This window comes from Mesorhizobium sp. LNJC405B00 (genome assembly GCF_000502615.1).
GTDB lineage: Bacteria > Pseudomonadota > Alphaproteobacteria > Rhizobiales > Rhizobiaceae > Mesorhizobium.
Genome location: NZ_AYWC01000001.1, coordinates 563,875 through 677,697, shown reverse-complemented (window position 1 = coordinate 677,697; position 113,823 = coordinate 563,875). Strand labels below are relative to the sequence as shown.

Here is a 113,823-nt window from a genome sequence, read left to right as displayed (position 1 = left end):
GATAGAGATTCCGGCGGCTGGTCAGGATGAGGATGCGATGGAAGATCCGGCGCCCGGCCTCAACCTGCTGCCGAAGAAATGATGCAATGGCGGCGCGCTGCTTCGAAGCGGCGCGCCACTGTTTTGGTGGATGGCATGAACGTGGCCTGTTTTCAGCGGATAGAACGGACAGCCGGCAGGTGCTTCGGCCTGCTGGCCGCGATCCTGCTGCTTGCCGTCCTTGCCACGCCAAACCAGGCCTTTGCCCATGCGGCGCTGATCAAGGCCGAGCCTGCCGACGGCGCGGTTCTGGAGCGAGCGCCGACGCAATTTTCGCTGACCTTCAGCGAGCCTGTGTCGCCGCTGGTGCTGACCTTGGTGCGGCCCGACGGTACGCCTGTCGCTTTGACCTCGTTTCGGTTGAGCGACCAAACGGTTGAGATCGACAATCCACAAAAGCTCGGGCCGGGCACCCATGTCTTGAGCTGGCGGGTGATTTCCGCCGATGGCCATCCGGTCGGCGGCTCGGTGCTGTTTTCCGTTGGCGCGCCAAGTGCGGCGCCGGCGGTGGGGGAAGCTGTCGATATAGATTTGCGGTCAGCGATCTGGACCGGCAAGGTTCTTCTCTACATCGGGCTTTTCCTCGGCATTGGCGGCGCCTTCGCGCTGACATGGCTGGCGCAAGGCCAGCGCTCAGGCCAGCGCTTCGTCATTGCCGCCATCCTGTGCGGGCTGGTCGCAGCACCCCTGTCGCTCGGGTTCCAGGGGCTGGACGCGCTGGGCGCGCCACTCGCCCGGCTGGCGCAACCGGTGGTCTGGCGGACGGCGCTTGGCACCAGCTTCGGCTGGACGGTGCTGATTTCGCTGGCGGCGCTCGGGCTTGGCCTGCTGTCGTTGGTCGGATCGCGTGCTGGCGCCAGGCCGTTGGCGCTCGCCGGGCTGGCCGGTGTGGGTGCAGCCTTTGCCGCCAGCGGCCATGCCAGTGCAGCCGAACCGCAATGGCTGACGCGGCCTATGGTGTTCCTGCATGGCGCCGGCATCGCTTTCTGGGCTGGAGCATTGCTGCCGCTCGGCCTGGCGTTGAGCAGCCAATCGGTGGAAGCCGGGGCGTTCCTGCGGCGGTTTTCGCGCGCGATCATGCCCGTGGTGGTAGTGCTTGCCGCCGCCGGTGTGGTGCTCGCCATCATCCAGGTGCAGACACCGGCGGCACTGGTCAACACCGCCTATGGCCGGCTGCTGCTGATCAAGCTGGCGCTGCTGGTGTTTCTGTTCACGCTGGCGGCGGTCAATCGATGGCGGCTCACCGCCTTGGCCGAGGCCGGAGCGACGGAAGTGCGGCGACGGCTTAGCCGCTCGATCTCAGTCGAAATGCTGATCGTGCTCCTGATCTTCGGCGTTGCCGCCGGCTGGCGCTTCACGCCGCCGCCACGGGCCCTGGCAATCGCCGCGGCACAACCGACGTCGACCCATATCCACACTATGAAGGCGATGGCCGACATCGACATCACGCCCGGCCATACCGGGGAGGTCACCGCCTCCATCGTCATCATGGATGGCGATTTCGGCCCGCTCGACGCCAAGGAAGTGACGCTGGTGCTGTCCAAGCCCGATTCGGGGATCGAGCCGATCAAGCGTCCGGCGACCAAGCCAGGCGACGGCACCTGGCGCGTCGATAATCTCGTCATTCCGATTCCAGGCCGCTGGACGGCGCGGCTCGATATTCTGGTTTCGGATTTCGAAGTGGTAAAGATCGAAGCGCCGATCGATATCCGCGCCGAGTGATATTCAGCCCGCCTGCGAAGGGCGCTCAGCCGAGTTCCTGGGCTAACCCGATGAGATGCCCTTCCGGCCCGCGGATGTAGCAGAGCCGATACACGTCCTGGTAACGGACGACTTCACCGGCCAGCTGCGCGCCACGCTTGCGGAGCCTTTCAAGCGTGTCGTCGATGCCGTCCACGGTAAACATGACGCGCAGGTAGCCCAGGGCATTGACCGGGGCGTTGCGGTGATCGGCGACGACCGTCGGCGTGAGGAAGCGGGAGAGCTCGAGCCGGCTATGGCCATCCGGTGTGCGCATCATGGCAATCTCGACGTGCTGATCGCCGAGCCCGGTGACACGTCCGGCCCACTCGCCTTCGATCGTCGCCCGCCCTTCCAGTTCGAGGCCGAGCTCGCGAAAGAAGGCAATCGTCTCGTCGAGGTCATCGACGACGATTCCGACATTGTCCATCCGTTTGACTGCCATAAGTTCAACCTAACGTCATATGTTCGATCGGCAAGGCGTCGCCTGGTCACCAACTGACCCTTCCTGACTCGGTCTGACACAACGCAGACGCAACACAATTCGGCGAGGCGGTTGACGTGGCGCGAAAGGCCCGTCAATCATCTCGCCGAAAAATGGGCATCCCGAAAAACGCGGCCTCAACAAAATCCGAAAGCAGGGAAGAAACGATGGAAAAAGCCGAAATAGGCCTGATCGGCCTTGGCACAATGGGCTCCAACCTCGCGCTCAACATTGCCGAGCACGGGCACCGCATCGCCGTCTTCAACCGCACCAAGGCGCGCACCGATGCCTTCCTCGAAGGCGCCGGTTCGCTCAGGGACATGGTGGTGCCCTGCTACAGCCTGGAGGAACTGGCAGCTGCGATCAAGCCGCCGCGCCCGGTCATCATCATGGTGCTGGCCGGCAAGCCGGTCGACGAACAGATCGAAGCGCTGCGCGGCGTGTTGTCTGACAACGATATCGTCATCGATGCCGGCAACGCCAATTTCCGCGATACGATGCGGCGCTTTTCGGAACTGTCGGGCTCAGGTCTCACCTTCATAGGCATGGGCGTATCCGGCGGCGAGGAAGGCGCGCGCCATGGACCGTCGATCATGGTCGGCGGCACCGAAGACTCCTGGAAGCGCGTCGAACGCGTGCTGACCGCGATCTCGGCTAAGTTCAAGGATGAACCGTGCGCTGCCTGGCTTGGCACAGACGGCGCCGGGCATTTCGTGAAAACCATCCACAACGGCATCGAATATGCCGACATGCAGATGATCGCCGAGATCTACGGCATCCTGCGTGACGGTCTCGGCATGGGGCCGAAGGAGATCGGCAAGGTCTTCGAGGACTGGAACAAGGGCCGGCTCGATTCGTATCTGATCGAGATCACCGCCAAGGTGCTGGCCGCCGACGATGCAAAGACCGGCAAGCCGGTGGTCGACATCATCCTCGACCGTGCCGGCCAGAAGGGCACCGGCAAATGGTCTGTCATCGAGGCGCAGCAGCTCGGCATTCCGGCGACGGCCATCGAGGCGGCGGTGGCGGCCCGCGTGCTGTCGTCGATCAAGGATGAGCGGCAGGCGGCCGAAAAAGCCTATGGCAATATCGGCGTCATCAAGATCTCCGGCGACAAGGCGGCACTTCTGAAAGACCTGGAGCTGGCGCTGCTCGCCGGCAAGATCGCCGCCTATGCACAAGGTTTCGCGGTGATGAGCGCCGCCTCGAAGGAGTTCAACTGGAACTTGCCGATGCCGACCATCGCCAAGATCTGGCGTGCCGGCTGTATCATCCGCTCGCAGATGCTCGACACCATGGCGGAAGCCTTCGGCTCGGGCGGCGCGTCCACCAACCTTTTGATGGCGCCGGCTTTCACCACCATGATGCAGGAGGCGCATCCGTCGCTCCGGCGCATCGTCGCAAGAGCGTCGGAGGCCGGTTCGCCCGTGCCGGCGCTGGCGTCGGCGCTTGCCTATTTCGACAGCTACCGCCAGGGCCGCGGCACCTCGAACCTGATCCAGGCGCAGCGCGATTTCTTCGGCGCGCATGGTTTCGAGCGCATCGGCGAGCAGGGGGCTTTCCATGGCCCATGGGGCAGCGGCGCTGCCGGCTAGGGTCAGGTGAGGCGGCCTCTCAGGTCGTGCCAGTCAGCCCTGATACGCGACGACGTCGCCTGGCTTGACCACAGTCTGCAAAGAGCCAGGTGCCGCGCCGCCTATCCAGCCCAGCACGGCGCGGGCAAGCTCGGTGCCGGCGAGGCGGAAGTCTTCGTTGACGATCAGCAACTCCCGGCGGAACAGATGCAGCAGTTCCGACGATTGCTTGGACACGACATCGACGTCGCGGCCGAGTTTCAGGCCGGCATCCTCGATGCCGGCGACGATGGCCAGCGTTGCTGCGGCGGCGCTGCTGACGAAACCGTCCGGCCTGACGTCGCGGCGCATCAACTGCGCGGTCCGCGTCCTGATCTGATCGATCGACTGGTCGATCGAAACAGCGTTGAACGGCACTTCGCTGGCGTCGACCTCGCTCAGTGCGTCGGCAAAGCCATTGACCGTGTGGTCGTAATAGGTGAGCCCGACCGGCGGCGCTACCAGCGCCAGCCGGCGCCGGCCGACGCTGGCCAGATGGCGCACCGCTTCGGCGGCGAAGGCGTAATTGTCGAAGTCGTGATAGGGGTGGACAAGCCCCATATCGGTGCGGCCATGCGTGGCAAAGGGTATGCCACGCTCCAGCATGTAGCGGGCGCGCGGATCGTTGGGCTGCGTGCGTGAGATGATGACGCCATCGGCCGAGCCGGACTCGACCAGATACTTTACCGGGTCCAGCGGATCCTGCGAGCGCGAGTAGGGCGTGACGATCAGGTGATAGGGTGTGTCGGCAATGACCTCCGAGACGCCGTAGATGATGTCCGAGACAAAGCTCATGATCTCGCGCTCGGTATTGAGCACGAGGCTGATAACATTGGTCTTGCCAGTCCGCAGGCGCACGCCGGCGCGGTTCGGCCGGTAGCCGATCTGCCTGGCGACGAGTTGAACCCGCCGCCTGGTCTCGGCGCCGATCTCGGGTGCATCCTTGAGCGCGCGCGAGACGGTGGTGACGCCGAGCCCGGTCATGAAGGCAAGCGTTTTCAGCGTCGGCCGCTCATGCGCCGACGCCTCGTCGTCCTTCTCCGTCTGGTCCCTGTCCATTCGTCCCGCCCCGTCAGGCGCATAGCAGCCGCCGGACCAGCCGACAATCGCTTCGATGACGATGTGGCACGGTTCTTCGCCGTCAGGCCTCAATATACTGAAACGTTACAGATTTCCAACATCGCAGCGCGTGGGTCTCTCAAGCCATGGTTTTGGCAGGGTTTTGGCGGCCAGAAACGTTGCGCGACAATCAGATTCGAGACGGTTTTCTTGCGCTGCAGCATGATTTTGCAGCGCAGCACCCGGTTTTGCGCGGAGTTTGCCGGTTTGCTCGCAACGAATTTGTTCGCGCCTCGAAAAAACATTCGAGCGCGTTTATCTCAGGGGTTGCACGCACCGCATAATTGCCGTATCGAAAATCTGTAACGTTTCAGATTCTGGGAGGAACCGAAATGCGCTATAGACTTTTGACCGCTGCCCTTGCCGCGACGGCCGCGCTTCAGCTTGCCGGCCCGGCGGCCGCCACCGACCTGGAAGTCACCCATTGGTGGACGTCGGGCGGCGAGGCGGCGGCGGTTGCGGAATTCGCCAAGGCCTTCGACGCGACCGGCAATCACTGGGTCGACGGCGCCATTGCCGGATCCGGCGGCACGGCACGGCCGATCATGATCAGCCGCATCACCGGCGGCGATCCGATGGGCGCCACCCAGTTCAATCACGGCCGGCAGGCCGAAGAACTGGTGCAGGCCGGCCTGATGCGCGACCTCACCGATGTCGCCACCAAGGGCAAGTGGACGGAAATCGTGCGGCCGAAGAGCCTGCTCGACAGTTGCACCATAGACGGCAAGATCTACTGCGTGCCGGTCAATATCCACTCCTGGCAGTGGTTGTGGCTGTCGAACGAAGCCTTCGAGAAGGCCGGCGTGCCGCTGCCGAAGGACTGGAATGAATTCGTGGCGGCAGCGCCCGCCCTGGAAAAGGCGGGCATCATCCCGCTCGCTGTCGGCGGACAGGCCTGGCAATCTTCCGGCGCCTTCGATGTGCTGCTGGCGGCGGTCGGCGGCACCGATGCATTCCTCAAGGTCTACAAGGACAAGGACGCCAAGTTCGCCGCTGGGCCCGAGATCGCCAAGGTCTTCAAGGCCGCCGACGATGCCCGCAAGATGGCGAAGAACACCAATGTGCAGGACTGGAACCAGGCGACCAATCTGGTCATCACCGGCAAGGCCGGCGGCCAGATCATGGGTGACTGGGCGCAAGGCGAGTTCCAGGTTGCCGGCAAGGTCGCCGGCAAGGACTATGCCTGCCTGCCGGGCCTCGGTCTGAACGAAGTTATCGCCACCGGCGGCGACGCCTTCTATTTCCCGCTGCTCAAGGATGCCGACAAGTCCAAGGCGCAGGAGGTGTTGGCAGAGACGCTGCTCGACCCTAAGACTCAGGTCGCCTTCAATCTCAAGAAGGGCTCGCTGCCGGTGCGCGGTGACGTCGATCTCAATGCGGCGAACGACTGCATGAAGAAGGGTCTGGCCATCCTCGCCAAGGGCGCCGTCATCCCGTGGACGGACCAACTGCTTTCGCAGGATACCCAGAAGCAGAAGGAAGATCTCTTCGCCGAATTCTTCGCCAAGCCGGACCTGACCATCGAAGACGCGCAGAAGCGCTTCGCCGACCTCATCGCTTCGGCAGACTGACGTTGGAGGCAATACACCTCGCTCCCGGCCTTGCGAAAGCAGGGCCGGGATCGCACCGCCCTTACCCAGCCGGCTGACGAGATGAGCAAGAGCGAACGCCCCAACCCGCTGTTCCGCAACATCAATGCGAAGGTCGCCTCGATCCCGATGATCCTCACCGCGTCGGTGGTTTTCGTCGGCGGCACCGTCTGGACGGTGTTCTATTCCTTTACCAATTCGAAGCTGCTGCCACGGCTGAATTTCGCCGGGCTCGACCAGTATTACCGGCTGTGGGCGACGCCGCGCTGGCTGATCTCGATCGAGAACCTTTTGATCTACGGCGCGATCTCGCTCGTGTTCTCACTGGTCATCGGCTTCCTGCTTGCAGCGCTTCTCGACCAGAAGATCCGTTTCGAGGACACGTTCCGCACCATCTTCCTCTATCCGTTCGCGCTTTCCTTCATCGTCACCGGCCTGGTCTGGCAGTGGCTGCTCAATCCGGATTTCGGCATCCAGCATGTGGTGCGGGACCTCGGCTGGACGAGCTTCAACTTCGACCCGCTCTACAATTCCAGCATCGTCATCTACGGCATTTCGATTGCGGCGCTGTGGCAAGGCACCGGGCTCATCATGTGCCTGATGCTGGCCGGCCTGCGCGGCATCGACGAGGACATCTGGAAGGCAGCGCGGGTAGACGGGATCCCGATGTGGAAGACCTATCTGTTCATCGTCATCCCGATGATGCGGCCGGTTTTCATCACCACGCTGGTCATCATCGCGTCGGGCATCGTCAAGGTCTACGACCTCGTTGTCGCCCAGACCAGCGGCGGCCCCGGAATCGCCTCCGAAGTGCCGGCCAAATATGTCTATGACTACATGTTCTTCGCACAGAATCTTGGCCAGGGCTTTGCCGCCTCGACCATGATGCTGCTCTCGGTGGTGATCGTCGTCGTGCCGTGGGCCTACCTTGAATTTGGAGGCAGGAAGCGTGGCTGACCCGGCCGTCCCTTTGCCCGCCAGCGCGGGTGTCGCCGAGCGCGAAGCCTCCGGGCCGCGCGGGCCGAAGCCGCGGCATGTCTTCTCGCGCCGCAATATCTTCCTCTATGGCACGCTGATCGTGGTGGCGGTCTACTATCTGCTGCCGCTCTACGTGATGGTCGTAACCTCGCTCAAGGGCATGCCCGAGATACGGATGGGCAATATCTTCTCGCCGCCGCTCGAAATCACGTTCGAACCGTGGGTGAAGGCGTGGGCGACCGCCTGCACCGGCCTCAATTGCGACGGGCTTTCGCGCGGCTTCTGGAATTCGGTGCGCATCACCGTGCCGTCGGTGCTGCTGTCGATCGCGATCGCCTCGGTGAACGGCTATGCGCTCGCCAACTGGCGCTTCAAGGGCGCCGACACATTCTTCGTCATCCTGATCGTCGGCGCCTTCATCCCCTATCAGGTGATGATCTATCCGATCGTCATCATCCTGCGCGAGATCGGCCTCTACGGCAGCCTCAGCGGCCTGGTGATCGTCCATTCCATCTTCGGCATGCCGATCCTCACGCTTTTGTTCCGCAACTATTTTGCCTCGATGCCGGAAGAGCTGTTCAGGGCGGCACGGGTCGACGGCGCCGGCTTCTGGGGCATCTTCCTGCGGATCATGGCGCCGATGTCGCTGCCGATCTTCGTCGTCGCCATCATCCTGCAGGTGACCGGCATCTGGAACGACTTCCTGTTCGGCGTCGTCTACACCCGCCCCGACACCTATCCGATGACGGTGCAGCTCAACAACATCGTCAATTCGGTGCAAGGCGTGAAGGAGTACAACGTCAACATGGCCGCCACCATCCTGACCGGCCTTGTGCCACTCATCGTCTACTTCATTTCCGGCAAGCTTTTCGTGCGCGGCATCGCCGCCGGTGCGGTGAAAGGGTGATGGCGATGACGGCAGCCAACGGCACCAGCGTTTCGATCCAGGACCTGTCCCTGAACTTCGGCTCTGTATCGGTGCTGCAGACCCTCAATCTCGAGGTCGCAGAGGGCGAGTTCATCGTGCTGCTCGGTCCCTCGGGCTGCGGCAAGTCGACCTTGCTCAACTGCATCGCCGGGCTGCTCGATATTTCCGAAGGCCGCATCTTCATCAAGGGCAAGAACGTCACCTGGGAAGAGCCCAAGGATCGCGGCATCGGCATGGTGTTCCAGTCCTATGCGCTTTATCCGCAAATGACGGTGGAGAAGAACCTGTCGTTCGGCCTGCGCGTTGCCGGCGTGCCCAGGGACGAGATCGCCAAGCGCATCGCCCGCGCCGCCGAGATCCTGCAGATCGAGCCGCTTTTGCAGCGCAAGCCCGCGGCCTTGTCCGGCGGCCAACGCCAGCGCGTGGCGATCGGGCGGGCGCTGGTGCGCGACGTCGACGTCTTCCTGTTCGACGAGCCACTATCCAATCTCGACGCCAAGCTGCGCTCGGAACTGCGCGTCGAAATCAAGCTCCTGCATCGCAAGCTGCAGAACACCATGATCTACGTCACCCACGACCAGATCGAGGCGATGACACTGGCCGATCGTATCGCGGTCATGCGCGGCGGCGTCATCCAGCAGCTCGACGCGCCGCAGACGATCTACAACCGGCCGGTCAACCGGTTTGTCGCCGGCTTCCTCGGCTCGCCGGCGATGAATTTCCTCGAAGGGGAGCTGGAGGCCAGTGCTGCTCCAGTGTTCAGGACCGACGGTGTTTCGGTGCCGCTCGATCGCTATACCTTTGACGGCACGGAGCGCCCGGCCGGCGCTTGCGTGCTGGGCATCCGGCCTGAACATATCGCTTTCGGTGACGCTGCAAAGTCGATGCCGTTTTCCGCCGGCGGTTCGGTCGAGATCGTCGAGCCGATGGGTTCCGACACGCTGGTGTGGACGAAGCTTGCCGGCCGCAACCTCTCCTTCCGCGTCGAGGCGGAACGGACGCTGCGCAGCGGCGATCCGATCCAGTTCGGTTTCGATCCGGCGCGCGCCTCGCTGTTCGACGCCGCGACCGGCAATCGCCTGTGACCCTCTAGAATCATCCGCAAACCATCCTCCCAAGAACGATCCCCCTAAAACGATCTCGCGAAAACGATCCCCCGAAAACATCCCCAAGCCTTAACCACCAAGAAACGGACAAAGACGATGAACTGGTCATTCCAACTCTACAGCGCCCGCAATTTCCAGCCGTGGGAAGGCATCCTGAAAATGCTCGGCAAGCTCGGCTACAAGGAAGTCGAAGGTTTCGGCGGCGTCTATGACGACCCCACGGCGTTCCGCGCCGAACTCGACAAGAACGGGCTTTCGATGCCGACCGGACATTTCTCGATCGATGCGCTGGAGAATGATTTCGACGGCGTACGCAAAACAGCCGACGCACTCGGCATCACGCTCGTCATCTGTCCCTATCTGCTGGCCGAGCAGCGGCCGGCCGACGCTGCCGGCTGGCGCGGCTTTGGCGAGCGTCTGGCCAAGGTCGGCGGGACCGCAAAAAAAGCCGGCTACGGCTTTGCCTGGCACAACCATGATTTCGAGTTCAAGACACTCGCCGACGGCTCGGTGCCGCAGGATCACATCCTGTCGGCTGCGCCCGACATCGGCTGGGAGATGGACGTCGCCTGGGTAGTCCGCGGCGGCGTTGATCCGCTGCCGTGGATCGAAAAGCACGGCAAGCGCATCAGCGCCGTCCATGTCAAGGACATGGCCAACTCAGGCGAAGGCCTTGACGAGGACGGCTGGGCGGATGTCGGCCACGGCACCATCGACTGGGCCGGCCTGATCAAGACACTTCGGGCGAAGAGCGCGGCCAAATATTACGTGATGGAACAGGACAACCCCAACGACATCGAGCGCTTCGCCAGCCGCTCGCTCGCATCCGTCAAGGCTTACTAGGAACAATCATCATGGCAAAGAAACTGGGTATCGGCGTCATCGGTTGCGGCAACATCTCGAGAGCATATTTCTCGCTGGCGCCGCTGTTTCGCGGCATCGAGATGCGCGCCTGCGCCGACATCAACATGGACGCGGCGAAGGCACGGGCGAAGGAGTTCAAGCTGCGCGCCGAGACCGTCGAAGAACTGCTCAAGGATGACGAGATCGACATCATCGTCAACCTCACCATCCCGGCGGTGCACTACGGGGTGTCGAAGCAGATCCTCGATGCCGGCAAGCACGTCTATTCGGAAAAGCCGTTCGTGCTGTCGGTCAAGGAAGGGCTCGACCTCAAGAGCCGCGCCGAGAAGAAAGGGCTGCGCATCGGCTCGGCCCCGGACACGTTCCTGGGCGGCGCGCACCAGCTGGTGCGCAACCTCATCGACACCGGCGCGCTCGGCAAGATCACCAGCGGCACCTGTCATGTGATGGGCCACGGCATGGAGCACTGGCACCCCAATCCCGATTTCTTCTTCCAGCCGGGCGCCGGGCCGGTGCTCGACATCGGGCCCTACTACATCACCAACCTGATCCAGCTGATCGGGCCGGTGAAGCAGGTGGCGGCCTTCGCGACAACGCCTGCCAAGGAGCGCACGATCTCGTCGAAACCGCGCGCGGGCGAGAAAATCCCGGTCAACACGCCGACAACGATCCACGGCCTGCTGGAGTTCGAGAACGGCGCCGTGATCACGCTCAACACCAGCTGGGACGTCTGGGCGCATGGTCACGCGCCGATGGAACTCTATGGTGAGACGGGCACGGTGTTCGTGCCGGATCCGAATTTCTTCGGTGGCGACGTGCGCATAACCAAGGCGGCAAAACCGGTGAAGAAACTGCCGAAATGGCAGCATCCGTTCGGCGTGCCCAACGAAATGCACGGCCAGGGCATGATGGCCAACTACCGCACCGCAGGCCTTGCCGACATGGCGCTGGCGATCGCCGAGGGCCGGCCGCATCGTTGCTCGATGGAGCTCGCGCTGCATGCCGTCGACGTCATGACCGGCCTGTTGCGGTCGGGCGAGACCGGCAAGTTCGTCGCCATGCAGACCAGCTGCGAGCGGCCGGCTGCACTCGGCGTCAAGGACGCAAAAGAACTGTTGGCGAAGCAAAAATGAGGTAGAAGGGTGTCGGCGCGCTCGCGCCGACACCCATACAATCCAGGATCTGTACCCATGCGCTGGCAGCCGGCTGAACACCGCTATGAGAAAATGCTCTACAACAGATGTGGGCGATCCGGCCTGAAACTGCCGGCGATCTCGCTCGGCCTGTGGCACAATTTCGGCAACGACACGCCGCACAAGACCAAGCAGGCGATCGCGCGCAAGGCCTTCGATCTCGGCATCACCCATTTCGATCTCGCCAACAATTACGGTCCGCCGCCGGGCTCGGCCGAGATCGCCTTCGGCGAGATATTGCGCACCGACTTCGCCAGCTATCGCGACGAGCTGATCATCTCGACCAAGGCCGGCTATGAGATGTGGGCAGGGCCTTACGGCGAATGGGGCAGCCGCAAATATGTGCTGGCGAGCCTCGACCAGAGCCTGAAGCGGATGGGGCTCGACTATGTCGACATCTTCTATTCGCACCGCTTCGATCCGGATACGCCGCTTGAGGAAACGATGGGCGCGCTCGACCATGCGGTGCGTTCTGGCAAGGCGCTCTATGCCGGCATCTCGTCCTACAATTCGCAGCGCACGCGCGAGGCGGCCGGCATATTGAAGCAGCTCGGTACGCCCTGCATCATCCATCAGCCGAGCTATTCGATGCTCAACCGCTGGGTCGAAGAGGACGGACTGCTCGATACGCTGGAAGGGCTCGGTGTCGGATCGATCGTGTTCTCGCCGCTGGCGCAAGGCATGCTGACCGACAAATATCTCGGCGGCATCCCCGAGGGTAGCCGCGCCAGCCAAGGCAAGTCGCTGCGGCCCGCCTTCATCAACGAAAAGACCATCGCTAACATCCAGGCGCTGAACGCGATCGCCGGCAAGCGTGGCCAGACGCTGGCGCAGATGGCGCTGGCCTGGGTGCTGCGCAAGGGCCGGGTCACCTCGGCGCTGATCGGCGCCAGCCGGCCCGAACAGGTCGAGGACTGCGTCGGCGCGCTCAAGGTGCTCGAGTTCAGCGATGCCGAGCTCGCCGAAATCGACACTTACGCACGCGAGTCCGACATCAATCTGTGGGCGGCGTCGGCCGAGCGCAAAGGCCCGCCGCGGAAGTAAGCGGAACAGCCGGCACCGGACATGAATCAAAACGGCGGGAAAGATCCCGCCGTTTTGCGTTTATCAAGCTTCGGGCCCGTTCAGGGCTTCTTGGCCGTGCCGAGACCGGCCTTGGGCGCCGCCGCGGCTGCCGGAGCCGGGGTCTTCATCTTGGCTTCGATCCAACCCGTATAGTTGGCCAATCGCGTGTAGATGCCATAGGCATTCTTGTGGCCGCAAGCGGCGGTGCCGTCGGACGGACCTTCGCCCCAGGAGACGACGCCGACCTGGACCGGACCGTTGGCGCCGGTCATGAACAGCGGACCGCCGCTGTCGCCGTTGCAGGCGTCGCGTTCGCCGCTGTCGGTGCCGGCGCAGATCATGTTCTTGGTCAGCGGATCCGACATATCGGCGGCGATCGCATTGGCGGCGGCATCGATGCCCTTTTCCGAATAACGCATCCGGTGGGAGAGATCGCCAAGTGCCGCCTTTAGGTCATGCGCATAGATCGACTTGATGCCGCTGTTGCAGGCAGCGCTCGGCTCGAGATCGAGATCGGCCACCATCAGCGCGGTCGGGAAGGTGCCGTCCTGCATCTTGCCCCAGCCGATGACCGTGGTCTTGCCGCTGTCTGGCGTCGGCTCATTGGTGATCTTGATGACCGGCGCATCGGCGGGCTCCGCCAGCCGGAGCAGGCCGAGATCATTGTCCAGCGTCTGTTCGCTGTAGCCCTCGTTGACGATGACCTCGACCACCTTGTAGCGCTTGCCTTCGGTAAGATCGGTGGCGCCGGTCAGCACGGTCACCGTGTCGGGTGAAGTCGGCCGGCCCTTGTCGTTGAGGCAGTGCGCCGCCGTCAGCACCCATTGCGGAGCAATCAGGCTGCCGCCGCAGAATTGCGCGTTCGGCTGCGAGGCCGGGCTGGGGTCCAGCCGGGCGCTGGTCAGCAGCGCCACCTGGAACGGATAGGCCCCTTTGTCGGCTTCCTTGCCGCCATAGACGCGGTCGGCCCCGTCGGGATTCTCGGCCTTGGCCTTGTCCCGGGATTCGGCGACGCGCTGCATCGGCGAGACCGCCGCTTCCGGCCTGGCGGCGTCGTCGGCTGCATAGAGCGCGTTGACGGCGGGGAAAGCGGCCGCGATGCCCAGCAGCGATGCAGCGGCAAGCGGCCTGAACCGATGGATAATGTTCACCTTGAAACCCTCCTGAGATGAAAAATGCCGAGCCATGCCGCACTGACGCATAACCAACAGAAGCGGTAGCGGTACCTCGATCGCCTTCTGCCAGAACGAACGACATCCGCGCGGTCATAAAACCGAAATACCACTTTTGCTAATCGTGCCCCATCGGGCAGAGCCCACCCAAACCCTATAGCCCCCCACGGCCTACGTGGAAGCGATTTGTCATTGCCAATGTTGGATTATTTTAGGCAGTATATCGACGCGGGTGCGTTTGGCGGAGGGCTTTAACGAGGCCGCCCGGACCGATGATCCGATACGGGCGGGTAACCAAACTAATTTTTTAACTCCACCACGATCTCGACAATATTTCTGTATTTTGCTCCACTCCTTGCTGACTTTTGGGAGAGTCTCACCATGACGAAACTGACAAGCACTATCATTGCGTCCGCACTGCTATCCACCGCACTGTGGACGATGCCTGCCTTCGCCGCCGATCCCGGCTCAGCGAATGCCGGCAATGGCGAAAGCATGCGCGATCTCGGAACGGGCGACTACCAGCCCGGCCGTGCAAAGCCGATCGCGCCGCCGAAACTGACCGAAGATGAAGCCAGCCGGGCAGCGCCGCTGACCGACGAGGGCACGGCGGTCAAATCCTATGGCATCGTCGGACGTTCCGCCGATGGCAAGGACATCAAGATCGATGCAGGCGAGACGCTGAAGGACCTTGTCATCAAGGAATTGAACGCGCCCGCCAACACACCGAACGCCGACAAGACCGGATTGACGGGCGGCGACGAAGCCGGCCGCCAGGTGTTCGGGGCCGACGATCGCGAGCAGATCAAGAACACCAAGACCTACCCGTTCACCGCGATCGGGTATATCGAAGGCAAAGCCAAGAGCGGTTATGGCAGCTGCTCGGGAACCCTGATCGGTCCGCGCACGGTGCTCACCGCCGCGCATTGCCTCTACAGCAATGAAGATAAGGCTTGGCTCGACGACGTCATCTTCGTGCCGTCGCTCAACGGCAACACCGCCGACGATGCACCGTTTGGCGCTTTCAGCTACGAGAGCGTCTATATCCTGCAGGGCTTCATCGACAATTATCAGGGTTACTACGGCTCGGTCATTCCGTGGGACCTCGGCATCATTACGCTGAAGCAGGATGTCGGCACCAATCTCGGCTGGCTGGGTTATGCCAACTATGAGAACCTCGGCGATTTCACCGCAAACATCGTTGGCTATCCCGGCGACAAGCCGATGGGAACGATGTGGAAGGCGACCTGCGAAGTGAAAGCCGAAAACGTCGGCGCGGAGTATTTCCAGTACGACTGCGACACCTATCCGGGGTCGAGCGGCAGCTCGGTCTACGCCTACGACAATGGCGCCAAGCAGCGCGTCGTCACCGGCGTGAACGTGGCCGAAAGCCCCAACGCCAACACTGCGGTGCGCCTGAACGCCGCCAACGTGGCGTGGATCAACAGCCTGTACAAATAAGGCTGAATGATCTTTCGCCGGCAAACAGCGGCGATAACCAGCACTACCAAACCGGCGGCGGGACGTTCCTGCCGCCGGTTTTTTTAGTATCGAAACACCTCTCTTGCACTGTGTTGCAGCGGTGCTTACGCTAGGCGATCCAAGGGGTTGGGTAAGATGGCGCGGGCAAGAATGATCTTCGGGGTCAAAGCGATGGCGGCTGCATCCATGCTGGCCGCACTGACATGCTTTTCCGCTATGGCCGATCAAGGCGGTGCCGCACCCGATGGCGCCTGGGCCGAGCGGGTGCAAATCCTCTATCAAAGCGAAACACGTTCGGTGCTGCGCAAGAATGTACGGGTCTGGGATTCCCACCCGGAATTGGGTCTTGATTTCACCTGGGAGCCGGCAGCCGGCGTGTCGCCGGACCGCACCGTCGCAGCCGACGGCACCGTCAACGGCAAGGGCAGGCTGGTCTGGCGCGTACGCGGCTCGGCGAGCTACGACCCCAAGACGATCTATTCCAGCTATTTCGGCGAGATCAGGAATGGCCGCCCCGAAGGACAAGGCCGGCTGGAGCTGCGTTCGGGCGAGATTCTCGACGGCCATTGGGTCGCCGGCCAGCTCGACGGCCATGCGATCCATGTCGATGCCGACGGCAATCGCTATGAAGGGCAATTCAGGGCCGGTGTGCCGAATGGCGAGGGCAGGCTGGAGACGAAGACAGGCAAGATATTCGTCGGCTCTTTTGCCGATGGGCTGAAGGATGGCAAGGGCCGCACCCGGTTGCCCGGCGGCACCGTCTACTGGTCGCAATGGGCGATGGGCAAGGAGATCGGCGGTGCGCGCCCCGACGTGCTGGCCGATGCCAGAGTGGGCGGGTTGCTCAAGGCGCAGACCGGCGGCGGTTCCGCCGACAAGGTCGAGATCGGCATTGCCGTCGACCAGCGCATGACGCAGCAGGCCGACATGCAGTACCAGCATCTGGTGCGCGACGAAGACATCGCGATCTATCCGGTGTCGGACCAGTACAATGATGCCTGGAACGGCACCGGAGAGATTCGTACCGGCAATGTCTATGAAGGCATGGACTGGGAGACGGCGCCGGCCTTCGCCGAAGTCGACCTCAAGACCACCGACCAGTCGAGGGTCAAGATCGACAGCCTGGAAATGAAGGTGGCCGCGAGCGAGGCCTACCGCAAGCCGATGCTGTCGATCAGCGAGCATTATGGCTGCGTCGGCTTCCGCCCCGACTTCTCGATCGTCAACAATGGCTGGGGCGACGTGAAAGACATGAAGATGTCGATCCAGTTCACCAGGACCGACGAGGAGGACAACGCGACCGGCGAGCCGAGCCGCACGTTCACGAAGGACATCGGCACTTTCGGCGACGGCGTCGACGTCTCGATCAAGAACGTGCTGATTGAAGCCGGCGTCGACACAACCACGCTCGAGACCGAGCGCTTCACTTGCCCGTCAAGGGACAGCCTGGATGTCTGCCGCGCCCAGGTGGCCAACAAGGTCAAGTTCGGCGACGTTGTCGATTACATCAGCGGCAGCGTCGAGAAAATGAGCGTGACCGGGATTGGCAAGCTCGATTATTCCTGGGCGGACGAACAGGGCGCTATCTACCAACAGAGCGAGCCGTTTCGCGTCATCGTCTCGCTGGTCAGCATCGAGGTTCCAGAATCGCTCGCCGAATGCGGCGATGGCGGCGGCGCGTCGCCCGAAGCGCTGCGCTACCAGAACATCGAATTTCCGATCGGCAAGACCGATTACAGCATCCCCATGCCGGTGCGCGGCAATAAGCATCTCAGCGCCTACACGGCACGGCTGAAAATGTGGTCGTCAATGTCGTCGATCCATCGCTTCAGCATCGCCGCCCATTTCGCCGATGGCAGCACACGGGAGAGCAAGCCGGCCACGTTCTTCTATTTCAGGCCGAAGCAGTCGCTGTTTGAAACCAGCACCAAGCCGGCGGTCTGCTATCTGCCGGAAGATATGCAAGGCTGTTGAGGTCCTGTCACGTCCTTTCGGGAATCGCGTTATTTCGAGCCCATCTCGAAATAATTGGGCAGCGGGATCAGCCTGGCAAAGATCGTGCCCTGGCTGAACACCCTGAGTTCCAGCATCGACCCGGACGATCGTTCGGCCTTCTGGTCGAACAGGAAATTGCCGAGCGAATAGATCTCCGCAACATCGCCGCCGCCGAGCGGAAGGATCGCCTCGCTCGATACATGCGGATGGCCGCCGACGATTGCCGTGACGCCGCGCAGCCGCATCTGGTCGGCAAGCATCTCCTCGCGCGGCGACGGCTCCGTCTTGTACTCGCGGCCCCAATGGACGAAGGCAATCACCGGCCGCTCGGCATTGTCGTGCAGCAGCCGGTCGAGCAAAGCAGGCGTCAGAAGGTCGGTGTTCCTGGAGCCGTTGGTATCAATGTCGGTCAGCCCGACCAGGTCGAGATCGGCAAGCGCCAGCGTCTCGCCCTGGCCGAAATGGGCGATGCCGGCGGCGTCCAGAGCGGCCAGCGTCTCGGCATAGCCTGACGGGCCGAGGTCATAGGCGTGATTGTTGGCAAGGCTGACAGCGGCGACATGCAATTTCTTCAGCATGCCGATGGCGAGATCGGTTGGCATCGCCAGCGTCATGTCGTCGATCGCTTCAGGGACGTTGGGCAGGATGACGCCTTCGAGATTGACGATCAGCGGCCGCGAGCGGGTCAGGGCCAGCACGCTGTCGACGATCTTCTCGGCAACACCGTCGCGGACCAGGATCCTCATCATGGCGCGACCGAAATTCACGTCGCCGGCGAAATAATAGAGCTTGTCGTCGGGACGGGCAGGATTGTTCAAGCCGGGGCCGAAGGCGCCGAACAGCGCCACGACATAGCTGGTGGTGCGCTCGACATAGTCGCCCGAATGCGCCTGCGAGTTCTCGTTGGCGACGACCAGGGGCGCAGCACCGAACAGTTCGCGCTGCAGCCTGGTCTGGATATAGAGCGCACCGACCGAATCGGCGTGATCCGGCTGCCGCAGCGCCGCGATGCCGTCGAGCGAACCGGCGGCGAGCATGTTCAGCGTCTGCTGGTCGAAACGCCTGGCTTGGTGCTGCGGCAGATAGTGGGAGAAATCGGTGGATTCGACGATCAGCGTGTCCTTGTCGACGATCGCTTTCAGCGCCTGCGCCAGCCGGTCCCAGTCGCCGCGCTTCGCCTTGACCGACATCGCCACCGGCACGATTTCAGCTTCGGGGAAATAGTGATGCAGGAAAGGCAGCATCGCCTGCACGCCATGCTCCCTGGCGAACAGGCAGGAGTCTTCGACCATGTCGCTGTTCGCTTCCAGAAGGTGCACGGCTTCCGTGTCGGCCTGGACTGGACCGAGCACTGTTTCAAAACCGCGCGGCGTCGTGGCGAAGAGTTTTTGCGTCTCGTGGAAATGGTCCGGCGCCAGGATGACGATGCGCTTGTAGCGGAAGCCGGACGCGGCATGGAAACCGAGCGCGACCAGATCGGCGACAAGCAGGTGGTGGGGGACGGTGATGCCGGTGAGGCGTTGGTTGGAGGGGGTGAGCTTGGCGACGGCGGAGATGGCGTCGGTGAAGAGCGTGGGGTCGGCGTAGAAGGACGGGAAGTTGGCATCGCCCGGTGGACAGGTGATGGGGGCTGCGGACGCTTGGAGGCGTGACAAAATAAAGAAGGCGCCTGCAAAATGCCGCACGATGGTTTGCGCCCAGGCACCCCCCTCTGTCCTGCCGGACATCTCCCCCTCAAGGGGGGAGATTAGCTGTTTTGCGGTTTTCGCGAATCTCCAACGGTGAAGAAAAAGGCGTCGCCAAAGAAGCTGCCAATCTCCCCCCTTGAGGGGGAGATGCCCGGCAGGGCAGAGGGGGGTGCCTTGGCGCAAACCCCTCACGGCTCAGCCAGCACAATGTTCTCCACGCCGCCGACATAGTAGAACGGCTTCTGCTTGGACGCGGTCAGCCGCAGCACTTCGCGCGAAATATAGTCGGCGAGGCCGAACAGCGTCACGCCGCCGTCGGAGGTCTTGGCCCGGCCGCGCAGGCCTTCGAGGATCGAATAGGTGAAGACGCCATGGCCGAGCTCGGGCAGTTCGGCGGCGGTGTTGTTGGCAGCGGTGGCCGAGAAGACGACGATGCGTGCGTCCTGCGCGTCTTTTTCCAGGCGCGGGTTGAAGGCGTTGGCGGCGTGGCAGGTGTCGAGCAGCATGAAGCGCATGCCCTTGGCCCGCTCAACCGACTTCTGGATGTCGCCCCAGTCGACCAGCGAGGAGCGCTTCCAGCGGTCGGGATCCTGTTTGCGGCCGTCCGTGGGGATGAAATAATAGTCTTCGTCGATGTTGATGCCGTGACCGGCGACGAAAATGATGGTGGTGTCGTTCTCGCCGGGTTTGTCGAGGAAGTCGGCGAGCTGGTCGTCGATGGTGTCGGAATCCGGTTCCAGGATGGTGTCGGCGCTGGCGACCTTGAACACGTCCTTGCCGGAATCGGGCGCCTCATCCAGCGCTTCGCGGTTGACCAGAACCAGCGTCTCCATCGCCGAAAACAAGGGCGCGGATTTCTGCGAGATCACCTTGAGGAATTCGGTGGCGTCATCGACGGGATAGCGCAGATCGCAGGCGTGGCCGGCGCATGCATCGGTGAGGAAAGGATATTTGTCGACGCCGATCACGGCGACGTAGAGCTTGCCCTTGTTGGCTGGATTTTCGGTTTTCCTGGCAAGTGCTGTGACACTGCGCTCGGTCAGATAGCCGAACTCGTTGGTGCCGGTGATGCGAATGGTATTTTCGCCATTCTCGACCGGCACTTCGACGATGGTGCTCTTGCCGCCATCGATTGACCGAGCGGTGACATCGCCGACATTGCGGCTGTCCGACAGGATCGAAAATCCGGCGACATCGGCGCCGGCTTCCTGCGCGCCCGAAATCTCGACGGCGACATAGCCCTCGCGGACGTTGCTCTGGTCGGCGGCAAGCTTGATGCCGAATTCCGGCGGTTTGCGCTCGAGCAGCTTTTCCAGCTCGCGGTCGACGCCGGGGCGCATTTCCTGAACCGCCTGTTCGGCGCTGCGCAGGATGATGGCCCGGCGCACCATTTCCGGGCTCCAGAGATATTTTTTCAGCTGGCCGGCGCTGATGAAACGCCCTTCGTGGTCGCGACCCTGATTGACGTGCCAGCCGATCAACTTGTCGCCGTCGGCGGAGGAATAATAGTAGCCCTGCGGCATCCAGGCGATCCATTCGGAGCCGGCGAAGAACATCGACACTATCAGTTTGTGTGTCTTCAAATTCCACAGCCGCACGGTCTGGTCGGCGCTGCTGGTGACCAACAGCCCTTCCTTCTCGGCGGCAACCATGGCGTTGATCTCGCCGGTGTGGCCGGTGAATTCACCCGATAGCTCGGCGGTCGCGGTTTTGTATTCCAACAGCGTGCCGTCGCTGCCGCCGGTGATCAGGCCAAGCCCATTGCCGATCAGCGTGTAAGCCGAATGGACGAAGCCATTGGTGGCGGAATTCTCGATGCTGCGCATCACCTTTCCGCCGCTCGCGATTTCGAGCACGGCATTCTCCAGGCCGTCCTTGCCGCCGGGGGCAGCACGGAGCGACCACTCACCCTGTGCGAGTGCCGCGCGGGCATAGGCGCCCTGTTCCGCAAACGCCACCGGGTCCTCGAAGAACCGCTCGGCCGTCGGTAGCGCCAGCACCTTGTCCAGCGTGCCCTGCAGCTCGGGACAGGACACGCGTTCAGGGCAGGGGTTGGTGTTGCCCCAAGCGATGGAGCTGCTCGCCGCATCGATCCCGATCGCCGTCACCGGTTCGCCGACCCCTTGCAGCAGCGCCTTGCGCTCGCCGGTCATGGGGTTCCAGACCTGGATGGCGTTGCGGGTGCCGCCGGCTGTCGCCACCAGCGAGCCGTCGGCATTGCCGGCGCCAGCAAAGACCGTGCCGTCATGGCCGTTATAATCGAGCAGTTGCTCGCCGCTGTCGGTATTCCAGACCGCCGAGCGATGCTTGTCGGCGCAGCGATAGCTGCATGACGCAACAAGCCGCGAACCCGTGGCGAAGCTCAGAGCGCCGATCTGGAAATCCTGCTTCGGCATGGCGCGGACGAATTTGCCGGTGCTGGCCTGCCAGAGCTGGACGTCGCCGTCCTTGCTGCCGGTGGCGAACAGGCTGCCATCCAATGACACGGCGAGTGCGGCGACGCCGACATCGCGCAGCGGTTCGGCCTCGGCGGGTAAAGCGATTTCCTCTGACTTGGCGATGTCCCAGAGCCTTATGCCGTTGTCGGTGGTCGTCGCCACCAGCCGGGTTCCCGCAGCGGCGAAGGCGAGCTTTTCCACACGCCAGGAATCGGCATCGAGTTTTTCCGTCAGCGTCCAGCCCGACGCGGATTTGTCGTCCGCCCGCCAGAGGTAGACGAAACCATCGCCACCGCCGGCGGCGAGCGTGTTTCCGTCGGGTGAAAAGGCGACATCATAGATGGCATAGTCGGCGGCCTTGAGCACGGTTTTGATCTTGCCGGTGGTGAAATCGAACAGCCTGACATCGCCATAAGGGGGCTTGTCGCCGATGCCGGCGCCGAAATAACCGCCGGCGGCGATCGTCTTGCCATCCGGCGACACGGCAATCGCAAAGACCTTGCCGTCATTGCCATTGCCAAGATAACCGCGGATGGTGCGGAGCGTCACCCCGCTCTGCCAGTCCCAGATGCGGATGGTCTTGTCGTCAGATGCGGAGACCAGTTCCTCGCCGTCCGGCGTGAAGGCAAGGTCGGTGACCCTGGCGCTGTGGCCGCCGGTGTTGAGATCGAGGTGGAAATCGAGGTCCTCGGCACCGGCGGTTGACGTTAACGCCAGAAGACCGACCAGGATTAGCCACCGGATAGCACGCAAGGGATGGGAGCTGCCCGGCACCTTGTTGCGCCGCTATTTGGAGTCGGCGGGCGGCGGCGACCCGTGACGCACATAATTCTCGATCGCCTGGGCATAACTGGCGGAACCGGCCTTGCGCTCTTTTTCGATGTAGCCGGCAAAATAGCTCCAGAACGACACCGCATAGTCGCGGAAATAGGCATCGGCGACATCGCGCGAACAGAGCTTGCCCTCAACGCAGATGGAGAGACGATTGAGGAAATAGACGATGCGATCAAAATTGTCGTTGAAATCGGCGATCGGCATGGTGCCGCCGCCGGCAGTCATCGCCTGAATGCCAATGCGTTGCCGGAAGACCCGTTCCTCGGTCGGCGACGGCGTGGCGCTGAGCAGATTGTCGTATTTGGCGTTGAGCGACGAGAGGCGCTCCTTGAGCGCGCGCTGCGCCTGCTGAAAATCCTTGCTTTCCCAAAGCTCGACCAGCGACATCGTCTGCTCGACGCGCTTCTGTTCCTGGTTTGCGAGAAACTGGAAGACCGAGAAGGCCAGGGTGAAGATGATCGCCAGGCGCACGGCGAGACCCGACCAGGCGTAGATCAGCATGCGCCAGTCGCGTTCGGTGAAGGGGTTGGCTTCCTTCTTGATCTCGTGACTGCTCGGCCACGGAAAGCCTTCGGTGGTTTCGGGCAAGGTCGCCGGCTTCTTGGCCGGCGGAGGCGCCGATGTGGCCGGCGATTTCTGCGTTGCAGTGCCCCCCGGCTTTTTCATCCGCAGCTGTCCAGTTGGATGGTGGCGGTGGGGTCAAGCACGATGCCGGGTGTCTCCAGCTTCTTTTTCAGGCAATCGAGCTGCGTGCGCGAAATCATGAACTGCACGTCCGGTTCGGCAGCCGCCTTGCTGGGTGACGGCAAGGGCTCGACCACGCCGCGCGAGGCGCAGCTGGAGAGATCGACGACAACGGCCGTGTTGCCGGTCTTGGCGATCTGGTCGTACTGGTCGAGAAAGCAGGTGGCGAGCTCGGAATTGGTGACGATCTGCTTGGCGCACAGGCCGCAATTCTCGTCCGCCGAGGCGCTGGCAACCAGCAACAGGCTGCCGGCAAGGCCGACCGTCGCTGCACGCCAGGAGAGCACGGGGATAGTCACTGATGTCCTCATCTGTTGCATCCAGCCGCGGCGCATAGAAGTGTCGCGAGCCGGGAATGTTCATATATCACGCCGGCAAGAGCCGGCGAAGCGATGTCAGGTCAGGCGCGGGGCACCGTCTCCATCGGGAAGATCATCACCGCGCCTTTGGGACCGCTCTCGTCGGCAAGCCGCATCACCGAGCGCGTCGCCGGCGCCATGCCGATGTCGGCCAGCATGTCGGAAAAACCAGGCGTTCCCGATGCGGCACGCGTCACGGCGCGCACGCCTTCCTGGGCAAGAAAGCTCAGATCCTCTTTCTCGCTTTGCGGCGGCGCCTCGGTCAGCACGGCAATCATTCGCTCCATGCCGAAGCTGGTGTCGGTGAAGGCGAGCAGCCCTTCCTTCAGGCCCTGATCGGCCTGCTGATTGATCGGGGCCAGCCGCTCGGCGACGATGTGGGTGATCGAATAGTCGCTGCCGATATATAGCACGTTGATGTCGACGAACTCGTCGGACCCGTTCTTGGCCGCAATGTGTACCTGATCGCCCGGCGAAACGCGCGGCACCGTTGACGATTCGATCGGCTCCAGCGCATCGCTGTCCTGGCGCTTGATCAGGAACTGGACGCTGACCTCGTCCGGCCGGTAGTCGGACGCCGCGGCGAGCCGCGACAGGCCGGTGGCGCGGAAGATCGTGGTCAGGGTCTTGGCTGTGTTTTCCGCAAGCTTGTCGCGGCCATCCTGATGGATGACGACGCGCGGCGGCTTGCTGCCGTCCTTCAAGCTGATGTCGCCGGACGCCGGCAGGAACCACAGCGCCGGTTCGTCGCTGGCGTTGGCGGCAGCGCCGTCCATGGATTTTTCGCGCAGCACCGCAAGCCGCAGATCGGCGCTCTTGCCGGGCTCGACCAGCGCGATGTGAAAGCCGGACTTCGGCTTCGCCACCAATTCGTCCAGAACCGAATTGACCAGCTCGGTTTCTTTTTCGAGCCCTGCGGTCGGCGCCGGCTTTGCCACCAGCAGCTTGTAGTCGACTGCGAGTTCGGCAACGCGCGCATAGGCGCCGGCGGGCACCGCCGTCGGCGCAAGCGCCGGCTTGCCGTCGAATTCGACCGGTGCGAGCTGGCTTTCGAGGTTTTTTGCCGATTTCACTTCGAGATAGCCGACGGCGTCGGAGAGATTCGACAGCGCCGAAGGCAAAATGGCGAGCTTGCTGCCGGGGGTCAGACCCTGCAGCAGCCCGGCGCCGATCGCGGCATCGCCGTCCTTGACGGCAATCGGCCATTGCATGACGGCGTCGGTCTTGTCGGTGCCGAACACGCGGGCGTCCAGTTCGCCCTCGAACAGGGGCGTCGGCCTTGTGCGGCCATCGGCCGAATATTGCTGCAGCACGGCCTGGCCGAGCTGGCGATAGGTGACGTTGGGGTTCTCGGCCAATTTCGAGAGGATCGTGAAGGTGAACAGGCCGAAGCGCGGCGCGTCGGGCGTGCCCTTGGGTAGCGGCATTTCCGGCGTCGTCTCGACCGTCTGCGCGGCATAGAAGGCGACCAGCTTGCCCCGGGCGATTGGCTCTGCGCCGGTCGGCGTCAGGTTGAAGGCCGGCTTGCGGCCGCCATTCTCGTCGAAACCGCGCGATGCGCTTGCCGAGATGTCGTCATAGGCCTTCACCGCGGCTGCTCTCGCCGCGTCGTCGCCGCCGACGAGGTCGGCGAACTCGACCTTGCGCTCCAGTTCGTCATCGACTTCCGCGGCTCGCGTCGCGGTGCCGGAATGGCAGCAGTCGAACACCACCCAGACAAAGGCGCCCTTGTCGCGGATGGCGTCGAGTGCGGCGCCGACTTCGTTGTCGACCAGCGCGTTCGGCACGCCCTCTTCGCGGTTGATCCATTTGTCGATATCGGAGGGCAGGAAAATCTCGTCGAGGCCGTCGGTCTCGTCGCCGGCCTTGGCCTGCGGCTGCTGGGCGCCGTGGCCCGACAGATGCAGATAGACGAAATCGTCGCGTTGCACCTTGCCGGCGAGGTCGGCAAGGGCGGCCTTGATCGCCGCATGCGTCGGCGGGCCGTTGGCGCCTTCGACGTCCTTGGCGAGCAGGATCACATTCTCGGCCGAGAACTTCACCGGATCGGGCGTGTTCTTCAGGAGATAGTCGCGCACCAGGCCGGCATCGTTCTTCGGCCCGATCAGCCAGTTCTTCTGCGGCAGGTTCGGATAGTCGGTGCAGGCAACCAGCAGCGCGTGATAGGTGCGCGAGGCGGCGAGAGCGCGGAACGAAACCGTACCGGCAGCCACAAGCGCCGACGTGCCGACGAGCAGCGTCCGTCGTGTCAGTTTGATCATAATTGCTTCCCCAAGCCCGATCGAATTTGCAAGTGCGGCACCTTTCGTCGCGAATTTTGTCAGTATTTTGAATGTGGTCGGTGCCGTCAATCGGCGGTGGTGGTCATGGTGTCGATGGCGATAACGGAAACAGTGGCAAAAAGCCCGCTTCATCGCTATCTCAAGGGAATTGAGACCGTCGCATGGCAGAAATGATTTGCGAGCGGCGCTGGATCAAACAGATGGAACGTGATGTCGTCCGAGAACCGCTCCACACTTTTCGGCATCATGCTCTAAACGATCGGAAAACGGGATCATGGCGGCAAGGGATGTGCTGACGAAGAATCAGCTGAGCGTGCTCGAAAAGCTCGAGGCCGCCAGCGGACCGCTCAGCGCCTATACGCTTCTCGACCAGCTGCGCGAGCGCGGTTTCCGCGCGCCGCTACAGGTTTACCGGGCGCTCGACAGCCTGGTGAAGTCAGGCTTCGTGCACCGGTTGGAAAGCCTCAACTCCTTCGTCGCCTGCGCCGAACCGCACGACCATACGCATTCGATGACAGCCTTCGCTATCTGCGACACATGCGGGCAGGTGATGGAGATGTCCGACCATGACGTCGACCATCGGCTGGACGAATGGGTGCGCTCGACCGGGTTTGCTGCGAAGAAGGCGGTGATCGAGTTTCGAGGGACGTGTGCCAAGTGCCTGGCTGAGGCGGCTTAGCTTGCTTCCTACTTGAGCCGAGGCGGTGCGCTATTCTCGAATTCGTTCAAGAATGTCTCATAGACGACGTACCGCGTAGGCCCAGGTGTTAGCTGCTCCATAAGCAGGGGTTTCACCTCGTCGAGCCAAGATAATTTGCCAAGGCCAGACCCGATTTTTGGCAAGGCGATGGATTCTACCCGGTTTTTGTCGGCCCATTTCACAAGCCCGCGAACTGCTTTCCGTAAATAGGGAAGCGTGGCGTGATACATATCTGGCTGGGTTGCCAGATAAATGAAGCCCGGCCGATTGCCGTCTGGCTCCAATGTCCAGATATGACCGCCAATAAACCTGCCGGTCCGAGCATATTTCTTGAACGCAGCCTGCACATTCGGCCACTTTTTCGAAATCTTCAGCGCAAGTCCGGTGCCAAGGCCCTCTTGATTGCCCTCTGCCACGCCTTGAGCGATATAGCTTTCCTTGGCGGCCAGCAGGTCTCCCGTGACAAAGACAATCATCGCACCTTCAATGCGCCTCGTCCCAGTTGTTCGCCGCCCGCGCATCGACATGCAGCGGCACCGACATCGAGATGGCCGGCATCGGCGCGTTCTCCATCACCCTGCGCACCACGGGGATCGTCGCCTCGACTTCCGCTTCAACCGTCTCGAAGATCAATTCGTCATGCACCTGCAAGAGCATGCGGGCGGACAGGCCGGCCTTTTCCAGCGCCTCGTCCATATGCACCATGGCGCGGCGGATGATATCGGCAGCGGTGCCTTGCAGCCTGGCGTTGATCGAGGCGCGCTCGTTGAAGGCACGGATCGACGGGTTTGACGACCGGATCTCAGGATAGTGGATGCGGCGGCCGAAGATGGTTTCGACGAAGCCATGTTCGCGCGCATAGGCCTTTGTTGCCTCGATATAGTCGCGGATGCCGGGGAAACGCTCGAAATACTTCTTGATGTAGGCGCCGGCCTCCTCGCGCGGGATCGACAGCTGGTTGGCGAGCCCAAAGGCCGAGATGCCGTAGATGATGCCGAAATTGATCGCCTTGGCGCGGCGGCGCACTTCGGACGGCATGCCTTCGACCGGCACGTTGAACATTTCCGAGGCGGTGATGGCGTGGATGTCGGCGCCATCGGCGAAGGCCTGCTTCAACTGCGGGATCTCGGCGACGTGGGCAAGCACGCGCAGTTCGATCTGGCTGTAGTCGGCCGAGACCAGTTTCTGGCCCTTGTCGGCGATGAAGGCCGTCCTGATCTTGCGTCCCTCCGCGGTGCGCACCGGGATGTTCTGCAGATTGGGATCGGAGGAGGACAGCCGGCCCGTCGTCGTTGCGGCCAGCGCATAAGATGTGTGCACGCGCCTGGTGTCGGGATGGATGAAACCGGGCAGCGCGTCGGTGTAGGTCGATTTCAGCTTGGTCAGCTGACGCCAGTCGACGATCTTGCGCGGCAGTTCGTGGCCTTCGGCGGCGAGGTCTTCCAGAAGCTGCGCGGAGGTCGACCATTGCCCGGTCTTGGTCTTGGAGCCGCCGGGCAGGCCCATGCGGCCGAACAGGATGTCGCCGAGTTGCTTTGGCGACCCGATGTTGATGCGCTCGCCGACAAGGCCGTAGATTTCCTCTTCCAGCCGTGCCGCGCCTTGCGCCAGCTCGCCGGAGAGCCGCGACAGAATCTGGCGGTCGACCGAGATGCCGCGCTGCTCCATACGCGCCAGAACCGGCACCAGCGGACGCTCCAGCCGCTCATAGACCGAGACCAGGCCCTTGGCGGCCAGCCGCGGCTTCAGCACCTGCCATAGCCGCAGCGTCACGTCGGCATGGCCGGCGGCGTAGGCGGTCGCCCGGTCGATGTCGACCTGGTCGAAGCCGACCGAGCTTCTGCCTGAACCGGCGAGATCCTTGAGCGGCGTCGTGGCATGGCCGAGCCATTTGTCGGCAAGCGAGGACAAAGTGTGGTGGCCGGTGCCGGCGTCGAGCACATAGGAAATCAACATCGTGTCGTCGAAGGGTGCGATATCGATGCCGTGGCGGCTCATGACGACGATGTCGTATTTGGCGTCCTGGGCGATCTTGAGCACCGATTTGTCTTCCAGCAGCGGCTTCAGCAGCGCCAGCGCCTCGCGGACCGGAATCTGGTTCTCCAGCGTGCCGCCGCCGAGCAGGTCGCCGGCGCCGCTCTTGTGGGCGAGCGGCACATAGGCGGCGCGGCCGGGGCCGATCGCCAGGGAGAAACCGATGAGGTCGGCCAGCATCGGATCGGAAGACGTGGTTTCGGTGTCGAAGGCGACGGTTCCGGTCTCCTTGGCTTGGGCCAGCCAGGTCTTGAGCGTTGCCGTGTCGCGGATGGCGACATAGGCGGCAGGATCGATTTTGGCCGCGGCGGCCGTTTCCAGGCGAAGTGCGGCAAGCAGCGAAGGCGCGTCCCCGGCCCTGGCGGTTTCGGTTTTGGCTTCATCCTGTGTTGCCGCAGGCACCGGTGTGCCGGAGCCGACATCGGGGCCGTGCGCGGTGTCGGCGCGCTCGACGGTGACTGCGACAGCCTGCACATCGCCGGCTTCGGTGCTGGTCGCCTCGGCCACACGGCGGGTCAGCGAGGTGAATTCCATGGTTTTGAGAAAGCCGATCAGCTTCGGCCCATCCGGCGCATGCAGCACGAAATCGTCGAGCCCGTCGGTCACCGGCACGTCGTTCTTCAGCGTCACCAGCTGGCGCGATATGCGCGCCTTGTCGGCATTGGCGATGATGGATTCGCGCCTCTTGTCCTGCTTGATCTCGCTGGCCCGGGCGAGCAGCCCGTCAAGGTCGCCGAACTGTTCCAGAAGCTGCGCCGCCGTTTTCGGCCCGATGCCGGGTACGCCCGGCACATTGTCGACGGAGTCGCCGGTCAGCGCCTGCAGGTCTATCATCTTTTCCGGCGGCACGCCCCATTTCTCGATGACTTCGGGGATGCCGATCTGGCGGTCCTTCATCGGGTCGTACATGCCGACCGTGGGTCCGACCAGCTGCATCAGATCCTTGTCGGAGGAGATGATAGTGGTGTCGCCGCCGGCCTCGCACGCCAGCCTGGCATAAGTGGCGATGAGGTCGTCGGCCTCGTAGCCTTCGATCTCGATGCAAGGCAGGTTGAAGGCCACGGTTGCCTGGCGGATCAGACCGAATTGCGGGATCAGGTCTTCGGGCGGTGCGTTGCGGTTGGCCTTGTATTCCGGGTAGAGATCATTGCGGAAGGTTTTCGACGAATAATCGAAAATGACCGCTAAATGCGTCGGTACAATTCCTACATCGGTGTTGCGGGCGTCCTGCATCAGCTTCCACAGCATGTTGCAGAAGCCGGAGACCGCGCCGACCGGCAGCCCATCGGATTTGCGGGTCAGCGGCGGCAGCGCATGATAGGCGCGAAAGATGTAGCCGGAGCCGTCGATAAGGAAGAGATGGTCGCCTTTTTTCATGCCGGCAGGGATAGCGCGGCAGGACGGCGCGGTCCATGGCAAAGGCGGGCTTCCAACAGGTGTTGCGGCGACATGCTGACAGAGCCTGCCTGCCGATAGGTCCTGCTGCTGTTTGCCTCGGCGCTCACGGCTATGTTACAAAAGTGTAATTTTTGTGCCCTTGAAACGCCACGATCCGAGACACAGATAAAGGTCATCGGCAGTTTTCGCCGAGTCCGGAGCAAGGCCCGTCCCCCGCCTATCCCGGACAATTGCGGCAGCCTATCCCCCCTCTCCGGGCTGCCGCATCGTTTCGAGTAAAAGACCGCCGTGGTTCCCCTCCACCACGGCGGTTCTTTTTTGCCTTCTGACAAGTGTTTACGGTCCGTGGTCCAACGATCGCGGGCTTTTCGTTTTGATGCGCTGCCTTTACGGTCCCGGCACCGAAAAGAAAGGCCCGCAGTAATGTCCACCATTTCCTCCGTCCTCGACCGTCTCGACAAAAATCTCGACCAGAGCCTGGAGCGCCTGTTCGGCCTGCTCCGCATCAAGTCGATCTCCACCGATTCAGACTATGCCGCCGACTGCCGCAAGGCCGCCGAATGGCTGGTGGCGGACCTCAAGCTGATCGGCTTCGACGCTTCGGTGCGCGACACGCCGGGACACCCGATGGTGGTTGCGCACCATGAAGGCCCCGCCGGTTCGCCGCATGTGCTGTTTTACGGCCATTACGACGTGCAGCCGGTCGATCCGATCGAGCTTTGGGAGAACGACCCGTTTGCGCCGGCGGTCAATGAGATCGAGCCCGGTCACAAGGTAATCACCGGCCGCGGCTCGGCCGACGACAAGGGGCAGCTGATGACCTTCGTCGAGGCCTGCCGCGCCTGGAAGCAGGTGCATGGCAATCTGCCCTGCCGCATCACCATCCTGTTCGAGGGCGAGGAGGAGTCCGGTTCGCCGTCGCTGAAGCCGTTCCTCGAGGCCAATGCCGATGAGCTGAAGGCCGATTTCGCGCTGGTCTGCGACACCGGCATGTGGGACCGCGAGACGCCGTCGATCTGCGTTTCGCTGCGCGGAATGGTCGGCGAGGAGGTCACCGTCAAGGCCGCCGATCGCGACCTGCATTCGGGCCTCTATGGCGGCGCCGCCGCCAACCCGATCCGCATCCTGGCGAAAATCCTCGCCGACATCCATGACGAGAACGGCCACATCACCATTCCCGGCTTCTATGACGGGGTCGAGGAGACGCCGTCGCAGATCCTGAAATCCTGGGAGACATTGGGCGAGACAGCCGAGACCTTCCTCGGACCGATCGGCCTCTCGATCCCGTCGGGCGAAAAAGGCCGCTCGGTGATGGAACTGACCTGGGCGCGGCCGACGGCCGAGTTCAACGGCATCATCGGCGGCTATACCGGCAAGGGGTTCAAGACGGTGATCGCGGCGGAAGCGTCGTCCAAAATCTCCTTCCGCCTCGTCCACAAGCAGGACCCCGAGAAGATCCGCGCGGCTTTCCGGAAATTCGTCAAGGCGCGCATTCCCGGGGACTGTTCGGTCGAATTCCACCCGCATGGCGGCGGGCCGGCAATTCAGCTTTCCTACGACTCGCCATTCCTGGCCAAGGCCAAGACTGCGCTGTCGGATGAATGGCCGAAGCCAGCGGTGACGACGGGCAGCGGCGGCTCGATACCGGTGGTCGGCGACTTCCAGACCTATCTCGGCATGGAATCGCTGCTGGTCGGGTTCGGCCTCGACGACGACCGCATCCACTCGCCCAACGAGAAATACGAGCTGACCTCCTTCCACAAGGGCCAGCGCTCCTGGGCGCGCATTCTCGATGCGCTGACGCGCTGAGGAGGCTGGGAAGTTTTCTTGTTGATTTTTCAGCGGATCGCGGCGAGGACGAGTTACGCCGCGATCCGGAGACAACTATGCCCGACATCCGCTTCCACAAGAACGATCTGCCCGACCTCGCCCACTACAATGTCGACGCGGTGGCCATCGATACCGAGACGCTGGGCTTGAACCCGCACCGCGACCGGCTGTGCGTGGTGCAGATCTCTCCGGGCGATGGCTCCGCCGACGTGATCCAGATCGCGCCCGGCCAGAAGAAAGCGCCGAACCTCGTCAGCCTGCTCCGCAACCGCGGCATATCGAAACTGTTCCACTACGGCCGTTTCGACCTCGCCGTGCTCTACAACGCCTTCGGCGTCATGCCGGAGCCGGTGTTCTGCACCAAGATCGCCTCGCGGCTGACCCGCACTTATACCGACCGGCACGGCTTGAAGGACATCTGCTTCGAACTGCTTGGCGTCGGCCTGTCGAAGGCGCAGCAATCGTCGGACTGGGCGGCCGAGACCCTGTCACCCGAACAGCTCGAATATGCCGCTTCCGACGTTCTCTATCTGCACCGTCTGCGCGAGGTGCTGGCTGGACGCCTGGCGCGGGACGGGCGCACCAAGGAAGCCGACGCCTGCTTCCGCTTCCTGCCGACGCGTGCCAAGCTCGATTTGATGGGTTGGGACGAAGAGGATATTTTTGCCCACAGCTGATGGCCTTCGGATAACTCTTCCGGCAGCCTTGCAACCAGACACGCGTCGTGGCGTTCTGTCGACTCAATGAGGGGGATGACGTGGCAGACCGCAAACCGATAGCGACCGCCCCGACGGATGGATCCAAGGTCACTGTCCTGTGGAAGGACGGCGCCGGCGTCGTCAGCGAATCCGTCGGGCAATATCGCGACGGCGCCTGGTGGGTCTACACCGACAGCGATACCCAGAAAAAGGTCGACCCGACCAGCTGGCGGCCAGTCTCCAGCGACGATGACGACGACCAATGAGCGTCGCTGGCGGGTGCAACTGCTTTCGCATAGCCTGAAGTCGTTGATATCGAGGCCGATTCGGGGCCTTCCGCTCCGTAGCCTCTCTTCCTGGAGGAACGCGTCATGGGCATCGAAAGCCTTCTCATCTTCATCATCATCGGCGCCATTGCCGGCTGGCTCGCCGGCCTCATCGTCTCGGGCTTCGGCTTCGGCCTCATCGGCAACATCATCGTCGGCATTATCGGCGCCCTGATCGCCGGCTGGCTATTTCCAAGGCTCGGCTTCGCTATCGGCGGCGGCATTCTGGCTGCCATCATCAACGCCACGATCGGCGCCGTCATCCTGCTGGTGCTGGTCAAGGTTCTGAAGCGAGCTTGACGCTCTAAGTTTTCATTCAACGCAATTCCTCAGGAGAAAGCCTGTGCTTTCCTGGAATTGCTGCCAAAGGAGCGCGCCGTGAAACAGAACACTCTCTATCTCCTTGTCGGCGCGCTCGTTGTCGTGGTCATCGCGCTCGGTGCATATGTCTATCACGAACAGACCAAGCCCAAGGGCGTCGAACTGAAGATCGACGACAAGGGCATTTCGATCCAGCAGAATTGAAATATTCGGGGTAGCCAGGGCCTCTGCCTTTTGCGGCAGACAGGCCGCGAGGATGCGGCTTTCGGACCCAGTTGGCGGCAGCGTATTTTAGAAATTCTTAAGGAATTTCAGAAGGGTGCATAAACCCTGCTTTAACGCGCCCTTAAACCGCCGCATCTACCCTCCAACCCGAGCGCCATTGACACCGGGAAGACAGCGCAACGCATGGCGAACCGCAGAGACAGTCGCATCGAACCCAGCTTCGAGGGATCGCCAAAGGCGAAATCCGCGGCCGGTTTTTCGGTGAACGAGGAGGATCGGGTCGTGCCGGCCAATCGCAAATCATCTTCGGCGCGCAAAACCTCCAAGGCAAAATCATCGTCACGCGGCAAGCGCGGCAAACCCCGGCGCGGGCTGTTCGGCGTGATGGCGCGGATGTTCTACTGGTGCTTCGTGCTCTGCATCTGGGGCGGCATCGCGGTGGCCGGCATTGTCGTCTATTACGGCGCCAAGATGCCGGCGGCCACCACCTGGTCGATCCCCGACCGCGCGCCCAACATCAAGATCGTCTCGGTCGACGGGCAACTGCTTGCCAACCGCGGCATGAGCGGCGGGGAGGCGGTCGGCCTGCACGAAATGTCGCCCTACATTCCGGAAGCCGTCATCGCCATCGAGGATCGCCGCTTCTATTCGCATTTCGGCATCGACCCGATCGGCCTATCGCGCGCCATGGTGACCAATGTTCTGGGCCGGCGTTTCTCGCAGGGCGGCTCGACGCTGACCCAGCAGCTGGCCAAGAACCTGTTCCTGAAGCCCGACCGCACGCTGGAGCGCAAGGTGCAGGAAGTGCTGCTGTCGCTCTGGCTGGAGCACAAGCATACCAAGGACCAGATCCTCGAAATGTACCTCAACCGGGTTTATTTCGGCTCCGGCGCCTATGGCGTCGAGGCGGCCTCGCGTCGCTATTTCGGCAAGAGCGCGCGCGATGTCACTCTGTCGGAGGCGGCCCTTCTCGCCGGCCTCTTGAAGGCGCCGTCGCGACTGTCGCCGGCGCGGGATCCGAAGGCGGCGGAGGAGCGTTCGCAGCTGGTGCTGGCCGCCATGCGCGACGAAGGCAAGATCAGCGCCAAGGAACTGGCCTCGGCGATGAGCGCGCCGGCAACGCGCGCGCCGTCCTATTGGACCGGCTCGGAAAACTATGTCGCCGACACCATCATGGAAGAATTGCCCGATCTGATTGGTGACGTGCGCAGCGACATCGTCGTCGACACCACCGTCGACCTCAACCTGCAGAAGCTCGCTGAACAGTCGATCCGCCGGCTGATCGACGAGAGCGGCAAGAAGCTCAGTGTCAGCCAGGGCGCACTGGTGTCGATCGACAATTCCGGCGCTGTGCGCGCCATGGTCGGCGGCTACGACTATTCGACCAGCCAATTCGACCGCGCCTCCGAAGCACGCCGTCAACCGGGCTCGGCGTTCAAGCCGTTCGTCTATATGGCCGCGCTGGAAGCTGGTCGCACGCCCGACAGCGTGCGCAACGACGCACCGATCAGGATCGGCAAGTGGACACCCGACAATTATGGCGGCAAATATTTCGGCAAGGTAACGCTGGCGACCGCGCTGGCGAAATCGCTGAATTCCGTCGCGGCACAGCTGACCATGGAGGTCGGCCCCGACGCGGTGGTCGAGGCGGCGCACCGCATGGGCATCCAGTCCGATCTGATCGCCAACACCTCGATCGCGCTCGGCACTTCGGAAGTGACGCCGCTGGAGCTGACATCGGCCTATGTGCCGTTCGCCAATGGCGGCTACAAGCCCGACATCCATTTCATCCGCCGCATCACCACGACCGAAGGCAAGGTGCTCTATGACGACAATGGCGGCAGCGCGCCGCGCGTCGTCAAGCAGAACATTGTCGGCATGATGAACTCGATGATGACCGGCACGGTCGAGATCGGCACGGCGAAGAAGGCGGCCTTCGCCTGGCCGTCTGCTGGCAAGACCGGAACCAGCCAGAATTCGCGCGACGCCTGGTTCGTCGGCTACACCGCAAACCTCACCACCGGCGTGTGGTTCGGCAATGATGACGGCATGCCGATGAAGAAGGTCACCGGTGGCGCGCTGCCGGCACAGGCCTGGCACGAGTTCATGGTGGCCGCGCATGAAGGTGTGCCGGTCCGGCCGCTGCCCGGCACCTGGAAGTCGACGCCGCCCGACACCATCGTGCCCGACGATATTCCGTCAGTCGATAACAATCAGGCGGCGCCGTTGCCTGCCGTGGCCGTCAGCCGTTCGGAGCCTGCTGCCGCGCCGGCACCTGCTGCTGTACCCGCACAAGCACCGGTCCGCCGTCCGGCCGAAACGGTCGATGCCGACGGCTTCGACATGCCGGGCGACGGCGGCACCACGGCCTCCATCAAGCACCCGGTACCGCCGGGCAGCGTCGGCGGCCCGGCCAAGAAGCGGAAAACCTCAATCCTGGATATTCTCGGCGGTGGCTGAGCGGCTCGTCATTCTGGCTTCAAACCAATGGCGAGCTGGCAATCCGTTCCTCATATGAGAGCTGCGGTGGCAATTCGGCCTCTCGCCACCTCCGCCGCATTCGGCTACATCTCCGGCCGGAGTGACAGACATGGCTGAGACCGACACCAGAAAAACCATCGTGCTGACCGGAGCCAGCCGCGGCATCGGCCATGCCACGGTCAAGCGCTTTTCGCGTGAGGGCTGGCGGGTCATCACCTGTTCGCGCCAGGCTTTTGCCGAGGATTGCCCGTGGCCGGCCGGCCCAGAGGACCACATCAAGGTCGATCTCGCCGACCAGGAGGATGTCGGCATCGCCGTCTCGGAGATCCGTCACCGGCTGGAAGCGCATGGCGGGCAATTGCACGCGCTGGTCAACAATGCCGGCATTTCGCCGAAGCTCAAGGACGGCAACAGCCGCATGGATTCGATCGACACGCCGATGCATGTCTGGCGCGATGTGTTCCAGGTGAATTTCTTCGCGCCGATCATGCTCGCGCGGGGCCTCTTCAAGGAGCTTGCTGCAGCGAAAGGTTCGATCGTCAACGTCACCTCGATCGCCGGCACGCGCGTGCATCCTTTCGCCGGCACCGCCTATGCGACCTCGAAGGCGGCGCTCGGCTCGCTGACGCGCGAGATGGCGCATGATTTCGGCCCGCACGGCATCCGCGTCAATGCGATTGCGCCGGGCGAGATCGACACCGCGATCCTGTCGCCTGGCACCGACAAGATCGTCGAGACGATCCCACTCAGGCGCCTTGGCGCCACCTCGGAAGTCGCCGACATCATCTTCTTCCTGTGCTCGCAGCAGGCGTCCTATGTGACGGGCTCGGAAATCCACATCAATGGCGGCCAGCACGTCTGAGCACTGACAGACTGCTCATTCGGCGATGGTGAGAACAGCCTTGCCGCTGAAGCTGCGCTGTCGCAGGGCGTCCAGAGCCTGGGCGATGTCTGTCCACGGCACGGTCATGGACACACGGGTTTCCAGCCGGCCAGCCGCGACCAGAGCGAGCAGCGAGGCGATGTCCGCGCCAATGGCTGGACCGGATGTGTAGTAGGCGAAAGTCTGAAGCCTCGCTCCCTCATGGCCCGGAACGAACTGTCTGAAGCCAACCGGCGTGAGTTCGCCGCTGCTCGAACCGAACATGACGATGGTGCCGCCGGGGGCGACGCGGTCGATGGCATGGGCGAGGCTTTGGCCGCCGACCGACTCGGTGATCAGAGAGAATGGCCCTTCGGCCAGTTCGATCGACTCGACGACCTCGTGAGCACCAAGACCGCGGAGATCCTCGGCGTGCCGGGCGGCGGCGATTGCAATCACCGCGGCGCCTTGCTCGCGGGCGATCTGGATCTGGAAACGGCCGACCGCGCCGCTGGCGCCGGTGATCAACACCTGCTGTCCCGCGAGGTCGCCGCCATGGCGCAAGACCCTGAGAGCCGTCGTGCCCGCGACCGGAAGCGTGGCGGCGGACCCGAAGCTGACCTCGTCCGGGATGACGGCGAGGCGGTCGGTCGGAACGGCGACCTGTTCGGCCCAGCCGGCCTCGTCGACCAAAGCCACAACCCGGGCGCCGACGGCAGGCCCGGAGCCATCGGCTGCCGCCCGCTTGATTACTCCAACCACGTCCTGGCCAGGTATCCAGCCTTCCGGGCGTATGGTGAGCAGGCGCAATTCACCGCGGTTCAAGGAGGTTGCGTGGACGCAGACAAGCGCTTCGTTGGGGAGGGGCCGAGGGTCCTCGACCTCGGCGAGACTGATCCGGGTGATGCTCTCGGGAGAGATGACAAGCGCGCGCATGGGAAGCCTTCCTGCCGGTTTGTGACATGCCAGCCACGAACCAGAGTCTATCGACTTCCCGCATCCAAGAATTTAGCTATCACGGCGAATAGTCGCTGAAAGCCATCAATCATGAGGCAGCCGCTCCGCTACCCCTGGGTCAATTTCGATGTCGATGATGTGCAGGCACCTGCGATTGCCGTGCGCGTCGATGTCACCGAAACCAAAGCGGAAGTCGCCGCCCATTGGCACCGCAAGGGCCAGCTCGTCTTCGCGCTCGGCGGTGGCGTCACTTGCCGCGTCCAAAGCGGTCTGTGGATGGTGCCGCCGCATTGCGGGGTGTGGATTCCCGGTGGCATGGGACACAGCAATATCGCCACCGCCAATGCGCGGATTTTCTTCGTCTATATCGAGCCGGGAGCCGCCGATCTGCCGGACCGCTGCTGCACGCTGTCGATCTCGCCATTGTTGCGCGAACTGATCATCGAGCTGGCCGATCGCGTGGAGGAGGATGAGGCGAGGGACGTGCTCCTGACCACGATCCTGCTCTCCGAACTGCCGCGCATGCCGGTCCAGCAGCTGCATCTGCCGATCTCCGCCGAGCCGCGCTTGCGGCGGATCGCCGATGCGTTGGCGCAAGACCCTGCCGACCGCAGCACGCTTGCAGAGTGGGCCAGTCGCGTCGCGCTCTCAGAAAGCAGTCTCGCCCGTCTTGTGGTGAAGCAGACCGGACTGAGCTTCGGCCGCTGGCGCCAGCAATTGCACCTGATCGTCGCCATAAGGGAGCTGGCCTCGGGTGCCAGCGTGCAGCAGGTTTCAGGCGATCTTGGCTATGGCTCCGTCACCGCCTTCATCACCATGTTCAAGAAGGCGCTTGGCAAGCCGCCGGCAAAGTATCTCGCCAGCGTCGCGCACAATGGCGGCTCCGCCTTCGTTGGATGATCGATGCGCCTGTGGCAAGCCTCAGGCCGGGGAGGGCTCAATGGCTTCGGGGCGCGGCATCGGCTTTTGCTCCAGCACTTCTTGCACGATGCCGCGGGCGATTTCGCGTTCGCCCATGATGACCGTGTCGGCGCCGAGCCCCTTGAGATGCTCTACCTCGGCATCGGAATGGGCGCGTGCGATGACGTTGATGCCGGGGTTGGCGGCGCGTGCCCTGAGCACGACCTGCCCCGCCTCGAAGGCGTTGGGGATGGCAAGGATCAAGCGTTTGGCCCCCTGCGGATTGGCGGCGGCAAACACGCCCGCACTGGCCGCATTGCCGGAGACGATTTCGACGCCGTCGTCTCTGAGCCTCGCCAGCGTCTTGTCGGCGTCCTCGATGACCAGGAACGGTAGCGATGCCTGTTTCAGCGCCGCGCCGACCAGGCTGCCGACGCGGCCGTAGCCGATCAGGATGGTGTGGCCCGAAAGCGTTGTGCGTGGCGGTGGGCCATTCTCTTTTGCCGCGGCGGCCACCGAGGCCACTTGTCCGGGCTGCGTCGCCGGGCCGACCGGCTTGGCCTCTTCCGGTGGTGCTGCCTTGGCGGCGCGCGCGTCCAGCCATGGCTTCATCCAGTCGAGGGCGAGGAACATCAGCGGATTGACCAGGATCGACAGGATGGCGCCTGCCAGGATCAGTTCGCGTCCCTGTTCGGGCAACAGCTTCAGCCCGACGCCGAGCTCGGCCAGGATGAAGGAGAATTCGCCGATCTGCGCGAGGCTGGCCGAGATCATCAAGGCGGTTCCCAGCGGATAGCGGAAGGCGATGACGATAACGAAGGCGGCCAGCGACTTGCCGATGACGATGATGGCCAGCGTCGCCAGGATCGGCCAGCCATTGCTCATCAGGCTGAACGGATCGAACAGCATGCCGACCGAGACGAAGAACAGCACCGAGAAGGCGTCGCGCAGCGGCAGTGATTCCTCCGCCGCGCGGTGGCTGAGCTCGGATTCGCTCATGATCATGCCGGCGAAGAAGGCACCGAGCGCCAGCGAGACGCCGAACAGTTTGGCGGCGCCGAATGCGACGCCGAGCGCGATCGCCAGCACCGCCAGCCGGAACAGTTCGCGCGAGCCGGTATGGGCGACGTAATGCAGGATCCACGGAATGACCCGGCGGCCGACCACCAGCATGACGATGACGAAGGCGGCGACCTTGGCGAGCGTGAGGCCGACGACGCCCCAGATGCCGTAGCTGGCCGGCAGCGACAAAAGGCTCGCATGGTCATCGACCTGCGGCTGGCCGCCGAGCACGCCGGCCAACGCCGGCAAAAGCACCAGCGCCAGCACCATGGCGAGGTCCTCGACGATCAGCCAGCCGACGGCGATGCGGCCGCGCTCGGTCTCGATCAGCCGTCGCTCCTGCAACGCGCGCAACAGCACCACTGTGGACGCGACGGAAAGCGCCAGGCCGAAGACCAGGCCGGCGCCCATCGACCAGCCGAGCATCCAGGCAAGGCCGGCGCCCAGCGCGGTGGCAAAGCCGATCTGGACGATGGCGCCGGGTACGGCGATGGCGCGGACGGAGAGAAGGTCCTTCAGCGAGAAATGCAGGCCGACGCCGAACATGAGCAGGATGACGCCGATTTCGGCCAACTCATTGGCAAGGCCGGCATCGGCGACGAAACCCGGCGTGTTCGGTCCGACCAGCACGCCGGCGACGAGATAGCCGACCAGCGGCGGGATGCGAAAACGGTTGGCGAGCGCCCCGAAGATGAATGCCAGCCCCAGACCGGCGACGATGGTGGCGATAAGGGGCGTGTCATGCGGCATTGTCTATGGAGCGCCTTTCGGGAAATGTCGGGTGTGCGCCGCCCGCAGCCGCCGCCTTTGCAATATGGTGGAGGGGGTGCGGGCGACGCAACCCGCGAGACGTAAATTGGTGGCCAGAGGCGCCGAAAAACGAAAGGCGCGCGCAGCGAAAACGCTGCGCGCGCGAATGATCTATGAGATAGCGTCAGGCTGCCTGCTGCAGCATGGCCTCGATGTCGATCAGCGGGCGGTTGGTCAGTGTCTTTGGGATCTCCGCCTGCACCTTGTCGGTGACTTCCTTGTGCAATTTCTTGCGCATGGTGCCGAGCACCAGCGGTGGCGCGACCAGCACGATGTCGTCGAAGATGCCGTGATGGGCGAGCTTGTAGAGCCGGTCCGCGATCTCTTCGGCAAAGCGTTCCTTGCCCTGCCGGTGCCAGTCGGTTTCCTCAACCGCGCTGCGATGCACGGAGGGGCCGTCATTGTAGCGGCCGGGACTGTCGCTGCCTTGTTCGCGCGTTGCCGGATTGTCCTGGTTCATCTCTTGGAAGAGCTGCAGGTGCGGATAGAGATTGTCGCCCTCGTTCTTCAGGAACAGCGCTTTCTCGCCATCGGCCACCATGACCAGAAGGCCATGTTTCAGGTTGATCTTGCTCATTTGCGGGCTCCTGTTTGAAGGTTCAAATCCAGCCGACGATTGTCTGTTGCGGCAGGGGCAGAACGCGTGGCGAAGCGGGAACGTTCCACTTCGTTCGCCGAGATCGCACGCAGCCATATCAAGCCCGATCTATCATCTATCGGAGCAATGTCCGAGGTGACGCTTTAATCTACTAGATTGGTAGAATTTAGAAAAAATAATTTTGCAGCTTGGCGGGCTCCCGGATAAAAGAGCCGCAGAACAAAGCCTGCGGCAGCAGCTTGAATCCGCCTGATATGCGGATGTGGAATATTTTTCTCTTGGCCCCTTGGCTTGCGGAAAACCGATTGCCTCCCGTCAGGGGATGCGCGAGTGGGTTCCTTCAGCTTTTTCGCGTCCGCGCCTAAAACTGCCGAATTGTTCCGGAATCTGTTCGTCATGCCGCACGCCAATCCCAAGCTCACCGCGTTCCCGGTCTTCATGCGGGTCGAAGGCGAAGCCGTGGCCATCGTCGGCGGCGGAGGCGAAGCATTGGCCAAGGCGCGGCTGCTCGATCAGTCAAGTGCTGTGCTTCGCATCATCGCCGATGTTGCCGACGCCGAATTGCTGAGCTTCATCGCCGCGACCGGCGCCATCCGTGTCGACGCCCCCTACGACGCCGCGCATCTCGAAGGCGCGGTCTTGGTGTTTGCCGCCAGCGGCGACGAGAGGCTCGACCGCCGCGTCGCCGACGATGCGCGCCGCCTTGGCATTCCGGTCAATGCCGTCGACCGGCCGGAGCTGTGCGATTTCTTCACCCCGGCGCTGGTCAACCGCGCCCCGGTCGCCATCGCCATCGGCACGGAAGGCGCGGGTCCGGTGCTGGCGCAGATGCTGCGCAGCCGCATCGACCGCATGCTGTCGCCGTCGCTCGGGCCGCTGGCAGCGCTTGCCGCCTCGTTCCGGGGTGCCGCCGAAAAGCTGCTGCCGAAAGGCAACGCCCGCCGCCAGTTCTGGAGCAGTTTTTTCCAGGGTGCACCGGCGCGCGCCGTCGAAGCCGGCGAGCTTTCGCAGGCGCATGACGCCGCCGCCGATCTGTTGCTGTCGAAGGCTCCGGCTTCGGGCCATATCGCCCTGGTCGGCGCCGGGCCAGGTGCTGAGGATCTTCTGACGCTGCGCGCGCATCGGCTTTTGATGGAAGCCGACGTCATCGTCTATGACGCGTTGGTGCCGGAGGCGATCGTCGCCATGGGCCGCCGCGACGCCGAGCGGCTGCCGGTCGGAAAACGCAAGGGATGCCACACCAAGAGCCAGGCCGAGATCAATGCGCTGCTGGTCGAGCTTGGCAGGCAGGGCAAGCGCGTCGTGCGGCTGAAGTCGGGCGACCCGCTGGTGTTCGGCCGCGCCGGCGAGGAGATGGCCGCACTGCGCGATGCCGGCATCGCCTATGATGTCGTCCCCGGCGTCACCGCCGCCTTTGCCGCCGCCGCCGACTTCGAGCTGCCGCTGACGCTGCGCGGCGTCTCCTCGTCGATGGTGTTCACCACCGGCCATGATCTGAAGGGCAATTCGCTGCCGGATTGGGCCAAGCTCGCCATTTCCGGCGCCACCGTCGCCGTCTATATGGGCCGCTCGGTCGCCGCCGAAGTCGCCGGGCGGCTGATCGAGGCCGGCCTGTCGCCGGACACGGCGGTTGCCGTGGTCGAGAATGCCAGCTTGCAGAACCGCCGCCGTTTCCACGGCACGCTGGCCGATTTGCCGTCGCTGGAAGCGCGCACCGATCTGGCCGGTCCGGTGATGACCATCATCGGCGACGCGGTTGCCGGCGCCAACTTTGAACGTTCCGAGCCGCTCGCGGCACATAACTATGAGGGCGCCGCCAACGCGGCCGGCGCAGAGGTCGAGCCATGAAGATACTGACCGCAAACCGCCTCTCCGACGGCATCGCCGTCTGGTACGCCGACGGCGGCTGGGCCGAGACGGTCGACCATGCCGACCTTGCCCAAGACCAAGCGGCAGAGGACAGGCTGGAAGCAATCGGCGCCAAGGCCAACGCCAACAATCAGGTTGTCGACGTCAATCTGATCGACGCTGAAGTCGTCAATGGCATCGTCGTGCCGGTGCGGCTGCGCGAAAAGATCCGCGCCGCCGGCCCGACCATCCGGGAAGATCTGGGCAAGCAGGCTGCGCGGGCAGCGTAACAAAATACGGGCGGACGCGCCCTGAAAGACGAAACATGTACCGCTACGATGAGTTCGACCACGATTTTGTCCAAGCCCGCGTCGCCGAGTTCAGCGACCAGGTCGAACGCCGGCTGTCCGGCGAGATCACCGAGGATCAGTTCCGGCCGCTGCGGCTGATGAACGGCGTCTACCTGCAGCTGCACGCCTACATGCTGCGCATCGCGGTGCCCTATGGCACGCTGAACAGCGCCCAGTTGCGCATGCTCGGCCACATCGCGCGCAAATACGACAAGGGCTACGGCCATTTCACCACGCGCCAGAACATCCAGTTCAACTGGCCGGCGCTGTCCGACATTCCGGCGATCCTGGCCGATCTCGCCAGCGTCGAGATGCATGCCATCCAGACCAGCGGCAATTGCATCCGCAACGTCACCGCCGATCATTTTGCCGGCGCCGCCGCCGACGAGGTCGCTGATCCGCGCCCCTATGCCGAGATCCTGCGGCAATGGTCGTCTGTGCATCCGGAATTCTCGTTCCTGCCGCGCAAGTTCAAGATCGCGGTGACCGGGGCCGAGCGCGACCGCGCCGCCATCCAGACGCATGATATCGGTCTGCATCTGAAGAAGAACGCCGCCGGCGAGCTCGGCTTTGCCGTCTATGTCGGTGGCGGCCAGGGCCGCACGCCGATGGTGGCGCGCAAGATCCGCGACTTCCTGCCGGAAGCCGACCTGCTGTCCTACTGCACGGCGATCCTGCGCGTGTACAACCTCTATGGCCGCCGCGACAACAAGTACAAGGCGCGCATCAAGATCCTCGTCCACGAGACAGGCGTCGAGGAAATCACCCGCCAGGTCGAGGCCGAATGGCAGGAGCTGAAGGACGCCGAGCTGAAGCTGCCGGAAGCCGACATCCGTGCCATCGACGCCTATTTCGCGCCGCCGGCACTGACCGCCCGGCCGGAAGGCGACGCGGCGATCAAGCTGGCGCGGCTCGATTCCAAAAGCTTCTCGGATTGGCTCGACCAGAATGTCGTGACGCATCGCCATCCCGACTATGCCGCGGTGACGATCTCGCTGAAAGGCATCGGCGAGGTGCCGGGCGATGCCACCGACAGCCAGATGGAAGCGGTCGCCGACATCGCCGAGAAATACGCGTTCGACGAACTGCGCGTCAGCCATGAGCAGAACCTGATCCTGCCGCATGTGGCGCGCGCCGATCTCAAGGCTGTCTATGATGCGCTGGTCGATATTGGTCTGGCGACGGCCAATTCCAACCTGATCAGCGATATTATCGCGTGCCCTGGCCTCGACTATTGCGCGCTGGCGACGGCGCGCTCGATCCCGATCGCGCAGGAGATTTCGCTTCGCTTCGCCTCGCTGGAGCGGCAGCGCGAGATCGGCGAATTGAAGCTGAAGATTTCCGGCTGCATCAATGCCTGCGGCCACCACCATGTCGGCCATATCGGTATCCTCGGCGTCGAGAAGAAGGGCTCCGAGCTCTACCAGGTGACGCTTGGCGGATCGGCCGACGAGAACACCTCGGTTGGCGAAATCATCGGCCGCGGCTTCTCTTCGGAAGAGATCACCGACGCCATCGAGCAGATCGTCGACACCTATCTCGGCCTTCGGCTCGGTCCCAGTGAACGTTTTATCGACGCCTATCGCCGTGTCGGTCCCGCGCCGTTCAAGGAGGCGCTCTATGCTGGCGAAACCAAGGCCGCTTGACCGCATCCTCGACGTCGACGACAGCATCGCCGCCAAAGCGGCGGGCTTCGACGCGCTGTATGGACATCTGAGCCCGCTCGACATCATCGAACGCGCGGCGAGCGAATTGTTTCATGACGAGATCGCCGCCGTGTCGTCCTTCGGCGCGGATTCCGCCGTCCTGCTGCATATGATCGCCAAGGTCGACCGCACGCTGCCGGTCATCTTCCTGGACACCGGCAAGCATTTCGAAGAGACGCTGGGCTATCGCGATGCGCTGGTCGCCGATTTCGGGCTGACCAACATCAGGGTGATCAAGCCCGAAGACGCGGCGCTCGAGCGGGTCGATCCGACCGGCAATCTGCACCAGAGCAATACCGATGCCTGCTGCGACGTGCGCAAGGTCGAGCCGCTGGCGCGCGGCGTCGCCCCCTTCCGGGCCTGGCTGACCGGCCGCAAGCGCTTCCAGGCGGCGACGCGAGCCGCGCTGCCGGTGTTCGAGGCGGTCGGCCCGCGCGTACGCATCAATCCGCTGGCGCACTGGACGACATCCGATCAGGCCGACTACATGCGCGCGCATGCGCTGCGCGAAAATCCGCTGGTTGCGTACGGCTATCTGTCGATCGGCTGCTTCCCATGCACGCAGCCGGTGCAGCCGGGCGAAGATGCGCGCAGCGGACGCTGGGCCGGTCATGCCAAGACCGAGTGCGGCATCCATCTGTCGGGACTGGAAGTGTCGCTGACCGACGCATCCCTTTAAGCTATGGTGATATTCAGGTGAGGTTGGCCTGCAACGGCGGCTTCCGCCCGGAGGCCGCCGGTTTCGTGTGGACCGGCTTTCGCGGACTTCGATTTTGGGGCTTTTAGGAATTTTCGATGACTGAACCGACGACAGCGGAGACCCGCCTCTGGACCCGGACGGGTTTTCGCGAGGACGAGTGGACACATGCCGAAAGTGCGGATGCACTGGCGGGCAATGGCCGCTTCATCCTGCCGTTGCAGGCATTTCTCGGCCTCGATGCCGAAGTGCGGCGCTCGGCCAAGGAGCGGCTTGGCGTCGCGCTGCAGCCCGGCGACCAGCTGGAAAAGATTGTGGATCTGCTCGACCAGCTGTCGCTGGTGGCGCTGGCCTTCCCGGCCTTCAGCGACGGCCGCTCGTTTTCCAAGGGCGAATTGCTGCGCAGCCGCTACCATTTCGAGGGCGCGGTCCGCGCCACTGGCCAGGTGCTCGTCGACCAGCTGCCGCATATGCTGCGCCTCGGCTTCGACGAGTTCGAAATCTCCAACCCGGTTCTGCTGAAGCGCCTCGAAGAAGGCCGCACAGGCGGGCTGGGCCTTTACTATCAGCCGACCGAAGCGTCGGAGCCGAAGGGGCCGAAATACTCCTGGCGGCGCGTTCGCAACAGCTGACGCAGCGGTAATTTCGCCTGTCTTTACAAAGACTGTGATCTCTTGGCTGTCCGGACGGAAGTATCCGCCAGGGAGGAAGCCGCGCTGATCGGCGGCAACACCAATGCAGCGACCATCATGATCGCCGAAAAGGCGGCTGACGTGATCAGGGCTGCAAGGTCCTGATGCGGAGCGCAAGGCAACCTGAGCAGATCTTCTGGGAGATGCAGCCGCCCCTTTGGTGCGGCGGTTTATTTCTTGTTTTATGCGATCCCGAGGGAAAGCGCTGCGCGGTTTTCCCGGGAAAACCGCTTCACTTTGCTGGAATGCTTTTAGGCCAAGGCCCGCGCTTCGCGAAACGAGATCAGCTTGCGGCGATTCTCGTCCCATAGCGCCAGCTTGACGCAGCGCAGGCTGTCGAGAAGCGTGACGCGGCCGATGCCGCGCAATTCCGGATAGTCGCGCAGCACTTCCTGCAACCGGTACCCCGGCACCTTGGCCGAGAGATGGTGCACGTGATGGACGCCGATATTGCCGGTGAACCAGTTCAGCACCGGCGGCAAATCGTAATAGGACGAGCCGTGCAGGGCGGCACGCTGGAATTCCCACTCTTCGTCCTTCGCCCATTCCGTCTCCTCGAACTGGTGCTGGACGTAGAACAGCCAGATGCCGGCCGATCCGGCCAGGATCACGATCGGCAAATGGACGATCAGGAAAGCGCCGGGGCCGACCAGCCAGATAAGCAGCGCTGCCGCAACCGCGATGCCGAGATTGGTGGTCATCGACGACACCCAGGGCGTCAGGCCGCCGCGCATCATGCCGACGGGCAGCCTCTGCTCGAAGATGAACAGCCAGATCGGCCCGAGGCCGAACATCACCAGGGGATGGCGGTAGAGACGATAGGCAAGGCGTCCCCGCCAAGACAGCTGCCGGTATTCAGCAACCGTCAACGTCCTGATATCGCCCATGCCGCGCTCGTCAAGATTGCCGGCGCTGGCGTGATGGGTGGCGTGCGCGCGCCGCCAGCAATCGTAAGGGGTCAGCGTCAGCACGCCGAGCGCGCGGCCGATCCAGTCGTCGGCAGTGCGGTTGGCGAAGAAGGAGCCGTGGCCGCAATCGTGCTGGATCATGAAGATCCGCACCAGAAAACCGGCGGCGGGAAGGATCAGGATCAAGCCCCACCAGTGGCCATAGGAATAGGCTGCCGAAGACAGAGCCCACAGCGTAACGAAAGGAATAAGGGTGATGGCGAGTTCAAGAGTGCTGCGTCGCCGGTCGGGCTTCTTGTAGCGCGCCAGGATCTTCAACCAGGCGCGCTTGCTGTTGGCGGCCGTCTCGGGGGAAATCATGTTCATCAGGAAGCATAGGCGGGGCGTCCCGCTGCTGCAAGGAAAAGCTCACGCGAAATTACTGCGCGTAATTGTCGCGCGATTGCATCGCTATTGACGGCGTTGGCCGCCGGCCATGCTGGCTTCTATGCCGTCCAGCCGATCGAGCAGGTCCCGGAAACGGGCGGGAATGTCGGCCTCGGTGCGGAAGGCCGGCAAGGTGCGCAAGAAGCGCGTCGTCGCCTCGGTGCCGAACTGGCGCCTGATGTCGGCGGCGAACTCTTCGCTTCTGTTGCCAGTATTGCGGTCCATGATCTCAAATCCTGTGTCGGTTTCAAAACTCCTCCAAGCTTTGAATGGTTCCCCATAGCGGGGTATTGGCAAGCAAAGGCTGCCGTTACGGTAAAGTTTGAATTAATTCTGAACGTCTTTGCGTCCCGCACCAAGTCCGACGGGCAGCCCGCAACATTGTCTGCTGTTGGGCGTCCTTCTTGGCTTGCCCCTTGATTTTTGGCCGCCAAACCTCGATATCGGGCGCAAATCCAAACCATTCGAATGACGGGAAATGGCGATGAGCGACCAGACAAAAGACGAACGCGCGCCCGAGGATATCGAAACGGCCGAGGCCGAGCGCACGCAAGGCGGCATCGACGGCGACTATGAAGCGCTGGTGCGGCTGCTGAAGGAAAACGAGGAGCTGAAGGACCGCGCGCTGCGCGTCGCAGCCGAGATGGAGAATCTGCGCCGCCGCACCGCCCGCGACGTGCATGATGCGCGCGCCTATGCGGTGGCCAATTTCGCCCGCGACATGCTGTCGGTGTCGGACAATCTGCGCCGCGCGCTCGATGCTATCCCCGCCGAGGCGAAAGCGGCCGGAGATGCCGGCTTCAAGGCGCTGATCGACGGCGTCGAGATCACCGAGCGCGCCATGCTGTCGACGCTGGAACGGCATGGGGTGAAGAAGCTCGAACCGGAAGGTGAGAAGTTCGACCCGAATTTCCACCAGGCGATGTTCGAAGTGCCCAATCCCGATGTGCCGGCCAACACGGTCGTCCAGGTCGTGCAGCCGGGCTATTCGATCGGCGAGCGCGTGCTGCGGCCGGCCATGGTCGGGGTCGCCAAGGGCGGCCCCAAGATCGCGGCCACCGAAGCGCCGGTCGAGCCGGGGCCGGTGAACGAGCAGGCCGAGAAGGATGCGTGAGTAGGGAATAGGCAGTAGGGAATAGGGAATAGGGAATAGGGAATAGGGAATAGGCAGGCGTATCAATCGCGCGGCTTCGTGTTATTCATACTTTCCCTAATTCCCAATCCCTACTACCTCATGTCCCTGACACCCATCGACCTCCTCGACTATGCCGGCGTCGCCGTCTTTGCCGCGACCGGGGCGTTGGCGGCTTCGCGCAAGCAGCTCGACATTATCGGCTTCCTGTTTCTGGCCAGCGTCACCGGCATTGGCGGCGGCACGCTTCGCGACGTCATCCTCAACCTGCCCGTCTTTTGGGTCGCCAACTCCGGCTATGTGCTGGTTTGCGCGGCGGTTGCGGTGCTGGTCTTCTTCATCGCTCACCGCGTCGAATCCCGCTGGAAATGGCTGCTCTGGCTCGACGCCATCGGATTGGCGGCCTTTTCGGTAATGGGCGCGGCCAAGGGGCTGGCCATCACCGGCTCGCCGGTCGTCTCCGTTGTTATGGGCGTGCTGACCGCTACGTTCGGCGGCATCCTGCGCGATCTGCTGGCCAGCGAGCCATCGGTGCTGCTCAGGCCCGAAATCTACGTCACCGCCGCACTCGCGGGCGCCGGCCTCTACACACTTGGCGATCTTGCCGGCCTGCCGCCGCTCGCCTCGGATATCGCCGGCTTCGTCGCGGCTTTCCTGGTGCGCGGCGGCGCGCTGAAATTCGGCTGGACCTTTCCGTCCTACAAGAGCCGCCCGGAACGGCGACCGGAGGATATTCCGTAGGGAGAGGGATTAGGGAATAGGGAATAGGGAATAGGGAATAGGGAATAGAATAGTCGGTAGTCAGCATTCGCGGCAGCCTTCACTACTGCCTACTGCCTACTGCCTACTGCCTACTGCCTCACGCCGCAAAGCGCTGCGCTTCCCCGCCATAATAGTTGACGTAGCGGGCGCCGATTTCCTTGACCGGCATCACCACGAACACATCGACGGTGGAGAACTCACGGTCGATGACGCAGCCGTCGCCGATGCGGGCGCCGACGCGCAGATAGCCCTTGACCAACGGCGGCATGGCCGCAATCGCCGCCTTGGCGTTGACCGCCTCGATCGGCATCAGGTCCATCGAGCAATAGCGCCCGGAGACCGCCCGCACATCCCAGGCGGAGTTGGTCCGGCAGTGATGGGCAAGGTAGGTGAGCGCCTCGGCATGCGCAGCCGGCACCGTGCCAGGGAACGAGGCACAACCGGTCATCACGCCGATCTCATAGTGGTTGATGTAGGCCCAGATGCCTTGCCACAGCGCCTCGATGGTGCGCTTCGAGCGGTATTCCGGCAGCACGCAGGAGCGGCCGAGCTCAAGGAAGCGCTGGCCAGGATGGCGGGCGATCAGCTTGGTCAGTTCGAACTCGCCTTCGGAATAGAAGCCGCCGGCGGTCGCGGCAATCTCTTGCCGCAGCAGGCGGTAAGTGCCGACGATGCGGCGATGCTCGGGGCCGGAGATCGAAGTGTCCAGCACGAGGAGATGGTCGCACAGCGGGTCGAAGCGGTCGGCGTCGCGCCGGTCCTGCGCCTGGAACAGGTCCTTCCTGGCGCCAAGCTCGTCATAAAACACCCGGTAGCGCACTTCCTGGGCGGCGGCGATTTCGGCCTCATTGCGGGCAAGCCGCACTTCGAGATTGCCGATACGGCCCAGCGGTGCGCCTGTTGCGACGGCATCGGCGTTCCGCGCGGCGAGCAAAGCGCCGCCTGCGCTGGGCCGAGTGTCACATTCCGGCATAACTGTATGCACGAGTGATTCTCCTTCGAGCCATCCCTCTTGGCACGGGGATACGGTGTAGGTGCAACAGGATTGTGACAGTACCGTGATACGGCGCGACGGGCAATACTTCGTCGGCTGGCGAAAACCCTCATTCGGCTACCTACGTGACGCGAGGATTGCGCCAGCGTCGCCTTGAAGCGCGTCGCGCTGGGACGATTCACGCGACGCGCTTCAAGTCTTTGTTTTGTGCATGTCGTCTTCTCAAAACCGGGGCCACTTTTGAGCGACATGAATTCAGGCGGCCACCTGGCCCTCGACGGCATGGACCAGCGCGTCGGGATCGAGCGGCTTGGTGACAAAGCCGCTGGCGCCATGGGCGAGCACGGTGTGGCGGGTCTTTTCCTGGCTGTCGGCCGAAAGCACCATGATCGGAACCGGCGGCACAGCCATTTCCTCCTCGTGGCGGCGGATGGCGGCGATCGCGTCCAGCCCGTCCATAACCGGCATGTGCAAATCCATCAGCACCACATCGAAGCGATTTTTCAGCCCGGCTTCGGTCACCGCCTCGACCGCGGCCTTGCCATTGCCGACCACTTTCACGCGATGTCCCGCCTTCAAAAGCGTGGCGCGGGCAAGCATGGCGTTGATGTCGTTGTCTTCGGCGATCAGCACCGACAAACCTTGCTGGCGCCCGCCATGGGCACGAAGCGAGGACGAGCCGGTCTTTTCCGGCTTGGGCGGCGGCAAGGCAGGGGCATGACTGGTCAGCAGCACGCGCAGCAGGGTTTCGCCGCGCACCGGCCTCGCCAGGAAGGTGGCGTAGCCGTTGGTGCGGAATTCGCCAAGCATGCCGCGGTCGGTCGGCGCGATCAGCGTGATCGCCTCGCAATCGGCAAAGCCACTCTGGCGCAGCCGCTTGAGCAGTCTGCCGTCGCCGTCCTCCAGGGCCGCGTCGATCAACAGCACATCGCAATGTTCGGCGAAGGGCGTCGCCTGGGAAGCGGTTGCGGCGACGTCGACGGCGCCGCCATGGACGCGGATGGTGCGGGCGATGGCGTCGGCCTCGACGGCGTTCTTCGACACGATCACGGCGCGCCGGCCGGCCAGGATGTTCTGCCGGTTCTGCGGTGCCTCGGTTGCTCCTGCGGCCGGGATCTCGAAGATGAATTCCGATCCCTCGCCAAGCCGGCTCGACACCGAAATGGCACCGCCCATGGCGGCGACCAGGCGCCTCGATATGGCCAGACCGAGGCCGGCGCCGCCATGGGTGCGGGTCGAGGTGCCGTCGGACTGTTCGAACTCCTCGAAGATGCGCCCCATATCCTCTTCGCGCAGGCCAGGGCCGGTGTCGGCGACGGTGAAGCAGATGCGGTCGCTGGTCTCGGTGCGGGCCCGTGCAACAGAAACCAGCACGCCGCCGGTGTCGGTGAACTTGATCGCATTGCCGATCAGGTTGAGCAGCACCTGCCTGACTCTTCCCGGATCGGCCATGATCATCTGTGGCACGTCGGGCTCGACATGACAGCCGAGGCCGATGTTCTTGGCGAAGGCTTTCGCCGCCATCAGTTCGATGATGTTGTCGGCGATTTCGCGCAGCGATGTCGGCTGCGGCTCCGGGTCGAAACGGCCGGCCTCTATCTTGGAATAGTCGAGCAAATCCTCGATGAGCGCCAAAAGGGCGCTGGCCGAGGTCGAGACAGCGCCGACATAGGTGCGCTGCTCGGGCGACAGATTGGTGTCAGCCAGAAGCTTGGCCATGCCCATGATGCCGTTCATCGGCGTGCGGATCTCATGGCTGACGGTGGCGAGGAAGCGCGACTTGGCCTGGCTGGCATATTCGGCGCGCTCACGCGCGGTGATCAACGAGGATTCGGCGCGCTTGCGGGCGGTGATGTCACGGGCAATCGCCCGGTGCGAGACGGCGCCGCTATCCTTGTCGCGCACCGACAGTTCGATCCACGAGAACCAGCGCGGACCGTTCGGCGTGCGGATGGAGACGTCGGTGGAACTCAGGCATTCGTGATCCGAAAAGGCGGCGTCGGGAACGATACCGACATCGATGCCGAGGTCGGCCAGAGTCCTGCCGGCAAGGTCGCGCTGATCGGTTCCGACGAGGCCGGCGAAAACCATGTTGGCATAGACGATGTGGCCGTCGCGGTCGCGGTGGACGACGAGATCGCCGAGCGCATCGATCAGCCCGCGAAAACGCTCCTCGCTCTCCTGCATCTCCCACATGCGGTCGGCCAGCGTCTCGATCTCGGCGCGGCTGCGGGCCGCGGTTTCGTCGAGCAAGGCCGCCGCGCGACGTACGGTGCGCCGGCTGCGCAGGTGCATGGCGACGCCGGCAACGCCTGTCGCCAACAAGCCAAGGGTGATGAAGATTGGCGCGCCGGTGAGGTGGGATAGGCCCGCCAGCACGACACTGGCGACCACCGTCAGGAACGGCAGGCCCTCGGACGTGGGGCGCGGCAAATCCGGCGCCAGCGGCGGCGCGGCAACATGCTGCCGCTTGGGCGTCGCCGGGTTCGGCCCGTCGATGCTTTCGGCGCGGCTCTTCTCTTTCCTGGCGGACTCCGCGATCATGCGGAACTCCTTGCCAGATAGAGATTATGGAAAAGCGCGGCGGATCGTTCGAATTTTAGCGGTCATGCATTTTTGGCGGTTTTCCGCATCGCCTGATCTTTTCCGAAACCTGATTCCCTTTCGGGATCATGCTTCGGGAGCCTCACATATCGACAACCACGCGGCCCCTGATCTTGCCCTCGACGATGTCATGGGCGGCGGTGATGATGCCGTCGAAGCCGATGGTCGTCGACAGGCCGGCGAGCTTCTTGAGATCAAGATCGCTGCCGATGCGGCGCCAGGCTTCCAGCCGCACAGCCTTTGGCGCCATCACTGAATCGATGCCGAGCAGCGAGACGCCGCGCAGGATGAACGGGGCGACGCTCGACGGCAGATCCATGCCACCCGCCAAGCCGCAGGCGGCGACCGCGCCGCCATAGGCGGTCATCGACAGCACATTGGCCAGCGTGTGGCTGCCGACGGCATCGATGCCGCCGGCCCAGCGCTCCTTGGCCAGCGGCTTGGCCGGCTGGGAGAGTTCCTCGCGCGAAATCACTTCGGCGGCACCGAGGTCGATCAGATAGGAGCTTTCGGCGTTGCGGCCGGTCGAGGCGATGACGTGATAGCCAAGGCTGGACAGGATCGAGACCGCGACCGACCCAACGCCGCCGGCTGCACCCGTCACCACCACCGGGCCGCGATCCGGCAGGATGCCGTGCCGCTCCAGCGCCATGACGCTGAGCATGGCCGTATAGCCGGCGGTGCCGACCGCCATCGCATCGTGCGCGCTGATGCCGTCGGGCAACGGCACCAGCCAGTCGCCGTTGACGCGGGCGCGCCCGGCATAGGCGCCGAAATGCGTCTCGCCGACGCCCCAGCCATTGAGGATGACCTTGTCGCCCTTGCGCCAGTCGGCATGCGATGAGGAGAGGATGTTTCCGGCGAAATCGATGCCCGGCACCAGCGGCCAGCGGCGGATCACTGGCGCTTTCCCAGTGATGGCCAGCCCGTCCTTGTAGTTGACCGTCGTCGCCTCGACCGCGACGGTTACGTCGCCTTCCATCAGATCGGCTTCGCCGAAATCGACGACCTCCACCGACTGTTTCTTTTCGGCGTCGCGCGAAACGAGGATGGCTTTGAAGGTTTCAGGCATCTCTTCTCCTCGGCTTCGCAAAGGCTGGCGGTCGGCATTGGCTGGCTCTGGCCGAACTGTGCGGCGACCGTCCGGCGAGGTCAATTGGTCAAAAGAGTCGGGCCGTCAGGCTTCTGGGCCTTGCGGCTTGGCCTCGCGCCGCCAGCCTATGAACTCGTCGAAGACGACCAGCGCCGCGCCGACCGAAATGAAGGCATCGGCGAGGTTGAAGACGGCGAAGGACCATACCGGCGTGTGGAACAATATATAGTCGATGACGTGGCCGTAGACGGCGCGGTCGATCAGATTGCCGATCGCACCGCCGATGATCAATGCAAAGCCGATGCGGGCCAGCACATGGCCGGCGGGGGTGCGCGTTGCGAGGTAAAGCACAAAGGCAACGACCACGACCGCGATGACGACCAGGCCGGTGTCGCCGAAGGACGAGAACATCGAGAAGGCGATGCCGGTATTGTAGGTGCGAAACAGCGCCAGGAATGGCACCAGGTCGAGCTTTTCCTGGAAGCCGAGGCCGGTCTCGATCAGATGCTTTATCCACTGGTCGAGCGCGATTGCCACCACCACCAGCAGCGCATAGGGAGACCATGATTTCACGATGTGGCGTCCTCGGGGGCAAGTTTCAGCGCTCCGCGCCGAATCTCGAACAGCATGATTCCGGTGGCGACCGCCAAATTGAGTGAATCGGCGCGGCCGGCCTGCGGAATCCGCAGCAGCCGGTCGCAGCTTTCCGCCAGATTGTCGGGCAGGCCCTGCTGCTCATTGCCCATCATCAAGAGCACCGGTCCTCGGGAGAAATCGACCGAGCGGTAGTCGACCGCACCCTTCAGGTGGGTGCCGACCACCAGGCCCGAGAAGCTGTTTCGCCAAGCCAGAAATGCTTCCGGCGTCGCCTTGGTCACCGGCACGGCGAAGATCGAGCCCATGGTGGCGCGCACGGTTTCGACCGAAAACGGATCGGTGGTTTCGCCGACCAGGATGACGCCCTTGGCGCCGACGGCATCGACGGTGCGGATGACGGTGCCGAGATTGCCGGGATCGCGCACCCGGTCGAGCGCCACCCAGACGTCGCCGTCGTGAGCGCGGATGTCTCTTAGCGGCAGCAGTTTTTGCCGGAAGACGCCGACCACCATTTGCGGATTGTCGCGGCGGGTGATGGCGACCAGCACTTTTTCGGACACTTCGAGCACGGTGCCGCCGGCGGCAACCGTGCGCGCCGCCACCTTTTCGACCGCCGCATTGCCGCGTCCGGCCTTGGCGAAAACCAGCGTCCTGATCGACCAGCCGAGGTCGAGGGCGTCGATGACCAGCTTCAGCCCTTCGGCCATGAAGGCGTTCTGCTGGTCGCGGAATTTCTTCTGGGCGAGCGCCTTGATGTCCTTGATCAGCGGATTGGCAAGGCTGGTGACTTCCTTGACCTGCCCGGGCGCACCTGCGTGCCGCTCATTCATTCGGGACTCCCGGGCATTCAGGTCTCCCCGGCATTCAGGCCACCCAGCGCGAAAACAGCGATGTCGACAGCGCCCGGCCGGCGGATTGCTCGCGGATGATCAGTTCGCCTGATTCAACGGTGCCGCCCATGCCGGCAAAGGTGTCGCGCATCAAGGCATGGATGGCGAAGAAGGAGGCGCGGATGGAATAGGCGGTCAGCACCACGGTGAGCGGTTTCGGCGTCAGGATCGCGCGGCAAAGATCGGTCAGGCCGGGCAGGTCCTCGAACAACTGCCAGACCTCGCCCTTGGGGCCGCGGCCATAGGCGGGCGGGTCGAACAGGATGATGTCGTAGCGGCTGCCGCGGCGCTCTTCGCGCTCGGCGAATTTCACAGCATCGTCGACGATCCAGCGGATCGGCTTGCTGCCGAGACCGGCCATTTCCTGGTTTTCGCGCGCCCAGCCGACCGCCTTCTTGGAGGCATCGACATGGGTGACCTCGGCACCGGCGCGGGCGGCTACGAGAGACGCGAGCCCGGTATAGCCGAACAGGTTCAGCACCTTGACCGGGCGGTTGGCCGCCGCGATCAGGCTGGCCATATGGTCCCAGTGCGAAGCCTGCTCGGGGAAGACGCCGACATGGCGAAACGAGGTGAAGCGGCCGAGATAGTCGATGCCGTCATGCTTCATCGGCCAGGTCTCGCCCAGCGGTACCTTCGGGAACCGCCAGCGGCCGATGCCTTCCTCGTCGGTGTCGCCGGTGAAGATGGCGTCGGCTCGGTCCCAGTCCCTGGCGGGCAAGGCCTTTTGCCAGATCGCCTGTCCCTCGGGCCGCACGATGCGGTAGGGGCCGTATTGTTCGAGCTTCTCGCCGGCACCGCTGTCGAGCAGTGCATAATCCTGATTGGGCGCCACTTCGAGGATCACCGGCAGGCGCTCAGTGGGCAGGATGCCTTCGCAACGCGCCAGGATACGGGGGGCGGGCTTCGGATCAGACCGGTCGTCCGGTTTTGTTTCGTGGCGTTGCTGTCTGGCTTCGGGTCGGATTGGTACGATCTCCGGCTGTGGCCGCGCATGTTCGGTCCTGCCTTTTGCGGGCGGACGGTTGTCGCGGCGTTTGTCGCGAAAAGACTTCAAGCAGAGCGTCTCCGGAGGCGGCAGGCCGCTTTTGACATAGGGTCACCGGCTGCGCAAACAAAATGGTCCAGCGTGCGAATGTCTGAGGTGGTGGACCTCGCTGAGGAAACAGGCAAATCTGGAATCATGTCCCGTTCCGAACGCCTGCTCGACTCGATCCAGATCCTGCGCCGGCATCGCCGGCCGGTGAGCGGTCGCACGCTTGCCGGCGAGATGGACGTTTCGATCCGAACGCTCTACCGCGACATTGCCACGCTGCAGGGGCAAGGCGCGCCGATCGAGGGCGAGGCTGGGCTGGGCTATGTGCTGAAACCCGGCTTCATGCTGCCGCCGCTGATGTTCACCGACGAGGAGATCGAGGCCATCGTTCTGGGATCGCGTTGGGTTGCCAGACAACCGGACAAGCGGCTGTCGGCCGCCGCCACCGACGCGCTGGCCAAGATCGCCGCTGTGCTGCCGGATGATCTGCGCGAGGACCTCGATGCGACCGCGCTTTTGGTCGGGCCGCACGGCGATGCTGTCGAAAGCATCGACCTTGGCCTGGTGCGCCAGGCGATCCGCAACGAGAGAAAACTCGGCTTTCTTTACCGCGACGCCGGCGGCGCCGCCTCCGAGCGCTTGATCTGGCCATTCGCGCTCGGCTTTTTCGACAAGGTGCGGGTGGTGGTGGCCTGGTGCGAGACGCGGCAGGATTTCAGACATTTTCGCGCCGACCGGATGTCGGGGCTCAACACCACGTATATCCGCTATCCGCGTCGTCGGCAGGCGCTGCTGAAGGAATGGCGCGCGACGCTGGACGCACCGAAGCGCCAGCCTGGCGCTTAATGCTCCTTTCCACGCGCCCACAAGACGCTGCTGCCAGAATCTGACAGTGGGGTCACCTATGCTCCTCCAATCGAAACCCTGGAGAGCAGACATGAACACCCCCAATTTCGTCATCCTTTATGTCGACAGCCCGGAGCGGAGCGGCGCCTTCTACGGTGCGCTGCTGGGACGCCAGCCGGTGGAGACGTCGCCGACCTTCGTGCTGTTCGTGCTCGACAATGGCTTCAAGCTCGGCCTGTGGTCGCGCCACACGGTGGAGCCGTCGGCCGCGGCCGCGGGCGGCGGTGCGGAGCTCGTCTTCGCGTTGGACCGGCCTGATGCGGTGGGCGCCGCCTACACGGACTGGGCAGGACGCGGCTTGACCGTTCTGCAGACGCCGACCGACATGGACTTCGGCCGCACCTTCGTTGCGCTCGATCCCGACAAGCACCGGCTGCGCGTCTACTGGCTGAACGACGGAGAACAGGCCAATGGGGAACAGGCCAATGGAGAACAGAAATGAGTGCGCACTGGATCGCGGTCGCTTCCGCCGAACATGTCCGGCGCGGCCGCGAGGCCGGCTTCATGCAGGTCAACCACGGCAAGGCGGCACCTTTGCGCCGCATCAAGCCCGGCGACGGCATCATCTACTACTCGCCGACCACAATTCTGCGCGAGAAGGACGGCCTGCAGGCCTTCACGGCAATCGGCACCGTGCGCGAAGGCGAGCCTTATCAGGGCGACATGGGCGGTGGCTTCACGCCGTTCCGCAGGGATGTCGAATGGGCCAAGGCCGAGGAGGCGCCGATCAAGCCGCTGCTCGAGCAGCTCGACTTCACCGCGGGCAAATCGAACTGGGGTTATCAACTGCGCTTTGGCCTGTTCGAAATTACGGCGCATGATTTCGCGCTGATCGCCGAGGCGATGGGCGCTGCCATGAAGGCAGGCTGAAGCATCCAGCCGCCGGATCGGCAAGGCACCGTGACAAGGCTGCTGACACCAAGTTGTCAGCAGCCTTGTGCGACAAGCGATTGTCTTCAGATAGCGTCGCGCTTGCCCCAGGAGAATAAGATGGACTTCGTCTCGATCCGCATCATTACCGATCAGATCAAGCCCTTGGTGGCATTCTACGACACGATCACCGGGCTTACCGCAACCTGGTTCACAGACGATTTCGCCGAACTGGCAACGCCGTCCTGCACACTGGCGATCGGCAGCACCCGCACGCTGGCCCTGTTCGGAACTGATGTGGCGCAGCCGGCCGCCAATCGCTCAGCGATCATCGAGTTTCGCGTCGCCGATGTTGATGCTGAGTACAGCAGGCTGGCGAAAATTATCGGCGATTTCGTACAGACGCCGACGACGATGCCATGGGGTAACCGGTCGCTGCTGCTGCGCGATCCCGATGGCAATCTGGTGAACTTCTTCACCCCGGTCAGCGCGGAAGCGATCAGGAAGTTCGATCGCAGAACCGGCGCAGACGCTACTGCTTGAGCGCGTTGTAGACGGCAATGCCGGCGGCAAGGTCCTCAAGCGCGGCGCCGACCGACTTGAACAGCGTGACCTCAGTGGGGCTCTGCCGGCCCTGTTTTTCCCCGCGCGCCAGCTCATGCAAATCGGCGACGATGGCTTCCGGCTTCAGCACGCCGGAGGCGAGCGGCTGGACGATGTCGCCGGCTTCCTTGGTGGCGCCGGCGCGGGTGTCGACATAGACGCGGGCGCGCGCGATCGCGTCGTCGTCGCTCTCGCGCATGGTCGGCGTGAAGCCGCCGACCAGATCGACATGCGCGCCCGGCTTGAGCAGCGCACCCTTGACCAGCGGCGTCGTCGTGATCGTCGCCGATGAGACGATGTCGGCCTCGGCGAGTTCGGCGTCGAGATCGCTTGCGGCCTCGGCGTTGAAACCGTCCGCGCGCAAATCAGCCGCGACCTTTTCGGCATTGGCGGGCGTGCGGTTCCAGATGCGGATGGTCTTGATCGGCCGCACTGCGGAGTGCGCCTTGGCGAGGAACGGCGACAGCGCGCCGGCGCCGACCACCAGAAGCCGCGATGCGTCCTCGCAGGCGAGATAGGAGGCCGCCACCGCCGAGGCGCAAGCGGTGCGCCACTGTGTCAGCCGTTGGCCGTCGATCAGCGCTTCGGGCTCGCCGGTGGCGCCGTCGAGCAGGAGGTAGAGCCCCATCACCGCCGGTTTGCCGATGGCGTTGTTGTCGGGCGATACGGTGACGATCTTGACGCCGATATGACCCCCGACCGACGTGCCGGCCGCATGGAAGTCGGTCCACGCCGGCATCAAAAGCAGCGTGGATGTGGCACCGTCGGGCCGCTCGACCCCGTGATGATGGCGGACGGGTTGCACAGCACCCTCGCGGAAGGCCGCGCGCAATGTCTCGACCAGCCCGGGAAAGGTCAGCGCCTGGTCGACAGCGTCGGCCGAAATGGTCAGCATGCAAAACTCCGCGAAGATAAAAGCGCCGGCTTCAGGCCGTTGGCTTCGGCAGCGCCGGCCCGGTGGCCGCGCCCTGCTGCACGGCGGGTATACGGCTGACCGCCTGGCGCAAATTCTCGGCCTCGACGCCGCGCTGGCGCGCCAGCTTGCGGTAGCGGCCCTGCTTGACCCAGGTCGCCAGGCTGCCGACGACCATGCCGATGGCGAGCGCCACGAACAGGAAGATGAACAGCGGCAAGGTCAGCGTCAGTTTCGGATTGCCGGGGTTGAACGGGTCGAGCGTGAAGGCGACCAGCTCGCGGTTGGCGACGGCCAGCGCAATCAGGATGACGGCGAGCGGCACGAAGACCACGATAAGTATGAAGCGGTTCAACATAGAGATTCCCTGGAGAAGGCAGGCCTTGATAAGGTCGGCGCGTGGTCCGCGCCTACTTGCCGCCATTCAGCCTTTCACGCAATTCCTTGCCGGTCTTGAAGAACGGCACCCACTTCTCCTCGACCTCGACGGATTCGCCGGTGCGCGGGTTGCGGCCGGTGCGGGCAGGGCGATTCTTCACCGAAAAAGCGCCGAAGCCACGCAACTCGACCCGATTGCCTTCCGCCAGGGCATCGGTGATCTCGTCGAAGATCGCTCCCACGATGTTTTCGACGTCGCGCAGGAAAAGATGCGGGTTGCGCGTGGCAATGATCTGCACAAGCTCGGATTTGATCATCAGAAAGGTCCCCGTGAAAGCGCTGCGGTCAAATTATCAGGATGATTTTATTTGCTTTTTTACTCGCCCCAACCGGCAGATCAAGGGTGCCAGACGGAAACGAGACCGTCAAGAAACAAGCGATCCGCGCCAATTTCGTGAAGCACGTCGCTGCCGGCCTCCGACAGGCCGAGCGCGCTGCCGACGCTGCGCGCTATTGCTTTCGAGAACAGGAAGCCGCCACGCCGCTCGGTGTCCTTCCATTCCACCACCTTGAGCTTGGCGTCGACACCCTTGGTCGCCAGCCAGTCGATCGCCACGCTCTCGCCGCCGACAGCGTCGATCAGACCGTTGGCAAGGCTCTGGCGGCCGGTGAAGATCGAGCCGTCGGCAAGGGCCAGTGCCTGATCGCGGGTCATTTTGCGGCGCTCGGCGACGATGCCGACGAACCAGTCATAGCTGTCGAGGATGAGCTTGCGGACCATGGCTCGCTCGTCTTCATTGGTCGGCTTGAAGGGCGAGGGCGATGCCTTCAGCGGCGAGGATTTCACTTCCTCGAGCTTGATGCCGACCTTGTCCATCAGACCGCTGACATCGGGATACTGGATGAGCACACCGATCGAGCCGACGATCGACGTCTTGCGGGCAACGATATGGTCGCTGGCACTGGCGATCATGTAGCCGGCCGATGCGGCCAGCGTGCCGACCTCGGCCACCACCGGCTTGTCGGCGGCAAGCTTGCGCACCTCCTCGTAGATCGATTCGCCGCCGACCGTGGTGCCGCCGGGCGAATCGATCGCCAGGATGACGCCCTTGACCTGCGAGGATGTGCGGATGGTTTCCAGCCGCTTGATCAGTTCCTCGTCCTCGGTGATGGTGCCTTCGATCCTGACCTTGGCGATGTGGTCGACGGAAGAACCGCCGAGGTCGCCGCCATAGAACCAGCTTGCAAGCGCAATCACCCCAAGGGCCACGATGGCAATGGCGGCGCCGCGCCAGAAGGTCAGCTTGCGCCGCAAGCGGCGGCGGTCGATCAGGTCGTCGGCTCTCAGTGCCATGGTCTGCCTCACAGTCGGTGGGAAGCGATGCTTTTAAAGCAAGCGTCCGCGCCCGGCTACCTCTTCCTCAAGAGCCTGCGACGAAGCGACCTTCACGACGGAGGCATTTCAGGAAAAAATGACGCGGCGCGTTCGTTTCTGCTATGAAGTGGCGAAATTGTGTCGCCTGAGTTCCGTCTGTAAAACAGCGGCCGTCACATTTTTGCGGTTTTCCTCCGCTTGTGCTTGCTTGCGGGGGCCGGCAACCCACCTATAGCAGGTGTTTTGGCGGACAAGGGTTTGTTAGAAGTCAGTCATGCTTGCGCGATCGAACGAACCGACCAACGCCGATGCGGCCTTGGCGCCCACGGCGCCAGCGGGCACGCGTGGCGACGCCTTCGACCGCGCCCAGCGCCACTCGCGCCGCGTGCGCGTGCTTAAGTTTGCCGTGCCGGTGCTTGCCGCCGGGATCGCGGTTGCGTTTCCGGTCTATTCCTATCTGGCGGCGCCGATCAACATTTCGATACAGGCAGACGGCACCGCTTTCGCGGATGGCAAGCTGGTGATGGCCAATCCGAAGCTCAACGGCTTCACCAAGGACAAGCTGCCCTATTCGCTGACGGCCTTGCGCGCCATCCAGGATGTCGGCAAGCAGGACATCATCGAACTCGAAGGCATTCATGCCAAATTGCCGCTGACGGCCGACAATGTGGCGACCGTCGACGCCAAGCGCGGCATCTACAACAGAAACGCCAACACGATGGACATGACCAGCGACGTTANATGTGGCGACCGTCGACGCCAAGCGCGGCATCTACAACAGAAACGCCAACACGATGGACATGACCAGCGACGTTACCGTCACCACCACCGACGGCGTCGCTGCCATCTTCAAATCGGTCTTCCTCGATATGGGCAAAGGCTCTATGAAGACAGGTGATGCGGTCGATGTCAGCCGTAACGGCTCGCGGATCACCGCGGGTTCAATGTCGGTCGAAGACAATGGCAAGGTCATCGTTTTCGAGAACAAGGTAAGCGTTCACATCGATCCGGCCACTATGAAGGCGGCAGAGGCAAAGAGCGGAGAAACGAATGCGTCCCAGTAATTCGGCACGGCTTGTCGCCGCAGCTTCGGCCTTGCTGTTGCTGGGTATGGCGCCGTCCTGGGCTCAGTCCAGCGCCAGCAGCCAGTCCGGGCTCAAACTGTCGGGCGACCAGCCGATCCAGATCGAGAGCGACAAACTTGAGGTTCGCCAGGCCGACAGCATGGCGCTGTTCAGCGGCAACGTCACCGTCACGCAAGGGCCAACGCTGCTCAAGGCCGGCAGCATGGAGGTCTACTACGTCAAGGACCCCAACGCCGCCAAAGGTGCTGCCGCCGGCGCTTCGGCGATGACCGGTTCGGCCAATATCGACCATCTGGTGGTCAAGAACAAAGTCTACATCAAGTCGAATGACCAGATCGCCACCGGCGACAACGCCACGTTCGACATGAAGACGCAGGTGCTAGTTCTGTCGGGCAAGGAGGTCGTCTTGTCCCAAGGACCCAACGTCCTCAAGGGCTGCAAGCTCACCGTGCAGATGAAAAGCGGCCTTGCTCAGGTCGATGGCTGCGGCGGGCGCGTCATCATGTCGATGACGCCGCCACCGAAATCCGAGGCCCCGAAGCCCGAATGACTGGCGTGTCTTCGCTGCTGACCCGCCTTCCGGGACGGGCGGCCAGTAAACTTGCAGCACCGGCCACAGTCACCGTTGATTCCTCGAAGTTCAAGGGCACCCTGATCGCCAAGGGTCTGACCAAGAGCTACAAGGGCCGCAAGGTGGTCAGCGGTGTCACCATCGGCGTGCGCGCCGGCGAGGCTGTCGGGCTGCTCGGGCCAAACGGCGCCGGCAAGACCACCTGTTTCTACATGGTCACCGGCTTGGTGCCGGTCGATGAGGGCACGATCGAGATCGACGGTTTCGACGTCACCTCGATGCCGATGTACCGCCGCGCCCGCCTCGGCATCGGCTATTTGCCGCAGGAAGCCTCGATCTTCCGCGGCCTGAATGTCGAGCAGAACATCCGCGCCGTGCTCGAAGTGGTTGAGAAGGACCGCAAGGTGCGCGAGCGCAATCTCGACGAACTGCTCGAGGAATTTCACATCAGCCATCTGCGGAAGTCGCCGTCCATGTCGCTGTCGGGTGGCGAGCGGCGGCGTCTTGAGATCGCCCGAGCTTTGGCGACGCGCCCGGCCTACATGCTGCTCGACGAGCCGTTCGCCGGCATCGACCCGATTGCCGTCGCCGACATCCAGCAGCTGGTTCGTCATCTAACGGCGCGCGGCATCGGCGTGCTGATTACCGACCACAATGTGCGCGAAACGCTCGGCCTCATCGACCGCGCCTACATCATCCATGCCGGCCAGGTGCTGACTCATGGCCGTGCCGACGAGGTGGTGGCGAACCCCGATGTGCGCCGGCTCTACCTCGGCGAAGGTTTCACGCTCTGAGCGTGAAATTTGTTTCCTGACGTGATTTTTGCCGCCCCGCCGGGCTTTTTTCTCCGATTTTGCGTGAGATAATGCTTCGGTAGGGGCCTTTTGCCATCGTTCGCCTTGACAAGCAAAAGCCGGGCCAGTTTCTATGGAAGGTCGGAAAAATTCATTTTCCGGCAGCTTCTGATGTGTAGGCTTCCGGGTGCAGAAGGGCGTTTGAAACCGAACCATGGCGTTGGCGGCGAAACTACAGCTACGACAATCCCAGTCGCTGGTGATGACGCCGCAGCTGATGCAGTCGATCAGGCTGTTGCAGCTCACCCATGTCGAGCTCGACCACTTCATCGACGACGAGATCGAGCGCAATCCGCTGCTGGAGCGCGCCGAGCCCCAGGATGACGCCGCAAGCGACCAGGTGCAGAAGGGCGATGCCGCTCCTGAGCCTGCCGCCGATGGCGACTGGTTCGAAAACGAGACGGCGTGGAGCGCCGAAGCGATCTCCGACAAGCTCGACAGCTCGCTGGAAAATCTGTTCCCCGACGATCCCGGCACCAGCGAGCGGCTCGGCCCGGACCTGACGGCGCAGTGGAAGTCGGCCACCGGCAATAGTTCGTCCGGTTCTTCCGAAGGCTTCGACGTCGGCGACATGGCAGCCGCGGCGATCACGCTGCGCCAGCATGTTGGCGAGCAGATCGCGCTTGCCTTTGCCGATCCGGCCGCAAGGCTGATCGCAGCCGAACTGGCCGACGGCCTGGACGAGGCCGGCTATCTGCGCGCCGATCCCGCCGAGATCGCCAAACGGCTCGGCGCCGATCAGGCGATGGTGGCCAATGTGCTGGCAGCCTGCCACACATTCGAGCCGGTCGGCCTGTTTGCGCGCGACCTTGCCGAATGCCTGTCGCTGCAGCTTGCCATGCGCGATCGTCTCGATCCGGCGATGAAGACGCTGATCGGCAACCTAGAACTGTTGGCGCGGCGCGATTTCCAGACGCTGAAGCGGCTTTGCGGGGTCGACGAGGAGGATCTCCTCGACATGCTGGCCGAAATCCGCGCGCTCGACCCGCGCCCGGGCATGGCGTTTTCGGGCGGCGCCAGCGACGCCATCGTCGCCGATGTCGAAGTCCGCGCCGCCAATGACGGCAGCTGGACGGTCGAGCTCAATGCCGAGACGCTGCCGCGCGTGCTTGTCGATCACATCTATTTCGCCCAGGTCTCGCCGCATGCGAAGAATCAGGCGGAGAAGGATTTCCTGGCCGAGTGCCTGCAGAATGCCAACTGGCTGACGCGCAGTCTCGACCAGCGGGCAAAGACGATCCTGAAAGTGGCGTCGGAAATCGTGCGCCAGCAGGACGCTTTTCTCGTCCATGGCGTGCGTCAGCTCAGGCCGCTCAACCTGCGCACGGTGGCCGATGCCATCGGCATGCATGAATCGACCGTCAGCCGGGTGACGGCCAACAAATACATGCTGACGCCGCGTGGCGTGTTCGAGCTGCGTTATTTCTTCACGGCTTCGATCGCGGCGTCGGGCGGCGGTGATGCGCATTCCTCGGAAGCGGTGCGCGACCGCATCAAGCAGCTGATCGACGAGGAAAAGCCCGCCGATGTGCTGTCCGATGACGCAATCGTCGATATGTTGAAGGAAAGCGGCGTCGATATTGCCCGGCGCACGGTGGCCAAGTACCGGGAGGGTATGAATATTCCCTCGTCGGTGCAGCGGCGGCGTGAAAAGCGCGCTCTGGCGAGCGCGGGGCGCTAGGTCTGCTTGCCCGGCAAGGCTTTTGCTATGGCTGGATTCCACAACTTTCCGACCTTAAAGCGCATCGCGCTGAAACGGATTCATACGACGCGCTTTAAGTCTTTGTTTTGATGCATGTCGTTGTCCCAGAACCGCAGCGCACTTCTGGGCGACATGCATTAATTGACAAGCTGCAATGAACTGTCTAGAAGCCCGCCCGCATGAGACGGGCTCGCGGCCCGCATGCGGATGGTCCGTCACGATGAAGGCCACGGGACGGCCAAGAAGGCGGATTGTGATCAACCGGAAAGTTCGGATCTAAAATCGGCGCGAGTTGACGCCGCAAAGCTTGTGCGCACGGATCACGAGTATAAACTCTGGCCAGTTTGAAGCCTGAGCAAGGAAGGTCAGTTTTCAGATGAAATTGCGCATATCGGGTAAACACATGGATATCGGCGATGCGTTGCGTACGCGCATTACCGATCGTGTCGGCGAGGCGATTGGAAAATATTTCGATCGCGGTTTTTCAGGGCACGTCACGGTCATCAAATCGGGGTCGCGTTACTCGGCCGATTGCATGATCAGGCTGGATTCCGGCGCTTCGCTGCAGGCAACCGGCGATTCCCAGGATCCGACACTTGCCTTCGAGGCGGCCGCGGACCGCCTCGAAACCAGGCTGCGGCGCTACAAACGCCGTCTGAAATCGCACAATTCAGGCACTGGAAATGGTGAAATCACCGACATCGCCTATACGGTGATGGCGCCGCTGACCGATGATGATGAGGACATTCCGGAGGACTACGCCCCGGCCATCGTCGCCGAATCAACCATGACGCTGCAGACCATGTCGGTGGCGTCGGCGGTTATCGAACTCGACACCAAGGACAGCCCGGTTTTCGTATTCCGCAACGCCGGAAACGACCACCTCAACATCGTCTATCGGCGGCCGGACGGAAATATCGGCTGGATCGACCCGTCGACGACCAAAGTCGCACAGGCGTGACGACAACGACAATGGTCGCACAGGTGACGACAATGGTCGCACAGGGATAATAGCCAGCCGCGCGAGGGGCGAGGACTGGCGACGGCAGGCGAATAAGGGATTTCAAATATGGATCTGAGCGATCTTCTCAACGTTCCGGCGATCTTGCCGGCGTTGAAGGCGAACTCCAAAAAGCAGCTTTTGCAGTTGCTGTCCGAGAGAGCGGCGGCGATTTCCGGCATTCCGGAGCGCGAAGTGTTCGACACCATCCTGCAGCGCGAACGGCTGGGCTCCACCGGCGTCGGCAACGGCATCGCCATTCCGCACGGCAAGCTCGCCGGGGTGAAGCGCATCGCCGGCGTCTTTGCCCGGCTGGAGACGCCGGTCGATTTCGAGGCCCTGGATGACCAGCCGGTCGATCTGGTGTTTTTGCTGCTGGCCCCGGAAGGCGCCGGCGCCGATCACCTCAAGGCACTGTCGCGCATCGCCAGGGTTTTGCGCGACGCCGACACGGTGGCCAAGATCAGGGGCACGCGCGACGCGGTCGCCATCCACGCTCTGCTGTCGGACACGCAAGCCTCGCACGCCGCCTGAAGTTCTTTGGAATTAAGTCTTCCAGGGGCCGCCGAAGGCGGCCCTCTCCATTTCAACCGCCAGCGGTCGCCTTAGTGAATGGCGACGGTGGTCAGGTCGTTTTCCATGGCGCCGGCCAAAGCCCGGTCCTTCGCATCCGAAAGCAGGATCGGCTGGCCGTTGGCGGCAAACAGCGCCCACAGCACCATGCCGGGCGCGATTTCGCCCAGATTGGGGAAGCGGCCGAGCAATTCGTCGCTCGAGACCTTGCGCAGATAAGCGACCGAGCCTTCGCCGAGATGGGCGAATTCGCCGCTGGTCATGATGATGGTTTCGTCAGTTCTGGTCATTTCAAGCCTCCTTGGCGCGAGGACGCCGCTCAAGGCCATCCCGCATGAGAGCCATCGGTAAAGATCAGTCTTTCACCGATATATTTATTTTCCGTACCAGCCGTTCGGTATCCGGCCGATCGAGATCGATCGACAAAAGGCCGTTCTTCAGTTCCGCTGCGATCACCCGCATGCCGTCGGCCAGCACGAAACAGCGCTGGAACTGGCGCGCGGCGATGCCGCGGTGGAGGAATTCGCGCTCGGTGTCGTCGGTTTGACGGCCGCGCACGACCAGCTGGTTTTCCTCCGTGGTGACATCGAGATCGCTTTCGGCGAAACCCGCGACAGCCAGCGTAATGCGCAGCCTTTCGGCCTTGCCGTCGGCACCGCTGAGGCGCTCGATGTTGTAGGGAGGATAGCTGTCACCGGATTTCGCCAGTCGTTCCAGGGTCTTTTCCATGGCATCGAAACCAAGGAGAAGCGGGCTGGAGAAGGGCGTCATTCGGCTCATGTTACACTGTCCTCTTTGGAGCGACATAAACTGGAAAAACCCGGATGGCATTTTTCCCGATGGTCTTGATATGGTCCGCGCCGCGGCCAAGTTCAAGCCGCCGAACACCCCCGCCAAAAGACTCCCCCGCATAAGGAAATGAAATGCCCCAGACCCGCAAGATCATCATCGACACGGATCCCGGCCAGGACGATGCCGTCGCCATATTGCTGGCGCTCGGCAGCGCCGAGCTGGAGATCGTCGGCATCTCTGCTGTTGCCGGTAACGTGCCGCTGAAATTGACCGAAAAGAACGCCAGGAAAATCTGCGAACTGGCCGGACGGCCCGATATCAAGGTCTATGCAGGCGCCATCCGCCCGTTGGCGCGCGAACTGGTCACCGCCGAGGAAGTGCATGGCAAGACCGGCCTCAATGGCCCGCAACTGCCAGATCCGAAGATGAAGCTGCAGGGCCAGTATGCGGTCGACTTCATCGTCGAGACCCTGATGAAGGAAGAGGCCGGTACGATCACCCTGTGCGCGCTCGGGCCGCTCACCAATGTCGCGCTGGCGCTGATCCGTGAGCCGAAGATCGCGCCGCGCATCAAGGAAATCGTACTGATGGGCGGCGGTTTCTTCGAAGGCGGCAATGTCACGCCGACCGCAGAATTCAACATCTATGTCGATCCGCAAGCCGCCGACCTGGTGTTCAAATCCGGCATTCCGATCGTCATGATGCCGCTCGACGTCACCCACAAGGCGCTGACCACGGCCAAGCGCACGCAGGCCATCCGCCAGCTCGGCACCCGGGTCGGCACCGCGACGGCCGAGATGCTGGAGTTCTTCGAGCGCTTCGACGAGGAGAAATACGGCACCGATGGCGGCCCGCTGCACGACCCCTGCGTCATCGCGTATCTGTTGAAGCCGGAGCTGTTCAAGGGCCGCAACTGCAACGTCACCGTCGAAACCACCTCCGAACTCACCATGGGCATGACCGTGATCGACTGGTGGGGCGTGACCAAGCGGCCGAAGAACGCCATGGTGATGCGCGACATCGACCATGACGCCTTTTTCGCGCTTCTGGTGCAGCGGTTGGCTCGGCTTTAGCTCTGTCTTTCCTTTCTCCCCATTGTGGGTTCCGAAGGGACGGGGCGAGACAAGTGGCTCGCCCCCGGGCGGTGTCGCCGAAGGCGACGGATGTGGGGTGTTCCAGGGAACGCCCACGTCTCACTCCGCTGGAACACCCCTCATCCGTCTCGGCGCTATCGCGCCGATCCACCTTCTCCCACAGGGGAGAAGGAAGGCGCCGCCGCCGTTCACTTTGCAAATCGATAGAAGACCATTCCATTCTCGCGCGTGACGCGCTCCATGTTTGCCGTCGCGCCGATCAGATGCGGCCGGTCGTCATCGACAAGAATGGACGAACCGCTTTCGAGCGAAACCAGATAAAGGGTGTGGTCGTGGTCCGATTGGGCGCTTTTGACCGTTGCGTGGATTGGCTCGACTGACCGGATGGGGCTCGCATCATTCGTCCATTTGTAGAGCGCCGAAGGAACCATCATCGCGAACATGGCGACGATCAGGACCACGCCGGGCGCGTTCCTTTTCAAATCCCTATAAGTCCATGACATTTGAAAGAATCCCCAGCACAAAGTCATGTGGTGGCGTGGAGACTGACTTTCAATCAGCCTTCACGTACGGGCTCATTCTGCCGTTGGAAACGACCGTCCACGGTTGTTACTTCGCCTTCGAAAAAGCTAGCCACAGGCCGCCGCCGACCAGAAAGCTGCCGCTGATCCTGGACATCAGCTTGATGCGGCTGGCCGAGAGCAGGCGGCCGGCGCGGCTGGCGGCGAGAGCATAGGTGGAATCCGAGACGGCGGCGAAGATCATGGCGGTGAGGCCCATGACGACGATCTGCAGGGTGTAATTGCCCTGCGGGGCGATGAATTGCGGGAAGAAGGCGCCGAAGAACACCAGGGTCTTGGGGTTGCTGAGCGCCACCAGCAGACCCTGCAGGAAGAAGCCGCCACGCGGCTTTCTCGCCGTGCCGTCGGCGTTCAGCGTGCCCTTGGCGCGGAACATCTGCACGCCCATCCAGATCAGATAGGCGGCGCCGATCAGACGCACCCATTCGAACCAGTGGCCCATGCCCGCGATCAGCGTGTTGAGGCCGATGCCGACGATGGCGATCATGATGGCAAGCCCGGCCTGCGTGCCGGCGACATTGGCAAGCCCGGCGCGCGCGCCGTGGCGGATGCTGTTGGCGATGATCAGCGTCACCGTCGGACCGGGCACCAGGATGATGACGATGCAGGCAAGGACATAGGCGGCGTAGAGTTCCAGCGACATGGGGATTTCCTCGAGGATGCGCTTAGGCGGCTGGCTGCAATCAATGCATGGCGGCGGGGCTGGTGCAAGCCGTCGCAGACCGTGCCGCCCCTCGCGTCAGGACGCCCCCGCCTGCCAAGGCAAGGTCGCCTCATAGGCCGCGCCGGCCCTGAGCACGGCGAGGTCGCCGCGCGGGCGTCCGATCAGCTGCATGCCCATGGGACGGCCTTTGTCGTCGAAGCCGACCGGCACATTGAGCGCAGGACAGCCGCCGAGCGTGGCGAAGGCCGAAACCTGCATCCAGCGATGGTAGCTGTCCATCGTCCGCCCGGCGACCTCACTTGGCCAATGCGTGTCGACGTCGAAAGGAAACACCTGCGCAGTCGGCAGCGCGATGAGATCGAAGTGCTCGAACAGCGACAGCAGCGTCCGGTGCCAGGCGGTGCGGATGACCGAGGCCGCGCGGATTTGCGGCGCCGTCAGCCGCATGGCGTTCTCCACCTCCCAGACGGCTTCCGGCTTCAGCAGGGCGCGCTTGTGCGGGTCGTCATAATGGACTTTCAGCGCCGAGCCGCTGCTCGCCTGCCGCAGCGTCACGAAGGCTTGCCACAGTGCCTCGAAATCGAAATCCGGCAGCAAGGGCTCGGTCAGGAAGGATGCCTCCGCGAAGCGGCCGAGTGCGGCCTCGCACAGATCGAGGATGCCAGGCTCTACCGGCAGGTGACCGCCGAGATCACCGAGCCAGCCGACGCGGCCGCCGCTTGCCGGCGTTGCCAGCCCTTCGAGGAACGAGCCGGGTTTCTCCCAAGACAGCGGCGCGTGCGGGTGGTAGCCCGCCTGCACATCGAGCAGCAGCGCCATGTCGCTGATGCTGCGGCCCATCGGCCCGTCGATGCCCATCTGGGCATGAAAGACTTCGAGGTCCGGCCCACCGGGGACAAGGCCCTGCGACGGGCGGAAGCCAAAGACATTGTTCCACGCCGCCGGATTGCGGAGCGAGCCGCCGAAATCGCTGCCGTCGGCGACCGGGACCATGTCGAGCGCAAGGGCGACCGCTGCGCCGCCGCTCGAGCCGCCGGCGGTCAGCGCCGGATCGAACGCGTTCAGCGTCGGTCCGAAAACATTATTGTAGGTGTTGGATCCCAGCCCGAATTCGGGAACATTGGTCTTGCCGATGATGATGGCGCCGGCCTTGCGGATGCGCTCGACGAAGAAATCATCCTCCTGCGGCACGAAATCGGCGAAGATCGGCGAGCCGAAACTGGTCCTCAAGCCTCGCGTCATGGCAAGGTCCTTTATCGCCACCGGCAGGCCAAACAGCGAGCCGGCCGGCCCGCCTTGCGCTAGATGCGCGTCCGCCGCGTCGGCCTCGCGCAGGATGTCGGAGCGCTCGCGCAACGAGACGATGGCGTTGACCAGCGGGTTTACCGCGTCGATGCGGTCGAGGAATGCGGCGACCAACTCGCGCACGGACAGGCGGCGCAGCCGGATCGCCTCGGCCAGGTCGACAGCGGACATCTGGCAGATGTCGCCGGCGGGGGGCACGGCGTGCTTCGTTGCGGGGCGCAGGGCTGTCATCCGGCGTTGTTGCGCAGGGCGGTGTCGACATCCGCCGCTAGCGGGATGGCCGGCTGGGCGCCGGGCTTCAGGCAGGCGAGCGAGCCGGCGGCTGCGGCGCGAGTGAGAGCCTGCTCCAGCGGCAGGTTGGACGCCAGCCCGGCAGCGAGATAACCGCAAAAAGTATCGCCGGCCCCGACCGTGTCGACCGGCGTGATTTTCAGCGCCGGCACGGTCAGGAAATCCTCCGGGGTCGCCGCCAGCACGCCGTCGCCGCCGAGCGTGACGACGATGGTGCGGCCGGTTTTGCCGGCGAAGTCGCGCATGCGCGCCGGGCGGTCGCGGCCTTTCAGCGACAGCGCCTCGCCGTAAAGGTCGAATTCGGTTTCGTTGGCGACGGCGTAGTCGGCCTTGCCGAGCAACGCTGCCGCCTCGCTACGGAACGGCGCGGTGTTGAGCACGGTGACCGCGGCGGCGGCGCGTGCGGCGTCGAGCGCTGCATCGACAGTCTGCAACGGGATCTCGTGCTGCAGCAGGACGACGTCGCCCTTCGCAAGGAAAGCCTTGGCGAGATCGCCGGGCAGCACCGAATCATTGGCGCCCGGCACCACGGCGATGACATTCTCGCCATCGGCGCCGACGAGGATCAGCGCCGTGCCGGTGGAGGCGAAGCTCTGGCCGACGCCGGAGAGATCGACCTTGCCGGCCACGAGCAAAGCGAGGGCTTCGGTTGCGAAATTGTCCTTGCCGACGGCGCCGACCATGCGCACCTTGGCGCCGGCGCGCGCCGCAGCCAGCGCCTGGTTGGCGCCCTTGCCGCCGGGCGCGGTGGTGAAGCCGGAGCCGCGGACCGTCTCGCCCGGCGAAGGCAGGCGGTCGACATTGGCGATAAGGTCGAGGTTGATCGAGCCGACAACGATGATCAAGAAAGCCTCCTGCGGAATGCGCGGGAAGCTAACCTGTAAGCCGGCGGCTTGCCAGAGCGTGCGGATGTTTTGCGCCGGGAGCTCGCAAAAAGAAAAACACCGGCGAAGGGATTTCGCCGGTGTTGTTTGATGCGGGCAGCTTCAGGACGCGGTCTGGCCCGCTTCCCAACCGAGCATGGCGCGTTTGCGGGTCAGGCCCCAGTGGTAGCCGGTGAGTGCGCCGGACTTGCCCAGCGCCCGATGGCAAGGGACGACGAAGGACAATGGGTTGGCGCCGACCGCCGCCCCCACCGCCCGGCTGGCGTTTGGCGCGCCGATCCTGGAGGCGATCGAAGAATAAGTGCAGGCCTTGCCCATCGGGATCCTGAGCAGCGCGTCCCAGACGCGCAGCTGGAAGTCGGAGCCGATCATCACCACGCGCAGCGGCTGGTCGGCGCGCCACAATGTCGGATCGAAGATGCGCGCCGCATAGGGCTGGGTGGCGCTCATGTCCTCGACATAGGTGGCGTTCGGCCAGCGGCCCGACATGTCGGCGAAAGCCGCCCGCTCGCCGCCCGGATCGTTGAAGGCGAGCCCCGCAAGGCCACGGTCGGTGACCATGATCAGGGCGATGCCGAAGGGCGAGATGTGGTAGCCGTAGCGGATGGTCAGGCCAGCGCCGCGCGTCTTGTAGTCGCCCGGCGACATCGCTTCATGGGTGACGAACAAATCGTGCAGCCGGCCGGGGCCGGACATGCCGAGTTCGAACGATGTTTCGAGGAGCGGCATGCCGGAATCGAGCAGTTTGCGGGCATGGTCGAGGGTGACCGCCTGCAGGAAGGCTTTTGGCGACAGGCCGGCCCAGCGGGTGAACAGTTTTTGCAGGCCCGTGGGTGTCTCGCCGACATCGGCTGCCAGGGCTTCCAGCGAGGGCTGGTCGCGATAGTCGAGGCTGATCTTCTCGATGGCGCGGCGCACGACCTCGTAGTCGCTGCCCTCGGGGGTGATGTCGTGCTGCAGGATCGCTGTCGGTTTCATCTGCGTATTCATGGTCATCTGGGCGTTCATGGCAATATCTCCTTGACCGCGAATATCGGTCTTTCCGCCCCTTGCAACCACCCGAAACTTGCCTTGTTGCCGCCTGTTCCCAGATAAATACTGGATTGCGCCCCGGGAGATGCCAATGGCCGGCGAAAGGGTGAATCTGAGCGGAGCAAGGGAGACCTTGCTGATGACGCTTTATGGCAAGGCACTGGAAAGCCGGCTGCCGCATTCGCTGCTCGGGGACCGCTTCGCCGACGAGGCCGTGCGCAAGATCGACTATGATTTCTCGCACCTCAAGGTCGACACCAATCTCGGCATCGGATTGGCGATTCGAGCCAAGACCTACGACGTGCGAGTTCAAGACTTCATCGCCAGAAATCCCGGCGCTATCGTGCTGCATCTCGGCTGCGGGCTCGATACGCGCATTTTCCGTGTCGATCCACCCGAAGGCGTGGAGTGGTTCGATGTCGATTTTCCGGATGTCATCGCGCTCCGGCGCAAGCTTTACCCGTCCCGGGACCATTACCACCTCGTCGGCTCTTCGGTAACCGACCCGGACTGGCTGGCAGAAGTGCCGCGCAATCGTCCGGCCGTCGTGGTGATGGAGGGGTTGACGCCTTATCTCCCGGTAGAGGAGGGGCCACGGCTGCTGTCACGCCTTGTCGCGCATCTTGCCGGCGGCGAGCTGATGTTCGACGCCTACAGCCGCTTCGGCCTGAAGATGCTGCGCCTCAATCCGACCATCAGGGCGACGGGCGCCGAGGTTCACTGGGCGATCGACGACCCGCAGGTACTGGAGCGTGCCGTTCCGAAGCTGCGCTTTGTCGACGATATCTCGGCCTACAGCGCGGAACGCACAGCGCACATGAGCTGGTCCGCAAAACTGTTCATCGGGCTGTGGAGGCATATCCCAGCGCTGCGCAAGGTCGGCCGGATCTTGCGCTATCGGTTCTAACGCCGGCTCATCGTGTCTTGGCAGTTGCCAGGGCGCGCGAAAATGCAGTGGCAAAACTCTCGCGGGAGTCGGGGTCCAGGAATGACCCGATCGGCACATTCTTCCCCTGTGCTTCCACCACCATTTTGGTGATGCCGATCTCGGCATGGCGAGCGACGGAAAAGCGCGCCCAGAACGGGTTGAAGCGATGCGCTTCCGACTTTCCCGAGGGCGCCGTCTTGCGGATGTCGAGGCTGGTGCGCGACACCGACACTTCCTCGCGGGCACGGGCGGCACGATAGTTGGCGCGGAAGGCGACGTAGACGGCGATGACGTCGAGGCCGAAGAAGCCGAACACCGGCCAGGCGCCGCGCGACAGGAAAAACGCCCCGGTCACCACCCAGCCGAACAGCAGCGCGCCCATCAGCACGGCAAAGCCGGTGCGGCCCAGCGAGCGGTGCGGTGTCAGCAGCGCCTGGAAGAATGGCTCGTCGGCCTGAAACGAGGCGTTTGTGTCGCTCATCCCAGGATATTATAGGAAGGGGATGGCGAGCCCCAAGTCCAAAAACCTTTCCCAATCCAAAAGTGAACTGCCGCCCGGGCGGCGCGACGGCTCGAATGCCAAGCCGCGACCGCGGCCGGCCCGTTCGCTCTACAGCGCGGCCGAGGTGCATGAGATCTTCCGGCGGTTTTCGGTGCAGCGGCCCGAGCCGAAGGGCGAGCTCGAGCATGTCAACGCCTTCACGCTGCTGGTGGCCGTGGTGCTGTCGGCGCAGGCGACCGATGCCGGCGTCAACAAGGCGACGCGGGCGTTGTTCAAGGTCGCCGACACACCTGAAAAGATGCTGGCGCTGGGCGGAGCCAGGGTCGGCGAGTACATCCGCACCATCGGACTCTGGCGCAAAAAGGCCAAGAATGTCGTGGCGCTCTCGGAGGCGCTGATACGCGATTACGGCGGCGAGGTGCCCAGCGAGCGCGATGAGTTGGTCAAGCTGCCGGGGGTCGGGCGCAAGACCGCCAATGTCGTGCTCAACATGGCGTTCGGCCAGCACACGATGGCGGTCGACACCCATATTTTCCGCATCGGCAACCGCCTCGGCCTGGCGCCAGGCAAGACGCCCGAACAGGTCGAGCAAGGGCTGCTGCGGATCATCCCGGACGAGTATATTCGCCATGCGCATCACTGGCTGATCCTGCATGGCCGCTATGTCTGCAAGGCGCGCAAGCCCGATTGCCCGGCCTGCGTCATCGCCGATCTCTGCAAGGCCGAGGTGAAGACGACAGACGTGCCGGCGCCGCTCGTGGAAATCGCGGCGCCCGGCGTCCCGACAACTAGCTTTCCTCCACGAACACCTCTTCGCGCTTCTTCTTGACCGACGGCAGGAAGACGACGACGAGCACGGCAAGTGCGACGAGCAGCAGGCCGGCGCTGATCGGCCGCGTCACGAAGGTCGAGGGGTCGCCGCGCGACAGGATCATGGCGCGGCGCAGGTTTTCCTCGAGCAGCGGGCCGAGCACGAAGCCGAGCAGCAGGGGTGCGGGTTCGCAGCGCAGCTTGGTCAGGATGTAGCCGAGCAGGCCGAAGAATGCGACCGCGTAGAGATCGAAGGCGTTGGTGTTGACGCTGTAAACGCCGATCGAGCAGAACGCCATGATGATCGGGAAAAGCACATGATAGGGGATCGTCAGCAGCTTCACCCACAGCCCGATCAGCGGCAGGTTCAGCACGATCAGCATCAGATTGCCGATCCACATCGAGGCGATGATGCCCCAGAACAGCGCCGGCTGCTCGATCGCGACATTGGGGCCGGGCACGATGCCCTGGATGATCATGGCGCCGATCATCAGCGCCATGACCGGATTGGCCGGAATGCCCAGCGTCAGCATCGGAATGAAGGAGGTCTGGGCGCCGGCATTGTTGGCCGATTCCGGGCCGGCGACGCCGGCGATGGCGCCCTTGCCGAACTCCTCCGGGTGTTTCGACACACGCTTTTCGACCGTGTAGGAGGCAAAGGCCGCAAGCACCGCGCCGCCGCCGGGCAGGATGCCGAGCGCCGAACCGATGATCGTGCCGCGCACGATGGGCGCGGCCATCGCCTTGAAGTCGTCGCGGGTCGGCATCAGGCCGGAGACCTTTTTGATCATCACCGAGCGCTCGTGCTCGTTTTCGAGATTGCGCAGGATCTCGGCAACGCCGAAGACGCCGACCGCCACCGCGACGAAGTTCAGCCCGTCGGCATATTCGCGGATGCCGAGCGTGAAGCGCGGCGTGCCGGTGTAGATGTCGGTGCCGACAATGCCGAGCAGCAGGCCGAGCACGACCATCGCCAGCGCCTTGACGATCGAGCCGTGGGCGAGCGCGATGGACGAGACGAGGCCGACGATCATCAGCGAAAAATATTCGGCCGCGCCGAATTGCAGGGCTATTGCCGTCAGCGGCGGGGCAAAGACGGCGACGAGAAAGGTCGACACCGTGCCGGCGAAGAACGAGCCGATCGCGGCGATCGCCAGAGCCGCCCCGGCGCGACCGTTCCTGGCCATCTGGTAGCCGTCGATGGCGGTCACGGCCGAGGAGGATTCGCCGGGCATGTTGATGAGAATGGCGGTGGTCGAACCGCCATACTGGGCGCCGTAGTAGATGCCGGCCAGCATGATGAGGGACGAAACCGGGTCGCCGATCTGAAAGGTGATCGGCAGCAGCATGGCGATGGTTGCGGTGGCGCCGATGCCGGGCAGGACGCCGATCAGCGTGCCGAGCAGAACGCCGATGAGGCAAAAACCCAGATTGGCCGGCGTGGTGGCCGTCGAAAAGCCGAGTTCGAGGTTCCTGAGGAGGTCCATCTCAGCGCCTCACAATGCCAGCCATTGGGGCAACCAGGGGCCGAAGCGCTGGAATGGCAGCCCGAGCGCGTAGCTGAAGACCAGCACCGAAAACAGCGTCAGGCCGGCCGACAGCAGAAGTGCCGTCAGCGGCTTCATGCGGGCGCTGGCAAAAGAGGCGATCAGCGCCGTCAGGAAGATCGACGGGACGAAGCCGAGGCCGCGCACGGTCATGCCGAAAAAGATCGGCGCCGGCAGGATGAAGAGCATGCCGCGCCAGGCAATGGGGCCGATCGGCTCGCCCTCGACGCGCACCGCCTGGACGAGGATGATGGCGCCGAGCACGATCAGCACGATCGCAAGCACCAGCGGGAAATAGCCCGGTCCCATGCGGAAGGCGGTGCCGATTTCGAGGCCGAGCGATTGTATCGCGAAAAAGGCGCCGAAAAAGATGAACAGCGCGGCGCACAGGCCGTTTGTCCTGTCGATGGCGAAAGGTTTCATGGCGGTCCTCCCCTGACCTTGCGACGGGCTGCCGTTGCAAATGTGAAACGGATGTCAAAGCGAAAACGGGCGCCGGCAGCGCCCCGTTCAAGCCTCAGTCGGCGTATTGGCCGGCGGCTTCGATGATCGGCTTCCAGCGCGTGATCTCGCCTTCCAGCTTGGCCTTCAGCGCTGCCGGCGTCGCGTCGGACTCGGACGACGGCTTGGTGCCGAGTTCGGCAAAGCGGGCGATGACGTTGGGGTCCTTCAGCGCGACCTGGAGCGATTTCGACAGTCGGCCGGTGATCTCGGCCGGCGTGCCCTTCGGCGCATAGAGGCCGTGCCAGATGCCGACCTGCACCGCGGGCAGGCCGGCTTCGATGGTCGTCGGCACGTCCTTCAGCACGTCGAGGCGCTCCGGCGTGGTGACGGCATAGGCCTTGATCGTGCCGCCCTGGATCTGCTTGGTGGTGTTGGTGGTCTGGTCGCACATAATGTCGACCTGGCCTCCGAGAAGGTCGGTCATGGCCGGGCCGGTGCCCTTGTAGGGCACGGTGACCAGCGGCGTGCCGATGGCGCTCATGAACAGCATGCCGCACAGATGCGAGGCAGCGCCGATGCCGGCATTGGCGACGGTGATGGTGTCCTTGTTGGTCTTGGCGTATTCGACCAGCCCTTTCAGGTCGGCCGGCTCCAGATCCTTGCGGGCGACGATCGCCATCGGCACCTTGGTGACGAGGCCGATATACTCGAAGCCGTTCAGCGTGTCGTAGGCGAGTTTTCTGTAGAGGGTCGCGCTGGTCGCCATGCCGATGTGATGGAGGAGCAGCGTGTAGCCATCCGGGTCGGCGTTGGCGACGCGGCCGGCGCCCAGCGTGCCGCCGGCGCCGCCGACATTTTCGACGATGATCTGCTGGCCGAGATCCTTCGACATGGCTTCGGCGACGAGCCGCGTAACCGTGTCGGTCGGACCGCCGGCCGCAAACGGCACGACGACGGTGATGGTGCGCTCGGGATACGTCTGTGCGCTGGCGGTGAACGAATAAAGCGTGACGGCCGCGGCGGCGGCCAGGGCGGCTACAATTTTCCTCATCGTAATTCTCCTCCCAGGATATCAATCTCCGATCGCTGTGCAGGTCAGGCAGCAGGGTGCAACAAAGGCAAGCTAACAGATTGTCGCCTGACGCAAACTGCAAAATACAGTCGTGCGCAACCATGGCAATCAGGGGGAGTATGCCCGGCGAAGATGGGGTTTCGTGTTGGCGTTGCTTCAATAACCGTAGCCGCGCGCCATCGCCGCCGCGAAGACCGGGATCAGCAGGAAGATGAAGGCCTCGGCGCGCACATAGGTCTTCACCGAGGCGAGTTCCGCCGCCGGCACCTGGAAGCCGGGACTGGCGCTGGCTTGCCGGTTCCAGGAGATGAAGCGGATGGTCGGGATGATCGACAGCAGGCCAACGATGCCGAACGCCGCCATCTTGGCCCAGAACACCCAGTTGTAGACATAGAACTCCCAGCCCTTCAGGCCGTAGACGACGCGGCCGATGCCGACGATGATGATCGACATCGCGAGGATGCCGTAGTGGCGGTCGATGCCGGCAAGCCGCTTCAGCGTGGCGGCGGAGAGGTCGCCGCGGATCAGGACAAATTCGGCGCCAATGATGCCGGCCAGCGAGAACACCAGCAGATGATGGAAAATGGCAAGCACGAGATCGGTGGTGTCCATGGCGTTCTCCTCCCATTGGCGGTATCGAGACCGGCCCTTGCCGGACCGGTTGCGAAAGGTAGCATCGTTCGGCAGAATTCCCAGAGGCGGACCTGGGTTGGACCATCGGCGTCGCCATCCTGACAGCTGGGGTTTTCTGAAATGACCGGACTGAAGCGCGCCCTGAACCCGATGCCGGACGACATCCGCATCGCCCTGACCGAAAAAGGACTGACAGCGGCCTACGAGGCGCGGCCGGACTACCAGAAGAACGATTATCTCGGCTGGGTCGCCCGCGCCAAACGCAGCGACACCAGGCAGAAGCGGCTCGACCAGATGCTGGACGAATTGCGGCGCGGTGGGCTCTACATGAAGATGGTCTGGCACGGCTGAAAGTAAGCCGACGCTGTTCGCTTCGACCGCCTGGTCGCGCCAGGCCGTTCGGAAGCTTCCCTGGCTGAATGATGATCCGGCTTGGCCCTTGTCCGGGCGCGCTGGTTTGCTAAGCGCTGACCGTCAACGGAGGCAGAGTTTCATGGGCAGTCCAAAAACAGCCGGCGTCCCGGTTCTCGAAACGGAACGGACCATCATGCGGGCGCACCGGATCGAAGATTTCGACGACTATGCCGTCATGTGGGCCGACCCCGTCACCACCCGTTTCATCGGCGGCAAGCCGCGGACGCGGGAGGAAAGCTGGATGCGGTTCCTGCGGCATGCCGGCCTGTGGTCGCTGCTCGGCTACGGCTTCTGGGCGGTCGAGGACAAGGCCAGCGGTCGCTTCATCGGCGAGGCCGGATTCCACGATCTGAAGCGCGACATCGAGCCGTCGCTCGAGGGCATTCCGGAAGCCGGCTGGGCGCTGGCGCCCCAAGCACATGGCAAGGGTCTTGCCAGCGAAGTCGTCAGAAGGGCCCTGGCCTGGGGCGACGAAACCTTTGCCGGCGCGAGAACCGTCTGCATCATCGATCCGGAAAACACCGGCTCGTTGAACGTTGCGGCAAAGTGCGGCTACACCAAGGTCCTGGAAACGACCTATCACGACGGGCTGACGATCCTGCTCGAACGGCGGGTGTGAGGCGCTTCATCGACGCAATTTCCACGTTCTGCCAGGGTTGGCTATTCTAATCTAGCTACGCAATTCCTGTGGGAAAACCGCTCACACTTTTCCTGGAATTGCCCTTTGGGGGAGCCGACCATGCGTGCGATCAATGCGATATTTCTGAAGCTTTTCTGGGCGGGGCTGCTGCTCCTGGCGGCCGTGCAACTGGCGGGCGCCGATGCGACGGTACCGACCGCCGACATCGAGGGCGGTGCCGACAATCATCTGGCCAAGCGCTACGAGGGGTCGTTCATCGTCTCCTACGAAAAATTCGCCTATACCGATTTTACAGTGCCGCTGTCGCCGCTGAAGCCGAGCGCCGATCCGGATGCCCGTGACACGATGAACAACCGTGTGTTCGCGCCGGACAAGAAGGCTGAGGTCGAAGGCGCGCTGACCCGCATCGCCTATGTGCTGCCGGCCGAGCGCTCCCCGCTCGAAGTGCTGCGCAACTACCAGGATGTGATCGCGGCCGCCGGCGGCGAAGTCCTGTTCGAATGCAAGAAGGAAGAGTGCGGCGGCGCCGCCGACCGGTCGTCGAGCGGTGGCGGCGGCGACATGAGCCTGATGATGTATTTCTTCCATGAAAGCGACGTCAAGGACGCGGCCTTTTCCAATGGCGCCTGTGCGGTAACCACCGGTATCAACGACCAGCGCTTCTTCGCCGCCAAGCTGCCGCAGGACGGCGGCGACGCCTATGTCACGGTTCAGGCCTATTCGCTGATCGACGACCTCTACTGCAAGGAACTCAACGGCCGCACCATTGCCGTCGTTCAGGTGCTGGAGCCCAAGGCGCGCGACAAGAAGATGGTGGTGGTCGAAGCGGCCAAGAATGGCGGATTCGCTGTCGGCCACCGGCTCCATCTCGCTCTACGGCATCTTCTTCGACACCGACAAGGCCGACATCAAGCCGGAATCGGAACCGACGCTGAAGGAGATCTCGACGCTTCTGACCAACGAGCCCGGCATGGCGGTGATCGTCGTCGGTCATACCGACAACCAGGGCGCGTTCGACTACAATATCGATCTGTCGTCGCGGCGGGCGCAGTCGGTGAAGGCGGCGCTGGTCTCGAAATACGGCATCGATGGCGGCCGGCTGACCGCCGCCGGCGCCGGCATGATGGCGCCCGTCGCCAGCAATGACGACGAAGCCGGCCGCGCCAAGAACCGCCGCATGGTGCTGGTCAAGGCGAACTGAGGCCGATCACGGTTTCAGCGCCGGCTAGGCGCGCTGCCTGCTCCAGCATCGAGGCATCCTCGCCAAAGGCGCGGGTGGCGCGAGCGGCGGCCTCCAGCAGGTCCGGTGTCATGCGGCGCAGGAACGCCGTATCGACGCGTGTCGACGGGCCGGCCAGCGTCAAGGCGCCGAGCAGAACGCGGCCCGGTCCGAACACCGGCACCGAGACGCCCGCCGTCTCAGGGTCGCGATCGCCGATCGACAGATAGTGGCAGGCCTTGCGGATGGTCTCGTATGGTTCGCCCGGCTGGCCTGAAAACGCTGCCAGCACGCGGCCGCCCGAGCCGGTGAGCAACGGCAGCAGGTCGCCTTCCCGGATCGTGTAGCGGATAGGATGCTTGGATTCGACGCGGTAGAGACAGGTGCGGGCGTCGCCCGAGCGGACATAGAACGCCACGCTTTCCCAGCTGCGCTCGGCGAGATCGCGCATGATCGGCAGCAGGATGTCGACCGCCACCACGGAGCGCTGGTAGAGCGCGCCGAGCCGGAAGGTGGCGGGTCCGATGCGGTAGCGGCCATCGTCGAGCCGCTCCAGCAACTGCCCGCGCAGCAATGAGTTCGCCAGCCTCAAAATGGTGCTTTTGTAGAGCCCGGTGCGCGCCGCGATCTCGGCCAGGCTGAGCGAGCGGTCGGCGGTCGCGAACGCGTCGAGAATGGCGATCGCGCGGTCGAGCGCGGCAACGCCATCGGCCGGCAACGGCTGGGATCGCGCTTCGGTCATCTCACGAACAGTTTCATTCCAGTTTACCTGCTCGGACAAAGGCCGGCCGAAGCGATTGTGCCGCACATCCATGGTTCTGTCTAGTAGAACAGCGTTCCTGTTGACAGAACGTACCGAAATCGGCATGAATTTTTGCCGAGCGGGTCTGTTTTCAGGCTACGTTTCTGGCAGGCACCGGAGGAGGTGTCGTGATTTGGAGGAATCCCATGCTGAACAGACGCAGATTTTTGATGAGCACCGCGGCCGCAGGCGCTGCCGGATTCGTCGCAACGCATTTGACGCCCGCTTTCGCTCAGGATGCACCGCAGATCCAGATCTTCGTGCCGGCCGCGCCCGGCGGCGGCTGGGACCAGACGGGGCGCACCATCGACCAGGTGCTGCGCAGTGAAAAACTGATCTCCGGCTCGCAGATCACCAATGTCGGCGGCGCCGGCGGCACTGTCGGCCTGCCGCAGTTCATCAGCCAGTGGAAGGGCAAGGGCAATTCGCTGATGGTGGCCGGCATGGTCATGGTCGGCGCCATCATCGCCAACAAATCGGCCAACAACCTTTCCGAAGTGACGCCCATCGCCCGCCTCACCGGCGAGTTCGAGGCGCTGGTGGTGCCGGCGGATTCGCCGTTCAAGACGGCCGGCGATTTCGTCGCCGCGCTCAAAGCGGATCCGACCAAGGTTCCCGTGGCCGGCGGCTCGGCCGGCGGCTCCGACCACATCCTGTTCGGGCTGATCGCCAAGACGGTCGGCGTTCCGGCAACCAACCTCTCCTATGTGCCTTTCGCCGGCGGCGGCGAGGCGCTGTCGGCGCTGCTCGGCAACCAGGTGGCGGCCGGCATTTCCGGCTTCGGCGAGTTCTCCGAGCAGGTCAAGGCGGGCGCGCTTCGGCTGTTGGCGATCTCCGCCGACAAGCGCCAGGACGGCATCGACGCACCGACGATGAAGGAAGCCGGCATCGACGTCGAACTGTTCAACTGGCGCGGCGTCTTCGCACCGCCAGGCGTCTCCGACGCCGACAAGGCGGCGATGGTCACGATGATCGAGACCATGGCCAAGAGCGATGCCTGGGCAGCCGAGTGCAAGAACCGTAACTGGACGCCCATCCTGCTCACCGGCGACGATTATGCGAAATTCCTCGTCGACGACACCGCCCGCATCACCGCGATCCTCAAGGATCTCGGCCTCGCCTGATGTCTTCAGGGGCGGCCACGGCCGCCCCTCCGACATTCGCCTGCGGCATGGACATATCATGCGCTGGGAGTGAAACTGCGGATGCGGCCGGCGGGAGGATGCCGGCCATCTCGGGAGGACATCGATGAGCACCAGCGACCAGCAGCCGGCGCCCCCGCGCCTTGCCATGCCCGAATTGTTGATCGGCATCGGGCTTCTCGCCTGTGCTGCGGCCGTGGCGTGGCAGACCCTGGCGATCCCGGTTTCGCCGCTCTATTCCAAGGTCGGGCCGACCGTCTTTCCCTACATCACCATGACCGGCATGATCGTGCTTTCGCTGCTGCTCATCGTCGCCGCGCTGCGCGGCGGCTGGCAGCCGCAGGAGGAAAAGGAAACGCCGACCGACTGGAAGGCGATGGGCATCGTCGTTGCAGGCCTGGTCGCCAATCTGGTGCTGATCCAGCCGCTCGGCTTCACCGCCGCCTCGGTCATCATGTTCGTGCTCGTCTGTTATGGCTTCGGCAGCAAGCACACGCTGCGCGATGCGCTGACCGGCTTGATCCTGGCGCTTGCCGCCTATTTCGGCTTTGCCAGGGCGCTCGGCGTCAACATTGGCGCCGGCTTCATCGAAAACCAGCTGAATACGGTGGTCGACGCGATCATCGCCACGGTAAGGGGCTGACGCCATGGAGACGCTCGGCCATCTCGCCCACGGATTTTCCGTCGCTTTCTCGCCGATGAACCTGTTGTGGTGCCTGGTCGGCACCACGCTCGGCACCGCCATCGGCGTGCTGCCCGGCCTCGGGCCGGCGCTGACCATCGCGCTGCTGCTGCCGATCACCTACCAGGTGGCGCCGGAGGCGTCCTTCATCCTGTTTGCTGGCATCTATTACGGCGCCATGTATGGCGGCTCGACGACCTCGATCCTGCTCAACACGCCGGGCGAAAGCGCCACCATCGTCACCGCGCTGGAAGGCAACAGGATGGCCCGCTCGGGTCGCGGCGGCGCGGCACTGGCGACCTCGGCGATCGGCTCCTTCGTCGCCGGCACCATCGGCACGATGGGCGTCGCCTTCCTGGCGCCGGTGGTGGTGAAGTTCGCGCTGGCCTTTGGTCCGGCCGAATATTTCTCGCTGATGGTGCTCGCCTTCATCACGGTTTCGGCGGTGCTCGGCTCGTCCTCCGTGCGCGGCCTCACCAGCCTGTTCATCGGCTTCGTCATCGGCATGATCGGCGTCGACCTGCAGACGGGACAGCCGCGCTTCACCTTCGGCATGAACGAACTGCTCGATGGCGTCGATGTCATCATTGCCGCGGTCGGCCTGTTTGCCGTCGGCGAGACGCTCTACATGGCCTCGCGGCGCTATGCCGGCAAGGACGAGATCGTGCCGCTCAAGGGATCGCTCTACATGACAGCGGCCGAATGGGGACGATCGTGGAAGCCATGGCTGCGCGGCGCTTTTATCGGCTTCCCGATCGGCGCCATGCCTGCCGGCGGCGCCGAGATCCCGACCTTCCTGTCCTATGCCATCGAAAAGAAGCTGTCGAAGCACAAGGAGGAGTTCGGCACGGTCGGCGCCATCGAGGGCGTTGCCGGACCGGAAGCCGCCAACAATGCGTCTGCCGCCGGCGTGCTGGTGCCGATGCTCACCCTTGGCCTGCCGACCTCGGCGACTGCCGCAATCATGCTGTCGGCCTTCCAGAGCTACGGCATCAATCCGGGACCGCTGCTGTTGACGACGCAGGCCGATCTGGTCTGGGGCCTGATCGCCAGCCTGTTCATCGCCAACGTCATCCTGGTCGTCCTCAACCTGCCGCTGATCGGGCTGTGGGTACGGCTGTTGAAAATCCCTGCGCCGCAGCTCTATGCCGGCATCCTGGTGTTCGCGACCGTCGGCACCTACGGCATCTCGCAGTCGCCGATCGACCTCGTCATCCTCTATCTCCTGGGGGCCGCCGGCTTCCTGATGCGGCGCTTCGATTTCCCGACAGCGCCGGTCATCATCGGCATGATCCTGGGGCCGCTCGCCGAAACGCAGTTCCGCCGGGCGATGACGATCTCGAACGGCGACTGGTCGGTGTTCTACACACACAAGCTGTCGCTGGTGCTGCTGATCCTCGCCTTCATCGGGCTCGCCGGTCCGCATATCTGGGCCTTCATCGAGCATCGGCGCCGGCGCGGACCGGAGCATGTGCCGGGCGATGCCTGAGCGACCTGGAGCATCATGACCGATCTGCTTGCCGGCATCCGCATCCTCGACCTGACCAATGTGCTGGCGGGCCCTTATTGTGCCTATCAGCTGGCGCTGCTCGGCGCCGATGTCATCAAGGTCGAGACGCCGCAAGGCGGCGATCTGGCGCGCCAGCTCGGCGCCTCGCCGGCGCTCAACAAAGCCGGCATGGGCGCGTCGTTCCTGGCGCAGAATGCCGGCAAGCGATCGGTGGTGCTGGATCTCAAAAGCGAAGCCGACCGCGAACGCTTCCTCGATCTCGTCGCCTCGGCCGACGCGCTGGTCGAGAATTTTCGACCGGGCGTGATGGGGCGGCTGGGTCTCGGCTATGAGGTGCTGAAAGCGGTCCGCCCCGGTCTCGTCCATTGCGCCATATCCGGTTTCGGCCAGAGCGGGCCGATGCGCGACAATCCGGCCTACGACCAGATCATCCAGGGGCTGTCCGGTATCATGAGCATCACCGGCACGCCGGAGACAGCACCCTTGCGGGTCGGCTATCCCGTCGCCGACACGCTGGGCGGGCTGGTCGGGGCCTTCGCCATCGCCGCGGCGCTGGTCAAGCAGAAGACCTCGGGCGAGGGCGCGTTTCTCGATGTCTCGATGCTGGAATGCACGCTGTCGGCGCTGGGCTGGCCGGTGTCCAACTATCTGACCGCCGGTGTCGAGCCGCAGCCGATGGGCAATGAGAACATGACGGCTGCGCCCTCCGGCGCGTTTCGCACCGGCGACGGCCTGCTCAACATCGCCGCCAACAAGCAGGAGCAGTTCGTCACGCTTTGCCGGCTGATCGGCCAGCCGGAACTGGCCGACGATCCGCGCTTTGCCGAGCGCGAGACGCGCAAGCAGAACCGCGCCTCCTTGAAAGGGCTAATCGAGACAGCGCTTGCGAGCGCCTCGGCGGCTGCCTGGGAAGAAAAGTTCAACCGCGCCGGCGTTCCGGCGGGCCGGGTGCTGACGATCCCGCAGGTGCTTGGCGAGCGCCAGGTGGTCGAGCGCGACATGACCGCGCGTTTCCAGGGTCTGCCCGGCATGGCGCAGCCGCTGACCGTGGTGCGCGGCGGCTTCATGGTCGATGGCGCGGCACCCTTGCCGGTCCTGCCGCCGCCTGTGCTGGGCGAGCATATGGACGAGGTTTTTTCCACCCTGCCGCCGCGCGCCAGGAGAAGCGCGTGAGCGAGAGAAAAACCGGCCGCGAACGCGGCGAGGAATGGTGGCAGACCGGCATCATCGAGATGAGCCCCGGCATCATCCGGCTGCGCGGCTATGAAATCCAGGAGCTGATCGGCCGCGTCAGCTTTCCGGCCACGATCTGGCTGATGCTGCGCGGCGAATTGCCGAGCGAGGAGCAGGCGGCGCTGCTCGGCATTGCGCTGGGGGCGGCCGTCGACCACGGGCCGCAGGCGCCGTCGATCGCCATTGCCCGCATGGCCATCACCTGCGGCGTCGGCATCAACAGCGCCATGGCGTCCGCCGTCAACGTGCTGGGTGACGTGCATGGCGGCGCCGGCGAACAGGCGCTGTCCTTCTATGGCGACATTGCCGTGGCACTTGACCAAGGTGTTGCGCTGGACCAAGCCGTAGCCGCACGGCTCGACCGTTTCTTCGCCGAGGAGAAAGGCTATGTGCCGGGATTTGGCCATCGCTTCCACCCGGTCGATCCGCGCGCGCCGCGCCTGATCGCAGTGACGCGCGAGTTTGCCGCGCGCGGCGTCGTCAGCGGACGCTTTGCCGACATCGCCGAGGCCGTCGAATCAGAGGTGGCACGGCGCAAGGGGAAGAAAATACCGCTCAACATCGACGGCGCCACCGCCGTCATCTATGGCGAGCTCGGCTTTCCGCCGCCGTTGACGCGCGGCCTGTTCGTGCTCTCGCGCTCGGTGGGCATCCTGGCGCATGCATGGGAACAGTCGCAGCAAAGCGAGCGCAACAAAGGGCCGCTGCCGCGCGAATGGCTGTGGGCCTATACGGGCACGCCGCTGCGGCCATTTCCCGCTGAGGGGGATGAGGGTCCCGCTGAAGGGGACGAGGGCAAGTGAGGTTGGTCAGGCCGGGTCCGGCACTGCCGGCTGAGGCGGCGCCAGGTTGGCCATCAGCGTCGAGAGATCCGGCTCATCGATGAGCAACGCCGCGTCCTGCGGCTTGAGCCATGCCCGCTGGCGGCTCTTGGCCTCCTGCCAGTTGGCCAGTTCCTCGGACACCTCCAACAGATAGACGACGACGTCGACGCGCACGAAATTGTGCTCCAGCCGTTTCCAATAGGAATAGCTGCCGGCCGGCGCCTTGCGGGTCTTGCCGAGCACGCCGGCTTCTTCGCGCGCCTCGATGGTGGCGGCCTTGCGCCCGCTCTTGCCTTTCATGGGCCAGCCCTTGGGCACGATGAACCGCTTCGTCGCTCGCGACGTCACCAGCATCACTTCGAAATTGCCTGAAACGTCCAGGCGAAAGGGAATGGCGGCGACCTGGCGAATGCGTTCGCCTCGCCTTGCCTTGCGTACCGCCTTTTTCTTGGTCGTCGCCATGTGCTGAAAATCCGGTCGGCGGGCGCACCGCCGCACGCCGCCTGCAAACCCCTGATATGCCCGCGAGGCAATGAGGCATTTTTAGTAAATAAGTCGACTAAGTAAATCGCAAGCGACCGATATCAACGGCAAACACGCACAATCTGGTTGTTGACGATCTGAATCGGACAAGCTTGCCGGACGACGGGCACTTCGGGGCGCGGCTGCGGCACGATCCGACGGTCCTGCTCGCGATATTGCTGCTGCTGTTGCTGGAACTGCTGCCGCTGCAGGCTGTTGCGCAATTGCTGCAGCTGGTTCTGCTGGATCAGCCGGTTGGCGCTGGGATTGACGGACTGAGCCGCAGCAGATTGCATGATGCCGGCGAGCGTTGCCGCCGCCAGCATTGCCGACATGAGAACTGTCGATAGGCGAAGCGTCGACATCAGTTCATTCCCGTACAGATATAACCTCCTCTCTATATAGGGCGTTCGTCTCGATCTGCCATGGGCCGGTCTGCCATTGGCCGATCTGCCACGGGTTGGCGAAATCCCTGAGGATGCGGCCTGCCGCACTTGACAGAAAAGATCGATTGACCGCTCTATCGGGCGCGGATCTCGGGCTCAATCGCGGCTGACTCGAGGCACAATCGGGAGCATATTGATGAAAAGCAGGCAAGTATATTTCGCGGCGCTACTGGGCAGCATCTGTATTCTTGGCCCGGTGGCAGTCGCGGCGCAAACCAAGACCGACAAGGCGGCGCCTGCCGCCGCAGCGCCCGCCCCTGCTGCCGGCCCGACATTGCCTGGCGGCGCCTCGGCGCTGTCCGAGACACATGGCGACTGGACGGTCAATTGCCAGGTAACCGGCACGGCCAAGGTTTGCAGCCTGTCGCATCAGCAGTTCAACAAGCAGTCCAACCAGCGCCTGCTGGCGATCGAGCTGTCGAGCAAGAGCGGCGACGATGCCGCCGGAACGCTGGCGCTGCCGTTCGGCCTGGCGCTCGCCAAAGGCGTCAGCCTGACCATCGACGACCAGAAGCTGGAAGGCAGCCTGCCGTTCAACACCTGCCAGGCCGTCGGCTGCCTGGTGCCGGTGGCGTTCGATGCCAGCGTCACGCCGCTGCTCAAGGCAGCCACCACGCTGAAGATCGACGCCTTCGCGGCCGACACCGGTCAAGCGGTGAGTTTCACCATCCCGCTCAACGGCTTCGGCGGCGCACTGGCACGGACCGCGGAACTCTCGGCGGACTGAGCGGAAAACGTCCGGTCACTCAACCTCGCGCAGCCGGTACCCAACGCCGGTCTCGGTGGTGATGTAGCGCGGCTGGTCGGGCGACTTTTCGATCTTCTGCCGGAGCTGGCGGACATAGACCCTGAGATACTGCACGTCGGTCGAATCGCCCCACACCTGCTTCAGCAGGAAATGGTGGGTCAGCACCTTGCCGGCATGCTGCACCATAATGCGCAATATGTCGTACTCCTTGGGGGAGAGCTTTATCTCCTTGCCTTCGACCTTGACGATGCGCTTGACCAGGTCGACGCTGAGATCTCCGGTGTGGAACACCGGCTTTTCGCCCTGCTGCTGGAATTTGTGGCGCAGCGCGACGCGGATGCGGGCGACAAGCTCGTTCATGCCGAACGGCTTGGTGATGTAGTCGTCAGCGCCGAGTTCGAGCGCCGCGACGATGCCGGCTTCGTCGGTGCGGCTGGACAGGATGACCACGGGCACGTCGAGGCCGTCGTCGCGCCATTTCCGCAGGAGATCGAGGCCACCCATGCCGGGCAGGCCGAGGTCGAGCAGGATCAGATCCGGCTTTTGTGCATCGACGAGTTCGATCGCAGCCTTGGCGTTGGGCGCTTCGCTGACCGCATAGCCCTGGCTGCCGAGGCCGACGCGCAGCAGTTTGCGGATCGGCGGCTCGTCATCGACGACCAGTATGCTGACATTGGAATTTGTCATGCCGGATCACCAGATGCTTGCTCGTCCACACCTGATACGTCCGTATCGGACGATTGTACCAACCTCGGCATGCGGATTGTGAAGACTGCGCCCGGGCGATCGCTGCGGTTCGCCGCCATGATCGTGCCGCCCATCGCCTCGATGAAGCCCCGGCAGATCGACAGGCCGAGCCCGGTGCCGGCCTGGACCTGATCGCGCTTGCGCACCCGGTAAAAGCTGTCGAAGACGCGCTCCAGGTCGGCGGGCGGAATGCCCGGTCCCTCATCCATGATCTGCAGCGCGACGGAGCCATTGTCGGCCCAGCCCTGCAGCCGGATTGTCGATCCCTGTGGCGCGTATTTCGCGGCATTGTCGAGCAGATTGAACAGCATTTGTTCGAACAGCACGGGATCAAGCTTCAGCATCGGCAGGTCGGCCGGAATATCAACCTCGGTCTTGTGCCCGGCAGTGATCTTGCGTGCCCGCTGCAAGGCCGAGCCAACGACATCGCCGACATAGTGCAGGGCGAAATTCGGTTCCATGGCGCCCGATTCAATCTTGGTCATGTCGAGCAGATTGGCGATGAAGCGGTTCAGCCGTTCGGACTCGTCGAGCACGGTGGTCAGCAGCTCGGCCCGATCGTCCTCGGGCAGTGCCGGCGCAAATTCCCTGAGCGTGCCGGCCGCGCCCATGATTGCCGCCAGCGGCGTCTTCAGATCATGCGAGATCGACGTCAGCAGTGCCGAGCGCAAGCGGTCGGCCTCGGCCGCCAGCCTGGCGCGGTCGACATCGGCGACCAGCTGGATGCGCTCGATGGCAACCGCCGCCTGGTCGGCCAGCGCGTCGAGCAGGCGCTGTTGCTCGGGCGTCAAGAGCGGCCCCTGCTTGTCATTGTCGAGGCCGACGACGCCGATGGCGGTACGGCCGGTCCGCAAGGGCAGGTAGAGCCGTTTTGCCCCGGGCAGGGTATCGGCGCCACGGCCGGCAGCCCGGTTGTGTTCCCAAGCCCAGCGTGCAGCCGCGATGTCGGCCTCGGCCAGCGTGTCATCGGGGGGATAACCGGCCTTGACGGTGATCGTGCCTTCTTCCGGCAAAAGCAGCACCACGCGCAGCTTCAGCATCGAGGCGATCTGGAAGGCTGTGGCCCACAAAACGTCGTCGAGCGTGCCGGCGCCGGCGAGCTTCTTTGAAAAGAGGTAGATGTCCTCGGTGGCCCGGGCGCGTGAACGGGCGGCGGCTGCCTGACGCTGCACACGCGCCGTCAGATTGCTGGCGATGACGGCAACGACGAGGAAGACNAAGACGGCGAAGGCAACGATGCTCTCCGGATCGCGGATCGTCATCGTGTAGCGCGGCTCGAGAAAGAAGAAGTTGAAGGCAATGGCGCTGAGGAAACAGGCGTACAGCGCCGGCCACAGGCCAAAGGTCACTGCCGATGTCAGCACCGCCAGCAGCAGCACGCTGGCAAGGTTGCGAACGTCGAGGAACTGATCGAGGATGGCGCTGACGGCAAGCGCGCCGGCGACATAGACGGTCGAGAAAAGATAAGGCCAGATTTGAAATGGCGTCTGCTCGGCCGCCGCCTTGACCCTCGACGTGGCCTCGTTGTCGCGCTCCGTTCCTGAAATGACATGGACGCTGATATCGCCGGCATTGCGGATCAGATCGTAGGTGAGCGAACCCTCGATCAGTTCGCGCCAGCGCGAGCGGGTCGGCCTGCCGACGACGATATGGGTGAAGTTGTTGGCCGTGGCGTGGCGGACGATGTCCTGGGCGACGTTCTGGCCCGGAATGGTCGTCACCTCGGCGCCGAGCTGCTCGGCCAGGCGCAAGAGCGTGGCCAGCTGGTCCTTGTGTTCCTCCGACATGGCGGCCGAACGCGGCGTGTCGACATGCAGCGCCGTCCACGGTGCGCGCAGCCGGTCGGCCAGCCGGCGCGCATAGCGGACACGAGACGCTCCGCCCGGACGCGCATCGACGCAGACGAGCACCCTTTCGCCCGCCGCCCAAGGGCCGGGAATCGCGTGCGACTGCATGTGGTTGAGCAACTGCTCGTCGACGCGCTGGGCGGTACGGCGCAGCGCCAATTCCCGAAGCGCGGTCAGATTGCCCGGCGAGAAATAGTTTTCGACTGCGCGCTGGGCAGTGTTGGGGAAATAGACCTTTCCCTCTTTCAGCCGCTTGATCAGGTCGTCGGGCGTGAGGTCGATGATCTCGATGTCGTCGGCCTGGTCGATGATGGAGTCCGGGACCGTTTCGCGCACCCTGACGCGGGTGATCTGTGCCACGACGTCATTCAGGCTCTCGACATGCTGGATGTTGAGCGTGGTGTAGACATCGATGCCGCGCGTCAGGATTTCCTGGACGTCGAGATAGCGCTTGGGGTGGCGGCTGCCTGGCGCATTGGTGTGGGCGAGTTCGTCGACGAGCACCAGCGCCGGCCGGCGGGCGAGAATGGCATCGATGTCCATCTCGTCCAGCACGCGGCCTCTGTAGTCGACCTTCTGGCGCGGGATCACCTCGTAGCCTTCGACCAGCGCCAGTGTTTCCTTGCGGCCGTGGGTCTCCACGACGCCGACCACTACGTCGACGCCGTCAGCCAGCCTGGCGCGGCCGGCCATCAGCATTTCATAGGTCTTGCCGACGCCGGGGGCAGCGCCGAGAAATATCCGCAGACGGCCGCGCTCTTCCCGTTCCGCATGCTCGAGCAGCGCGTCCGGAGAGGGTCTGGTATCGTTGCTTCTGGCGTCCGGCATCAGGCTCGATCATGAACGGCGCCGAGGATCGTGTCGATCCCCGGCCCCTGGCTTCAGAGATTGTCTCTCACTGCTTGGTATCGTCCAGTGCCAGGTTGAGCGCCAGCACATTGACGACCGGCTCGCCGAGGAAGCCGAGTTCGCGGCCTTCGACATGGCTGTCGACAAGCGCCTTGACCTTGGCTTCGTCGAAGCCCCTGGCCTTGGCCACCCGAGCGACCTGGAAATAGGCGGCGTCCGGGCTGATAGCGGGGTCGAGGCCGCTGCCGGACGTCGTCACCAGATCCATCGGCACCGGCTGGTTCGGGTTCTCCGCCTTCAGCTTTGCAACATCGCCCTTGATGCGGTCGATCAGCTTGGGGTTGGTTGGACCGAGATTGGAGCCGCTGGACGCTGCGGCGTTGTATCCGTCGCCGGCAGCCGAGGGGCGGCCATGGAAATACTTGTCGTCGGCAAAGCCCTGGCCGATCAGTTCGGAGCCGATGACCGTGCCGTTTTTCTCGATCAAGCTGCCATTGGCCTTGTGCGGAAACAGCGCCTGGGCGATGCCGGTCATGCCCAGGGGATAGATCAGGCCGGTCAAAACGGTGAAAAAGACGATCATGATAACAGCGGGTCTTATCTGAGTGAGCATGGACGTATTTCCTTAAGCGAGGCCGAGGCCGGTGACGATCATGTCGATCGCCTTGATGCCGACGAAGGGAACGATGATGCCGCCGAGGCCGTAGACCAGCAGGTTGCGGCTGAGCAGCGCGCCGGCGCCGATGGCGCGGTATTTGACGCCTTTAAGCGACAGCGGGATCAGAGCGATGATGATCAGCGCGTTGAAGATGATGGCCGACAGGATGGCGCTCTGCGGCGTCGCCAGATGCATGATGTTGAGCGCTTGCAGGGGGCCGATTGTATGTCCCGGCGCAACGTAGAAGACGGCAAACATGGCCGGGATGATGGCGAAGTATTTGGCGACGTCGTTGGCGATCGAGAAGGTCGTCAGCGAGCCGCGCGTCATCAGCAGCGCCTTGCCGATCTCGACGATCTCGATCAGCTTGGTCGGGTCACTATCGAGGTCGATCATGTTGCCGGCCTCGCGGGCGGCAACCGTGCCGGTGTTCATGGCGACGCCGACATCGGCCTGCGCCAAGGCCGGCGCGTCGTTGGTGCCGTCACCGCACATGGCGACCAGCTTGCCCTTGGCCTGTTCGTCGCGGATCAGCTTCAGCTTGTCCTCGGGCGTGGCCTGGGCGAGGAAATCGTCGACGCCGGCTTCGGCTGCGATCGCAGCCGCAGTCATCGGATTGTCGCCGGTGATCATCACGGTGCGGATGCCCATTTTGCGCAGTTCGGCAAAGCGCTCGCGGATACCACCTTTGACGATGTCCTTGAGGTGGACGACGCCGAGCAGGCGGCCGTCACGCTCGACGGCCAGCGGCGTGCCGCCCGACTTGGCGATCTCGTCGGCGATCGCCTGGAGATCCTTGACGGTGTCCCTGCCGGGGCGCGTGCCGTGAGTGGCCGATGTCGACTGGCTGACATAGGCGAGAACCGAATCGACGGCGCCCTTGCGCACCGACGAGCCACCGATGTCGACGCCGCTCATCCGGGTCTGCGCGGTGAAGGGCACGAAGCTGGCATGCAAGGTTGCCATGTCACGGGCGCGGATGGCGTATTTCTCCTTGGCCAGCACGACGATCGAGCGTCCCTCAGGCGTCTCGTCGGCGAGCGAGGCGAGCTGCGCGGCATCGGCCAGTTCCTGTTCGGTGACGCCCTTGACCGGGCGGAATTCTGTGGCCTGGCGGTTGCCGAGCGTGATGGTGCCGGTCTTGTCGAGCAAAAGCGTATCGACGTCGCCCGCCGCTTCCACGGCGCGGCCGGACATGGCCAGCACGTTGAAGCGCACCAGGCGGTCCATGCCGGCAATGCCGATGGCCGACAGCAGGGCGCCGATGGTGGTCGGGATCAAGGTGACGAACAGCGCGACCAGCACCGTCACCGGGATATAGCCGCCGGAATAGGAGGCAAAGCTCGGGATCGTGGCGGTGGCCAGCACGAAGATCAGCGTCATGCCGACGAGCAGGATGTTGAGCGCGATCTCGTTGGGCGTCTTCTGGCNTCTTCTGGCGCGAGGCACCCTCGACCAGCGAGATCATGCGGTCGAGGAAGGTGTGGCCGGAGGCGGCTGATATGCGCACGCGAATCCAGTCGGACAAAACCTGCGTGCCGCCGGTGACCGCCGAACGGTCGCCGCCGGATTCGCGAATGACGGGTGCGGACTCGCCGGTGATTGCCGCCTCGTTGACCGAGGCCACGCCTTCGATCACTTCACCGTCGGACGGGATGATGTGGCCGGCTTCGACCAGCACGATGTCGCCAACCTTCAGGCTGGTGCCGGGCACCAGCTTGAACCTGGAGCGGTCTTCGCCGGCAAGCAGCTTGGCCTGGGTTTCGGTGCGCGCCTTGCGCAGCGAATCGGCCTGCGCCTTGCCGCGGCCTTCGGCGACGGCCTCGGCGAAGTTGGCGAACAGCACGGTGAACCACAGCCAGATGATGATCTGCAGCGTAAAGCCGAAATCGCCGCCGCCGGTGGCGAGATCCTTGACGAACAGGACCGTGGTGAGAAGCGAGACGATGGCGACGACGAACATCACCGGGTTCCTGACCAGCGTGCGGGGGTCGAGTTTCCTGAAGGCGCCGCCGATGGCCGGCCACAGAATGCGGGCATCCATGATGCTCGCGGATTTGGACTGGCTCATTTGGTGGCTCCAGTATCTGAACTGTTGGCCGGCACCGACCGATCGGATGCCGAAAAGAGGGGCGGCGGACCATAGGCCAGCAGCCAGATCACGATCATGACTGCCGCGAGGCCGAGGAAGGTAGATACGCCGGGGAAGGGAGGGGGCGGTTCCTCCCCCTCATTGCCGGCTCGTGGGCCGGCTCGCGGCCGGGCCTTCATGCGTTTTGGGTAGAACCAGGACATGACAAGCCTCAGAATGTCTGGCCGTTGATGGCAGCCAGGTGCTCGACGATCGGTCCGATCGCCAGTGCCGGGAAGAAGGTCAGGCCGACGACGATCAGGATGACGCCGACGAGCAGGCCGACGAACAGCGGGTCGTCGGTCGGGAAGGTGCCGGCGGAAGCCGGAACCGTCTTCTTCGTCGCTAGCGAGCCGGCAATGGCAAGCGCTGGAATGATGACGAAGAAGCGACCCACCCACATGGAGATGCCGAGCGTGATGTTGTACCAGGGCGTGTTGCCGGAAAGGCCGCCAAAGGCCGAGCCGTTGTTGGCCGCCGCCGAAGTGTAGGCATAAAGAACCTCGGAGAAGCCATGCGGACCGCCATTGGCCATCGAGGCGACGGCGCTTGGCAGCACGACCGCTATTGCCGTGAAGACCAGCATGACCAGCGGCAGAGCTAGGATGGCGAGCATTGCCATCTTGACCTCCTTGGACTCGATCTTCTTGCCGAGATATTCGGGCGTGCGGCCAACCATCAGGCCGGCGACGAACACGGTGATGACGATGAACATGACGATGCCGTAGAAGCCGGCGCCGACGCCGCCGACGATGACTTCGCCGAGCTGCATGTTGAGCATCGGGACCAGGCCGCCAAGTGCTGTGAACGAGTCATGCATGGCGTTCACCGCACCGCAGCTCGCAGCCGTGGTGATGACGGCGAATAGTGCCGAAGCGGCAATGCCGAAGCGGCTCTCCTTGCCTTCCATGTTGGCGCCGTCGACGCCCAGCGCATGGACCAGCGGATTGCCCGCGGCTTCCGCCCAGTAGCAGATAACGACGCCAGCGATGAACAGCACACCCATCGTGGCCAGGATCGCCCAGCCCTGGCGCTGGTTGCCGACCATGCGGCCGAAGACGTTGGTGAGTGCGGCACCCAGCGCGAAGATCGTCACCATCTGGATCATGTTGGAGATGGCGTCGGGGTTTTCGAAAGGATGCGCGGCGTTGGCGTTGAAGAAGCCGCCGCCATTGGTGCCGAGCATCTTGATGGCGACCTGCGAGGCGACCGGCCCAAGGGCGAGCGTCTGCTTGGCGCCTTCGAGCGTGGTGGCGTCGACATAAGGCCCGAGCGTCTGCGGCATGCCGAGCCAGACATAGACAAGGGTGAGCACGATGCTGAGCGGCAGCAGGATGTAGAGCGTGCAGCGGGTCATATCGACCCAGAAATTGCCGATCGATTTGGCCGAGGCGCGGGCGAAGCCGCGGATCAGCGCCACCGCAATGGAAATGCCGACGGCGGCGGACATGAAGTTCTGAACAGTCAGGCCGGCCATCTGCACGAGGTAGGACAACGTGCTTTCGCCGCCGTAATTCTGCCAGTTGGTGTTGGTGACGAAGCTGACGGCAGTGTTGAAGGCGAGATTGGGTTCGACCGATGCCATCCCGGCCGGATTGTAAGGCAGGACGCCCTGCAGGCGTTGCAGAAAGTACAGCACCAGGAAACTGGCAAGGCTGAAGAAGATGATTCCTGCCGCGTAGGTCGTCCAGTGCTGCTCCTCGAGCTCGCTGGTTCCCGAAATGCGGTAGAGGCCGCGCTCAACGGGCCCGAGTATGGGCGAGAGAAAGGTGCGATCGCCATTGAAGACGCGGTACATGTAGCCGCCGAGCGGCTTCACCAGCAAAACGACGATCCCGCAATAAACCAGGATCTGTATCCATCCGTTGAGTGTCATGGCTTTCCGTGCCTTGCTTCAGAAGCGTTCTGGGCGAACGAGGGCGTATGTGAGGTAGACGAGCAGGAACAAGGTCACGCCGCCACCGAGGATGTAATCGACAAACATGTTGCGATCCTTCCGCTTAAAGAGCGTCGCAGGCTTTGATGTAGGCGAGGGAAAGGGCGAAAAACAAAACCTCGATCCCGATGACGACAATGTCCATTGTGTTGGTCCTTGCTTGTACTTGGCGCCAGTTGCTGGCAGGCCGTAAATTCCATGAGAACGACCCGCCGTAGCTTCGAAGGCTACGGCGTCCGGAGCGTTTTGCTCGTGGTGGAATATGGACCCGATCGCCATAAAGGTTCGAGACGGGGCCGGGAGGAAAGATATAAAATTCCTATAAAGATTCCAGGAGATGGCTCCGTTCCGGGCCGCTAGAAACCGACGCCATGATATCGCGACCCCTCTTGCGGCGCCGCCGTCTTTCGAAACAATGGGAACGCAAAACGAGGGAAAAACAGATGCTCGACATGGCACCATCGAAACAGGCGGCGACATGGCTTTGCGCGCTTGCACGGGCGCTGGAAGCTGATGACGCCGAGGCGGCCGCCAACCTGTTCGTCGAGGATTGCTACTGGCGCGATCTGCTGGCTTTCACCTGGAACATCACCACGATGGAAGGCCGCGGTGCGATCCGCGACATGCTGCAAGCGACGCTGGCGGAAGCGAAGCCCTCACACTGGACGCTGTCCGGCGAGGCGACCTCGGATGAGGGCACCGTCGAGGCCTGGTTCACGTTCGAAACGTCGGTCGCGCGGGGCGAAGGGATTGTGCGCCTCACGGACGGCCGCTGCCGGACCTTGTTCACGGCGGTGCGGGAGCTCAAAGGGTTCGAGGAGAAAAAGGGACCGGCGCGGCCGCTCGGCATCCGCCACAAGGCCGACCCTGCACGCGAGACATGGGCGGAGGCGCGGGCGCGCGAGACGCGCGATCTCGGCGCCACTGAGCAGCCCTATTGCCTGGTGATCGGCGGCGGGCAGGGCGGCATCATGCTCGGCGCGCGGCTGAGGCAGCTCGGTGTGCCCACCATCATCATCGAGAAAAATGCGCGCCCCGGCGATTCCTGGCGCAACCGTTATCGCTCGCTCGTGCTCCACGATCCGGTCTGGTACGACCATCTGCCCTACATTCCGTTCCCGGAGAACTGGCCGGTGTTCACGCCCAAGGACAAGATGGGCGACTGGCTGGAGATGTACACCAGGGTGATGGAGCTCAACTACTGGGTCGCCACCAAATGCCTCAGCGCCAGCTATGACGAGGCCGAGAAGGTGTGGACTGTGGTGGTCGACCGCGTCGGCCGGCATATTACGCTGAAGCCTAGGCACATTGTCTTTGCCACCGGCGCCTATGGCCCGCCGCGGCAGATCGCGTTGCCCGGCGCCGAGACCTTCAAGGGCGAGCTGCTGCACTCCAGCCAGTATGCCAGCGGCGAGAAATTCCGCGGCAAAAAGGTCGCGGTCATCGGCGCGGCAAGCTCCGGGCACGATGTCAGCGTCGATCTCTGGGAGAGCGGCGCCGATGTCACCATGATCCAGCGCTCGCCGACGACAGTGGTGAAATCCGACACGCTGATGGAGGTCGGCTTCGAGATCTTTTCGGAAAAGGCTCTGGCGCGTGGCATCAGCACCGACAAGGCCGACCTGATCGTCGCGTCGACGCCGTTCGCGCTGGTGCCCAAGGGCCAGCGAGATCTGTACGAAGTTATCAAGGCGCGCGATGCGTCCTTCTACGACCGGCTGCGCGCCGCCGGCTTCGCCATCGATTTCGGCGAGGACGAGACCGGGCTGTTGATGAAGGCCTACCGCACCGGCTCCGGCTACTACATCGATGTCGGCGCCTGCGAACTGATCATCAATGGCGAGATCAAAGTGAAGAGCGGCGTCGGCATCAGTTCATTGACGCCGACCGGCATCCTGTTCGACGACCGCAGCGAGCTGGCCGTCGATGCGATCGTCGCCTGTACCGGCTACCAGTCGATGAACGAGACCGTGGCGGCCATCGTCTCGCGCGAGGTCGCCGACAAGGTCGGGCCATGCTGGGGCCTCGGCTCCGGCGTCAAGGGCGATCCCGGTCCTTGGCAAGGCGAGCTGCGCAACATGTGGAAGCCGACGGCGCAGGACGCGCTGTGGTTCCACGGCGGCAATCTGGCGCTGTCGCGGTTTTACTCGAAATATGTGGCGCTGCAGATCAAGGCGCGGATGGAAGGGATTGCGACGCCGGTGTTTGGGGCGGTGAGTAATTCGGGGTAAGGTTCGACCCCCACTCCGTCGAGCTTCGCTCGACACCTCTCCCCCGATCGACGGGGGAGAGGAATGGCGCGAAGCGATTCCAGCTGGCGCCTTTCCTCTCCCTCCGGAGGGGGAGAGGTGGCTCGGCGAAGCCGAGACGGAGTGGGGGAAGGCGGTCCTCAAACGCGCCGCCGAAAGACAGACCATCTCCCATGAAGGGGAGACCAGCTAATCGTGCCTACGCCCGAAATGCCGTGCCGCGACCTCGACATGCGTATGGTGCGTGTGGGCCTCGAAGCGCTCGGTCTCGTTGTGGTCGGCGGCTTCGTTCGGCCACCAGACACCACCCACGACGATGCCGTCCGATGTGAGCCGCTGATCCGCGATCAGCGCCGCACCGACCGCATCGACGAAGGTAAAGCGCCCGGGGCGCAGTCTCAGCACCGCGACATCGCCGACACCGCCAACTTTCAGCGTCCCAAGCTCCGGCCTGGCGATCGCCTCGGCTGGCCTTTGCGTGGCGGCGCGCAGCACCTCGACCAGCGGCATGCCCAGCGCCATTAGCTTCGACATGCAGACCAGTATGTCGAAGGCCGGACCGTCGACGCAATAGAGATGCACGTCGCTGGAGATGACGTCGGGCGCGAGGCCCTCGGCCAGCATCGCTTTCGCCACGGCGAAGTCGAACGATCCCATGCCGTGGCCGATGTCGAAGATGACGCCGCGTTCGCGGGCCAGCCGCATGTCCGGCCGCACCGCGCCGGAGGCGAAGACCGGCGCGTTGGGGAACGGGCGAAAACAGTGCGTGAGGATGTCACCCTTGCGCAGCCGCGGCAGCACTTCGGAGCGGCCGGGCGGCGGCTCGTCTATATGCGCCATCAGCGGCAGGCCGGCCTGGTCGGCGGCTTCCAGCGCGAGATCGACCGGCGCGATGCCGCTGGCGCCGCCGGCATGCTTGCCGGAGCGCACTTTTACGCCGACGACGACATCGGCGTGCTCGCGCACCGCAGCCACCGTCTCGCGTGGCTCGCAGAGCCTGAGATCGCTGCATTCGCCGACAGAGACGCTTTGCGAGAAGCCGAATATGCCGGCAAAGGAGATGTTGACATAGGCCAGGATGCGCACCTTCGAGCGCTCGATGACATGGCGGCGAAAGCCCAGAATATTGCCGGCGCCGGCGCTGCCGGCGTCGATGAAGGTGGTGGTGCCGCTCTTGGCCGCCAGCCGGTCGGCATCGACGCCAAGCGAGGTGCCGCCCCAATAGACATGGCTATGCAAATCGATGAGGCCGGGCGTGACGATGCAATCACGAGCGTCGACTATCTTGGTGGCGTGCTCGGCATCGATCGCCGCCTCGATGGCCACGATGCGTCCGCCCGCAACGGCGACATCGCGCGGCGCGTCCAGGCCCGAGGCCGGATCGATCAGACGGCCGCCCTTGATCAGGAGATCGAACTGCATCGGCGCCTGCCTCTCTTCGTTTTGGGGCATGATCTCTGGACAAAACGGTTTCCGTTTGTCCGAGAAAACCCCGTCTCCACTTTTCGGGATCATGCCCCGGCTGGTCAAACCGGCCGGTAGGCGACGGCTTCGACCTCGATCTTGATGTCGATCATCAGCCGCGATTCGACCGTGGTGCGGGCCGGCGGATTCTTCGGGAAGTGCTTGGCGTAGACGGCATTGAAGGCGCCGAAGTCGCGCGCGTCCTCGAGCCAGACCGTGGTCTTGACGACATCGTCCATGGTGCAACCGGCCAGCGCGAGTGCCGCCTTCACATTCTGCAGCACCTGCTCGGTCTGCTCGGTGATGCCGCCCTTGACCACGATGCGGTCGCTGTCGACCGGCACCTGGCCTGAGATGTAGACGAAATCCCCGGCGCGCACGGCCGGCGACAGCGGCACGTGGGATGTTCCAAAACACTCTTTAGGCAAAGGAAACTCCTGTTCAGAATGGCGGTCCGCGCCCCGTTTTCGACGACCGCTCTACGCCTGTCCCGGTGATCCTCATAGGGGGCTTTTTGGAAAGCAGCATTTTTCCAAACGCGTGTTGCTTTATCGCAGGCTCGCCAGCATCTTGCGCGTCGCATTTTCCCGACAGGAGATTTCAATGACCTTCGACAAGAACCCGTTTCCAGAGGGCGATGCCGATCGCCACGCGCTCTGGGAAATGTTGGTGCGGCGCGACATCGACGCCTTTATCGGTCAGGACTGGTCGATGGTCGAGGATGATTTCCTCGCCGACAGCTTCTTCGGCATGCATGCGCATTTCCTCAGCGATGCCGACGCCTGGCGTCTGCAATTCCCGAGCCTTGCCGTCTATCGCGACGAATGGCTGCGCCAGGCCAAGGAGACGGCGGCGGCCAGATTCGCCGAGCCGCTGCGCGAGGCGCTGTTTCGCGTCACCAACATGCGCGACATCGATGTCGATGGCGACCGCGCCGTGCTGCACAAGAAGTTCAACGGCTCGGTGGCCAAGGCCGATGGCAGCGTCGACAAGCTGAAATGGCAGACGCTGTATTTTTGCAGGAAGGTGGCGGGCCACTGGAAGATCGGCGGCTTCGTCGGCTACATGCCACATCCCTTGGGGATCTGAGGTTTACCCGCTTATGCTATTGCCGGCCTTCGCGCACGAAGACGTCCGCTTCCGGGCTGCAGCTGTAAAAGCTCGCCAACCGAACCCACTCGAGCTCAAGCGAGTTGAACGGGACAGGTTCGTCCAACAGGGCTAGCGGGAGCGGTGGTCGAACACAACCGCCATGGTCTTACCAATTGCCGCCATGACGACGAGTTCGACGAGATCGTCGTCGCTGTCGACACAGGTTGGATCCATGCGGCGGATGGCGTCGAGCGCCGCCCTGGTCGAGACGGTATCGCCGGCGCGGAATCTGGAAAGCGCAGAGGAAACAAGGTTCTGGGTTGTCACGTCGATGACAGGTACGCTCGGCACTACGTTCATGGCTTCCTCCTGCCAAGAACCCTCTCCCGAAGGAAATAATACGCCGAACGACGGCGTGTGCCAGCGGAATCGTGGTCCGACCAGATTGCCTGGAGGGCACGTTTGCGTGTTTGATAGGATCGAGCCCACAGCGTCCAGGACGGGACATGAAACTGTACTTCAGCCGCAATCCCAATCCGCGCCTCGCGGTTGCAACTGCACGTCATCTGCAGGCCAAGGTCGAGTGTGAGTTTGCGGCACCCATGGCGCCCGGGCAGGCTGAGCGGTTTCGTCAGCTCAATCCCAATCTTACCCTGCCGATATTGGCATGGCCGGGCGGCAGCCTGTGGGAAGCAGACGCCATAGCCTGCCTTCTGTCGCGCGAAGCGGGTTCGGATTTCTGGCGCGGCGGCGATGACCAACCCGACATGATCCGCTGGCTGAGCTGGGGCAAGGAGAATTTCGTCCGGGCCTGCGACATCGTGCATTTCGAGCGCGGAACCAAGCAGCGCTACGGGATTGGGCCCGTCGACCAGGGCAAGGTCGAGGAGGGGCTGGCGGAGTTCCGCATCGCGGCAGCGATTCTCGAGGCGGAGCTCGCCAAGCGGCCATGGCTTGTGGGCAAGTCGCTCTCCTATGCCGATTTCCGTATGGCGACGTTTTTGCCGTTCAACGATGCAGCCGGCCTGCCGCTGGCGGACTATCCCTCTGTTCTGGGTTGGTATCGCCGGCTCGAAGCCATCGATGCCTGGCGCGATCCCTTCGACGGGCTGGACGCGCCGCTTCTGCCGCCGGTCAACTCCGCTTGATGTGCTTCCCTTTGGGCAGATGGGCTGATGTGTGGCGCTTTGGCAGCATAGGTGTGGAACAGCGGGCGAGTTGCCATGGCGCGCTCGACGGCTCGCGGCCGGGTTGATAAGCCCTGTCCGCAAGGAGAGTCGTGACATGACCGTAGCCATCGAGATGGGACAGACGACGGCGGGTGCGCCGGCGGCGCTCGACCTTGAGGAGCTGCTGGCGACCCGGCTTCTGGTGCAAGGCAATTCCGGCTCCGGCAAATCGCACCTTTTGCGCCGGCTCCTGGAGCAGAGCGCGCCCTGGGTGCAGCAGACCATCATCGACCCGGAAGGCGATTTCGTCTCGCTGGGCGACCATTACGGCCATCTGGTCATCGATGCCGAGGAGCATACGGAGCGTGGCCTGCAAGCAGCCGGCGAGCGGGCGCGCATCCACCGCGTCTCCACGGTGCTCAATCTCGAAGGGCTCGATGCCGAGAACCAGATGCGGCGCGCCGCTGCCTTTCTCGGCGGGTTGTTCGAGGTTGCCCGCGAGCATTGGTATCCGATGCTGGTGGTGGTCGACGAAGCGCAGCTGTTCGCGCCCGCCGTGGCCGGCGAAGTGTCCGACGAGGCGCGAAAGCTCTCGCTCGGCGCCATGACCAATTTGATGTGCCGCGGCCGCAAGCGCGGCCTTGCCGGCATCATCGCCACGCAGCGGCTGGCAAAGCTCGCCAAGAATGTCGCGGCGGAGGCGTCCAATTTCCTCATGGGCCGTACCTTCCTCGATATCGACATGGCGCGCGCCGCCGACCTTCTGGGCATGGAACGGCGTCAGGCCGAGGCGTTTCGAGACCTGGAGCGCGGGCACTTCATGGCGTTGGGCCCAGCGCTGTCGCGCCGCCCGCTCGGCGTGCGCATCGGCCAGACCGAGACCAGCCCGCGCAACGGTACGCCGCGGCTGATGGCAATGCCGGAAACAGCGCTCGAGGACGCACGGGCCATCATCCTGGCAGCGCCGCCGCCCGAGACGATGCGCGCGCCGCGCCGGATGGCGTCGCCCGATTTGCTCGACCAGCTGATGGCGGCGAAGTCTGCGGCGATGGAGATCCGCCCGGAACCTGCGGAACCGGCGGTAAGCGCCGAGGATATGGCCGAGCGGCGAGAGCGGGTGGACCGTGTCCTGCGCGCCATCCTGGCGCAGCCCGATGCGGGTTTCCGCGTCATCGGCGTGCTTTATCAGGAGTTCGTCGTCCGCTGCCGCATCGAAGGCCTCGCTTCGGTGGTGCCGGACCTCTCAGAATTCCGTCGCATGCTGACGCGTGCCCGCGCCGGGCTCGGCGCCGACATGGCAGGCGATGACGCCTGGCAGGACGTTTCCGTGCGCGCCTCGCTGCTGCCCGAGGACATGCAGGGCGTGTTCATGATGATCGCCCGCGCCGCCAAGGAGGGCTGGCCGTGCCCGAGCGACGCGGCGATCGCGCGCGCCTACGGCTCGCATTCGCTGCGCCGCGCCCGGCGGCTGCTCACCTATATCGAGGAGCAGGGCCTCATCGTCTGCCAGCTCGACGGCACCGGCCGCCGCACGGTGACGCTGGTCGAGCTCGCCTGGGCGACGGCGCCGGGCGACCCCAATGCCGCGGAGGCGGAACAGGGCAGCCTGGCGCTCTGAAAGGCGAACAGGCAGCTACCTGACTTGCTTGCGCGGTTCTGAACAAGATGTGTTTCGCCGATCGGCGCGCGACGATTTATGATGGGTTTCCGAGAATCGCAGAACGGTTCGGGCGGGAGGGTTGTCCGGTGCGGTTGAAATCTCTGGCTGTCTTTGTCTTTGGCCTCCTCGCCGTCGCCGGCATCGCCTTGACGATGTCTGCCCGGTCTTTTGCCGCGTCCTCCGATATACCGGCCTGGCTGCAGGCCCACGTCGGCAATGACGACGGCGAGATTTCGCAAGTGGTGCTGGAGCGGGCGCGCGCGCTTTACCTGAAAAAGGTCGCGCAAGGCGCGGTCCACAATGGCTGCTATTTCGCCATGGATGCGACGCGCCCCGGCGATCTCGGCAATGGCGTGCTAGGGCGGCGCTACTACGTCATTTGCGAGGCCAAGCAGTCGTTCAGGGCGATCTCGTCGGGCCATGGCGGCGGCCGCAATTTGAAAGGCGTGGTCGATTTCTCCAACGGCAAACGCTGCGCGAAAAACTTCGGCAATGCCCTGGACTCGTCCTTGACGACCGGTGGCGCCTATATGACCGGCGAGGCAAAGACCTCATTCAAGGGTTTTTACCGCATCGGCGCAAAAAAGGACCAGGCGCTGCTGCGCACCTTCATCCAGTTCGACGGTGAGGGGGAGACGGCGAATGCCAGGCAGCGGGTGATCGGTGGCCACGCGGCGCGGCTGTTGCGCGGCATGTGCCTGCACAAGAACCCGAACAGCTCCTATGCCGACCATGACGGCTTCGTGCCATACGGCAAGCTGGTGGATTATGCCGGCGGCCGCAGCAATGGCTGCACCAGCTGGTCGCCGTCCGACGCCGACCAGATCATTTCGATGGTGAAGGGCAATCCGACGACGCTCTATATCTACCCGGAATCGCGCGACATCACCGCCGTTGGTAAATCGGGCGCCTATTGGAATGCGTCCTGCCTGAAGGAGATCGGCAAGCCGAAATTCTGGCCGCGAAAGAGCCTTGAGCCGATCATCGCGCAATACGCCAAGGACAACCCGCCACCGCCGCCACAACCGTTGCCGATCTGCACCGGGCCGTGAGGGATGAGTCCTCGGCTCGGCATTGTCGGCGGCGCGGACTGGCTGGGCGGCGCCGCCGATCCGATGGGCTCTACTGATTGATCTCGGGTTCGACGAGCTTTGCCAGATTGCGCAGCGACTCCTGCCAGCCGAGATAGCAGGCTTCGGCCGGAATAACGTCCGGAATGCCGGCCTGCGTGATGTCGAGTTCCGTGCCGACCGACACTTTCTTCAGGAGCACGGTCACTTCGATCTGGCCGGGCAAATTGGGGTCGTCGAACCTGTCGGTGTAGCGCAGGCGCTCGCCGGGAACGAGTTCGAGATATTCGCCGCCGAAGGAATGGCTGCCGCCCGTCGTGAAGTTTCGGAACGACATCTTGAAGGCGCCACCGACTTTCGCGTCGAAGCTGTGCACGGTGCAAGTGAAGCCGTTCGGCGGAAGCCATTTCGCCAGCGCGTCGGCTTCTGTGAATGCGCGGTAGACCTTCTCCGGGCTGGTCGTCAGAACGCGGTGCAAACGTACGGTGCTTGGCATCTCTTCGGTATCCTTTGTGGTTTCGTTGTTCGATGCCCCAAGGACGGGTGAACCTCACCCGGTCCGACATAGCCTGTCAAATTTTCTTGAGCCCTTTGCCGGCAGCCATCCGCCCGCGACTTCGAGTCGCCGCCTCAGGCAGGCGGTCGTGTCGCGTCAAATTGCATGAATCATTGACAGGTTGCCTAACCTTTCGGCGCGGATCTCACAATTTATTAAAATTGTAAGTCTCTCCTACAAAGTTGTATTAGGATCAGCTTAACGCCTTTGGCATTATCTATTAAATGATGGGCGACGATCTCCTTGGTGTACTATAGAATGATTCCCTGGAACGACGGATCAATTTAAGAGTTGATCCGAAATGGTCGCTCGAAGGTTGTCGAACGACCAAGGCAGCACGCGCAAGGAGTGTCGGAATGACCACAGTCCTCAACGCCAAAGGCATTCCACTTCCCTATACCGGCGCTTCCACCCATTGGTTCTCGGCGACTGGAGGCGCGCCTTACCGCTACGGCACCTCGGGCAACGATTCCTTCTGGGGCGACACCAACGTCAAGGTCACCATGTATGGCGGCGCGGGCGACGACTATTACCATCTCTATTCGACGATCAACAAAGCGGTCGAGAACTACGGCGCGGGCGTCGACACGATCGATACCTGGATGAGCTACAAGCTGCCCGCCAATTTCGAGAACCTCGTCGTCACCGGCGACGGCCACTATGCCTTCGGCAATGCTCAGGACAACATCATAACGGGCGGCGCTGGCAGCCAGACGCTGGACGGCGGCAAGGGCAATGACGTGCTGATCGGCGGCGCCGGCGCCGACACCTTTATCATCACCAAGGGCAATGGCAGCGACCTTATCTCCGATTTCGGCGCGACCGACACGGTGCGCCTTAACGGCTATGCCTTCACCTCGTTCGAGGCCGTCCACGCCAATATGGTCCAGGTGGGATCGAACGTGCAGCTGAACCTCGGCTCGAGCGAGGTGCTGGTGTTCCACAACACCACGATCGACAAGTTTCAGCCCGGCCAGTTCGAGCTGCCGATCGACAAGACCGGCATGACGCTGTCCTTCAACGACGATTTCAACACGCTGAGCCTGTGGAACGGCCAGAGCGGCATCTGGGATTCCAATTTCTGGTGGGGGGCGCAGAACGGCAGCTCGCAGCCCCAGAACGGCGAGCTGCAATGGTATATCGACGCCAATTATGCGCCGACCAGCTCGGTCCATCCGTTCAGCGTCGCAAGCGGCGTGCTCACCATAACCGCGGCGCATGCGCCCGACGACATCAAGCCGCTGATCAACAATTACGAATACACTTCCGGCATACTGACGACGCACGACACCTTCTCGCAGACCTATGGCTATTTCGAAATGCGGGCCGATCTCCCGGAAAATGCCGGCGCGTGGCCGGCCTTCTGGCTTCTGCCCGAAGACGGTTCATGGCCCCCGGAACTCGACGTGATCGAAATGTATGGGCAGAACCCGAATGCGCTTCTCATGACCGCGCACACAAATGAGACGGGAACCCACACCACGGTCGGGTCGACGGTGAATGTCTCCAACACGGACGGCTATCACACCTATGGCCTGTTGTGGACGCCGGACAAGCTGGTCTGGACCTATGATGGCGTCCAGGTCGCGGAAGCGGCGACGCCGTCCGATATGAACAAGCCCATGTATATGCTGGTCGACCTTGCGGTCGGCGGTCAAGCCGGCGCGCCGCCCGACCATCTGGCGACGCCCGCGCAAATGAAGATCGACTATATCCACGCCTATACGCTGAACGATTTGCAGCAGAGCCATCTGAGCACGACAGGCGAGCACGCGGTCTAGATGTCGCGAGACCGCGCGCCAATCAGCGATGCGGCCATCGGCCTGCGCCCGGTCTTCCTGCGTGGCATCGCCGACATCGGCATCTTTTCGTTGCTGATCAACATCCTGCTCCTGGTGATCCCGCTCTATCTGCTGCAGGTCTATGACCGGGTGTTGCCGTCCTCCAGCGTCGAGACGCTGCTTTATCTCTCGGCCATGGCGGTCCTCGCGCTCGCCTTCCTCGGCCTGCTGGACGCGGTCCGCGCCATCTACGCGCAACGTGTTGCGGCCACCGTCGACCAGAAACTGGGCGCGCGGACATTCGCCGCCTCGCTTGGCGCCAGACATGCCGGCAGCGGGCTGTCGCCGCTGAACGACCTTGCCACGACTTGCGCCTTCATCAGGTCGCGCGGCGTGGCGGTGTTGTTCGACCTGCCGTTTGCGCCCGTCTTCCTGGCCTTGCTCTATTTCATCCATCCCGTCCTGTTCTGGCTGACGCTCGCCGGCGCCGTGCTGCTGTTTCTCTTGGTCGTGGCCAACCAGCTTGCCATCGGCAGGAACGATGCCATGTCGGCGGAACGCTCGGCGGTGGCCAGCCAGGCGGAGCAGGCCTTCGCCCGCAACACCGACACGCTGCGCGCCATGGGCATGGTGCAAAATGCCGCCGCGGTCTGGGGACAGCACGTTGCTGAGGCGCTGACCCTGCATGACCGTTCCGGAAGCGCCAATGCGATCTTCAGCGCGACGTCGCGGGCGCTGCGCATGATGCTGCAACTGGCGATCCTCGGCGCCGGCGCGTGGCTGGTGCTACAAGGGCAGATGACCGCCGGCATGATCTTCGCTTCGTCGCTGGTGTCGTCGCGCGCGCTGCAGCCGCTCGACCAGCTGATCGGATCCTGGCGGCAGATCGTCGACGCCAAGCGATGCTGGAAGCGGCTGGACACCGCCCTTGCGGCGCAACCAGCGCAGGGGCGCAAGCTCGCACTGCCCGATCCATTGGGCGCGATTTCGGTGCAGGATCTGTTCTTCATCGCGCCGACTGCGGCTTTCGGCACGGAGCCCATCCTCAAGCGGTTGAATTTTGCCATCGGCGCCGGCGAAGCGGTGGCGATCGTCGGCCCGAGCGGGGCCGGCAAATCGACGCTGGCGAAATTGCTTGTGGGCGCGCTGCAGCCGACCGGCGGCGCGGTCAGGGTCGACGGCGCCGACCTGAGGAGCTGGGACGAAACCCAGCTTGGCAGGCATATCGGCTATCTCGCGCAGGAGGTGGAGCTTTTCCCGGGATCGATCGCGCAAAATGTCGCCCGCTTTGAACCCGACGCCGATGACGCCGCGATCGTCGAAGCGGCCAGGCGCGCCGAGGCGCATGAGCTGATTCTCACGCTGCGCGACGGCTATCAGACCGTGATAGGCCCGTCGCATACCGTGCTGTCGGGCGGCGAGCGCCAGCGGATAGGGCTGGCGCGCGCCTTCTACGGCAAGCCACGCATGCTGGTGCTGGACGAGCCCAACGCCCATCTCGACGGCAGTGGGGAGGCGGCGCTCGAAGGGATGCTTTCGGCCGCGCGAAGTGTAAGCGTCACGACAGTCGTCATCACGCATCGCCCTTCGATCGCCGCGGCCTGCGACCGCGTCATGGTCCTGCGCAACGGCATGGTCGAAGCTTTCGGCCCTGCGAGCGAGGTGCTGAGGCAACCGGCGGCCGGCAAGGCCGGGAGCGCGGTGGTGACAGGCTCGTTCGTGCCGACCGTGCGCCCGCACAGCGTCCGCTTCGGGTCATAGACGATGATGCAGCAGAGCCTCGCCTTCGAAGGTCGACCGCGCACCGACTTCCGCCGCATGGCCGTCGTCGGCTACGTGGCCATAGCGCTCTTCGTCGGCTGCTTCGGCTATTGGGCGGCGAACGCGCCGCTCTCCGGCGCGGTGATCACCTCCGGCACGATCTCGGCGACGGGCGGCAACATCCTCATCCAGCACCCCGAGGGCGGCATCATCGAGCAGTTGCTGGTGCATGAAGGCGACCGCGTGCAACAAGGCGAACCGCTGGTCCTGCTCGACCGCAGGGCGGCCGAGACCGACCTCAACCGGCTGACCAGACAGACGATCGCGCTCAGGGCAAGTGCCGCGCGACTTGAGGCCGAGCGCGACGGATCGGACAGGCTGGCGCCGATCGCCGAAGCAGCACCCGCGCCGTTCCAGCGCGATTTCGACAATCTGGTGCACGAACAGCAGAAGGAGTTCGAGGCCAGGCTCGCCCGGTTCCGCTCCGAGCAGTCGATCCTGGCGCAGCGCGTCGCCATGCATCGTGAGTCGGCGCTGGGACTGGAGGCGCAGAAACTCGCCATCCAGCAACAGGCCGAGATCGTGAAGAAGGAACTCGGCATCAAGACCGGCCTGCTCGACAAGGGTCTCACCAACCGCAGCGAATATTCGCAGCTTCTGCGCAGCGAGGCCGATCTGGTCGGCCAGGCCGCCGCGCTGGAGGCGGATATCGCAGCGACCAAGACGCAGATCGTCGAAGCCCAGGCGCAGGTCGAGCGCGCGACCACGCAGCGCGTCGAGGACGCGCTGACCAAGCTCGACGAGGTTCGCACCAGCCTGGCCGACATCGGCGAACAGATCACCGCAGCCGAGGCGGTGCTGGGGCGCACGACGATCAAGGCGCCGGCAGCCGGCATCGTGGTATCCTCGATCTACAACTCCAAAGGCAGCGTGATTGCGCCGGGGCAGAAGATCATGGAGATCCTGCCGACCGCGTCGGGCCTCATCGTCGACGCGAAGCTGCGGCCGAAAGACGTGGACCTGGTTCGCGTCGGCCAGCCGGCGAAGCTCAGGCTGTCCGCCCTGAACGCGCGCCTCACCCCTGAGGTCCCGGCTACGGTGACGCAAATTTCCGCCGACCGGCTGATCGATGAAACCACGCATGAGGCGTATTTCCGCGCCAGGCTGGAGATCACCGACACGCTGCCGCAGGGCGTGAAAGCCGAGCAGCTTTACCCGGGAACGCCGGTCGAGGCGTTTATCAGCACCGGCGACCGAACCTTCCTCGAATATCTGGCGCGGCCGATGCTGGACTCGTTCGCGCGGGCGTTCACGGAGCGATAGGCGCCAACTCGTCCTCCCAGGCGACGCCGCCGTAGAACACCCTGAGAATCACCACCTGGTCGCCTTCTACGGTGAAGGCCACAGTCAGGCGGCGCTCGAAGCCAACGATGCGAAGCCCCGGCCGCACATCATCCCTTAGGGTTCCGCGTTCCGAGGATAGTCGAGACCCAGGCAAAATCGCTCGATCCGCTCGATGTAGCGAAGGGCGGTGAGGTTGCCGGATGCGTGAGCGACCGTATCGTATATCCATAACAGGTCCGTCTGGGCTTCCGGCAACGGACAACATGCCGGCGCTTCACACGTTCCCCTTGAGGCGAGCTGCGTGATGTGCGCGGATGCTGTCAAAAGACTTGTCGGCCGGGATGGCCTGGGAGGGGTCTGCCTTCCACCTATCATAGGTCGGCGTGACCTCCTCACGCAGCCAGCGCTCCACCGCGGCGTCGCGTTCCTGCAATGCGCGAAGACCGGCGCGGATCACTTCGCTGCTGGTCGCGTATGTGCCGGACCGAACGAGCTGGTCGATGAAAGCAGCCTGCTCGGCCGGCAGGCTGAAGGTGCGTTTTTCGGTGGCGGACATGGATCCCTCCTATCAGGTTGGTATGATATTATCATACCAACGGCGAGATCGCACGCCCCAATATAGGCTTAGGGACCGCTCCCCTTGCCGTCGGCAAAGACACCGGACATTCGGTTCGGATGCCTGAGATGGGTCGGCGTGATACCGGTCTGATGGCGGAAGACACGGCTGAAATGGCCGGCATTGGGAAAACCGCAGCGGTAGGCGATGTCGCCGATTGCCAAGTCGCTCCCCTCCAGCAGCGACTTGGCCTGATGTACGCGCAGCGCAAGATAGGCGGCCATCGGGCCGATGCCGAGCTCGGCGCCGAACAGCCGCTCAAGCTGGCGCCGGGATAAATGCAACCGGCCCGCGATCTCGGCGACCGACAGCGTCTCCTGGAGATTGCTTTCCATCAGAAGCAGCGCCCGTTTCACCGCTCGGCTCGACGCGGCCGGAAAGAGATCGCCGACGGGCTGCACATCCAGGCTCGAGCGGATGCGGTCGAGCACGAGGATCTTGGCGGCTTTTTCCGCAGCCTTGCGGCCGATGAACTGCGACACGAAATGGCCGGCAAGGTCGGCCGCACCCGTGCCTCCGGCGCAGGTCGAGCGGCCCCTATCGACGGAAAACAGGCTGTCGGCATGGGCGTTCACATCAGGGAATTGGCTGCGGAAATCCTTGATGTGAAACCAGCTGACGGCAGCACTGTAGCCATCGAGCAGACCGTAGCG

Annotated in this window: 110 protein-coding genes and 3 pseudogenes (2 of these 113 cut by a window edge); 59 read left to right on the top strand and 54 right to left on the bottom strand. The window is 63.7% G+C overall.

What is annotated here, in order from left to right; genetic code table 11:
• Positions 1-82: pseudogene (locus X756_RS01000000165135) on the top strand (YcnI family protein) (it extends 436 nt beyond the left edge of the window).
• 53 nt (positions 83-135) lie between these two features.
• Positions 136-1,761, top strand: a complete 1,626-nt coding sequence (locus tag X756_RS161900) for a copper resistance CopC/CopD family protein (protein WP_023728560.1) — start codon at positions 136-138, stop codon at positions 1,759-1,761.
• Positions 1,762-1,786: 25 nt separating this feature from the next.
• Here X756_RS161900 and X756_RS161905 read toward each other — a convergent pair whose 3' ends face one another.
• Positions 1,787-2,224 carry a VOC family protein gene (locus tag X756_RS161905; RefSeq protein WP_023728559.1) on the bottom strand — a complete coding sequence of 146 codons (438 nt, stop codon included), beginning with the start codon at positions 2,222-2,224 and terminating at the stop codon, positions 1,787-1,789.
• A 206-nt stretch (positions 2,225-2,430) separates the two neighbouring features.
• On the opposite strand from X756_RS161905, the gene gndA reads away from it, so the two are divergent.
• On the top strand, positions 2,431-3,858 hold the full coding sequence (gndA, locus tag X756_RS161910) for an NADP-dependent phosphogluconate dehydrogenase (protein WP_023692001.1): 1,428 nt from the start codon (positions 2,431-2,433) through the stop codon (positions 3,856-3,858).
• Positions 3,859-3,891: 33 nt separating this feature from the next.
• Here gndA and X756_RS161915 read toward each other — a convergent pair whose 3' ends face one another.
• Positions 3,892-4,935, bottom strand: a complete 1,044-nt coding sequence (locus X756_RS161915) for a LacI family transcriptional regulator (protein WP_023683027.1) — start codon at positions 4,933-4,935, stop codon at positions 3,892-3,894.
• Between the two features lie 392 nt (positions 4,936-5,327).
• Between X756_RS161915 and X756_RS161920 the strand changes: the two genes are divergently transcribed.
• The 7 genes from X756_RS161920 to mgrA all read left to right on the top strand — a co-directional run bounded on the left by X756_RS161920 (position 5,328) and on the right by mgrA (position 12,697).
• Positions 5,328-6,566: an ABC transporter substrate-binding protein gene (locus X756_RS161920; RefSeq protein WP_023683028.1), complete on the top strand. Its 1,239-nt coding sequence runs from the start codon at positions 5,328-5,330 to the stop codon at positions 6,564-6,566.
• Positions 6,567-6,647: 81 nt separating this feature from the next.
• Positions 6,648-7,541 (top strand): sugar ABC transporter permease, encoded by an 894-nt coding sequence (locus X756_RS161925; protein WP_023683029.1) that lies wholly within the window; start codon positions 6,648-6,650, stop codon positions 7,539-7,541.
• Complete coding sequence (locus tag X756_RS161930; RefSeq protein WP_023728558.1) at positions 7,534-8,469, top strand: carbohydrate ABC transporter permease; 936 nt, start codon at positions 7,534-7,536, stop codon at positions 8,467-8,469. The genes X756_RS161925 and X756_RS161930 overlap by 8 nt, the downstream gene beginning before the upstream one ends.
• On the top strand, positions 8,469-9,575 hold the full coding sequence (locus X756_RS161935; protein ID WP_031195489.1) for an ABC transporter ATP-binding protein: 1,107 nt from the start codon (positions 8,469-8,471) through the stop codon (positions 9,573-9,575). The genes X756_RS161930 and X756_RS161935 overlap by 1 nt, the downstream gene beginning before the upstream one ends.
• Positions 9,576-9,692: 117 nt before the next feature.
• The gene (locus X756_RS161940; protein ID WP_023728556.1) at positions 9,693-10,439 is read left to right on the top strand and encodes a sugar phosphate isomerase/epimerase; all 747 of its coding nucleotides are present in this window, start codon (positions 9,693-9,695) and stop codon (positions 10,437-10,439) included.
• A gap of 11 nt (positions 10,440-10,450) precedes the next feature.
• Complete coding sequence (locus X756_RS161945; protein WP_023728555.1) at positions 10,451-11,593, top strand: Gfo/Idh/MocA family oxidoreductase; 1,143 nt, start codon at positions 10,451-10,453, stop codon at positions 11,591-11,593.
• 57 nt (positions 11,594-11,650) lie between these two features.
• Entirely contained in the window at positions 11,651-12,697 is a 1,047-nt protein-coding gene (mgrA, locus tag X756_RS161950) for an L-glyceraldehyde 3-phosphate reductase (protein WP_023728554.1), read from the top strand.
• 80 nt (positions 12,698-12,777) lie between these two features.
• Here mgrA and X756_RS161955 read toward each other — a convergent pair whose 3' ends face one another.
• Positions 12,778-13,869, bottom strand: a complete 1,092-nt coding sequence (locus X756_RS161955; protein ID WP_023728553.1) for a trypsin-like serine protease — start codon at positions 13,867-13,869, stop codon at positions 12,778-12,780.
• 402 nt (positions 13,870-14,271) lie between these two features.
• Between X756_RS161955 and X756_RS161960 the strand changes: the two genes are divergently transcribed.
• Positions 14,272-15,351: a serine protease gene (locus X756_RS161960; RefSeq protein ID WP_023691993.1), complete on the top strand. Its 1,080-nt coding sequence runs from the start codon at positions 14,272-14,274 to the stop codon at positions 15,349-15,351.
• A gap of 156 nt (positions 15,352-15,507) precedes the next feature.
• Positions 15,508-17,346, top strand: a complete 1,839-nt coding sequence (locus X756_RS161965) for a hypothetical protein (protein ID WP_023728552.1) — start codon at positions 15,508-15,510, stop codon at positions 17,344-17,346.
• A 29-nt stretch (positions 17,347-17,375) separates the two neighbouring features.
• On the opposite strand, the gene amrB is transcribed toward X756_RS161965, so the two are convergent.
• The 5 genes from amrB to X756_RS161990 all read right to left on the bottom strand — a co-directional run bounded on the left by amrB (position 17,376) and on the right by X756_RS161990 (position 25,691).
• A complete protein-coding gene (amrB, locus tag X756_RS161970) occupies positions 17,376-19,094 on the bottom strand; it encodes an AmmeMemoRadiSam system protein B (RefSeq protein WP_084569825.1) in 1,719 nt (572 codons plus the stop codon).
• 149 nt (positions 19,095-19,243) lie between these two features.
• Complete coding sequence (locus tag X756_RS161975; protein ID WP_031237752.1) at positions 19,244-22,267, bottom strand: caspase family protein; 3,024 nt, start codon at positions 22,265-22,267, stop codon at positions 19,244-19,246.
• Between the two features lie 12 nt (positions 22,268-22,279).
• Positions 22,280-22,993 carry a hypothetical protein gene (locus X756_RS161980; protein WP_023728549.1) on the bottom strand — a complete coding sequence of 238 codons (714 nt, stop codon included), beginning with the start codon at positions 22,991-22,993 and terminating at the stop codon, positions 22,280-22,282.
• The gene (locus X756_RS161985; RefSeq protein WP_031202409.1) at positions 22,990-23,382 is read right to left on the bottom strand and encodes a hypothetical protein; all 393 of its coding nucleotides are present in this window, start codon (positions 23,380-23,382) and stop codon (positions 22,990-22,992) included. Before X756_RS161985 ends, X756_RS161980 begins: the two co-directional genes overlap by 4 nt.
• 89 nt (positions 23,383-23,471) lie before the next feature.
• Complete coding sequence (locus tag X756_RS161990) at positions 23,472-25,691, bottom strand: caspase family protein (protein WP_023728548.1); 2,220 nt, start codon at positions 25,689-25,691, stop codon at positions 23,472-23,474.
• 295 nt (positions 25,692-25,986) lie between these two features.
• Here X756_RS161990 and X756_RS161995 point away from each other — a divergent pair, with 295 nt between their 5' ends.
• Positions 25,987-26,391 (top strand): Fur family transcriptional regulator, encoded by a 405-nt coding sequence (locus X756_RS161995; protein WP_023669789.1) that lies wholly within the window; start codon positions 25,987-25,989, stop codon positions 26,389-26,391.
• An 8-nt stretch (positions 26,392-26,399) separates the two neighbouring features.
• Here the strand turns inward: X756_RS161995 and X756_RS162000 are convergent, their stop codons facing one another.
• A complete protein-coding gene (locus X756_RS162000) occupies positions 26,400-26,888 on the bottom strand; it encodes a macro domain-containing protein (protein WP_023728547.1) in 489 nt (162 codons plus the stop codon).
• Between the two features lie 7 nt (positions 26,889-26,895).
• On the bottom strand, positions 26,896-29,823 hold the full coding sequence (gene polA, locus X756_RS162005) for a DNA polymerase I (RefSeq protein ID WP_023728546.1): 2,928 nt from the start codon (positions 29,821-29,823) through the stop codon (positions 26,896-26,898).
• A 444-nt stretch (positions 29,824-30,267) separates the two neighbouring features.
• Here polA and X756_RS162010 point away from each other — a divergent pair, with 444 nt between their 5' ends.
• From X756_RS162010 to X756_RS162040, 7 genes are all read left to right on the top strand, one after another.
• On the top strand, positions 30,268-31,653 hold the full coding sequence (locus X756_RS162010; RefSeq protein WP_023728545.1) for a M20/M25/M40 family metallo-hydrolase: 1,386 nt from the start codon (positions 30,268-30,270) through the stop codon (positions 31,651-31,653).
• Positions 31,654-31,730: 77 nt separating this feature from the next.
• A complete protein-coding gene (locus tag X756_RS162015) occupies positions 31,731-32,351 on the top strand; it encodes a ribonuclease D (protein WP_023698188.1) in 621 nt (206 codons plus the stop codon).
• Positions 32,352-32,431: 80 nt separating this feature from the next.
• Entirely contained in the window at positions 32,432-32,638 is a 207-nt protein-coding gene (locus X756_RS162020; protein WP_023683046.1) for a hypothetical protein, read from the top strand.
• 105 nt (positions 32,639-32,743) lie between these two features.
• Positions 32,744-32,998 carry a GlsB/YeaQ/YmgE family stress response membrane protein gene (locus X756_RS162025; protein ID WP_023704219.1) on the top strand — a complete coding sequence of 85 codons (255 nt, stop codon included), beginning with the start codon at positions 32,744-32,746 and terminating at the stop codon, positions 32,996-32,998.
• A gap of 78 nt (positions 32,999-33,076) precedes the next feature.
• Entirely contained in the window at positions 33,077-33,223 is a 147-nt protein-coding gene (locus X756_RS1000000167015; protein WP_023686592.1) for a hypothetical protein, read from the top strand.
• A 204-nt stretch (positions 33,224-33,427) separates the two neighbouring features.
• On the top strand, positions 33,428-35,704 hold the full coding sequence (locus tag X756_RS162035) for a transglycosylase domain-containing protein (RefSeq protein ID WP_023728544.1): 2,277 nt from the start codon (positions 33,428-33,430) through the stop codon (positions 35,702-35,704).
• A 130-nt stretch (positions 35,705-35,834) separates the two neighbouring features.
• Complete coding sequence (locus X756_RS162040) at positions 35,835-36,587, top strand: SDR family oxidoreductase (protein ID WP_023669777.1); 753 nt, start codon at positions 35,835-35,837, stop codon at positions 36,585-36,587.
• 15 nt (positions 36,588-36,602) lie between these two features.
• On the opposite strand, the gene X756_RS162045 is transcribed toward X756_RS162040, so the two are convergent.
• Positions 36,603-37,523: a zinc-binding dehydrogenase gene (locus tag X756_RS162045; protein ID WP_023712327.1), complete on the bottom strand. Its 921-nt coding sequence runs from the start codon at positions 37,521-37,523 to the stop codon at positions 36,603-36,605.
• Between the two features lie 111 nt (positions 37,524-37,634).
• On the opposite strand from X756_RS162045, the gene X756_RS162050 reads away from it, so the two are divergent.
• Positions 37,635-38,444: a helix-turn-helix transcriptional regulator gene (locus X756_RS162050; protein WP_023728543.1), complete on the top strand. Its 810-nt coding sequence runs from the start codon at positions 37,635-37,637 to the stop codon at positions 38,442-38,444.
• 21 nt (positions 38,445-38,465) lie between these two features.
• On the opposite strand, the gene ybaL is transcribed toward X756_RS162050, so the two are convergent.
• Together ybaL and X756_RS162060 are read right to left on the bottom strand one after the other, a co-directional pair.
• Positions 38,466-40,256: a YbaL family putative K(+) efflux transporter gene (gene ybaL / locus X756_RS162055; RefSeq protein WP_023728542.1), complete on the bottom strand. Its 1,791-nt coding sequence runs from the start codon at positions 40,254-40,256 to the stop codon at positions 38,466-38,468.
• 184 nt (positions 40,257-40,440) lie between these two features.
• Positions 40,441-40,893 (bottom strand): host attachment family protein, encoded by a 453-nt coding sequence (locus X756_RS162060; protein WP_023686586.1) that lies wholly within the window; start codon positions 40,891-40,893, stop codon positions 40,441-40,443.
• Positions 40,894-41,310: 417 nt separating this feature from the next.
• Here X756_RS162060 and cysG point away from each other — a divergent pair, with 417 nt between their 5' ends.
• The 6 genes from cysG to X756_RS1000000170310 all read left to right on the top strand — a co-directional run bounded on the left by cysG (position 41,311) and on the right by X756_RS1000000170310 (position 46,312).
• A complete protein-coding gene (gene cysG, locus X756_RS162065) occupies positions 41,311-42,762 on the top strand; it encodes a siroheme synthase CysG (RefSeq protein ID WP_023728541.1) in 1,452 nt (483 codons plus the stop codon).
• Positions 42,759-43,052: a DUF2849 domain-containing protein gene (locus X756_RS162070; protein WP_023728540.1), complete on the top strand. Its 294-nt coding sequence runs from the start codon at positions 42,759-42,761 to the stop codon at positions 43,050-43,052. Before cysG ends, X756_RS162070 begins: the two co-directional genes overlap by 4 nt.
• A gap of 35 nt (positions 43,053-43,087) precedes the next feature.
• Positions 43,088-44,758: a nitrite/sulfite reductase gene (locus X756_RS162075; protein WP_023683051.1), complete on the top strand. Its 1,671-nt coding sequence runs from the start codon at positions 43,088-43,090 to the stop codon at positions 44,756-44,758.
• Complete coding sequence (locus tag X756_RS162080) at positions 44,733-45,497, top strand: phosphoadenylyl-sulfate reductase (RefSeq protein ID WP_023691979.1); 765 nt, start codon at positions 44,733-44,735, stop codon at positions 45,495-45,497. The genes X756_RS162075 and X756_RS162080 overlap by 26 nt, the downstream gene beginning before the upstream one ends.
• A 116-nt stretch (positions 45,498-45,613) precedes the next feature.
• Entirely contained in the window at positions 45,614-46,147 is a 534-nt protein-coding gene (locus X756_RS162085) for a DUF934 domain-containing protein (RefSeq protein WP_023686582.1), read from the top strand.
• Between the two features lie 42 nt (positions 46,148-46,189).
• On the top strand, positions 46,190-46,312 hold the full coding sequence (locus tag X756_RS1000000170310) for a hypothetical protein (RefSeq protein WP_023728539.1): 123 nt from the start codon (positions 46,190-46,192) through the stop codon (positions 46,310-46,312).
• A gap of 146 nt (positions 46,313-46,458) precedes the next feature.
• Here X756_RS1000000170310 and X756_RS162090 read toward each other — a convergent pair whose 3' ends face one another.
• A complete protein-coding gene (locus tag X756_RS162090; protein WP_023691976.1) occupies positions 46,459-47,481 on the bottom strand; it encodes a fatty acid desaturase in 1,023 nt (340 codons plus the stop codon).
• Positions 47,482-47,565: 84 nt separating this feature from the next.
• The gene (locus X756_RS162095; protein WP_084569823.1) at positions 47,566-47,766 is read right to left on the bottom strand and encodes a hypothetical protein; all 201 of its coding nucleotides are present in this window, start codon (positions 47,764-47,766) and stop codon (positions 47,566-47,568) included.
• 259 nt (positions 47,767-48,025) lie between these two features.
• Here X756_RS162095 and grpE point away from each other — a divergent pair, with 259 nt between their 5' ends.
• Both grpE and X756_RS162105 read left to right on the top strand, forming a co-directional pair.
• Positions 48,026-48,655 (top strand): nucleotide exchange factor GrpE, encoded by a 630-nt coding sequence (gene grpE / locus X756_RS162100; RefSeq protein WP_023691975.1) that lies wholly within the window; start codon positions 48,026-48,028, stop codon positions 48,653-48,655.
• Positions 48,656-48,781: 126 nt separating this feature from the next.
• Positions 48,782-49,414: a trimeric intracellular cation channel family protein gene (locus tag X756_RS162105; RefSeq protein WP_023728537.1), complete on the top strand. Its 633-nt coding sequence runs from the start codon at positions 48,782-48,784 to the stop codon at positions 49,412-49,414.
• Positions 49,415-49,532: 118 nt separating this feature from the next.
• Here the strand turns inward: X756_RS162105 and X756_RS162110 are convergent, their stop codons facing one another.
• From X756_RS162110 to X756_RS162135, 6 genes are all read right to left on the bottom strand, one after another.
• Complete coding sequence (locus X756_RS162110) at positions 49,533-50,420, bottom strand: GNAT family N-acetyltransferase (protein ID WP_027049733.1); 888 nt, start codon at positions 50,418-50,420, stop codon at positions 49,533-49,535.
• Positions 50,421-50,684: 264 nt separating this feature from the next.
• Positions 50,685-52,973 (bottom strand): response regulator, encoded by a 2,289-nt coding sequence (locus X756_RS162115; protein WP_023728536.1) that lies wholly within the window; start codon positions 52,971-52,973, stop codon positions 50,685-50,687.
• 142 nt (positions 52,974-53,115) lie between these two features.
• Positions 53,116-54,105 carry an MDR family oxidoreductase gene (locus X756_RS162120; RefSeq protein WP_023728535.1) on the bottom strand — a complete coding sequence of 330 codons (990 nt, stop codon included), beginning with the start codon at positions 54,103-54,105 and terminating at the stop codon, positions 53,116-53,118.
• Between the two features lie 105 nt (positions 54,106-54,210).
• On the bottom strand, positions 54,211-54,699 hold the full coding sequence (gene lspA / locus X756_RS162125) for a signal peptidase II (protein ID WP_023728534.1): 489 nt from the start codon (positions 54,697-54,699) through the stop codon (positions 54,211-54,213).
• On the bottom strand, positions 54,696-55,553 hold the full coding sequence (locus tag X756_RS162130) for an RNA methyltransferase (RefSeq protein ID WP_023683061.1): 858 nt from the start codon (positions 55,551-55,553) through the stop codon (positions 54,696-54,698). The genes lspA and X756_RS162130 overlap by 4 nt, the downstream gene beginning before the upstream one ends.
• Positions 55,554-55,587: 34 nt before the next feature.
• Entirely contained in the window at positions 55,588-56,670 is a 1,083-nt protein-coding gene (locus X756_RS162135) for a class I SAM-dependent rRNA methyltransferase (protein ID WP_023728533.1), read from the bottom strand.
• A 126-nt stretch (positions 56,671-56,796) separates the two neighbouring features.
• Between X756_RS162135 and X756_RS162140 the strand changes: the two genes are divergently transcribed.
• The 4 genes from X756_RS162140 (at position 56,797) to X756_RS162155 (ending at position 58,968) form a co-directional block, all read left to right on the top strand.
• On the top strand, positions 56,797-57,495 hold the full coding sequence (locus X756_RS162140) for a YafY family protein (RefSeq protein ID WP_023728532.1): 699 nt from the start codon (positions 56,797-56,799) through the stop codon (positions 57,493-57,495).
• Between the two features lie 91 nt (positions 57,496-57,586).
• The gene (locus tag X756_RS162145; protein ID WP_023728531.1) at positions 57,587-57,997 is read left to right on the top strand and encodes a VOC family protein; all 411 of its coding nucleotides are present in this window, start codon (positions 57,587-57,589) and stop codon (positions 57,995-57,997) included.
• Positions 57,994-58,425 carry an EVE domain-containing protein gene (locus X756_RS162150; RefSeq protein ID WP_023714121.1) on the top strand — a complete coding sequence of 144 codons (432 nt, stop codon included), beginning with the start codon at positions 57,994-57,996 and terminating at the stop codon, positions 58,423-58,425. The genes X756_RS162145 and X756_RS162150 overlap by 4 nt, the downstream gene beginning before the upstream one ends.
• A gap of 120 nt (positions 58,426-58,545) precedes the next feature.
• Positions 58,546-58,968, top strand: coding sequence for a VOC family protein (locus X756_RS162155; RefSeq protein ID WP_023714120.1), 423 nt, complete (start codon positions 58,546-58,548; stop codon positions 58,966-58,968).
• Here the strand turns inward: X756_RS162155 and X756_RS162160 are convergent.
• The 4 genes from X756_RS162160 to sppA form a co-directional block, all read right to left on the bottom strand.
• Positions 58,958-59,923 carry an ornithine cyclodeaminase family protein gene (locus tag X756_RS162160; RefSeq protein ID WP_023728530.1) on the bottom strand — a complete coding sequence of 322 codons (966 nt, stop codon included), beginning with the start codon at positions 59,921-59,923 and terminating at the stop codon, positions 58,958-58,960. The two genes, X756_RS162155 and X756_RS162160, sit on opposite strands and share 11 nt — an antisense overlap.
• 31 nt (positions 59,924-59,954) lie before the next feature.
• Complete coding sequence (locus X756_RS162165; RefSeq protein ID WP_023691965.1) at positions 59,955-60,299, bottom strand: lipopolysaccharide assembly protein LapA domain-containing protein; 345 nt, start codon at positions 60,297-60,299, stop codon at positions 59,955-59,957.
• Positions 60,300-60,351: 52 nt separating this feature from the next.
• A complete protein-coding gene (locus X756_RS162170; protein ID WP_006200394.1) occupies positions 60,352-60,636 on the bottom strand; it encodes an integration host factor subunit beta in 285 nt (94 codons plus the stop codon).
• A gap of 80 nt (positions 60,637-60,716) precedes the next feature.
• Complete coding sequence (gene sppA, locus X756_RS162175) at positions 60,717-61,673, bottom strand: signal peptide peptidase SppA (RefSeq protein ID WP_023728529.1); 957 nt, start codon at positions 61,671-61,673, stop codon at positions 60,717-60,719.
• Positions 61,674-61,968: 295 nt separating this feature from the next.
• On the opposite strand from sppA, the pseudogene lptC reads away from it, so the two are divergent.
• From lptC to ptsN, 6 genes and pseudogenes are all read left to right on the top strand, one after another.
• Positions 61,969-62,758, top strand: a pseudogene (gene lptC / locus X756_RS1000000168555) (LPS export ABC transporter periplasmic protein LptC).
• Positions 62,745-63,329, top strand: a complete 585-nt coding sequence (locus X756_RS162180; protein WP_023683069.1) for an LptA/OstA family protein — start codon at positions 62,745-62,747, stop codon at positions 63,327-63,329. Before lptC ends, X756_RS162180 begins: the two are co-directional and overlap by 14 nt.
• The gene (lptB, locus tag X756_RS162185; RefSeq protein WP_023669746.1) at positions 63,326-64,144 is read left to right on the top strand and encodes an LPS export ABC transporter ATP-binding protein; all 819 of its coding nucleotides are present in this window, start codon (positions 63,326-63,328) and stop codon (positions 64,142-64,144) included. The genes X756_RS162180 and lptB overlap by 4 nt, the downstream gene beginning before the upstream one ends.
• Positions 64,145-64,358: 214 nt before the next feature.
• A complete protein-coding gene (rpoN, locus tag X756_RS162190) occupies positions 64,359-65,885 on the top strand; it encodes an RNA polymerase factor sigma-54 (RefSeq protein WP_023683070.1) in 1,527 nt (508 codons plus the stop codon).
• A gap of 397 nt (positions 65,886-66,282) precedes the next feature.
• The gene (raiA, locus tag X756_RS162195; RefSeq protein WP_023683071.1) at positions 66,283-66,867 is read left to right on the top strand and encodes a ribosome-associated translation inhibitor RaiA; all 585 of its coding nucleotides are present in this window, start codon (positions 66,283-66,285) and stop codon (positions 66,865-66,867) included.
• 108 nt (positions 66,868-66,975) lie between these two features.
• Positions 66,976-67,440, top strand: coding sequence for a PTS IIA-like nitrogen regulatory protein PtsN (gene ptsN, locus X756_RS162200; protein ID WP_023669743.1), 465 nt, complete (start codon positions 66,976-66,978; stop codon positions 67,438-67,440).
• Positions 67,441-67,511: 71 nt separating this feature from the next.
• Here the strand turns inward: ptsN and X756_RS162205 are convergent, their stop codons facing one another.
• Entirely contained in the window at positions 67,512-67,769 is a 258-nt protein-coding gene (locus tag X756_RS162205) for a DUF1150 family protein (protein ID WP_023686566.1), read from the bottom strand.
• A 64-nt stretch (positions 67,770-67,833) separates the two neighbouring features.
• On the bottom strand, positions 67,834-68,259 hold the full coding sequence (locus tag X756_RS162210; protein WP_023669741.1) for an Hsp20 family protein: 426 nt from the start codon (positions 68,257-68,259) through the stop codon (positions 67,834-67,836).
• 143 nt (positions 68,260-68,402) lie between these two features.
• On the opposite strand from X756_RS162210, the gene X756_RS162215 reads away from it, so the two are divergent.
• Entirely contained in the window at positions 68,403-69,344 is a 942-nt protein-coding gene (locus X756_RS162215; protein WP_023728528.1) for a nucleoside hydrolase, read from the top strand.
• 209 nt (positions 69,345-69,553) lie between these two features.
• On the opposite strand, the gene X756_RS162220 is transcribed toward X756_RS162215, so the two are convergent.
• From X756_RS162220 to X756_RS162240, 5 genes are all read right to left on the bottom strand, one after another.
• The gene (locus tag X756_RS162220) at positions 69,554-69,826 is read right to left on the bottom strand and encodes a hypothetical protein (protein ID WP_245261353.1); all 273 of its coding nucleotides are present in this window, start codon (positions 69,824-69,826) and stop codon (positions 69,554-69,556) included.
• A gap of 148 nt (positions 69,827-69,974) precedes the next feature.
• Positions 69,975-70,589, bottom strand: coding sequence for a LysE family translocator (locus X756_RS162225; protein WP_023728526.1), 615 nt, complete (start codon positions 70,587-70,589; stop codon positions 69,975-69,977).
• 96 nt (positions 70,590-70,685) lie between these two features.
• Positions 70,686-72,146: an amidase gene (locus tag X756_RS162230; RefSeq protein WP_031237750.1), complete on the bottom strand. Its 1,461-nt coding sequence runs from the start codon at positions 72,144-72,146 to the stop codon at positions 70,686-70,688.
• Positions 72,143-73,051: a ribokinase gene (locus X756_RS162235; RefSeq protein ID WP_023714115.1), complete on the bottom strand. Its 909-nt coding sequence runs from the start codon at positions 73,049-73,051 to the stop codon at positions 72,143-72,145. Before X756_RS162235 ends, X756_RS162230 begins: the two co-directional genes overlap by 4 nt.
• Before the next feature lie 141 nt (positions 73,052-73,192).
• Positions 73,193-74,098, bottom strand: a complete 906-nt coding sequence (locus tag X756_RS162240; protein WP_027049741.1) for a methylated-DNA--[protein]-cysteine S-methyltransferase — start codon at positions 74,096-74,098, stop codon at positions 73,193-73,195.
• A 115-nt stretch (positions 74,099-74,213) separates the two neighbouring features.
• On the opposite strand from X756_RS162240, the gene X756_RS162245 reads away from it, so the two are divergent.
• Entirely contained in the window at positions 74,214-75,029 is an 816-nt protein-coding gene (locus X756_RS162245) for a class I SAM-dependent methyltransferase (RefSeq protein WP_023728523.1), read from the top strand.
• 7 nt (positions 75,030-75,036) lie between these two features.
• Here the strand turns inward: X756_RS162245 and X756_RS162250 are convergent, their stop codons facing one another.
• Positions 75,037-75,531 carry a DUF2244 domain-containing protein gene (locus X756_RS162250; protein WP_023728522.1) on the bottom strand — a complete coding sequence of 165 codons (495 nt, stop codon included), beginning with the start codon at positions 75,529-75,531 and terminating at the stop codon, positions 75,037-75,039.
• 22 nt (positions 75,532-75,553) lie between these two features.
• Between X756_RS162250 and nth the strand changes: the two genes are divergently transcribed.
• Complete coding sequence (nth, locus tag X756_RS162255; protein ID WP_023728521.1) at positions 75,554-76,381, top strand: endonuclease III; 828 nt, start codon at positions 75,554-75,556, stop codon at positions 76,379-76,381.
• On the opposite strand, the gene X756_RS162260 is transcribed toward nth, so the two are convergent.
• The 4 genes from X756_RS162260 to X756_RS162275 all read right to left on the bottom strand — a co-directional run bounded on the left by X756_RS162260 (position 76,341) and on the right by X756_RS162275 (position 80,037).
• On the bottom strand, positions 76,341-77,849 hold the full coding sequence (locus X756_RS162260) for a tripartite tricarboxylate transporter permease (RefSeq protein WP_023728520.1): 1,509 nt from the start codon (positions 77,847-77,849) through the stop codon (positions 76,341-76,343). The two genes, nth and X756_RS162260, sit on opposite strands and share 41 nt — an antisense overlap.
• A gap of 9 nt (positions 77,850-77,858) precedes the next feature.
• Complete coding sequence (locus X756_RS162265) at positions 77,859-78,332, bottom strand: tripartite tricarboxylate transporter TctB family protein (RefSeq protein ID WP_023686558.1); 474 nt, start codon at positions 78,330-78,332, stop codon at positions 77,859-77,861.
• A 94-nt stretch (positions 78,333-78,426) separates the two neighbouring features.
• Positions 78,427-79,404: a tripartite tricarboxylate transporter substrate-binding protein gene (locus tag X756_RS162270; RefSeq protein ID WP_023728519.1), complete on the bottom strand. Its 978-nt coding sequence runs from the start codon at positions 79,402-79,404 to the stop codon at positions 78,427-78,429.
• A gap of 177 nt (positions 79,405-79,581) precedes the next feature.
• Positions 79,582-80,037, bottom strand: a complete 456-nt coding sequence (locus tag X756_RS162275) for a DUF2214 family protein (RefSeq protein WP_023700090.1) — start codon at positions 80,035-80,037, stop codon at positions 79,582-79,584.
• Between the two features lie 141 nt (positions 80,038-80,178).
• Here X756_RS162275 and X756_RS162280 point away from each other — a divergent pair, with 141 nt between their 5' ends.
• Entirely contained in the window at positions 80,179-80,409 is a 231-nt protein-coding gene (locus tag X756_RS162280; protein ID WP_023683083.1) for a YdeI/OmpD-associated family protein, read from the top strand.
• Positions 80,410-80,551: 142 nt separating this feature from the next.
• Positions 80,552-81,091, top strand: coding sequence for a GNAT family N-acetyltransferase (locus X756_RS162285; RefSeq protein ID WP_023686555.1), 540 nt, complete (start codon positions 80,552-80,554; stop codon positions 81,089-81,091).
• An 81-nt stretch (positions 81,092-81,172) separates the two neighbouring features.
• Here X756_RS162285 and X756_RS1000000169675 read toward each other — a convergent pair whose 3' ends face one another.
• Positions 81,173-81,970 carry a hypothetical protein gene (locus tag X756_RS1000000169675; protein WP_245264436.1) on the bottom strand — a complete coding sequence of 266 codons (798 nt, stop codon included), beginning with the start codon at positions 81,968-81,970 and terminating at the stop codon, positions 81,173-81,175.
• Between X756_RS1000000169675 and X756_RS1000000169670 the strand changes: the two genes are divergently transcribed.
• Positions 81,948-82,313: an OmpA family protein gene (locus X756_RS1000000169670; RefSeq protein WP_245264435.1), complete on the top strand. Its 366-nt coding sequence runs from the start codon at positions 81,948-81,950 to the stop codon at positions 82,311-82,313. The genes X756_RS1000000169675 and X756_RS1000000169670 overlap by 23 nt on opposite strands.
• Here X756_RS1000000169670 and X756_RS162290 read toward each other — a convergent pair.
• Positions 82,300-83,073: an IclR family transcriptional regulator gene (locus X756_RS162290; protein WP_023683085.1), complete on the bottom strand. Its 774-nt coding sequence runs from the start codon at positions 83,071-83,073 to the stop codon at positions 82,300-82,302. The genes X756_RS1000000169670 and X756_RS162290 overlap by 14 nt on opposite strands.
• A gap of 206 nt (positions 83,074-83,279) precedes the next feature.
• Here X756_RS162290 and X756_RS162295 point away from each other — a divergent pair, with 206 nt between their 5' ends.
• From X756_RS162295 to X756_RS0133465, 5 genes are all read left to right on the top strand, one after another.
• Complete coding sequence (locus X756_RS162295) at positions 83,280-84,257, top strand: tripartite tricarboxylate transporter substrate-binding protein (RefSeq protein ID WP_023691946.1); 978 nt, start codon at positions 83,280-83,282, stop codon at positions 84,255-84,257.
• A gap of 124 nt (positions 84,258-84,381) precedes the next feature.
• A complete protein-coding gene (locus X756_RS162300) occupies positions 84,382-84,918 on the top strand; it encodes a tripartite tricarboxylate transporter TctB family protein (protein WP_023728518.1) in 537 nt (178 codons plus the stop codon).
• A 4-nt stretch (positions 84,919-84,922) separates the two neighbouring features.
• Positions 84,923-86,446, top strand: coding sequence for a tripartite tricarboxylate transporter permease (locus X756_RS162305; protein WP_023686551.1), 1,524 nt, complete (start codon positions 84,923-84,925; stop codon positions 86,444-86,446).
• 15 nt (positions 86,447-86,461) lie between these two features.
• The gene (locus X756_RS0133470) at positions 86,462-87,640 is read left to right on the top strand and encodes a CoA transferase (RefSeq protein ID WP_031237746.1); all 1,179 of its coding nucleotides are present in this window, start codon (positions 86,462-86,464) and stop codon (positions 87,638-87,640) included.
• Positions 87,637-88,503, top strand: coding sequence for a citryl-CoA lyase (locus X756_RS0133465; protein WP_031196006.1), 867 nt, complete (start codon positions 87,637-87,639; stop codon positions 88,501-88,503). Before X756_RS0133470 ends, X756_RS0133465 begins: the two co-directional genes overlap by 4 nt.
• 6 nt (positions 88,504-88,509) lie before the next feature.
• Here the strand turns inward: X756_RS0133465 and X756_RS162310 are convergent, their stop codons facing one another.
• Both X756_RS162310 and X756_RS162315 read right to left on the bottom strand, forming a co-directional pair.
• Positions 88,510-88,986 (bottom strand): NUDIX hydrolase, encoded by a 477-nt coding sequence (locus X756_RS162310; protein WP_023669717.1) that lies wholly within the window; start codon positions 88,984-88,986, stop codon positions 88,510-88,512.
• 122 nt (positions 88,987-89,108) lie between these two features.
• Entirely contained in the window at positions 89,109-89,411 is a 303-nt protein-coding gene (locus X756_RS162315; protein WP_023683090.1) for a hypothetical protein, read from the bottom strand.
• A 217-nt stretch (positions 89,412-89,628) separates the two neighbouring features.
• Here X756_RS162315 and X756_RS162320 point away from each other — a divergent pair, with 217 nt between their 5' ends.
• A complete protein-coding gene (locus tag X756_RS162320; protein ID WP_023691943.1) occupies positions 89,629-90,219 on the top strand; it encodes an invasion associated locus B family protein in 591 nt (196 codons plus the stop codon).
• A gap of 15 nt (positions 90,220-90,234) precedes the next feature.
• On the opposite strand, the gene X756_RS162325 is transcribed toward X756_RS162320, so the two are convergent.
• From X756_RS162325 to X756_RS26265, 6 genes and pseudogenes are all read right to left on the bottom strand, one after another.
• Positions 90,235-90,927, bottom strand: a complete 693-nt coding sequence (locus X756_RS162325; protein ID WP_023691942.1) for a response regulator transcription factor — start codon at positions 90,925-90,927, stop codon at positions 90,235-90,237.
• Positions 90,924-93,662 carry a sensor histidine kinase KdpD gene (locus tag X756_RS162330; RefSeq protein WP_023728516.1) on the bottom strand — a complete coding sequence of 913 codons (2,739 nt, stop codon included), beginning with the start codon at positions 93,660-93,662 and terminating at the stop codon, positions 90,924-90,926. Before X756_RS162330 ends, X756_RS162325 begins: the two co-directional genes overlap by 4 nt.
• A gap of 67 nt (positions 93,663-93,729) precedes the next feature.
• Entirely contained in the window at positions 93,730-94,296 is a 567-nt protein-coding gene (gene kdpC / locus X756_RS162335) for a potassium-transporting ATPase subunit KdpC (protein ID WP_023710827.1), read from the bottom strand.
• A gap of 12 nt (positions 94,297-94,308) precedes the next feature.
• Positions 94,309-96,412, bottom strand: a pseudogene (gene kdpB / locus X756_RS01000000165120) (potassium-transporting ATPase subunit KdpB).
• A gap of 232 nt (positions 96,413-96,644) precedes the next feature.
• Entirely contained in the window at positions 96,645-98,348 is a 1,704-nt protein-coding gene (gene kdpA, locus X756_RS162340) for a potassium-transporting ATPase subunit KdpA (protein WP_023728515.1), read from the bottom strand.
• Between the two features lie 18 nt (positions 98,349-98,366).
• On the bottom strand, positions 98,367-98,456 hold the full coding sequence (locus X756_RS26265; RefSeq protein WP_023691936.1) for a K(+)-transporting ATPase subunit F: 90 nt from the start codon (positions 98,454-98,456) through the stop codon (positions 98,367-98,369).
• Between the two features lie 395 nt (positions 98,457-98,851).
• Between X756_RS26265 and X756_RS162345 the strand changes: the two genes are divergently transcribed.
• On the top strand, positions 98,852-100,639 hold the full coding sequence (locus X756_RS162345; RefSeq protein WP_023728514.1) for an NAD(P)/FAD-dependent oxidoreductase: 1,788 nt from the start codon (positions 98,852-98,854) through the stop codon (positions 100,637-100,639).
• Between the two features lie 207 nt (positions 100,640-100,846).
• On the opposite strand, the gene X756_RS162350 is transcribed toward X756_RS162345, so the two are convergent.
• Both X756_RS162350 and X756_RS162355 read right to left on the bottom strand, forming a co-directional pair.
• Positions 100,847-102,079, bottom strand: a complete 1,233-nt coding sequence (locus tag X756_RS162350) for an amidohydrolase/deacetylase family metallohydrolase (protein WP_023710832.1) — start codon at positions 102,077-102,079, stop codon at positions 100,847-100,849.
• Between the two features lie 104 nt (positions 102,080-102,183).
• Positions 102,184-102,549: a RidA family protein gene (locus tag X756_RS162355; RefSeq protein ID WP_023707576.1), complete on the bottom strand. Its 366-nt coding sequence runs from the start codon at positions 102,547-102,549 to the stop codon at positions 102,184-102,186.
• 175 nt (positions 102,550-102,724) lie between these two features.
• Between X756_RS162355 and X756_RS162360 the strand changes: the two genes are divergently transcribed.
• Positions 102,725-103,210, top strand: coding sequence for a hypothetical protein (locus X756_RS162360; protein ID WP_023669704.1), 486 nt, complete (start codon positions 102,725-102,727; stop codon positions 103,208-103,210).
• 132 nt (positions 103,211-103,342) lie between these two features.
• Here the strand turns inward: X756_RS162360 and X756_RS162365 are convergent, their stop codons facing one another.
• Complete coding sequence (locus X756_RS162365; protein ID WP_023669703.1) at positions 103,343-103,573, bottom strand: hypothetical protein; 231 nt, start codon at positions 103,571-103,573, stop codon at positions 103,343-103,345.
• Between the two features lie 146 nt (positions 103,574-103,719).
• On the opposite strand from X756_RS162365, the gene X756_RS162370 reads away from it, so the two are divergent.
• From X756_RS162370 to X756_RS162380, 3 genes are all read left to right on the top strand, one after another.
• Positions 103,720-104,361 carry a glutathione S-transferase family protein gene (locus tag X756_RS162370; protein WP_023700072.1) on the top strand — a complete coding sequence of 214 codons (642 nt, stop codon included), beginning with the start codon at positions 103,720-103,722 and terminating at the stop codon, positions 104,359-104,361.
• A 136-nt stretch (positions 104,362-104,497) separates the two neighbouring features.
• Positions 104,498-106,000, top strand: coding sequence for an ATP-binding protein (locus X756_RS162375; RefSeq protein ID WP_023728513.1), 1,503 nt, complete (start codon positions 104,498-104,500; stop codon positions 105,998-106,000).
• A gap of 128 nt (positions 106,001-106,128) precedes the next feature.
• The gene (locus X756_RS162380) at positions 106,129-107,094 is read left to right on the top strand and encodes a hypothetical protein (RefSeq protein ID WP_023728512.1); all 966 of its coding nucleotides are present in this window, start codon (positions 106,129-106,131) and stop codon (positions 107,092-107,094) included.
• A 70-nt stretch (positions 107,095-107,164) separates the two neighbouring features.
• Here X756_RS162380 and X756_RS162385 read toward each other — a convergent pair whose 3' ends face one another.
• Positions 107,165-107,608, bottom strand: coding sequence for an SRPBCC family protein (locus tag X756_RS162385; protein WP_023683102.1), 444 nt, complete (start codon positions 107,606-107,608; stop codon positions 107,165-107,167).
• A 416-nt stretch (positions 107,609-108,024) separates the two neighbouring features.
• On the opposite strand from X756_RS162385, the gene X756_RS162390 reads away from it, so the two are divergent.
• From X756_RS162390 to X756_RS162400, 3 genes are read left to right on the top strand one after another with little or no spacing between them, the layout of a single operon-like run.
• The gene (locus tag X756_RS162390; RefSeq protein ID WP_023728511.1) at positions 108,025-109,449 is read left to right on the top strand and encodes a family 16 glycosylhydrolase; all 1,425 of its coding nucleotides are present in this window, start codon (positions 108,025-108,027) and stop codon (positions 109,447-109,449) included.
• Positions 109,450-111,210, top strand: a complete 1,761-nt coding sequence (locus X756_RS162395) for a type I secretion system permease/ATPase (RefSeq protein WP_023728510.1) — start codon at positions 109,450-109,452, stop codon at positions 111,208-111,210.
• A 3-nt stretch (positions 111,211-111,213) separates the two neighbouring features.
• Positions 111,214-112,533: an HlyD family type I secretion periplasmic adaptor subunit gene (locus X756_RS162400; RefSeq protein WP_023728509.1), complete on the top strand. Its 1,320-nt coding sequence runs from the start codon at positions 111,214-111,216 to the stop codon at positions 112,531-112,533.
• Here the strand turns inward: X756_RS162400 and X756_RS1000000170510 are convergent.
• From X756_RS1000000170510 to X756_RS162410, 3 genes are all read right to left on the bottom strand, one after another.
• Positions 112,520-112,660, bottom strand: a complete 141-nt coding sequence (locus X756_RS1000000170510) for a hypothetical protein (RefSeq protein ID WP_348529814.1) — start codon at positions 112,658-112,660, stop codon at positions 112,520-112,522. The genes X756_RS162400 and X756_RS1000000170510 overlap by 14 nt on opposite strands.
• A gap of 168 nt (positions 112,661-112,828) precedes the next feature.
• Positions 112,829-113,110 carry a type II toxin-antitoxin system ParD family antitoxin gene (locus X756_RS162405; protein ID WP_023728508.1) on the bottom strand — a complete coding sequence of 94 codons (282 nt, stop codon included), beginning with the start codon at positions 113,108-113,110 and terminating at the stop codon, positions 112,829-112,831.
• Positions 113,111-113,178: 68 nt separating this feature from the next.
• On the bottom strand, positions 113,179-113,823 hold the 3' portion of the coding sequence (locus X756_RS162410) for a GlxA family transcriptional regulator (RefSeq protein ID WP_023728507.1). Its footprint extends 351 nt past the window's final position; only the last 645 of its 996 coding nucleotides appear in the window; its start codon lies beyond the right edge, outside the window; the stop codon is at positions 113,179-113,181.

Coding starts and splice junctions, on each gene's coding strand:
- X756_RS161900 (WP_023728560.1), top strand. CDS start 136: ATGAACGTGGCCTGTTTTCAGCGGATAGAACGGACAGCCGGCAGGTGC.
- X756_RS161905 (WP_023728559.1), bottom strand. CDS start 2,224: ATGGCAGTCAAACGGATGGACAATGTCGGAATCGTCGTCGATGACCTC.
- gndA (WP_023692001.1), top strand. CDS start 2,431: ATGGAAAAAGCCGAAATAGGCCTGATCGGCCTTGGCACAATGGGCTCC.
- X756_RS161915 (WP_023683027.1), bottom strand. CDS start 4,935: ATGGACAGGGACCAGACGGAGAAGGACGACGAGGCGTCGGCGCATGAG.
- X756_RS161920 (WP_023683028.1), top strand. CDS start 5,328: ATGCGCTATAGACTTTTGACCGCTGCCCTTGCCGCGACGGCCGCGCTT.
- X756_RS161925 (WP_023683029.1), top strand. CDS start 6,648: ATGAGCAAGAGCGAACGCCCCAACCCGCTGTTCCGCAACATCAATGCG.
- X756_RS161935 (WP_031195489.1), top strand. CDS start 8,469: ATGGCGATGACGGCAGCCAACGGCACCAGCGTTTCGATCCAGGACCTG.
- X756_RS161940 (WP_023728556.1), top strand. CDS start 9,693: ATGAACTGGTCATTCCAACTCTACAGCGCCCGCAATTTCCAGCCGTGG.
- X756_RS161945 (WP_023728555.1), top strand. CDS start 10,451: ATGGCAAAGAAACTGGGTATCGGCGTCATCGGTTGCGGCAACATCTCG.
- mgrA (WP_023728554.1), top strand. CDS start 11,651: ATGCGCTGGCAGCCGGCTGAACACCGCTATGAGAAAATGCTCTACAAC.
- X756_RS161960 (WP_023691993.1), top strand. CDS start 14,272: ATGACGAAACTGACAAGCACTATCATTGCGTCCGCACTGCTATCCACC.
- X756_RS161965 (WP_023728552.1), top strand. CDS start 15,508: ATGGCGCGGGCAAGAATGATCTTCGGGGTCAAAGCGATGGCGGCTGCA.
- amrB (WP_084569825.1), bottom strand. CDS start 19,094: ATGTCCGGCAGGACAGAGGGGGGTGCCTGGGCGCAAACCATCGTGCGG.
- X756_RS161980 (WP_023728549.1), bottom strand. CDS start 22,993: ATGAAAAAGCCGGGGGGCACTGCAACGCAGAAATCGCCGGCCACATCG.
- X756_RS161985 (WP_031202409.1), bottom strand. CDS start 23,382: ATGAGGACATCAGTGACTATCCCCGTGCTCTCCTGGCGTGCAGCGACG.
- X756_RS161990 (WP_023728548.1), bottom strand. CDS start 25,691: ATGATCAAACTGACACGACGGACGCTGCTCGTCGGCACGTCGGCGCTT.
- X756_RS161995 (WP_023669789.1), top strand. CDS start 25,987: ATGGCGGCAAGGGATGTGCTGACGAAGAATCAGCTGAGCGTGCTCGAA.
- X756_RS162000 (WP_023728547.1), bottom strand. CDS start 26,888: ATGATTGTCTTTGTCACGGGAGACCTGCTGGCCGCCAAGGAAAGCTAT.
- polA (WP_023728546.1), bottom strand. CDS start 29,823: ATGAAAAAAGGCGACCATCTCTTCCTTATCGACGGCTCCGGCTACATC.
- X756_RS162010 (WP_023728545.1), top strand. CDS start 30,268: ATGTCCACCATTTCCTCCGTCCTCGACCGTCTCGACAAAAATCTCGAC.
- X756_RS162015 (WP_023698188.1), top strand. CDS start 31,731: ATGCCCGACATCCGCTTCCACAAGAACGATCTGCCCGACCTCGCCCAC.
- X756_RS162025 (WP_023704219.1), top strand. CDS start 32,744: ATGGGCATCGAAAGCCTTCTCATCTTCATCATCATCGGCGCCATTGCC.
- X756_RS162035 (WP_023728544.1), top strand. CDS start 33,428: ATGGCGAACCGCAGAGACAGTCGCATCGAACCCAGCTTCGAGGGATCG.
- X756_RS162040 (WP_023669777.1), top strand. CDS start 35,835: ATGGCTGAGACCGACACCAGAAAAACCATCGTGCTGACCGGAGCCAGC.
- X756_RS162045 (WP_023712327.1), bottom strand. CDS start 37,523: ATGCGCGCGCTTGTCATCTCTCCCGAGAGCATCACCCGGATCAGTCTC.
- X756_RS162050 (WP_023728543.1), top strand. CDS start 37,635: ATGAGGCAGCCGCTCCGCTACCCCTGGGTCAATTTCGATGTCGATGAT.
- ybaL (WP_023728542.1), bottom strand. CDS start 40,256: ATGCCGCATGACACGCCCCTTATCGCCACCATCGTCGCCGGTCTGGGG.
- X756_RS162060 (WP_023686586.1), bottom strand. CDS start 40,893: ATGAGCAAGATCAACCTGAAACATGGCCTTCTGGTCATGGTGGCCGAT.
- cysG (WP_023728541.1), top strand. CDS start 41,311: ATGCCGCACGCCAATCCCAAGCTCACCGCGTTCCCGGTCTTCATGCGG.
- X756_RS162070 (WP_023728540.1), top strand. CDS start 42,759: ATGAAGATACTGACCGCAAACCGCCTCTCCGACGGCATCGCCGTCTGG.
- X756_RS162075 (WP_023683051.1), top strand. CDS start 43,088: ATGTACCGCTACGATGAGTTCGACCACGATTTTGTCCAAGCCCGCGTC.
- X756_RS162080 (WP_023691979.1), top strand. CDS start 44,733: ATGCTGGCGAAACCAAGGCCGCTTGACCGCATCCTCGACGTCGACGAC.
- X756_RS162085 (WP_023686582.1), top strand. CDS start 45,614: ATGACTGAACCGACGACAGCGGAGACCCGCCTCTGGACCCGGACGGGT.
- X756_RS162090 (WP_023691976.1), bottom strand. CDS start 47,481: ATGAACATGATTTCCCCCGAGACGGCCGCCAACAGCAAGCGCGCCTGG.
- X756_RS162095 (WP_084569823.1), bottom strand. CDS start 47,766: ATGGACCGCAATACTGGCAACAGAAGCGAAGAGTTCGCCGCCGACATC.
- grpE (WP_023691975.1), top strand. CDS start 48,026: ATGAGCGACCAGACAAAAGACGAACGCGCGCCCGAGGATATCGAAACG.
- X756_RS162115 (WP_023728536.1), bottom strand. CDS start 52,973: ATGATCGCGGAGTCCGCCAGGAAAGAGAAGAGCCGCGCCGAAAGCATC.
- X756_RS162120 (WP_023728535.1), bottom strand. CDS start 54,105: ATGCCTGAAACCTTCAAAGCCATCCTCGTTTCGCGCGACGCCGAAAAG.
- X756_RS162130 (WP_023683061.1), bottom strand. CDS start 55,553: ATGAATGAGCGGCACGCAGGTGCGCCCGGGCAGGTCAAGGAAGTCACC.
- X756_RS162140 (WP_023728532.1), top strand. CDS start 56,797: ATGTCCCGTTCCGAACGCCTGCTCGACTCGATCCAGATCCTGCGCCGG.
- X756_RS162145 (WP_023728531.1), top strand. CDS start 57,587: ATGAACACCCCCAATTTCGTCATCCTTTATGTCGACAGCCCGGAGCGG.
- X756_RS162150 (WP_023714121.1), top strand. CDS start 57,994: ATGAGTGCGCACTGGATCGCGGTCGCTTCCGCCGAACATGTCCGGCGC.
- X756_RS162155 (WP_023714120.1), top strand. CDS start 58,546: ATGGACTTCGTCTCGATCCGCATCATTACCGATCAGATCAAGCCCTTG.
- X756_RS162160 (WP_023728530.1), bottom strand. CDS start 59,923: ATGCTGACCATTTCGGCCGACGCTGTCGACCAGGCGCTGACCTTTCCC.
- X756_RS162165 (WP_023691965.1), bottom strand. CDS start 60,299: ATGTTGAACCGCTTCATACTTATCGTGGTCTTCGTGCCGCTCGCCGTC.
- X756_RS162170 (WP_006200394.1), bottom strand. CDS start 60,636: ATGATCAAATCCGAGCTTGTGCAGATCATTGCCACGCGCAACCCGCAT.
- sppA (WP_023728529.1), bottom strand. CDS start 61,673: ATGGCACTGAGAGCCGACGACCTGATCGACCGCCGCCGCTTGCGGCGC.
- X756_RS162180 (WP_023683069.1), top strand. CDS start 62,745: ATGCGTCCCAGTAATTCGGCACGGCTTGTCGCCGCAGCTTCGGCCTTG.
- lptB (WP_023669746.1), top strand. CDS start 63,326: ATGACTGGCGTGTCTTCGCTGCTGACCCGCCTTCCGGGACGGGCGGCC.
- rpoN (WP_023683070.1), top strand. CDS start 64,359: ATGGCGTTGGCGGCGAAACTACAGCTACGACAATCCCAGTCGCTGGTG.
- raiA (WP_023683071.1), top strand. CDS start 66,283: ATGAAATTGCGCATATCGGGTAAACACATGGATATCGGCGATGCGTTG.
- ptsN (WP_023669743.1), top strand. CDS start 66,976: ATGGATCTGAGCGATCTTCTCAACGTTCCGGCGATCTTGCCGGCGTTG.
- X756_RS162205 (WP_023686566.1), bottom strand. CDS start 67,769: ATGACCAGAACTGACGAAACCATCATCATGACCAGCGGCGAATTCGCC.
- X756_RS162210 (WP_023669741.1), bottom strand. CDS start 68,259: ATGAGCCGAATGACGCCCTTCTCCAGCCCGCTTCTCCTTGGTTTCGAT.
- X756_RS162215 (WP_023728528.1), top strand. CDS start 68,403: ATGCCCCAGACCCGCAAGATCATCATCGACACGGATCCCGGCCAGGAC.
- X756_RS162225 (WP_023728526.1), bottom strand. CDS start 70,589: ATGTCGCTGGAACTCTACGCCGCCTATGTCCTTGCCTGCATCGTCATC.
- X756_RS162230 (WP_031237750.1), bottom strand. CDS start 72,146: ATGACAGCCCTGCGCCCCGCAACGAAGCACGCCGTGCCCCCCGCCGGC.
- X756_RS162240 (WP_027049741.1), bottom strand. CDS start 74,098: ATGAACGCCCAGATGACCATGAATACGCAGATGAAACCGACAGCGATC.
- X756_RS162245 (WP_023728523.1), top strand. CDS start 74,214: ATGGCCGGCGAAAGGGTGAATCTGAGCGGAGCAAGGGAGACCTTGCTG.
- X756_RS162250 (WP_023728522.1), bottom strand. CDS start 75,531: ATGAGCGACACAAACGCCTCGTTTCAGGCCGACGAGCCATTCTTCCAG.
- nth (WP_023728521.1), top strand. CDS start 75,554: ATGGCGAGCCCCAAGTCCAAAAACCTTTCCCAATCCAAAAGTGAACTG.
- X756_RS162260 (WP_023728520.1), bottom strand. CDS start 77,849: ATGGACCTCCTCAGGAACCTCGAACTCGGCTTTTCGACGGCCACCACG.
- X756_RS162265 (WP_023686558.1), bottom strand. CDS start 78,332: ATGAAACCTTTCGCCATCGACAGGACAAACGGCCTGTGCGCCGCGCTG.
- X756_RS162270 (WP_023728519.1), bottom strand. CDS start 79,404: ATGAGGAAAATTGTAGCCGCCCTGGCCGCCGCCGCGGCCGTCACGCTT.
- X756_RS162275 (WP_023700090.1), bottom strand. CDS start 80,037: ATGGACACCACCGATCTCGTGCTTGCCATTTTCCATCATCTGCTGGTG.
- X756_RS162280 (WP_023683083.1), top strand. CDS start 80,179: ATGACCGGACTGAAGCGCGCCCTGAACCCGATGCCGGACGACATCCGC.
- X756_RS162285 (WP_023686555.1), top strand. CDS start 80,552: ATGGGCAGTCCAAAAACAGCCGGCGTCCCGGTTCTCGAAACGGAACGG.
- X756_RS1000000169670 (WP_245264435.1), top strand. CDS start 81,948: ATGGCGGATTCGCTGTCGGCCACCGGCTCCATCTCGCTCTACGGCATC.
- X756_RS162290 (WP_023683085.1), bottom strand. CDS start 83,073: ATGACCGAAGCGCGATCCCAGCCGTTGCCGGCCGATGGCGTTGCCGCG.
- X756_RS162295 (WP_023691946.1), top strand. CDS start 83,280: ATGCTGAACAGACGCAGATTTTTGATGAGCACCGCGGCCGCAGGCGCT.
- X756_RS162300 (WP_023728518.1), top strand. CDS start 84,382: ATGAGCACCAGCGACCAGCAGCCGGCGCCCCCGCGCCTTGCCATGCCC.
- X756_RS162305 (WP_023686551.1), top strand. CDS start 84,923: ATGGAGACGCTCGGCCATCTCGCCCACGGATTTTCCGTCGCTTTCTCG.
- X756_RS0133470 (WP_031237746.1), top strand. CDS start 86,462: ATGACCGATCTGCTTGCCGGCATCCGCATCCTCGACCTGACCAATGTG.
- X756_RS162310 (WP_023669717.1), bottom strand. CDS start 88,986: ATGGCGACGACCAAGAAAAAGGCGGTACGCAAGGCAAGGCGAGGCGAA.
- X756_RS162315 (WP_023683090.1), bottom strand. CDS start 89,411: ATGTCGACGCTTCGCCTATCGACAGTTCTCATGTCGGCAATGCTGGCG.
- X756_RS162320 (WP_023691943.1), top strand. CDS start 89,629: ATGAAAAGCAGGCAAGTATATTTCGCGGCGCTACTGGGCAGCATCTGT.
- X756_RS162325 (WP_023691942.1), bottom strand. CDS start 90,927: ATGACAAATTCCAATGTCAGCATACTGGTCGTCGATGACGAGCCGCCG.
- kdpC (WP_023710827.1), bottom strand. CDS start 94,296: ATGCTCACTCAGATAAGACCCGCTGTTATCATGATCGTCTTTTTCACC.
- kdpA (WP_023728515.1), bottom strand. CDS start 98,348: ATGACACTCAACGGATGGATACAGATCCTGGTTTATTGCGGGATCGTC.
- X756_RS26265 (WP_023691936.1), bottom strand. CDS start 98,456: ATGTTTGTCGATTACATCCTCGGTGGCGGCGTGACCTTGTTCCTGCTC.
- X756_RS162345 (WP_023728514.1), top strand. CDS start 98,852: ATGCTCGACATGGCACCATCGAAACAGGCGGCGACATGGCTTTGCGCG.
- X756_RS162350 (WP_023710832.1), bottom strand. CDS start 102,079: ATGCAGTTCGATCTCCTGATCAAGGGCGGCCGTCTGATCGATCCGGCC.
- X756_RS162360 (WP_023669704.1), top strand. CDS start 102,725: ATGACCTTCGACAAGAACCCGTTTCCAGAGGGCGATGCCGATCGCCAC.
- X756_RS162365 (WP_023669703.1), bottom strand. CDS start 103,573: ATGAACGTAGTGCCGAGCGTACCTGTCATCGACGTGACAACCCAGAAC.
- X756_RS162370 (WP_023700072.1), top strand. CDS start 103,720: ATGAAACTGTACTTCAGCCGCAATCCCAATCCGCGCCTCGCGGTTGCA.
- X756_RS162375 (WP_023728513.1), top strand. CDS start 104,498: ATGACCGTAGCCATCGAGATGGGACAGACGACGGCGGGTGCGCCGGCG.
- X756_RS162385 (WP_023683102.1), bottom strand. CDS start 107,608: ATGCCAAGCACCGTACGTTTGCACCGCGTTCTGACGACCAGCCCGGAG.
- X756_RS162390 (WP_023728511.1), top strand. CDS start 108,025: ATGACCACAGTCCTCAACGCCAAAGGCATTCCACTTCCCTATACCGGC.
- X756_RS162395 (WP_023728510.1), top strand. CDS start 109,450: ATGTCGCGAGACCGCGCGCCAATCAGCGATGCGGCCATCGGCCTGCGC.
- X756_RS162400 (WP_023728509.1), top strand. CDS start 111,214: ATGATGCAGCAGAGCCTCGCCTTCGAAGGTCGACCGCGCACCGACTTC.
- X756_RS162405 (WP_023728508.1), bottom strand. CDS start 113,110: ATGTCCGCCACCGAAAAACGCACCTTCAGCCTGCCGGCCGAGCAGGCT.